Genomic DNA, 115343 nt, shown 5'->3' with positions numbered 1-115343 from the left:
ACCGATCCAGGATGCGATGGCATCGATGAGCCAGTAGGCCTCCCCTTTTTCGGCCACGTACTGCACGCCTGGCGTGTAGATAACTTGCCGGTTGAGTGGATGCCGAAAGCGTTCCAGGTCACCGTAGAAGTTTCGCAAGTCATTCTCGGTAAGTGTCTGTTTCTTTCGATTGCCCCGCTGGGTAGGTGTATTTGGGATGTCGTTGTTCATGGTGTCGTTCCTTTCTGTTGATTGACCATGCAAGCGATACCCCGCCTGGTTCGCCGGCGTCGGGGCAAGGGTCTTCGCGTAGCGATTTTCCGAAGACAAGCGAAGCGATGCTCTGGCAGGAAAACCCTTGCGGCGATGCGGGCAAGGCGGGAAGCTGCGTGGAAAGTCAGTCAACGGAATGGAACGGATCGCCAAACGTACAAAATCGTTGACAAGTAGTCGCGAAAAATCGCAATATCCACGTCATGGATCCAGAAGAAACGTTTAACGCGATGATGGAAGCTCAAGCATTCGGCATGCAAGATGAAGCCGCCGAGCATGCACGCAACCTGCAGGAGTGGCTTGGCAAAGAGGGGTTTACGCCGTCCTTTCGAATTGCTGTCGGAAGTCGATCTGGATTTACCATCAGTGGACCATTGGCGAGAGCGTTCTGCGAAGTGGCTTGCCAATTCGTCCTTGATGATCCGCAATGCGATGCGTCGTTTGAACTCGAATGACGGCGGCTCGCTCGGACGACCTATTATCAAGCCTCGCGGAGCAATTGAACGAGCAAGTTAAACGCCTGAAATACGAGGACGTTCACCCTCCTCCCGTCCCAGCACAGTTGTTTTGAGATGTCCAAACCGGATAACAAAGAGTTGATCCACGAGATACGCATTCTCCGCGAAAGCATTGATGAATTGAGTGGGCTTTTGCGTTCCATTTTTCATCAGGCGAGTGACAATCAGCACACACGAAAACATGCAGCCGCGAAAAAGAAAACCCCTTCGGGGGCGGTGGAAAAAGAGTCGACGTCCTCTGGAAAGAGATCGCCCAATCCGGGCCGACATTTCTGACATGACCACAGCGTCGCAAATGTGACCAATCGTATTGTCGTAAACTCGTATCAACTGACAACCATAAGCACGGCGCATTGCACTCACGTTGTAACGCAACGTCGTGAGTGCAATTAAATTAATCGTGTTTCATTGAGTGCGATTTGCTGTAGAGCCACCGATACGACGATGCGATTTTCAGCCAAATCGTAAAGGGGGAGAATCGTGTTTCAAGTGTTCCATCAAGACATCATTCCAATCGCTGCCTTGTTTTGGCGGAAAGCGATCGACGATGGGTAGTGTGACTTGTCGAAGTGCTTCTCGGATGTGTGTCGAGAGTTTGTGACCGCCTTCATCGTTGTCCAAGGCCAGCACAATCTTTGAATCTTCACTAGGCATTTTCTCTGCTGCGGAGCGCAAACATTCCATTTGCATGGGACTGATTTGGCCAGCGGTACTGAAGAATCGTTTCCGGTGAGTGCCGTTGATCGTTGCGAAGCTAAGCATGTCGATGGCCGTTTCGCAAACGATCATCTCGCGGTCGTCTGGCATGGGGCGAGAGCATCCTAGACCCTTTAGGCCTCCTGGACTGAATCCAGTGAAGGTCGTGCCCGAAGCGTTGCCGTTCTTCAGTTCGTAACCGCACAAACCCGATAGGTTGTAGTGGGGGAAGACTGCGTTGCCGCGGGCATCGATGTGAATTCGCCCCTTGAAGATTGGATCATTTTGGATTGCGACGGCGATCCCTCGATATTTGTTCAAATAGGGATGTCCTTTGGATCCGATGGGCTTGGTCTTCATCCATTCCGCTAGGACGCGGGAAGCGTCGTGTTGTGACGGCTGAAGCTTGAACGGCAATGTGGGCGAGGGGGCTCGCGATACTGCCGAGCCATCGTAGTTGCGAAGCGTCTTGCGTACATCGCCGAGTGATCCTCCATCGAGAGCCTGAACCAGATCAATGATCGTTCCGGACTCGCTACCTTTGTAGTTGTAGAAAACATAAGTTCCACTCGGTGTTTTGCCGATGCCGAGCTTATCGCCGTTTGTGTGCCGCATGACGATGCTATTGCGACTGCTCGCACGCGGATCGACAACATAGCCGCGGGTGCCAGCGTACTCGACCAAATTGATCCGCTTGAAACGCTCGAGTTCTCCAGTGCGTGACGATTCCATGAGGTGATCGTATCGCGGGTAGGGCGCGCTGAGCAAGCATTTTGATGAAGTTGTCCACGACATTTGTTCGTAAGTCCTTGCGTCTGATCGTGAATACGACAGATCGTACGGTCGCAACCACGGTGGAATAAGACCGGGGCAGTATCGCCCTGGTCGCGATGCGGTTTACCACCACGAGTCGTAGAAGACGGTATAGCCCTGCCCGATGATGTCGCGAGCCTTGGCCACGAGCTCCAGATCACCGGCCTGTTCGTCGCCTTGCGTTTGGCCGAAGAAAAATCCTTCGGTAGCAGGAAGTTGATAGGACTTGATGTCGCTTTCCAAGCGATCGAGATCACTCAAATTCAGGGCGACGGGAACGCAGTTGAAGTCCTGGGTACCGCCTTTGTTGTAGTACAGTTGTTCCATCCAGCCGTGAAGGTTTGGATGCTTTCGCCAGTAGTAGAATTCTTGGCTGTCTTCTGCTTTGAAATCGACAACGTCGTCGAGTTGCTCCTTGGTTGCCATTGCGTACATATCGAGTCCCATGATGTGCTCCTTTCGTTGGTTGCGTTGAAGGACGCACACGAAAAGGCAACGGGACAAGACACAGCCGTCATGAACAACACGGCTCCGCTTTTGCGGAGGAGGGGCGGGCAGTTCATTGACGGGTATGGCGACCGGTGCCAAAGTGGCGGCATTCTCTTCGACGGCAACCCGAAAGAAGAACGAGGTGACGGTTGTTTGCCAGTATCATAAGGGGCGGTCGGAAATACGACGTTCCGTTTAAGCGTGGTTACGACGGATCGTATTGTCGCAAAATCCGGTAAACGGTGGGTCGGCTGACACCACATGCACGGGCAATCGCGGCTTTGGGTTTTCCCTGGAGATGCAAATGCTGGATGGTTTCGACTTGATCACTTGAAAGGAACAGCAATCGCCCCGGTTGAGAGCCACCCCAAGTTTTTCCCTGACGTTTAGCTTTCAACTGACCGGCGCGGACTCGCTCTGCACGAACTTCAGTTTCGTACTGGGCAACACTGGCGAGTACGTTAGCCATCAATCGGCCCGCCGGCGTTTCCAAATCCAGACCGTCTTTGATTGATACCAAGCCGACCTTGAGTTTTGGCAATTCATCAAAGAGGGCGGTCAGGCCATTTGCGGTTCGTCCGAGGCGATCTAATCGCCAAACTACGATCCTGCTCAATTTGCCTCGTTTGGCATCGCTGATCAATCGGTTCCACGCGGGGCGATCCATTGTGCGACCGGAGAACTGATCTTCGTACCAGGTGATTTCGTGATCGTCACCAAACGCATCGGCCCATCGTTGCAAGTCCGGCTTTTGGCTGGCAGTATCCTGCGATTTTGAACTTACGCGGCAGTAAAGTGCGATCCGACGAGACATGGGAGTAGGGTGCCACGACTTGCCTCCAAACGTCAACGGTCAATTAAAGTTGAGAGTTTGCATTTAACTTCGGAATCGATCCCGCAAAAATCGCAGCGTCGTTCATCCCAAATTTGGGACAAGTGACCCTTTACACTTTTTTCCAACCGCCGTATTTGGGTCGGCGAACGCTCGAAATCTCAATCGAGTCAATTTTAGAAATTATCCGTGAGTGTTTTAATTGTGTTTGAAAGAGTGTTACGCGAAAAAAAACTTGCGCAAGTCATTGAATCTGTGATGCGATTCAAATCGTCCGGTGTGTGAAGTGTCGTTAAAAAGTGTGCAGAGTGTCGAACAAGGGTGTGCAAAGTGTCGAAAGCAGGAAAGGGTGTGTGAAGGACCGATATGCATGAAAAGTGTGCGAAGTGTCGAAACAATTTGACATTGCGTGTGAAATGTCGTTTGATGCGGGATGGTGTGTGAAGGACCGAACTCAATCAAGAACCGATCTCCGCTTTTACCGGAGCGTCACCCAGTCCAAGACTTCTTCGTCTGTGACGTTTTCGACGCGGCTCCTAAAGCCGACATGGCTTCGATGGCGCACCCCGTCTTCAGCTTGTCCACGAAGCCCGACCTTCGCGTACGACGATACGAACACAACGATGCCTGGATCGAGATCAAGCCGTCGTCGGATGGTTTGGCTACGATTCACGACCGCGATATCCTCATTTTTTGCATCAGTCAGCTGATTGCGGCAATCAATGAGGGGCGACAGGTCTCGCAAGCCGTCCGCTTCCGCGCGTACGATCTTTTGACCGCCACCAATCGCATGACCAGCGGTCGGGGCTACGAACTACTCAAGGGAGCAATGGATCGATTGGCGGGCACACGGATCACCACGAACATCGTCTCAGGTAACAAGGAGATTACAAGAGGATTCGGACTGATTGAGAGTTTTGAAATCGTTCGCCAGCACCGTGACGGACGGATGCAAGAGATCGAAGTGAAACTCTCGGACTGGGTATTCAATGCTATCAAATCAAAGGAAGTATTGACGCTCAACCGTGACTACTTTCGCCTTCGCAAAGCGATTGAACGCCGGCTCTACGAGATCGCAAGGAAGCATTGCGGCCGCAAACCCGAGTGGCGTATCTCACTCGATTTGTTGCGGAAGAAATGCGGATCAGGTTCGACGCTGAAAGAGTTCAAACGCTTGGTTTTCAAAGTCTGCAAGGACGACGAAGCCAATGACCATTTCCCCGACTATCGCATCCGGATCGACGATCGAGGCGGTCGCGGCAAGGATGTGGTGATTTTCGAGAGTAGGGGGAGCATTCCCGCGATTAACAATGGCGGCGCAACGGATCGCGGGGCGGTGCGTCCGCTAGACCCCGAGATCTACCACGCAGCCCGCATGGATGCCCCAGGCTGGGACGTTTATGAACTGGAGCGGCAATGGCGCATTTGGATGGAAATGTCCGATGCGAAGCTCCCACGAAACCCCGAGGCAGCGTTTCTAGGGTTTTGCCGAAAGTGGCATCAAAAGAGACGACCGACACAATTCGGAAGTGTATAGACGTCGGTCAATTAGTATTAGCTCGATCAACGCGAATATTGCTTTCGTATTTGTTTTCAGCAGCAGAAAAAAGTATTGACGCGAAAAATCTTGTTTGGCAATGTACTTTTTGATGCATTGCCCAAGTGTCTAAGAGAAACACATGAGGTTTGTTCTTTAGCGTGGCACGAGTTGGCTTGCTCAACATGACTATTTGGACATGTCCAAACGCCTGGAAGAGGGTATTTTGACTGTCTAAATGTGGCCGTCGAACAAACGATAAAGGAGTCCTTGATGGGAGTATCGCGAACAACCGCAGGGGAGCGAATGTGGGTGGAACCCTGGTTTTACGAAGAGATAATACGTCGGAGCAATGAAGTAGTGGACGACTGGCTTGCGCACAAGTGTGAGCATGAAGTGGTCGTCGAAATGCAGTGCAATTTTGGGGAATGGATTGATCGGACGAGATTGCCCGAGAAATTCTCATCCGCAGTTGCAGAGAGTCTTCATCAGCAATTAGTTGTAACATGGGAACGTCTCAGTCGGGCCAGCGATGTCAGCGAACGTCTCGAAGTCGAACAATTACCGCAAGTTGATCGAAAATGTGCGTTCGACAATCTGGATACGAGCGAATATCCCCCGATTTCGTCCCCAATCCAGAAAGTGCTGAGATTTACTCCGGAGAGAGTGATGCCTGCTTCTCCCGAAGTTTCTTGAGTGCTTCGAACTTGCGATTCTCGACCTGACGGATGATGCGTTCGCTACGGCCGACATGGTTCGTGATTAGCGTCTTTAAGAGTGGGAAATCTCGTGACTTACGGAAGACGTCCTGCATTTGTTTGAGCTCTTCGAGCATAATTGTGAATTCCGCTTTGAACTCTGCTTCGCGACAGGTAATTGTTCCACCTGGGCCTGAACGCAACATCCGGTCTCCCACTTGCATCGCCAAGTTTAGGTTGTTTCTCAACACGCGGCGGATGGAAGCGTAGTCACCCGACCATGCACAATGCCACGATGCCTCCGATACCACCAAGTCGCCGTAACGTTCTGTTGCAAGTAAATGAAGACACTTGTCGTAGGTGGCCTGTTGCTCAGCAGAAATTTTGACCCGTTGTTCGTTGGACAACTTGCATGCCATTCGAATGACGTCGATTTCTTGCTCAAGTCTCATCCTTAGAACTTGAAGAACTTCATGTGCCGAGGGCGAGATGATCCGAATGGTGCCATCGGAGAGTTCGATCAGGAAACACATCCGTTTAAGCCGATCAATTCCATCCGCGAAATCGGAATCCGATAGATGGCGACGATCGCGCGGGGGCATAGGGCCATCAAGTCGATAAATATCGTGCTTGAGAAACTCCCAGAAATCCTCTCCAGGTTGGTCGAGCCCGAAGTACTGAGGAGGCACAACGCCGCAATCAACCAAGTCAATGATAAACTCGGATGCTTTGAAGGCGTTGGAACGTGGGTCCAGGGGGGACGGATCATCGGGATAGAACGTATCCTCCGCCACTCCCAAGGTTAGTGATGCAACCATGAGAGAGTGCGAAGAGGCTTTGTTATTACTTGCCATTCGATATACGGTCTTGGAATTGATTCCGACTCCTGTCGGATCATGTTTTTTGGTTGCGGCTGCGAAATTCTCCTGCGAATAGCCCGCAGCCACGTAGGCTTTTCGAAATTTGTCTCCATCGATGTCCATTTGGTTGGCTCCGGGGATAGCGAGTGATGTAACACCATTTTATCCCTTGCGAAGCGACAGATGTTGTCACATTTTTGATTATTGACACGATTGGACACCTTCATTGTCTGATGACAGATCATGACAGGCTGGTTTGTCCAACTCTGCTGTCCTGCTCTGGGATAGCTCATCATGGATCACTCGAAAAGATTCACGTACAGGCGGAGACGAGATCCGCCAATGTTTCGTTGATCATTTTGGAGGTTATCATGTCTGAATTCCTGTCCCGTTTAACTTTTCCTCAAAGCTGTCGGCCTAAGACAAGCGTTAATCTGATTGCTGTCATCACTTTACTGTTCGCTGGTTGTCCCGATCCCAATGCCGCGAAAAAGCAGCAAGAAGCGGAAGCTCGGCATCAACGTGAATTACGTATGACGCAACAGACTGCGACGGCAACCGCAACGAGCCAGGTCTTGCAGTCGCAGCAACGCGCAGCCCAAACCGCACGTGCAGAGGGCTTCAGTGCGGGTGAGGCAAGTGGTCGTAACGCGGCTTTCCATGATTTAGAGAAACGTGAAGAGCGGGCTCGCGAACTGGGCCATCAATCAGGATTGATTGAGGGTGAGCTAAAAGGTCATCAAGCAGGAATGAAAGAAGGCGAAGCGATCGGTCACGCTAAAGCGGCGGCCGATGAATTTCGCAAAGGGCAAAAGCAAGGGGAGATCTATGGCGAGATCAAGGGCCGCAGTGAGGCTGAAGAGGAAGCCGCAAAAAAGATCGAACTGGCTGAGCGTAAGGGTGAGTTACGAGGTGAGAAACTAGGACGGATTGATGGCGTGGAGGAGGGAAGGGAGCAACAACGCCGTGAGAGTTTCGCACGCATCGCGTCCGTGGTTCTTTGTGTTGCGTCCTGCTTTGCTGCCATTCTATTTTTCGTTTTTGTCCATCGCGAACCGGGGTCGGCGTTAGCAATCCAGCAGCAACAGGCGATTGATTTCGGTCGAGACCAAGAACGCAGAAGGATTGAGCAAGAGCAGCAGGCAGAACGCGAGGAACGTTTGTTGACGCTTCTTGAGCGAGCGGCGATGTCACGGATCGAGCGACGCGATGACGAGGATGACACATTCGATGTCGTGGGGGCAGCATCATGAGTATGCCTCCTCCTATTCATAAAAACGATACTGATCGGTTGCTCAATGCTGACACGATGAGCGGTGCCTGGAAATGGTTGGTTTTTTCTTGCGTGTTTGCCTTGTTCGGCGTGGTTGGAGTTTTGACAGGGTATTCAAGTGCGACGATGAACACGTTCATCATTGGCTGCGCCATTGTCGGGATCATTCGTGTTCTGAATTGGCTTTCACGGCTGCGTCACCACATCGGTCGCTCGGAACAGATCCTTTGGCTCTGCACGCCTATGACCGCCGACGAAATCCTTGATCATCAAGAGATTGATAATCCGATCGCATTAACGGCGATTAAAGCGATGACAATCAAGGATGTGCGTGGACGCGCATCCAGTCACGAAAGCATTCTTAGCTGTTTGAAGCGATCTCTGATAAGCGAACTCAGTGCGGTCACGTTGATCGCAAAAACACTCCCAGCGATGGGTTTGGTTGGCACATGTGTTGGCATGATCGGCATGCTTGACGCAATCAGTGTCGGCGCCGAAGACGTCACCGATATTGAAGCTGTGTCTCGATCGATCGGGGATGCCTTGCCGTCAATGGCGATTGCTATCTCGACCACCTTGTCGGCTGCCTTTTTCGGATCCGTCCTTCTCTTCGGGCTTGTTGTCCATGCCAAACAGAAGGTGGATCAATTCGTCGACGACCTCGACGCTCAGCTAGATATGTTTCCTATCCACAATCAGTCAGGAAAAACCGATGCGTAACAGTCCAGACGACAACGCCGCCGATGATTCGACGGGCTTTGGTGATTTGATGATGAACTGTCTGATCATCTTCTTGTTCCTCATGTTTTTCTTCATGGTCAATCAAGGCATTAGAGCTGTTGCGACAAGAGTCGATCAGGATCTGTTGCAAAACCTGATGACGGCGCAGCAGGCGAGCATGCAGGAAGCTGCCAATCGCGTCGCAAAGATCGCGGATGATCGATCACGTGACCGCGAACGAACGGCAACCGAAAAGAAGGCCATGCTAGCCGCCCAAAAGGAGGCTCAGGACGCCGCCGATGCAGCGAACGCAAATATCAAGGCTGTGCAAGCAGACAGTGAGAAACAAGCTCGAGCGTTACAAGGAGAAATTTTGCAATTGAAGGAAGCGATCAGCAAAGCGAGATCGGCAAAATCGTTGAGACTTGATCTCTGCATTGACTGCACAGGCTCGATGCAAGATGCCATTGAACGTTTGAAGGTCACAATTGCTTCACTGATGCGGACCTTGCCTCAAACGCTCACGGAGGTATCCATCGGCGTAATTGCTTTTCGTGATGGCAAGCTAGTCGACTTGCCGATCGATGCTGTCCTACCTGCAAACAGCGATATGGGTGTATCGGTCAATCGTATCCAAAATTTTATCAACAGACTCACCGCTCGCGGCGGTAAAGCGAACATCGACTCCGCCATTCGCTTTTCGATGCGCCGGTTGACAACTTATCAGGACGCACCACGAGAATGCCTCGTCGTGATCGGGGATGTATCGACGCGTGAGGTTTCCGGTGGTGACCAGACGCTTGAGCATGAGTTGTTACGTGATCTTCGTACCTGGTCCCAAGTCGTGGGCAAACATCGCCGCGTTTTAGCCCTTTATACCGGAGCATCTGGATCAGTGGACGAAAAATTCTTTCAATCGCTAGGCAACGCCAACGATCACTCCACCTTTTCGACGCAGGACTCACAGCTTTTCGAGCTAGTGCTCACAGCAGCCTTCTCAGCGGGGGAAACCACACCATGACAGCCCGTCGCGATCAACCGTTTCCACTGAATTTCTCAACAAGCGAGCGTCCCACCGGACCTGTCCCGCGCTCTGATCCGTTGGGTAATCGAACAGACTTGGCCGTGCCAGCATTTCACCGAACTGGCTCTGGACTGAGTATTCCATTTGTCCGCGCCGAAACCGTTTTCTGGGTGATCATTTTTACTTCACTCGCAGGTGGGCTGTTCGGATGCTTTTATACCTTCTAGCCAACGCCATGACTAATAGTTTGTTTCGTCCGCATAGCGATAATTCATCCCCACTCACCAGGATCGTCCCATGGGTAATTTACTAACGCAGATTTGCCAGATGAACGCCATGGACGGCCTTTCAGACGACCTCGTGCTGGCGATTTGCCAAACCGACGAGGAAGCATTGATTCGGTGCTTTTCCGAGGTTCAGCCGGACCAGCAACAACTGATTGCAATTCGCATGAGCGATTGCATTCGACAACGTAAGTCTCAGTCGATCTTGATTGTTGGTTTAGCGATCCATCTATTCACGCTAGCGACGCCCGAAGCGTCGCGGCGCAAGCAAATTGAGGTCATGGAGGAAGAGACCGGCGTGAAACGGACGCAGCAGATCCGTTGCCGCAATGCCTTTTTGCGACTCGGACGACCATTGCTCACCGACCCCAAATTAGCGTCCTTATTTGTGCCTGAGGCTACCAAACGATTGTGTGAGCCGGGCACGCAGGAAACAGCGACCTACGAGGCGCTCAAGCGTGCTCGAGCCGGTGAAATCATCACCATCCGCGTTGCTGACGCCATTATCGCCGCACATGCTCCACCCCCGAATGTTGTCAACAATTCAAATCGACCTCGCAGACCCGCGGTGGTCAATGCCATCGAATCAGTTCCGGTCGATGTGAGCGCGACTGAAGGGGGTAAGGACGATGCCACATACCGCCGTACTCGTGAAGACGAGCTTGATGCGGAGACGATGAAGGGGGTCTCGCAGCGACGCAACGAGTTGCAAGAGAAAAAGTCATCGCAAGGTCAGGGGCTCGGTCAACTCGTTCATCAAGACAACGCGGTGCAAGTCTTCGTTCGCTCGGTCAATCCCAAGAACGATCCAACAACCGAAGAGATCATGTACGCGATTCAGCAAGCGTACAAAAAGCTTTGCTCTGGTCACCCTGTCCAAGCCATCGTTTTGGAGCCTCTTGAAACCTATCAGTCGGGAGAAAATTTTCATGTTTGATCGCAGCCGCATCAGTGTCGACCTCGACACATTTGACGACGCATTGCCCCGTGATGATGGAGAGAAGAGTGGCATCGCTATGCCGCGACAAATAAAGCGACGAAAATCTTTCGGCGAGTTTGCCAGGTTTTGGATGCTCAATATCATCATCGCCCCGCTTCTGTTCACGCTGTGTTTGGCTGTTGCGGCGCAAGGCATTCGGGAATTGGTGTCCGTGATGCGTACACGACTGTACCGGTTGCCATTTCCCTACGCGGAATTTTTACGCGATTATCAAGGATTCTCGGAACTGGATCTCAGTCACATCGCCAGTGGTCTATTGTTCTTGGCGGTCACGTTCATCTGGGTACGAGTGATCTCGGAGTCCAAAGGGTTCGGCGAAGTGATGGGCTACCGTAAAAGTAGCCCGCTCGCGTTTTATCTCTATACCACAATTGCCGTCACGATCCTCGCGGCCGATGCCTTCGTCTTCTATGTCGGATTGGCTGCCAAAAACAACGGTTGGACCGACACACCGTTCTACGTTCCGATCGCCTGCACGCTCCTGTACGTCGCCGGCGTGGCCGCCTTCGCGGCGCTGCATCAATCCTATCACCAACCCAACAACGTCTAAGTCAAAGGAATCAATCCAATGAAAGATCAACATTCCTACGCAGCATGGATGCTCGCCTGTCTTTTGCCGGTGACCGGCTGCGTCAAGAAAACGGAATCGGTGCAGCGTCCGATGTTTGAGGCAAGATCACTCGACGCCTGTCTGGTAATTGCAGTTGATTTGAGTGGCAGTTTTGCCAAAGACTTCGGCGCGCGTGCCTATCCGATGGTGCTTGGGTTAATGGAATCGTTTACCGATCAAAGCATGGGAGGGGACTGCAAAATCGTATTGTCGCAAATGAGCGGACACGATCAGGTGGTTCTCTTTGCAGGATCGCCAGAAGAACTCCGTCACCGGTTCGGCTCTCCCGATGTGATGGCGGATTTTCTGCAGGCTCATTCTAAGCCGAACCGTTCCCCGGTCTACGTCGCGACACGTGAAACAATCGATTACGTCAACGCGATGCCCGATGTGACCGAGCGGACGCGAACGGTCACCGTGCTGCTGAGTGATCTCGTGGATTCGGAATCTCATCAACGGACGAGATCACGTGAGGGGTTCCGGATGCTCGACTCTCTGACGCGTTATCGCGAGTCTGGCGGCAATCTCGCGCTTTATTACGTGGCACAGGCCGAAGTGGGCCGTTGGAACGAAATCATCGAACGCGCCGGGTTCCAACCGGGGCAATTTGTGATCAACAACGAACTGAACTCCAACCCAGATCTGCCGAGCTTCCACTGAGTTGATTCCGTTTCCTATCCCATCATTTCGAATGGTTCCCGATGACAAAGCCAAGACGAAACGACCCTCCAAATTTCGGAGATTTGCTTGACGATTTGCCTCGCGGCCAACATGCCGAGCATGTTGGAAGACCACCGAGCAATTACTTTGAGCATCCTGCCGACATCGCTGCCACCGAGTCGATGCGGATGGATGTTCGTCACAACCGAGAGTCGAAGCTGTTTTTGGGAGTTGTTGGCGGCAAGGTGGTCACAGGGCCACGTCAATCTGATGGCAGGGTACCGCGTTGGGTCGAAGGTGGCGTCCCGATCGGCGTGTCCGACGACAGACATCATTTTCTCCAGGCGGGCAGCAGGGGCGGGAAGGGGCGTGCATTTCTCCTGAACAATCTCATCTTGGCACCAAAGGAAACCTCGAACCTAGTTCTGGATCCAAAGGGTGACAACGCGGCGACCGTCGCCCGGTATAGGGCGGAGGTTTTGGGGCAAGACCAGGCGGTCATCGACCCCTTCAACTGCTCAGGATCTAACACCACCCGCTACCGGACCGGTTTCAATGTGATCGAAGAGTTGTTGCGATCTGATCGTCGGATGCTGACGGCTGACGCGATGCAAATCAGCGAGGCGTTGGTGGTCGAGAACGAATCTGCGAAAGCCCCGCACTGGGACGAGGGTGCAAAGGACTTTATCGCAAGTCTGTGCATCCACGCCTCTACGCACTCGAACTATGCCGGATGCCGAGATTTGGTCACGGTGTGGGAATTGATGGCATCGGCGACCAAGCCGGACCCCAACGATCCGCATGCCTATGCTCTCGAAACCGAAATGCTTCAGTCCGACGCAGGTGGAGGCTACGTACGCGCCGGAGCCCATGCCTTTTACTCAAGAACGGGTGATGAGTTTTCCAGCATGGCTTCAAGCGTGAGGCGACACCTCTCGTTCATCGGCATCGAGGCAGTACAAGACGTCCTGCGTGGTCCTTCGGTCAACCCGCGACAACTCAAAAACGGTTCGCTCACGCTTTACCTATCTATCCCTGCGATGCGAAACAAAGCGATGAAGGGATTCAAGCGATTGGTGGTCCAAACCTGCCTGTCCGCGTGTGAGGCCGAACCCGTCGCCACCGGCAACCAGACGGTTTTCTACCTCGATGAATTTCACAGTCTTGGTCGGCTCGAGTGCATGGAAACCGCGATCGCTCAATTTGCGGGGCTGGGTGTCAAATTGGTGATCGTGTTGCAGGACATCTCTCAATTGCAGTCACATTATCCCAAATCTTGGCAAACGTTCCTTGGCAACGCCGGCACATTCCAGACCTTTTCGGGTTTCGACGAGGCCTCGCTGACTTACATCAGTAAACGCTTGGGCGAGGCTCTCACGGCAACTCCGTCGAGCCATCAGCCTAGTCGCGAACAAATCGTCCAAGAAGCGGCGACGGGGGCATCGTGGGCGATCGGTAACAAGCCGTTGATGACGCCGAACGAGATTGAACGGATCTTCGCTCGCGACGATCCCAAGCTTCGGCAATTGGTGCTGCGTCCGGGATATCGTCCGATGATTTTGCAGCGTTGCTTTTATGACAAAGCAGAGTTTTTGAAGGGGCGAATTGATTACTCACAATCTTTCAGTCGCAGCGGAGGTCATCCATGATGCGCCGTATGGTCGATCCCGGACTGCCGATCACGCCCGTGTTGTACTTCGATGCGGAACGCTGCGAAGCCTACGTCTCCACCCGCGTCTCGGACTGGCGGGCGGTCGAACGCAGTTTCCAACTGACCCGCGTTGTATTGGTTCTGTGTCACGGGGTTTGCCTGTACTGGATGTGGAGTGCCATACCGACGGGCAATGGCGTGAGCGGTGGAGACTTCATCGCCTGGTGCGTTCTGAGTTTGTTCGCATACATGATTTTGATGGCCATCACCTCGCCATTGATTCGATATTTGGTGCCGCGGTGTCTCTCCGGGACATTTCTCTCGCGACGGTTGACGTTCCTTTTCACTCATGACGCAATTGGGTTTCGTTCGTGGTTTTACAGCAACGGTGTCCGTATCACACGTAGCTTTCGCGAGATGCCAGTACTCGTGAAAGTCGCCATGCGTGCCGATCCCGAAGCGGAGGACTATTCCGAGTACATCTCCATCGCGACTCCCGGTAAAACGCCTCGCATGTGGCCCAAGAGTCATTTGCGACAGGCGAGAAAACTTGAGCTTGTAATCAGTAGCGGATCGGGCAATACGCCGAACATGCGTACGACGGGTCCCCGTCGACTGCGGACCTTGCCTGTGGCCACGCTTCCAGTCTCACACGGTGAGGCCTTGACGGTGGTCCTTAACGCTGCCATCGCCCTTACCCAGTCCGGCACGGAGACCGGTCCCCTGTCCAGTGGAACGATCGCAAAGGATTTAGATCGTCCGCTTCCAAGCGGAGGATAAATCATGCTTCTTACCGTCAAAGAGGTATCGCAGCGTTTGAAGATCAGCGTCAGCTTAACATATGCCCTAGTCGCTCGGGGAGAGCTTCCTTCCTATCAAATCGGATCATGCCGCCGGGTATCCGAAGACGATCTCGCACGCTTTCTTGATGAACGACGCGACGAGTCTGTCCAAATTCCCACCGGTCAACGCCGACACTTTTAATTCTCCACTACCCGAGCTGACTCATGTCCGATCACACTCGTTACAAGTTCACACCGCTCTTTCGGATCTTCACGGCTAAGGCCAAGCGGCCGCCCGTCAATCTGCGAGAAGCATTCAAGAAGGCACATCATCTGCCCAAGGTTCGACCCCACTTTTCCAAGGTGGTGGCAGATCGACTGAAGCAAACGTTCTCGAAACCCAGTCTGACGCTTACCCCGTCTGGCGCGAGGTCAGTCCGGGGGGCAGCAAGAGTGAGCGTGGCTCTGAAGAACATCGATGTTCGCAAACTTCCCGACACCCGCCCCTTCAGGCAGCGTCCAGTTAGGCAACAGTTTAAACACACTGCTGGCCGACGAGACGACACATCGAACGGGCGTGGACGTTAATGCTCAGATTGATAACGGGGCTGGTTGGAAAAACAATTGAATCACGAACGCAATGTGGTGTTCTCATGGCCGTGACGCAAAATCAAAAACGAAATATTGATCACCTGATCGAACTCGCACGCCAAGCGGGACGTCCTGACGCGTCAAGCAGCGAGAAAGCTGCAAGACGGATCATCGAGTTGCTGATGAGCGAAGTGGTCTGCATGGATCCGTCGGCTATAGAGGGTATTGGGGACGTCGCCAAGATCATCGGTGGTGGGGGCGTCGGTGCAATCGATCGTTTGCGGGAATCAATTGATCCGGCACCACCGCAAGATTCTGGGCAGCACTTTCTCGAATTACGACTCGAACAGTCAGGCAAGCGTCACTACCTCCAGGCCCGTCCGCTCAAGTGCGGGGATCTAATTGAAGTCTGGATTCAAGCGGCCGGATGGGAATTGGCGAGATACGAGTACGCGTTCGGTGATGGAGAGGCCTGGGCAATTCTAAGCGAGGACAAAGCGATTGCCATTCAGGATGACACTCCCTGTCGCTGGCCATAGGAGCCTCCTCCGTTAACTGAAAGCCCCGTGTTAAACACAAAGCTTGCGCGGGACACCACGAGCGCGTTAGGGTAAGTCATGAACTGGACAAAGAAACAAATCGAGACTTGGCTCACACCGAGCGAGCGAACCCTTGTCGACCATCGCGGCAATGCGATTGTCCTCGAGCAAACCCAGTTGTTCTGGGAGCAATATGACTTCTTAATTGACCACGGTCATTTCACAGAAGCAGAACTGATTCAGTTCGGTCATGACACCGTCGAAGAATTCGGTTTGCCATTTTCACTCGGCATTCAAGACGGGGTCGGCCATCTTTTCGACTCGCTCAGCGACGAATCGAGTTAGTGTCACGAATTGCAAACGCGATTTATAGGCAAAGGAACCGCTCCGCGCACCTTCGCTCCGAAAGTAACACGGCAAAAATGCGTCTTCATTCCTACGGAGGAGAGTTGTTCGATGAACCCCTATTCACCACCGCAGACTGAGATTGTCTCATTCCAGAAGAAGTCAAAGTCTACTTGCGATCAAATCTTCGATAGGTGTTCAGTCATTGTCGCCGTTTGCCTTTTTCTCGGATGTTTGATTCTCCACGCCTCCGATGATCAAGGAGCAGCGTTTTGGCAGGAACATTGCTCGTCGATGGTCCCCGCATTAAGGTCAACGCATGGGGTTCTCGTGGGGCATCTGTTGGTGTTTTGCTCGGTATGGCTCGCCTGCCTGTTCCTCATCTTTTGGCTCGGTTGTGGTTTGATCCTACTTTCGATGCAAGTCATTGCGAATGTCGTCAAGTTGTACCATTGGTCGGTGCCAAAGGCACGAAAGTTGGTCCAATGGTTCAAACGGAACATGGCATGTCGCATCGCTGGATGGTGAAGGATGACCAAGAAATTCAAAACGCCAATCGAAAACCAGTTTGATGCAAACGGAGGTATTCACTCAGCAGGAAGCGGGTACGAAATCCGATAATTGCAGATATTGATTCAGGCTCGTTTGCTGGCGTTGATCATTTACTTGCGCCGGTGTCATCCTCGCAATCGATGTCTTGCGTTGAACATTCGTCTTGTTTCGATAAACCTGCGATGGCTTTGCTTGCTTGGGCACGTAGGAAATCGACGTTTTTGGCGAGGTGGCTGTAAACGCGAGAGACCATGGCGGTGTCTTTGTGTCCCATCAGGTGCGAGAGCGAAATCGGATCGACGCCACCGGTGGTCAGGGCATTCGTTGCGAACGAGTGTCGGGCACCGTAGGCGATCACTCGGAAGCCGATCACTTTGCTCATCCGGTTGAGCCGGCACTTGATCGCATCTTTCGTCCACGGGTTGCCCTGCGAGTTGCGAAAGAGGGGACCTTCAGGGCGTTCGGCAACGAGTCGATCGACGATCGCTTTCGGTTCAGGCGATAGGAATATGACGCGGGGTTCGCTTTCGCCTTTGGATTCGTCGGCGGGAAAGATGATCAGGTCGTCGTGGACATGTTTCTTCTCAACGATCCGGGCTTCTTTAGGGCGACAACCCGTCCAGTACAGGAAATCGAGAAACTCGACGAGAGGGCCAGTGGCAGCGTCTTTGATTTGCTTCCACTGCTGGGCGTTATAAACCACGTCGCGTCGCTGTCGGCGTGGTTTGCGGACCTTTGGCAAGGGGGAATATTTCAGGTAGCCTTCTTCCACTGCCCAATTGAGCATCCGCTGAACGATCGCAATGGCGTCATTGGTGGCGGTGTCAGACCAGTGTTGGTTCTCGCCCGTCCATTTAGTGATGTGATGCTTTTTCAGCTGGCTAACTTTAAGCCGTTTGCCGATCGACTCGATGAAGCTCTTCAGGTAGAGCAAGTTGTTATCGTAGGTTCCTTGCTTGCGATTTTCCTGGACCCAGTCGAGGTATCGCTGCGAGAGGTCGTAAAGCGTTGTGATTTCCGAACTGATCGACTCACGATCCGACATCAGCTCATGAAACTTCTGTTCAGCCGCATCTTTGTCCTTACCAAGCCGAATCTGGCGTCCGCCGATTGAGCAGTACCACGCCTGCGTCTGCTTCCTGAAGAAGGGTTTTGGTTTCCCGGCCATCTCTTTGCTCCAATCATCGTTTCGCCATACCGTGCACTAAACCGTGCATCTGTCGAATTTAGTGTCGCGATGGGAGCCGTCAGGGCAAGAAAAAAGCCCGCTTTCGCGGGCTTTTTTGTGATGGGCAATACAGAACTCGAATCTGTGACCTCCACGATGTCAACGTGGCGCTCTAACCAACTGAGCTAATTGCCCGATTTTTTTTAAATTCGACAGCGATCGGTCCGCTGCCATGGGATTCTGTTTCGGTTTCCCGAGGTTCGGTTCTTTAACAAACTCGGCCCTCAAAAAATGCCATCCAAAATCGTTGCGGTAGTCTGTGCCGATCATGCCGATTCGTCAAGTAGATCTTCACACTTCTTTTTTTTCACCCTGCCAATTTTTTTTTATCCTCCCAATACGGATCCGGCAAATCGTAAAAATGCCACTCCGTACCGCAAAACGACTCCTACTTGGCCCCTCTAGCTCGCTTTGCGGACGCTGCAGACCGCTTTCGGGGTACTCTTCCTTGGCAAAATAGGGATTTCACACGTTTCACTGTTGACGCTCACCACCGATGATATGGATACTTTTGAGGTGAGATTTGGGCTTGACGTCGTTCTACATTGCCACCAGAGCATGTTGGACCGGCGGCGGAGACTCACCACCCAAAGAGTCCCCCGCTACAGTCGGCCTAGTTAAACGATGACCTACAGTTAGTTGCGTGGGTGTCCATCGGAAGCAAAGTGGTTTTGTTTCCTGGAACACCTTCCCTACTGCGAATGCGGCCGGTTATTTCTGGCCTGATCGCGGTTTTCCTTCCAAGTTGAGCCGGAATGCCCTCCGGCCGGAGCAGAATTTATTAGTGGCGTTGGCACGAAAAAGCACTCAGCAGGATCCTCGCGATACCATTCGTATTAACAATCAGATTCGAATCAGCCCGATTCGAGTTGTCAGCGAAGAGGGGGAGCAGTTAGGGATTATCCCAACCGAGCAGGCCCTCGAACGTGCTCGCGATGCGGGCCTGGATCTTGTCGAAGTCGCTCCGAACGAGCGACCCCCGGTTTGCCGGATCATGGATTACGGCAAATACAAATACGATAAGAACAAAAAACTTCACAACAGTCACGCACGGACAAAGACCAAAGAAATTCGTCTTCGCCCGAAAACAGGTGACGAAGACATCCGCACGAAAATTCGCCAAGCGGAGAAGTTTCTCGAACACAAGGACAAAGTCCAAATCAGTGTTCTGTTTCGCGGTCGTGAGATGGCCCACATCGAAGAAGGCCGCAAGGTCATGGCGATGGTCGTCGAAATGTTGAGCGAAGTAGGCAAGGTTGAAACGCCACCGCAGCAACACGGTCGTCGTATGATCTGTATGATCGCGCCGAAGTAAACTTCGCTTGATCGTACCGCAATTGTGTTTCCAACGGTGCGGCGAAAGCCGCCCGACTAAAGAATGGGCGACGCAACGATCGCGACTATTTGATGCCCGCGTCACATTACCCGTGGTCCCTCGCTCACGCGTCGGGTTGCAGCGGTGATTGCTTGGCGGCCTTGGGAATCACGGCCGGGTGACAAAGAGGTTTTTTTAAGCCGGACGCTCTCTGACGCCTCGTCGCTTTCGAGAATATTGATGATGGCTTCCGCGAGATGCGATTGGAAGCCAGAAAGGTGAAAGAGTCAGCGTGCCAAAAATCTCTGTAGATCAAATCTGCCAGCGACTCGCCGAGATCGCGCCGCTGCGACTTGCCGAGTCTTGGGACAATGTTGGATTGCTGGTCGGCGATCGCAACCTCGGCGTCTCGCGAGTGATGACTTGTTTAACGATCACTCCCGCAGTCGTGCAAGAAGCGGTCGACGAAGACGTCGATCTGCTGGTCGCACATCATCCGCTTCCCTTTAAGCCGCTGTCTCGCTTGACCTCCGACACGATTGCCGGTTCGATGCTGCTGCGTTTGGTCGAAGCACGAGTCGCCGTCTACAGCGCCCACACTGCGTTTGATTCTGCCGCCAGCGGCATCAATCAGTTGTGGGCCGATCGATTGGGAGTCGCAGAGACGCAGGCGTTGATTCCTTTCGAAGCGGCCGCTGAAAACATCGCCGACTTGGGCAGCGGTCGGTTTGGGGATTTCGGACAAGCGGTTGCACTGGACGAGCTTGCGCTTGCGGCGGCCAAAGTGGTCGACGCGACGCATGTCCGACGCGTGGGCGCGGCGAACCAACCCGTTCGCCGAGTCGCGTTTGCTTGCGGAAGTGGTGGCAGTTTCCTGGCGGCCGCAAAACGCAAAGGCTGTGACGCTCTGGTCACCGGCGAGGCCACCTTTCACACCTGTTTGGAAGCGGAATCGCTGCAGGTCGGTTTAGTGTTGTTGGGGCACTACTGGAGTGAACGGTTCGCGATGGAGTGGTTGGCCCAGCAACTGTCAGCGAGTCTTGCGGAGCTGACAATTTGGCCGAGTCGCCTCGAGTCGGACCCGATCCAAATCGTGGCCGGCTGAGTCGAGGCTGCAAAAGCCATTTGTTTTTAAAGCGTTTTGCTCACTGCAACTGGGCGGGCCCCGCACCACACCGCTACCCAAAGTAGATGGCATTGGGCTCGCGCCGTGCCGCTACCAAGGTGCTGGCATTGATCTTCCGCCCGTCACGCAACTCCTTGACGATAATTTCTGGCCCGTTAGTGAGATGGGAAACATTGACCGCCATCTAAATACGCCTAGAATGCCCTGGATCGGGAACAGGAATTGCTCGACTGGGCGATGAGCGAGTTAGCACGCAGAACGCGGTTTTTCCCCCGTCTTCGGCTGGATTGCCAGCAGGATAGAGTTTGGCGGGGCAACGTCGTGATCGCTCATTTCAAAGAGAATTCAAAGAAAGAAGCATTAAATTATGACAAAACGCGAACGATGGTTAGTCGCCATTCCTGTCTATAACGAAGTCGATACGGTCAACGATATCCTGGATCAGGTCGCCCATTACGCCTCGGATGTGTTGGTGGTCGATGACGGATCGAGTGACGGAACGGCCGAGGTGCTGCAGGGCCGAGCGGACGTGAAAGTGGTCCGTCACGCCGAGAACCAAGGTTATGGCGCGGCGCTTCGCAGTGCGTTTGCTTACACGATCGATCACGGATTTGATGGCGTGGTCACGCTCGATTGCGACGGCCAGCATCAACCCAAGCGGATTCCACGGTTCATCGAAGCTGCGGCCGCTGCGGACATTGTTTCGGGCAGTCGCTATTTGAAGCAGTACGAAGGGGACGACGCCCCGCCGCCCGAGCGGATGTTTATCAACCGGCGGATCACCAGCGAACTGAATCAACGTCTCGGCTTCAATTTGACCGACGCGTTTTGTGGATTTAAGGCATATCGGACTTCGGCCATTCGCCAGCTGCGGATCACCGACAACGGGTACGCGATGCCGTTGCAATTGTGGGTCGAGGCGGCAGCGGCGGGGTTGCAAGTGATCGAAATTCCGGTTCCCTTGATCTACTTGGACTTGAGTCGCTCGTTTGGTGGATCACTAGATCACGCTGAAACGCGTCTAAACTATTACAACCAAGTGCTCGACGACGCGATTCGTGTCGTTCAGGCCGAAGGGGCGACGATTGGTAACGCGAAATCGATTTGCGGACATAGTGCTGGCTAGGTGACGGATTGAAAACGTTTCAGGAATTTCGGCACTATCGTGCTCCCAAATCGCATGGCGAATCGTTTACGGATCCGAACATCGGAGATGTGGGTGATCAGCTGCGCGGCAATCTCGAGTTGCTCTCACAGCATGACTCGTGGTGGCAGAAACTGCGCCGTGACGCTCGCCAGCAGATGATCAGCGATGCGATCCGTTACACGTCGACGTACCGCGATGTGGACGTGATGGCGAGTCGTCGTGAGCGTCCGATTTTGATGGCGGGCCACCAACCGTCGCTGTTTCATCCGGGTGTGTGGTTCAAGAATTTTACGCTCAGCCATCTGGCGGAACAGCAACAAGCACTCGCGATCAATCTGGTCATCGATAATGACGCCGCCTCGGGCAGTTCGATTCGAGTGCCAACGATCGATCGAGACACGGGGTGCTACGTCTACAGCACGGTTCGCTACGACCGATTTGGTGGCGGCGTGCCGTATGAGCAGACGGTGATTAGTGACCGCGAGCGTTTCGATCATTTTGACGAAGACGTGCGTAAAACGGTAATGCCAATTGTTGCCGATCCGTTGATCAATCGCTTGTGGGTACATGCTCGCAACGCGGTCGAGCGATGCGGGATCGCCGGCTGTGCGCTCGCTCAAGCACGTCATGCGCTGGAAGGCGAGATTGGGTTAAATACACTCGAGTTGCCCCTTGGGGTGCTCTGTCGAAGCCGGATGTTCGCCGAGTTTCTGTTGTTGATCCTGAGTGATCTTTCGCGTTTCCAGGACGCGTATAACACCGAGGCCGATTTTTATCGCAAGGCTCATGGCATCCGCAGCAACTCGCATCCGGTTCCCAATTTGGATAGCGATGACGGCTGGTTAGAGGCTCCGATTTGGATCTACAGTGACGCGCTGCCTCAGCGGCGAGCCGGTTGGGTCAAGGTTACCGAAAAGTCGATGATCATCAGCGACCGCAACGGACAAGAGTGCCGGATTGCGTTGGGGGCACCCGACATGGCGGAAACGCTGGCCAGTTCGATTGGTCCGCACTTCAAGATTCGGCCGCGTGCGTTATTGACGACCATGTACGCACGGCTGGTGCTCAGCGATTTGTTTCTGCACGGGATCGGCGGCGGAAAGTATGACCAGCTGGGGGACCGGATTGCCGAGCGTTTCTTTGGGATCACGCCACCGGAGTTCATGGTCGTATCGGCGACGGTTCAGTTGCCAGGGCCCTCGCCAAGCGAAACCGATTCCGAGATCACCAGGATAAAGCGAGCGATTCGCGACACACGCTTTCAGCCAGAGAAGGTGGCGGAGCCGGGTGAGTTGGATGCGTCGTTGGTGGCGCGAAAGCGGGAGTTGTTGGAGCATGTGCCTGGGCTGAACGAAAAGCCGGACTGGCATCAACAGCTCGACTCGATCAACGAACAATTGTCGGCGTCGCTTCACGAGAAGCGTTCGCAGTTAGAGGCCGAGTTGGCCACGGTGATGCGTGAGCGAGCTTCGCTGGCGGTGCTGAAAAGTCGCGAGCATCCGTTTTGCATCTTCCCGATGCAGGATTTGATCAAGACGTTTGGGCAGCTGATTCGTCGCAGCGAGGCGGGCGAGGGAGCGGTCGCGAAGGGGACTCCTTCTTCTTAGGGTGAGTCGTTTTGGCGTTTTTAGCCTTTTGTTTTAGTGAGCCGTGACGCGTGAGCGGCCGGGTACTTAAATCAACAGGCCGCGAGCCACGGTTGCTTCGTTCAATCAGGGCGATTGCGATGGCGGCTAATGGGGGTTCCCCACTGATTCCGACCTCGCGTCTCAGCGACTGCCGACCAGGATTTGTCCAACGACAAGCCAAACGGCGGTAAAGGTGATGCCTAAAGCGGCATGAAGGGTATCGACATTCATCGGTTGCGAGCCTTTTCTCTAGAAGGTGAACGGACATGACATGGCCCGTTCCCTGGCCCGCAATCGCTCGGCAACTGATCATCAGTCGCTAATCGAATGCTTGTGTAGCAGCGCTTTTCCCGGCGCTATGGTTGTTATCGGCTTTGCGTTACACCAAAATTGCAAAAAAAGGTTCCGGGCGGACAGAGTGCCCAGGCCTCATAAGTTCGCAGCCATCACAATAATTCACAGTCGACACGTTTCGGCGATTGCAAAGGGTTTGTTTCAAGCGATGACGATTAATTACTGGTTGATGAAGTCCGAACCGACGACCTTCTCGATCGACGACTTGGCGGCCCAGCCCGATCAGACGACGTGTTGGGAAGGGGTTCGCAACTATCAAGCAAGAAATATGTTGCGAGACGACATCCAGGTGGGTGACCGGGTGTTGTTCTATCACTCGGCGTGCAAGGTGCCTGCTGTGGTGGGGACGGCCGTGGTCAGTAAGAGTGGTTACCCGGATCCGTTTCAGTTCGATCGCAAGAGTCATTACTTCGATGAAAAATCAGATCCCGAAAATCCTCGCTGGTATTTGGTCGACATCAAGCTCGAGAAGAAATTCGATCGTCCAGTCACATTGGCAGAATTGCGAGAGCGAGCAGGACTGAAGGGGATGGTGCTGCTGCAGAAGGGCAGCCGGTTGAGTGTCCAACCCGTGAAAAAGAAAGAGTTCGAGACGATCGAGAAACTGGCGAGCAAACCGGCGTAACAAGCACGCCCTCGCATCAAATCGGGGCCGACCCGGCGAGTCTGATTTTGCTGGTTTTAGGGGACTTGCACTCTCGCGGTTTGGATCCGATACTTTTGCGAATCCCAAGTCCGATGGCGAGCGATGTTTTGCAATTAAAAGCAGGGTTTTCATTAAGGGGACTTGGCGAAAGGTGCGATATTTAGCACATTAGTAGTGAGCAGCCGAAGTGGCGGAATTGGCAGACGCGCTGGATTCAAAATCCAGTTGGAGCAATCCAGTGAGGGTTCGAGTCCCTCCTTCGGTACTAAAAAAAAGACAAAGGACATCGAGTTTTAAGCTCGATGTCCTTTTTTTATTGAGTTAGGCTCGCCCCCCTTTCTGATCCCACCTTCTCCTCTTTTGGTGCTCGCTTTGGCCTTGTTGCGACGATTCACTCGCAACTCCATTCGCTCGCGAAACGGTGGCTTTGAAGCGTCAGCTTGTTTCCGCACCGCTAGAAATCGCACCCGCTAGGGAAACGCTGTGAAGCATTTTCATGCCGTGTTTTGTGGTGTTTTGATGTAGCGGAAGTCGTCAAGACTTTCGTTGAACGAACCCAATTCCCGAAACTCTTGACGAGTTCCGCTACAAAATGCTTCACAGCGTTGCCGTGAGGGGCACGGCTCGATGGTGTCAGGTTTGCATTTGGGCGTCTGGTATCTGAGGGCGTGATATATTCGGGGGCGAGCCTTGGTCCTAGAATTAACTAGTGCCGACGTTCACCAATCCATTGAGGCCGGGTACGTTCTTCCGCCCACACAAAAACAAGCAAATTTGATTTACGCACTACGAAACGATCGATCATGTCACGTCGAAAAAATAAAGCGAAGAAAAGCAAATCGAAGATGCGGCGCAAGCAGCAACCTGCGGGTCGTGCGGACGGAATTGGCAATGCTCTGCCGCTGCTTAGCCGTGATGAATTGCTCGAGTCGGGTGCTCCGCCTGAATTGGTAGAGATGGTGATGATGGCGCAGCAGGCAGCGTTGGAAGGTGACACAACGCTCATGGAAGAAACCATGGGGCTGTTGGGCATGTTTGCCGACCAACCGTTTGACGAGGCGAGTTCTCTTGAAGACGCGTTTCCGCTTTCATCACCCGAGGCGGCTGAAGTGTTGTATGCGTCTGAATGCGAAGATGGCACAGCGTCAGGGTACCAGGCGGCGGCAAAGCAAGCTCTACAGGTCGATCCCAAGTCGGTCGAGGCGCAGGTCATGCTGGGGGACTTTGCCGGCGCGGAAGAGGATCGCGTCCAGTGGTATCGCCGGGCATGCGAGGCGGCGAAATCGAAGCCGCCCGAGCAGGTGCGAACCGCAATGCCGATCATGCGAGCTCGAATGGGTAGCCGGTTGCTCGATGATTCTCGATTGTCCGATGCTGCCGACGTGCTGTTTCCTGGTTTGGATGAAGATCCGTCGGATCCGATTGGCTTGCGATTTTTGCTGCTTGATTTGTGTTTCCGGCTGCGTTGGTATGATGAACTCGGTACGCTTTTGGATCGTTTTCCAAAAGACAATTTGGCACCCATGCTGTTTGCCCGGCCCATCTATCTTTTTCAATCCGAAGGGGACACGTCCAAAGCCCGCGAATTGCTCAAAGCGGCACATAAAGCGAAGCCAAAAGTGGCTCGCTATCTAGCGGGACTCGAACTGCCGCCTGCGTTAAGGCCAGAGTATCCTATGGTCGCCGATGAGGATGAAGAGGCGGTTATGACGGCGGGGTATTTGCTGCCGGGGGTTCGCACAGTCGAAGGCACCGCACGCTGGATTCGTGAGACTCTTGAGTTGAAATTTTCACATCCGGGTTCGTCGTCGAGTGAGGCTGACGGTGATCAAAGCGGAGCGGGGGATCTGGACCAAGCCTTGGAACTGCCACGAGGCAAAATGACATGGCAGTATCATCTGCATCGATGCCGAGATGGCGCCTATCTCGGGGTGCTGCTCGAAGATTTGTCGCCAATCTCGACGGTTCGGTTCGCCAATCGCCCCAAAGCAAAAGAGCTTCGTAATTTTCTGTTAGATTCGGTCTGCGATCCCATGGTCGGTCCTCCAAGGAAGCCGGCGGTACTGCAGGTTCCGACAAAAGCCGACGTGAAAGCACTCGCCAAAACGGTGGGAACTTACGGAGTGGCGTGCGAACATCGAGCACTTGAAGCGGATGTGAAGGCGATGCTCGCGGAGAGCCTAGACGCTCTGGCGAGACGTCTTGAACGTCTCGCTAGCGACAGGAGTGATGAAACGGATGAGGTCGATATTGCGGACTTGCCGCAGAGTGACCAGCAGTGGTGGGTCGGTGTATTTCAGCCGCCGATGTGGATCGTCGATCGCGCGACTCCCTATCGTGCGTACTTGCAATTGGTGCTCGATGCAAGCAGCGGGTGTGTTGTCGGCAGCGACAGTACCGCCGAACTGCCATCGCCCGAGCAGCAATGGCAGGTGCTCGTCGACACGATGGCGGATCCGATGGTGGGTCAGCCTCGTCGCCCCGAAAGCATCGTTCTTGATCCGCGAATGTCGGCCGAGCCCCTTACCCGCTACAGCGGTTCACTCAACGTTTTTACCGGCGATCAACTAGTCGCGGACAGCTTTAACGAACTCATTACGGGATTACTGCTGAACTCGGGGCAAGGTGAGACACCGTTGGCAGAGACGGAAGGGGTGACAGAGAAGCTGATGGAGCGTTTTTACGATGCTGCCACTCGCTTCTACAAAGCAGCGCCGTGGAAAATGGTCGGCGGAGATAATTTGATCCGGTTGGAATACCGGGAAAGCGGCGAATCGAGCTGGGGCATTACGGTGATGGGACAACTAGGCCAGGTGCTCGGGCTGTCATTGATAGAGAACGTCAAGCACGCCAGGAAGTTCATCCAGCAAGAATGCCCGATCGAAGAGCTAGTTGCGATTTCGATTCAATTCGGTGAAGCGTTTGATATGGTGCCTATTGATTTTTGGCACTTGGAACAAAATCACTGGTCTGTCGCAGACGCCGAGGCTTATCCTTTGGTCATTAAAATGGATCATGGCGAACACGCGAGCGGTTTGAGTAACGAAGAATTGCGAATGGTCGAATCGGTGATGAGTGTCCTTCCTCGTTTCTTGGATCAACCGCGTGATCAAACGATGGAAGCAAAGGATTCTCTCGGGCGTGAGTTTCGCTTGAGTTGGGAACTCTAAACCGTACACAACCTACTGTTGGGAGATTGATGATGCGACTGCGACACGTTGCTGTGCTGGCTCTGTTGTTCGTGCTTGGGGTGCAGAGTGGAGAAGCTCAGTCACCACGTTCTTCTGATCAGGCTGCGGCGATGTTTCGGCGGATGGATCGGGATCGCAATGGGGTGATCGACAAGGGCGAGGCGCCGGCGAAACTGAAGGCGATGTTCAGCGATTGGGATCAAGATTCCGACGGCAAGATTAGCAAGGCAGAGTTTGAGTCGAATTTTGCGAAGTCACGAGGTCGAGGGAAGGCGTCGCAAACGGGGGAATATGTTGCACCGGCGGCCAAAGGAGAGCGGCAACCCGAAGCATTGAAGGCAGGCGACCGTGCTCCTGATTTCACACTGCCGCGTGTCGGAGGCAAAGGCACGGTAACGTTATCGGAATTGTACCGTGACAAACCGGTGGTGTTGGTGTTTGGCAGCATCAGTTGTTCGCCGTTTCGCCAGCGGATTCAGCAGGTCGAACAGTTGTACGAGGAGCACAAAGATCTCGCGAATTTTCTGATGGTTTACATTCGCGAGGCGCACCCCGATTCCAAGATCCAGGTCAAGACGGCCGAGGGCGACGAAGTGTTACAAACGTTTATTCAGACAGATAACTTGGCGCTGCGGCAAAAGCATGCCGCGACCTGCGAGCGAACGTTGTCGTTATCGTTCCCGATGGTGATGGACGGCGTGGACAACCGCGTCAATGCCGCCTATGCCGGTTGGCCAATCCGCCTGGTCGTAATCGGCCGCGACGGCCGCATCCTCGACCCCGGCGCCCCCGGCCCCCAAGGCTTCACCCCCAACAAAGTCGCCACCTGGCTAAAAACGCTGGATTAGTGATTGGCAACATCGTTTTCGCTCGCTTGCTTTTTTTTGGGGGGGGGCAGCATTCGTTATAGATTCTAAAATGCGTTTGGATATTCTCGTTTAAGTTTCTTCATCGCCGCCGCCCGGCGAATCATCGCGACTCGACCAGCGATAACTCCTCATTAGCCCACCCATTGCTTGTTGGGCCCATGTGACTGAATTGCATTCGTCGCGTCGCTCGATAATCTTGCCATTTTGAAGCCGACATCAGATTAAATTTCGAACGTCGATTCGATTATTAGCGGTTCATTGTTGGGGGGCTTGGACCATGCCGTTGCCGATGTCTTCGAACGAGGCGCCGGGGACAAATGTCGCCGAGGCTAAAGTTCGGGCGGCAAGGTTCTCGCTGGTTAAGAAACCGAGGTTCTGTTTTTGCTGTTGCACCCATAAGGCGGCGCATCCGGCAACGTGGGGAGTGGCCATGCTGGTTCCGCTGATCGTCCGCAGTGCGTCGTTGCTGCCGATCCAAGATGACGTAACACTGACGCCTGGGCCACACAAGTTGCACTAGGTGTTGGAGAACGATGCGATGCTTAAGTTGCCTGCAGCGGAGCGTTGCAATGCGCCAACGGAAACCATGCCGTCGCCTGCGGCAGGCGGTGCTACGGCGATCTCATAGCTCGGGCGGTGGCTTTCATATCCCAAGGTCGCGACGATAATCGCGGCTTGAGCGAACGAGCTTGAACGAGCGAGCAGGAATGTCAAACTGGAGAAAAGATTAACGTTCGCACGATACTGTTCTAACGCAATCGATGTCGCGGCCTCTGCCGGGAGCCCCAAACGGTTCGATTAGTTTTAAGGGCATCGGGTCTGCTACCGCGACCACTTCGGGATCACGTTGCAGATCTGCGACTTCCGATGGCGTCATCGAGGCTTGTTCAAGAACGGGCTCTGCAAGCTTACTTTGCAGTCTAGATGTCTGCTGGCGGCTGGGATACGGAACGGGTTGGCGTGGGGGCTGGGGAGTAAAACGTTCCGGTGGACTTCCCTCGACAACGGTTCTGGGAGTGCTACGGCGTTGGGCCTGCTACGCCGCTGGGCCTGCTATGGCGCGTCGGTTGTTACCGAGGGGGATGATTGGATAGACTTCGGGCAGTCACGGACACGACTGCTGCGGTGGAACAGGCTCGCCTATCACGATTGCCGCCTTGCGGCGGCTTCGCTTCGTTATCATGAGATGGGTGGGATGGGCCGCTGTGTGTGCCCAGCATGCCCCGTCTCTTTTTTGCCGCCTTACACTTATTCCGACGATGGACCAAGAACAAACTCCGCCCGTCACGATGACTACGCCGGTTCGGTTTTTGCCGGGGGTGGGGGCGTTTCGTGCTGAAAAATACGCACGGCTGGGGCTGCGGACGGCGCAGAATGTGTTGTTCTTCTTCCCTCGTGATTATGAGCGGCCTGCACCTCCCAAGGCGGTCGACAAACTTCGTGAGGGCGAACAGGCTTCGCTAATCGGAACGATCACGGACGCGGAATTGGCATCTCGGTCGCCGGGCAAGTCGGTATTTGGCGCGATCGTCGAAAATGAAACGGGCGCCGTCCGTATCCTGTTTTTTAACCAGCCTTATCGAGCGGACCAAATTAAGTTTGGCCAACGTGTCGTGATCTCGGGTGCTCCAAAACTGAGTGGCCTGCGGATGGAGTTTGTGCATCCGCAGCTAACGATGCTGGATGAACAGGACAATTATCCCGAGCCAAAAATCTTGGCGATCTATGCGCTGACCGAAGGTGTCAAGCAGAACGATCTTCGCCACTTGGTAGGCAACGTGTTGGAGCTTCTTGGCAGCGAAATTCATGAAGTGATGCCAGAGCGTTTGCGACGCGATTCCGCCGATGCGCTGCGAGCGGCTGGCATCGAAATCGAGGGGCCTCTTTACGACATCCAAACCGCGGTTCGGCAATTACACCAACCGGACAATGAAGCTTCACTGCAGGCAGCTCGGATTCGTTTGGTGTTTCAAGAATTGTTCGTGATGCAATTAGCACTGGCGATGCGGCGACGTAAATTGACCAGTGATCTGCAATCACCACCGCTGTCGCCGACGTCGGTGATCGATTCGCGAATTTTGAATCGGTTCCCCTTTGAGTTGACCAACGATCAACGCCAAGCGATCAAAGAAGTCAGCCAGGATATGGCGTGTCAGTTCCCGATGAACCGCATGCTGCAAGGCGACGTGGGCAGTGGCAAAACCGTGGTCGCGGTCTACGCGATGATGCTGGCGGTCGCCAATGGGCATCAATCCGTGATGATGGCTCCGACGGAAGTGCTTGCACGACAACATTACGAGACGCTGCGCAAAATCCTTGCCGACAGTCGCGTGCGTATTGGGCTGCTGTGTGGATCGATCAGCCGTGCGGAGCGGGCAGCGACGATCCAAGCGGCCGCGTCAGGCGAAATTGATCTTTTGGTCGGCACCCAAGCACTGCTGTACGGTGACATCCAATTTCACAAACTTGGACTGTGCGTGATTGATGAACAGCACAAGTTTGGCGTCGGGCAGCGTGTTACACTGCGGAGCGGCGGAGTGGATCCTCATTACTTGGTGATGTCGGCGACTCCGATTCCTCGTTCGATGGCAATGACGCTGTTTGGCGACGTCGAGCTGAGTACACTGCGGGAAAAACCGCCTGGTCGAGCCACCGTCAATACGTATCTCGCCCATGATGGATGGAAAGATCGATGGTGGTCGTTTGTTCGAGAGCGTCTGAACGAAGGGCGGCAAGCATTTGTTGTTGCGCCACGTGTGGTCCCGACAACGAAGTCCGAGGAAGAGGATTCGGACGACGAGGAGGGTGAAGACATTTCATCGGTGCAAACGGTCTTTGCAGATCTAAGTAAGGGGGTGTTGTCCGAGTTTCGGATCGGACTGTTGCACGGTCGCATGTCGGCGGATGAAAAGATGGCGACGATGCAGGAGTTTGCTTCGGGCGAGATCGATGTGTTGGTCAGCACGACGGTGATCGAAGTGGGGATCGATGTGCCCAACGCGACCGTGATGACGATCCTTGGAGCGGAGCGGTTTGGGCTGGCTCAATTACACCAACTGCGTGGCCGTGTTTCGCGGGGTTCGCATGTGGGGCACGTTTGTGTTTTCTCGGACGGAGATCAACCGCCCAGTGAGAACGAGCGGCTGAGTTTGTTTGAGAAGACCAATGATGGTTTTGAGCTTGCCGAAGCTGACTTTGAGTTGCGTGGCCCCGGCGATCTACTGGGGCGGAAACAGAGTGGAATGGCACCACTGCGAATCGCCGATCCGCGGCGTGATATCGAAATTCTGCGAGTCGCAAGGGAGCTGGCCCAGACGATCATCGAAGAGGACCCGGAACTCGACGCGGAGGATTTCCAGGATCTGAAATCGCAGGTGATGCGGCGGTACGGGAGACGGCTCAATCTTGGCGATGTGGCGTAGCGAGGTTGTCGCTGTTCCATTTTAGCGCGGTGGAAGAGGTATCGCGGGCGAGTTTGCTTGGTGCGGTGTTCTCAAAGGACTCGTAGCCTCGTCCACTACGGGGAAGCGGGCATTTTGAAGACGGCTTGGAGAGTCGGACGCTGGCAATTATCTTGCCTCGATGCATATGACATGGAAAAAAGCCGCGACTCTCGCTCTGAAATTTGCCATTCCGGTGGCAATTATCGCTTGGCTGGCGAATCACATTGATTGGGCTCAGTTATCGACCCAGCCCAAAGATTACCGATTATTGGCCTGCGCGTTGGCGGTGGCGATGATCGGATTGAGCCTTTCGTTCGCGCGTTGGTGCTTGCTGGTGCGTTGCCAAGGGATTTCGCTGTCGATGGTCGAGGCGTTTCGGCTCGGCTCGATCGGTTTTCTGCTGAACTTCGTTTCGGCGGGCAGCGTGGGCGGCGATCTGTTTAAGGCAATTTTCCTGGCAAAACAGCGTCCGGGGAAACGAATCGAAGCGGTCGCATCCGTGTTTGTCGATCGCGGGGTGGGGCTGTTCGGCCTGCTGTTGCTCGTTGCGTTGGGGTTGATGTTGGTCCAGCCGAGTCACTCGACGGAGATTGATCGCGAACAGATGCAGCAGATCAAAGCGGCCACCGCGATCCTGACGACCATCGGCACGGTCGTGCTGTGCGGGCTGGTCTTTGGCGGCAAGGGAGTCGACCGCTTGGTCCGCTGGGGCAGTCAGCTAGCGATCGTCGGTCCGGTGGTGGCCAAGATTGGACCGCCGCTGCGGATGTTTCATGCTCACCCGATCGCGTTTTTGGTTTCGATCGTGATGAGCCTCGGCGTGCATTCGTCGATGATCCTCAGCATGTATCTGATCGCTCGCGGACTCTATTCGGATCCGCCAACCTTGATCGAGCACTTTGTGATTGTCCCGATCGGGATGCTGGCCGCGGCCATGCCGATCACGCCAGCGGGATTGGGCGTGTACGAAGCGACCATCGAATGGCTGTACCGAATTGTGCCAGCGACCACCACGTCGGCTTCGGGAACGCTTGTGGCATTGGTGTTCGAAATCGTCAAAGTGGCGATGGCCGCGATCGGTACCGTCTTCTATTGGACCTCCAGCGAGGAGCTTCGCGAGAGTGTCGAAGAAGCGGAGGAAGCAGAAGAAGATGAAGACGATGGGGAAGTCAGTGAACCGAGCGTCGAGAAAGAGGCGTGAGCTGACTGAGCGAGTTCATCGCCACCACGGGGTCCCAGGCCGGAGCCTGGGAACGAGCGTCGTCTGATTTTTCGCAGCTTTTGCGGCGCGAATGGCGGCTATTTGCCGATCGAATCGGCGAGCGACTTGGCGTCGTAGATCGAACGCAGGGCTTCGATGATCCCGACTCCGGAAACACTCACCGCCCGTGCTTGTTCGTCGCTGTAAAGATAATCGCTGGTCAGACTTTGGATATTGCCGTCAAAGATCAAGCCTACCAATTCGCCTTCGCGATTGACCACTGGAGAACCGCTATTGCCGCCAATGATGTCGGCGGTGCAAACGAAGTTCAGTTGCGTGTCCAAGTCGACCTTGTTCTTGGCTTTCATCCATGATTCGGGAAGATCGAAATCGGCCTGTCCTTTGTGGGCTTCCGCATGCTGGTAAGCTCCGGCGAAATTGGTCGTTGGATCGATCTGCTTGCCATCTTCGACGTAGCCTTTGACCGTTCCGAATGCCAATCGCAGGGTGAAGGTTGCGTCGGGGTAGCCACCGGTCCCTTCGATTTGGGTGACGGCCTGAGTCACTTTGGCGTAGGCTTGGCGTTCCCGCTCTTCGATTTCTTCGTTGCGTTCTCGAATGTGACGATATTCGCTTTCGAGTTTACGAGCCAGTTGGATCATGGGATCGTTCGACTCTTGGACGGCGTCATTGCCCGCTTCGACCAATTGTTTGCGAAACGCAACATCGGCCAGTTGGGTACCTTCGATTAACGCAGCAGCGCGTTCGCGGGGCCCTTTGCCATCGAGAATTTCTTGAATCAATGCGTCCTCTGCACCACGCAGGATGGTCAGCCGCGAAAGTTCGTCGCTCAGTTTAACCTGCTCGAGATCTTCGTAGATGGGAGCTTCGCTGAGCAGCGATTGCAACTTGGATTCTCGCGACGCATCGGTGAACTCATGCAGTCGCTGGTCATTAGGTTTGAGATCTTCGGCGGTGAGCAGCACGATTTGCATTGCGGTGTCGAACAGCGTGCTTCGCAGGCTGACGGTCTGCGTCAACATTTCGCGTTTATCGTCTTGGATTTCCGCAATTTCCGCCCAAGCCGCCGCCAGTTCTTTGTTGGCCTCGTTGTCTTGCAGTTCGCTCAGCAGCTTTTCTTCGCGTGCCTGTTTGGCGACAAAGGTTTGCGGATCTTGTAATCCCGCCAGCATCCCGGTGTAGGCTTTGCGAGCGTTTTGGATACCGAACAATTCATCGCGTGCACGGCGTGCCTGTTCGGTGCCTTCGAGACCAAATTGCTGCATCAGAATCTCTTTGCGACGAAGGAAATCGAGCACATAGGGCAGTCGGTCGTCACGCAGGAATTTGAGAGCTGCGACCGTAAAAATACGCTGTGTACGTCCTGGGTTGCCACTGACGAAAACCAATTCGCCCTCTTGCAGTGGATCCGAGCTCCAACGCAAGAAGTTGTCGAGTTTCGCAGGTTTGCCGTCCTCATAAACCCGCATGATTGTGGCATCGAGGTTGTAACGCGGGTATTCAAAGTTGTCCGCATCGCCGCCAAAGAAGGCCGCTTTTGTTTCCGGCGCCCAAACAAGACGAACGTCGGTGTATTTTTTGTAACGATACAGGTGGTACTTTGCTCCACCGAACAAGGTCACCACATCACTTCGCAACCCCGTCTTTTCGAACGATTCTTCCTCGATCGTCGAAATCACGCCGCGTCGTTGTTTCAGGGCATCGTCGCTGGATGCGCCAGGTTTAACGGCTTCGTTGACCCGTTGGGTCACGTCCTCGATCGACACCAGTTGATTCAGTTCTAAATCGGGAGCCTTCAATTCTTGATCGAGTGACTTGGCTAGATAGCCGTCTTCGATCAGGTTCAATTCGGGGGTGCTGAGTTTATGCAGCGTATCGCTGGCGACGTGATGGTTGGTCAGCACCAAGCCGTCGCTAGAAATGAACGATCCTGACCCACCGCTGTTGAATCGAACCGACGATAGGCGAAGGTGGTCTGCCCATTGTGAGTCGGGTTCAAAATCGTGTTTCTGTTTAAGTGTTTCGACGGGCAGGTCATTGAACAGATACATGCCTTCGTCGCCATGCGATGGAACGGGCAGCGAGAGTGAAGTGGTCAGCAAAAACATGAGTAAGGCTATTCGGCTTTGGATTTTCATGTCTGGGATTTTTAGATGGGGTTGGGGTGCGTTCGTAGGATGGCTCACGCGTCTGTGTATCTTAGCAACATCCACCGCGGTGATTGAGAACCCAGCGTATCGCCCGAGCGGGATTTCTTCGCCTGATCGTGCAGATTCGTCTTCCCCCAAAGCGGAAATTTTCGTAGCTAACAGAGGTTGAAATCGAATCACAACGGCCCAGAGGGAAATGGTTATGCAAGCGAATATTGTCTGCATCAAGTGGGGGACGAAGTATGGCAGCGAGTATGTCAATCGTTTGCTTCGCGGAATCGAGAAGCACCTGCAAATGCCTTTCCGTTTCCTCTGTTTGACCGAGAATTCCGAGGGGATCGACAAGCAGGTCGAGATCCACCCGCTGCCGGTGACGCCATTTGATGAGGGAGCGTTTGATGCTCGCAAAGGGGGCGAAACTTGGCGCAAGGTCGGTCTGTTTCAGCCCGGCTTGGCGGGACTCGAGGGCGACACGCTGTTCCTTGACCTGGATGTCGTGTTGACTGGGCCGCTGGACGATTTCTTTACGTTTGAGCCAGGCCGTTTCTGTGTGATCCATGACTGGCTCGAAAAACGTCGTGCGTGGATGCCTGGTCGCGATGGCAAAGTAGGGAATACTTCGGTATTTCGCTTTCACCCCGAACGCCATTCGCGGGTCTATCAGCACTTTTGTGATCACCAGGCCGAAGTGCTTGAAACGTTCCGTATCGAACAACAGTACGTTAGCCGCACGCTGATGGATGATCTGGCGTTCTGGCCCGAGAAATGGGTGTGCAGTTTCAAACGCAGCTGTCGTCCGTTGTTCCCGCTGAACCTGATTCGCGAGCCGTATCAGCCATCGGAGATGCGTGTGTTGGCATTCCACGGCTATCCGCTGCCGGACCAAGCGATTGCGGGATACCAGGGAGGCGTGTTCAAGTCGACCTTGCCAGCAACTTGGTTGAGCGCCCACTGGAAAGACGCTGCGTAGGCTTTGGGAAAACGCGGCGTAGGTCTGAATTTAGCCGCATCGAAACTCGTAAAGAGTTGCGGTGATACAGGTTGATGGACGAAAGTCTTCGCGACTTTCGCCGCGATCAAAGGGCCCATGTCGGCTCACAAAATGACCGACGTTTTACCGGCACGTCGCCAAACGAATTTAGCTCCGTCCATTTTATTGGCGGAGCTAAATCGGGTTCGTGCTTTTGTTATCGCGTTTGATCGCAACTCTTGACGAGTTTCGCGGCGCAGGGGGGGCGAGGGGGTTTAGCCTTCGACGTTGATGCCCATGCTGCGAGCGGTGCCCTGGATCATCAGCGCGGCTTGCTCGATGCTGCGGGCGTTCAAGTCAGCCATCTTCTTTTGAGCGATCTCTTCGCACTGAGCGGCGGTCACGGTGCCCACCTTATCGCGGTTAGGAACACCACTGCCTTTGGCGATACCGGCAGCTGCTTTGAGAAGCGATGCTGCTGGAGGGCTCTTGGTGATGAATTCGAAACTGCGGTCGTTGTAAACGGTGACGACAACAGGGATCGGAGTGCCAGCGTACTCTTTGGTTCGGTCGTTGAAAGCTTGGACGAATTGACCAAGGTTCACACCAAATTTACCGAGCGAGGTACCGACAGGAGGAGCGGGGGTAGCTTGTCCGCCAGGAACTTGGAATTTTGCGACCCCGGTTACTTGTTTAGCCATTTTTCAGTGATCAGTTAAGATTGTTCAGTGGAGGAATATTTTTTCAAAAATGTTTGGGAAGGCGATCGTTGTCGGTGCATCGGCACGTGACAGCGATACATCATGCCGTCTACAAAGCTTCGACTTGCCAGTGATCGAGTTCCATCGGGACACTGCGACCAAAAATATTGATGATGACGGTGATGCGTCCATTTGCTTCATCGACGCTATCGACGTCACCTTCCTGGTTCTCGAAGTTACCTTCCTTGACCCTCACACGATCGCCAACCTTAAACGGAATCGCCGTTTTGATTGGGGTCTCGTCTTCGTCATCGACTTCGGGTTTGTTGATGAATCGTTCGATATCCGAGGGTTCCATCGGCATCGGTTTTCCGGCGGCACCGGTGAAATCGCTAATGCCACCGGTTTCGCGAACCAAGAACCAGGTGTCATCATTGATGATCATATTGACCATGATGTAGCCAGGCAGCAGTTTTCGCTTGGTGACACGGCGTTTTCCGTCACGCGTGAATGTGGCGACGTCTTCGGTAGGAACGACGATCTCGCCGAATTCCTCGGTCATGCCTTCCATTTTGACGCGTTTACGAAGTGCTTCGGCAATCGAATCTTCGCGATTGAAAGCGACCTTCAAGATGTACCAATCCATCTTGGCTTCGCCATCGTCCGCTTTGTCGACCTTGGGGGCCACTTGTTTTTTGGCGGGTGGCGGCGCGGGAGCCGCGGCTTCTTCGCTGCTCTGTTGATCTGTGGCGGAAGCGTCTACGGAAGTTTCGTTGGTATCCGAATCGAGCTGATCTGCAGCGAGTTGTTCCGAATCGGCCGGCGCACCGGCTTGCGTGTCTTCTGGCAAATCGCCTTGGTCGTCTGTCGTATCAGCTGAGTTCACGGGTATCACCGAACGCGGTATTTAAAGTAATTCTTCGAAGGGCGTCTCATTTTCATGTAGCGGGAATGAAACAAGTGACGCCGAAGTGTTTAGCTAGTCACGCCAAGGAAGTTAAAGATAAACTGCCAAACCACGTCGAACAAAAAGAGGGCAATCGCGAGGAAGAAGATCGTGAAGATCACCACGACCGATGCTCGGATCAATTCGTCCTTCGCAGGCCAAGTCACCTTGTTCATCTCGGCTTCGACTGCGATCAAAAAGTCGGCAAACTGAGGCCAGTTGACCAAGCGGTAGCCGATCCACACGCCGATGGCCAGCGCGACCATGGGGATCGCAGGGATCAACATCGAACCGGCGGGCAAAAAGCCTCGCAAGGTGGCGTAAAGGCTCCAGCAACCCAGAGCAACCACAACCCAGATCGCCAATGCTGTCAATTGACGAACAATTCGCCCCTGGTTCGGCTTGTAAACCTTGGTGTGGAACAGTTCGCTGGTCAGTGGGGCGTTGTTCGTCCCTGCAATGTCTCGAGACACTGTCGGCTCCTAAAAATGATCTTTCGACCTATGAAAGCTGCGAATCCTTTGCAGCCGACTCAGAGGGCAAGTTATCTGTGTGAATAAAAGCAGGGGCGGAGGGACTCGAACTCTCAACCGCTGGTTTTGGAAACCAGTGCTCTGCCATTGAGCTACACCCCTGTAAAACCAATTACGTTTCACACGTCTGTTATCGCCGAAAACCCTTTGTCAGGGCAATCCCAACACGGATCAACCGTAGCGACACAGCAGATTAACGAATTCGTCTTAAAAAGCCAATGGCCAACGAAGGTAGAAAACCTCGCTGGCCATTGGTTGATTTTTCAAATTGGTGTCGGGTTCGGCAAGACTCGCCGAAACATCGGCAGGTTTTCGAACCCGATTACCAATTGGAACACAAGGCCGTGATTACGAAACGATCTTGGTTACAACACCCGAACCAACGGTACGGCCGCCTTCGCGAATCGCGAAACGAACACCGTCATCCATTGCGATTGGCTTGTGCAATTCGACTTCAACTTTAACGTTGTCGCCAGGCATGCACATTTCGGCGTCGACAAGGTTTGCCGTTCCGGTTACGTCCGTTGTACGGAAGTAGAACTGGGGACGGTAACCGCTGAAGAACGGGGTGTGGCGTCCGCCTTCTTCCTTGCTCAAGCAGTAAACTTCTGCTTCGAACTTGGTGTGAGGGGTGATGCTGCCTGGCTTAGCCAAACATTGACCACGTTGGATGTCTTCGCGTTTTACACCACGAAGCAGGCAACCGACGTTGTCTCCCGCTCGTCCTTCGCCCATTTCCTTGCGGAACATTTCGACGCCGGTGCAGGTGGTTTTCACAGGGGTGTCCGAAAGACCGACGATCGATACTTCTTCGCCAACCTTAACCACACCACGCTCGATACGACCGGTAGCAACCGTTCCACGACCTTCGATCGAGAAGACGTCTTCGATTGCCATCAAGAATGGCTTGTCGTCTTCACGAACAGGTTCTGGAATGAAGTCATCCAAGGCAGTCATCAATTCGGTGATGCACTTGCTGGCTTCAGGGTCCGCAGGGTTGTTGTATGCAGGAAGCGACGAACCGCGAACGACTGGAACGTCGTCGCCGGGGAAGCCGTACTTGCTGAGCAAGTCGCGAGCTTCGAGTTCAACGAGTTCGAGCAATTCTTCGTCGTCGACCAAGTCGCACTTGTTCAAGTAAACAACGATGTAAGGAACACCTACTTGGCGAGCCAAGAGAACGTGTTCTTTGGTTTGTGGCATCGGGCCGTCAGCGGCCGATACAACCAAGATCGCACCGTCCATTTGAGCGGCACCGGTGATCATGTTCTTTACAAAGTCAGCGTGGCCCGGGCAATCGATGTGGGCGTAGTGACGTTTGTCCGACTCGTACTCAACGTGAGCGACCGCAATCGTCACGGTTTTGGTAGCGTCACGAACGGTACCGCCCTTGGCGATATCCGAGTAACCCTTTGCCTTTGCCAGACCCTTAGCAGCTTGGACGGCCAAGATTGCGCCAGTCGTGGTCGTTTTGCCATGGTCAATGTGGCCAATCGTGCCGACGTTGACGTGGGGCTTTGTACGTTGAAAAGTTTCCTTAGCCATTTTTCTAAATCACCTACACTCGACCATTGCGAAAACTGGTAAGGGGATACGCCCCCAATCAGCCCGGAAATCCAACGACCGCGTTCACACCCACGGTAGCTCGCCAAAATTCCGGCCGCTTGGTCACTCGATCAACAATAGAATTGAAACGAAATCAAAAAATCGTTTGTGTCCCACCGCGGGACATGTATTGTGCTGCTGCTATTGACGTTAAACGCAATTTGGTCGGCCCAGAGGATCTCGTTTGATGCGGTCGTCAAACGTGAGTGGTTTGCTTGGGCAAATTCACCCAAAAACCCACGTGACGGACATCGTTGAGACGCTGGACGCGACCTCATGTACGCTTCCAGCAAGACCGCCGGTAGCCAACTTGCCTAAGTTGTTGCGAAAAGTGCGATAATTTGCAATTGCCTCGCTGCGAAAATCGAGCATTCATTCGCTCTTTTTTCGCGAGGGAACCGCCAGTGACAAAATTGTCACCCCTAAAGCACTCTCGCCATCTCTACTATTTGATGCCAAGCCCGAAGGCTCGGTTTGCTCACAAAGTACTCCGGCGGTTGCGTTGGTCTCGCCCTGGGGGACATTTTTCCGAGTCAAGCCGCGAATCGAGGCCGAAGCCGCTTGTCGGGCAATGTCATGTCGCAGGGGAAGTCGCACTCACCAAAGCTGCTGATGGGATTTGAACCCATGACCTCATCCTTACCAAGGAGGCGCTCTACCACTGAGCTACAGCAGCGACTCAAAAGGAATTTCAGACCAAAAGCCCAAAGTCCATCCGAACACGTTCTTAAGTCGACCCTTAAGCAAACGAAGCGAACGCAAGAGCGGGTGAAGGGAATCGAACCCTCGTATTCAGCTTGGAAGGCTGCTGCTCTACCATTGAGCTACACCCGCGATGAAACGTTTGAAATGGGGGCTACAGGATTCGAACCTGTGTAGACATAGTCAGCGGATTTACAATCCGCCCCCTTTAACCACTCGGGCAAACCCCCCTGTTTCTTTGTCAGCACATTTGGGTTGTGCCAGCAATCGTTTCTCGTTTCGTTTAAATCGTGTTCTTTGCTTGAGTCGTATCCTCTATTTCACTGTCGTTTTTTTACAGTCGTTTTATTCGTACTTGGTGTCGCTGCTTTCGAGCGACCTAAGCCAGCGGAGGGATTCGAACCCACGACCGGCTGATTACAAATCAGCTGCTCTGCCAACTGAGCTACGCTGGCAAACTTGTCGGACCTCATTATTCAAACATTCGTGCGTTTGTTAACGGCAGCGAACGCTTTTAACACGCCAGAAAAATGGAATTTCCAATTTCTGTCGCTCGGTCTTCGAGTCAACCTTTTCACTTTCAGAAAGGGCAGAGTGTAGCGATCCAGCGATATGGGGCAAGACGGAAACCGCCCCACCAGCGTTGAAACACAAGGATTCTGACGATTTTTTTGGATTTGAGCAACCCAAGGTCGCTCGCACCGCCATTCTGCACCCTATGGACACGCCTTTTCAAGCTCGGTTCACCCTTCCATCAATCGGTTTACCCTTTCATAAAACTGCGTAATGGGTCGACGCAGCTGCGTGAAAAACGGGCTTGAATGTCCTTGTTCGGCATTTTAAATCGCGATCGGCACCCCTTTTCAGCAATTTTGCCAGATTTGAATTCGGCCGCGCGCCGCGAACGCCAGCAAAGGAGGTACAGTGCCAATGTCGGTGGCAATGGTTTAGCGGCGAGGGAACATCGCGGGCTGGCCATACCACGGCGGGTGCGCTCCGATGCGGGTCGCCAGCAAGATGGCCTTGCCGTGTAGATGCTCGGGGCCATGCGTGTAATCCCACTCCAAGCACTCTTCGTAACGAAGGATCCGCAGTCGGCTTTTGGCCGCCACGGCCCAGAGAGCTAATTGGTTGGGCGAAAAATAATTGATCACGGCGCCCGCTGTTTCGCTCACCGGCGCGTCGCTTTCGCGGCCCGGCGACTGGTCGCTGCCCGGGTCCTCGGTCGTGTGCACCTGGACATACAAAATGCCGGTATCGGTCAGCGACTTGGCCATCCGGTCCCACAACACCACCGCATCGGTCAATGGGATATGGTCAAGCACGGTGGTGGCAACGATCGCGTCATACGTTTTTTCGGGCATGAATACTTCGCGGACATCGACTGCCAATGTTTGCACTTTTCCCGATGTCTGTTCCTTCTGAGCCCGTTGGCGGATTCGCTGCAGCCCGCGGTCGCTCAAATCGACCGCCAACACGTCGTAGCCCGCCTTGGCCAAGGCGATGGTGTCACGGCCGGCTCCGGCTCCTAGATCGAGGGCTTTGCCGCTGCGAGGGACCTGTTGGAGGTAGGCTGAGAGTGCCGCCGAAGGTTGATCGCCATAGGCGATTTGTTCGCGATCGTAAGGCTCGAAAAATGGATCACTTGCCTTGTTGAGTGTCGAATCGTTGAGTGTCGAAGGACGCGACGATGACGGGGGAATGTCCATGGAAGCAAGCTTTTTTCGTAAGAGGGCGTCCGCGATGGCCGCAGTGAGGACGCGGATGCCCTGAATTCAAATACATCAATATGCAGAACTTAAAATCGGCCCTTTCGCCGTTCGAAACAACCCCATGTCGAAATTGCCGTCTTATTATGGATGATTGGCAAGATCGGCATTCGCTCCACGAATTACGTCTAGGCAGTGCCTTTTCTTTTTCTGAAACCATCGGTCGCCAAAACTCCGATGCGAAAATCAATTCGCTGCGATAATTAACCCGCTGCGCTAACCAATGAGATGCGAAAACCGATGAAATGGGCTTTGATGACGATCGTCCGCTACGGTTGGTTTGGATTGCTGGTCCTGATCGCGTTCGGCTACCTCGCTGCAGGGTTTTCGGATCGATCGAAAAATACACTGCGAGATCCCGTTGCAAAAACTAATTTTAGCGCCGCTGAGGGCGAAGGCAAAAAGAACGCCTCCGGCGAATCGGGGCTGCCGCTTGGCAAGGTAGCCGAGGAGAAATCCCCATTAGCCGAAGCGAAATCCCCAAGTTTGGATCCTGCCTCCCGTTTCGATGCCGTGGCCAACGGGGACGATGGCTTGCGTGAGTCGATGGCGGCGATCGAAGCCAGTCTTGCCCTCGGCTGGGACGAGGCGGGGGTTGAGCGGACCGAGACCGCCGACTGGCTGACGATCTGTCGCCGGATGTCGTTGGCGCTGGTCGGAAGCGGATTGTCGCTCGAAGAGATTCGGCGATTGGAATCGATGCCGGAATCGCAGCGTGAGCAAGCTCACCTGGAATCGCTGCTGGTCGATCCGCGTTTCCATCAATATTGGGCCGAACGTTGGTCGCGATTTTACGTCGGCGCCGATGATGGCCCATTTTTGGTCTATCGCCGCCGCCGATTCCGAACTTGGTTGACCGACCAATTCACACAAAACACTCGCTATGACGAGATCGTCAGACGACTCGTCACCGCCGAGGGACTGTGGACCGATCGACCTGAAGTTAATTTCCTAACCGTTACCTTTGACAGTAACGATGGGCAGCCCGATCCGGTCCGTTTGGCCGCCAGAGCGTCACGTGCTTTTTTGGGTTTACGAATCGATTGTTTGCAGTGCCACAACGACTTCCTTGGCAACGTCAGCTTGGGAAGTGCTGATTCGCCACGCGAAGGTATGCAGACCGACTTTCATCAACTGGCCGCGTTCTTTACCAGTGCCAAAACCAACGGGTTGCAAGGGGTGCAAGAAAACGAGGCCAACTATCACTACCAATACTTGGACGCTAATGCCGAAGTCGAAGTGACGCCCAGCGTTCCCTATCAACCCGAACTGCTACCCACCGAGGGCTCGCCACGTCATCGCTTGGCGGCATGGATGACCCACCCGGAGAATCGACAAGCCGGGCGATCGACGGTCAGCCACGTTTGGGCGTTGTTGTTTGGTCGCAGTGCCACCGATGCCGTGGATAATCTGCCGCTGGATGAAGAAGCACCCGCAGTGATCGAAGCTCTGACCGATGAGTTTATTACTCATCAGTTTGATCTTCGCGATCTGATCCGCATGATCGTTCACAGTTCGGCGTTTCGTGTCTCCAGTCGGGCAGAGTTCGAAGTCACCGATGCGCACGAAGATACTGGAGCCGTGTTTCCTTTGACGCGGTTGCGTCCCGAGCAAATGGCCGCATCCATCATCCAGAGCGCCAGGATCAAGAAGATCGACCGTGATTCGTCACTGTTGGTTCAACTCGACAAATTCGGTAGCACAAACGATTTTGTCCGCCGTTATGGCGATCAAGGCGAGGATGAATTTAGCAACGATAGTGTCACGATCTCACAGCGTTTGGTGATGCTCAACGGCGAGATGTTACGTAAAGCAATTGGCAATAATCCTGTGCTCAATGCCACCAACCATATCGCTCGGTTTGCAAAGACCGATGCCCAGGCGATCGAGACCACGTATTTGGCCGTGTTAAATCGCCGCCCTACCCCGACTGAATCAGAACATTTTGTGGCGAGACTCAAGGAGAGCGACGATCGCCACGCTGGGATCGAAGACTTGTATTGGGTGTTGCTCAATAGTACCGAATTGGCGTGGAACCACTGATGTGCGAGGTCAACGTTTAAAACAAGGACGGATCAACACCGTAGCGGAAGTCGTCAAGACTTTCGTTGCACAGGGGGATAGTCGTAGCGGAAGTCGTCAACGGCTTGTTGATTTAATTCAAATGCAAATCGCAACGGTGAGCCGTGGGCCGTAAGGCACCGGGTGCTGCGTGGGACCCGGCCGCTGACGCGTCACGGCTCACTAAATCAATAAGCCGTCAAAACTTTCGTTCTATTTGCCTTACAAACCGAAACTCACGCCTGTATTCCGTTGTTCCAAATCAGAGCGTCCACGTAGCACTCGTGAAAGCTATTGTAAATTGAAAGATCAATCATGAATCTCACTGCATCGGATCGGCTCTGTAGTCGCCAGGCTCACTTCTCTCGTCGTACGCTGCTGGGTGCGGGGGCGAGCGGAATGTTTCTCTCTCAACTCGCCCATGCGTTGGCAAAGGCGGATGAACTAGGAGTGACCGACCCGTCGCGTCCCCTGAGCGTGATTTTATTGTGGCTAGAGGGAGGTCCAAGCCAGTTAGAAACATTCGACCCGCATCCGGGGACATCGATTGGTGGCGATACCAAGGCGATCAAGACGTCGGCGTCGGGGATTCAAATCGCGGATACCTTGCCACAGCTCGCCGAGCAAATGCATTTGGCGTCGCTGGTGCGAAGCGTGACCGGAAAAGAGGGCGATCACCAACGTGCGGTCTACAACGTGAAGACGGGATTTCGTCCTGATCCCACCTTGATTCATCCATCGATCGGCGCGGTGCTGTGTGAGTCCGATCCAGGCGATTCGGACATCCCACGGCACATCTCGATCTTGCCAGGCGGGGCGCCGGCGCGAGGCGGCTATCTGGGCGGCGCCTATGACGCGTTCAAAATTGGTGATCCCGCCGGTCCGGTGCCTGATGTTCGCCGCTCGGTCCAGCAGGACCGCTATGACAAACGGATCGATGATCTCTACAACGTGGTCGAAAAAGAGTTTCGGCGTGGCCGGATCGCGGAACTCGAAAAGAAACGTACGTTGCATGTCACAGCGACGGATGCGGCGCTGCGGATGATGTCCAGCGAGCAGTTGTCGGCATTTGATGTGTCCGAAGAATCGCAGACGACGCTAGCCGCATTCGGCGACACTCCGTTTGGGCGTGGATGTTTGGCGGCAAGTCGCTTGATCGAAGCGGGCGCACGCTGCGTCGAAGTCACGCTTAGCGGGTGGGATTCGCATATCAATAATCACTCGTTGCAGTCGTCGGCGTGCGAGACGCTCGATCCGGCAATCGCCTCGCTATTAATTCGGCTTCGCGATCGTGATTTACTTGAAAACACCTTGGTAGTTTGCGGAGGCGAATTCGGACGCACTCCGACGATCAATCCCACTGGCGGCCGTGATCACTGGCCGCATGGTTTTTCGACGTTGTTAGCTGGCTGTGGGATCCGCCGAGGGCATGTGTTTGGCGAGACTTCGCCCACGCCAAAACTGGATTCCAAAAATCCAACACAGGATGTCGCCGACGTGACCACGGTTGCCGACTTGCATGCAACCATCCTCGCCGCGTTGGGCGTCCCGTTCGCCGAAGAGGTTTACACGCCGATCGGTCGCCCGCTGAAACGAAGCGAGGGAACGCCGATCCGTTCCCTGCTGTCCTAGTCAGACGCGTGAATAATGAAATTGCGCGTTTGTATTTAGGGGCAAAGCCCCGGACGTTTACCTAGCCCAGCCCAGCGGGCTGGGACCAAGAAAACCAATGAATTGTAGGGCCAGCGGCTGGCCCGGCCGTTTGCTCGGATCTTCTGAGGGCGGCTGGCAAATGGCCAGGCCGTTGGCCCTTAGGTTTCTTTGCATCGAAAACCTGGCCCGTTGGACCAGGCTAGGCAAATTGCTGGGCCTTCGGCACGGAGAACACCTAAACTCGCAACTTTAACTCGCAACTTTAAAAATCACGCTTCGGGTTGTGAAGTGACGCGTCTTTTAGCCAATGTGGTACTGTCCCAGTTGAACAGCGATTGATTCGATTCGCTGCAGCCTTTGGGATTAATTTGCTGGGGGGCGAGGTTCTTTCGAATGACGTGTTGTCTTTTTTTAAATTTGCGTGAACTCAATGAACGCAGACAGCTCGGAGAGCTGAGCGACATTGGTCAGGGCTTATTTAATGGGCCGATGTATTGTTTGGCAATGACGACATTGTCAAAGTAAACGATGTTCACGCGTTGTTTCGTCCAGCGATCGGTCACGTAACTTTCCAGCGTGAATGCGTTGGCCATCAACGTGGGACTAGTTCGCCACTGGATGCCGCGCCAATGGCCGCGAAGTTCGCCGTCGATCCAATAGGCTTGTTCGCCATCATCCTGTCCTGGTGTATTGTGCTGGAGCATGAATTCGACACAGATCCATTTGCCACGTTCGATGTTGGGTTGCGTTTCGGGGCGGAAACCGTTGCCCCAGTACTTGCCGTCGGGGCTGGGCTGCATCGTGTGCCAATAGCTGTAGAAATTCCATTGTCCCGGCGGAGACCACTTGCCCCAGTTCCCCCACGGTTCAATGGCGGTCGAAAATCGCTCGTCGCCATCGGGCAATTCGCCCGCTCCGCCAAACCCACTCCAGCGATCGCCACCCTGAAGTGACTTGTTTGCCCGCAGCGTGCAGAAGTGATGTACGTAATCGCAGTTTTTGTCGAACTTTGTGTAGAAGCGGATAAACAAACGATCGGAGGATTCAAACCATTTCGTGAATCCACCACCACTATTCTGGCCGAGCGTCGCGGTTACCTTCAGCGATCGTCGGCCTAGCATCGGGCTCTTGGATGCTGGATCGTCGAAGCTTAGTGCGTCGCCGGTGCGATCGTTCGTCTCGTCCCACTTTGCCCCCAATTCTCCGTCTTCGAAATCATCGGTAAAGATCACCGCGGCATGTTGGTTTAATTGCGAGTCATTGGTGAACTTGGCTGCCAATCCATCGCCGGACGGAAGCTCGCTGTCGTCAACCAGCTTGACCACTGAAGCGGTTTGAGCCATTCCCTGAATCGGTAGAAAGAGCTCACAGAGTGTGAAGGCCCACAGGATGGTTGGCACCGAAAGCCATGTGCGAGAAAGGATCACGATGAACTCCGCGGAAGAGGAAAACAAAGACAGGGCGTTTCTCTATTTTTCAAATTTAGTCGTTCGATTGGTCTGCAGGCAGGTTGATTTTCTCAGGCACGTCGTCCATTGCCCAGTATTGATGTTGGATCTTCGCTTCCTCCACGATCACAATGCGAAAACCAGATGGGTCTTTGCCTAGCGGGCGACCCACCGGACCGGTTGTGATCATTTCCATTGCACCGGCGCGACCATAGGCGTTGCGGTGGTAATGGCCTGCGAAAACGGCTCGCACATCTGCCTGTTTGAGTTGTTGCAACAGTGGTGTTCGACGCTCCAGCGGAATGTTGAAGTATTGATCCGGCTCCTCTTCTTGCTCAAGAAAAAACGGATGATGCTGAAACAACAGGATGTGTTTCGGCTTTGCGATCTTGGCATCTTGGAGTTGCTGATCGAGCCAAGCTTGCTGCGCCGTCAGCACTTCTGTGGCGCCGCTGGGATCTTTCAGGACACTCGAATTCAGGACGATGTTGTAGACGCCTCCAACCCAGAATGAAAAATAGTCGTCCCCAAAGTTTTCTTGATAGCTGGCGATCGATTCCTGCGTTGGTCGATTGCCGACGTCGTGGTTACCACACACACAAACGAGCGGGATTTCGGCGTCTACTTTGGAAAAGTCGTGATGAAACTGAGTGACCTGAGTTTCGTAGCGAGGCTGGTTCGGAGTGGCATTCGTCAGATCACCACAGACGATCACGAATCGAGGGCGAAGCCGGTTAATATGTTCGACCGCTTGTTGAACCAGAGCTACTTCCTGCTCGAACCCCTTGTTTCCAGTGAACATGCCGTACTGAGTGTCGGCAAGTTGCATGAAGAAGAAGGGGCGTTGCCACGTCTGTTCTTGCTGTGGATCGAAAGCCTTGAATGTTCGATTGGCTGCCTGCTTGAAACGCGTTTTTACCTCACTTGCAGACTCGTCCGCAACAGTGACGTTGGCCATCAACGTCATCGTTGCGACAGAAATCAGCATCGATGTTAAGTAGGTTTTTAGTCGCATTGTGTTCATCAATTCCAATGAGTTGGAGGTTCGATCGTGGTTGGACGCAGCATACGCAATGGCGATGGCACTTGATGGCAGTGGATCGTTTCGTCGCTGGCAACCCAATATAACCGCTGCGTCCCATGGAAGTGAGATAATGATTGTCCCCATTTCTTTTCGTTTGCAGCGAGCAGTCAGCGTTCGCCGATTTACGAAAGGCATCCGAATTACAGTAAACTGAAGCACGTCCGAAAAGTGCTAAGTCCCTTCGTCACTTGTCACTTCGCCTCTCTTGTATCAATCCATGCGTGAACGAAAAGAATGTTGCACACCGATCTTTTTCACACTCGCCGTTGGGGCGGTGGTGTGTTTGGCACCATCCACGGCGATTGCCGACGATAAGACGCCTCCGCTGGCGACGATGGTCGATCAAACGTTCATAGCCGATTTCGACGGCAGCGAGCAAAAGTATGTTGAGCTGACGCCGTACGGATTTGCCGCGGATTTGCCGGTTTCGGTGTTGATTGCGTTGCATGGCCACGGTTCGGATCGCTGGCAATTTGCTACCCAAATGCGAGATGAGTGTCGGGCGACCCGCGACGTTGCGGCTGCCCACGGGATGCTAATGGTTTCACCGGACTACCGTGCCAAGACCTCGTGGATGGGGCCGGCCGCCGAAGCCGATCTGTTGCAGATCATCCGCATACTGAAAAACCGCTTCCAAGTGAAACGGGTGATTGTCAGTGGCGGATCGATGGGGGGCACCTCCGCGTTGACCTTTGCTGCGTTGCACCCCGAACAGGTTGATGGGGTCGTCGCACTCAACGGTACCGCTAACCATGTCGAGTACGAGCGGTTCCAGGACGCGATCAGCAAATCGTTTGGCGGATCGAAGCAAGAAGTCCCTGAGGAATATCGTCGGCGCAGTGCGGAGTTCTTCCCCGACAGGTTCACGATGCCGGTCGCCGCTACCACCGGGGGTCGAGACGAGTCGGTGCCGCCGGAAAGTGTCCAGAGGCTCGTCGAACTTCTCGGCAAAAGAGATGCGAAAGTGCTCGGCATTCATCGCCCCGAGATGGGTCACAGCACCCATTACGACGACACAAAGCAGGCGTTCGAATTTGTGATTGCCGCCTGCCAAGCGGCAGGAGAGTGATCGCGTTTGCGGGGTGGTGCTGTCGACGAATGAAAACCTTTGAAAAAGTTAAATTGTAAATTGACAAGTTTAAATTGAAGACACCATTGCATGGCGAGGCTCACGCGGATTCGCAGTCTTTCCATTTCCCAATTTCCAATTGTCAATTTAACTTTTTCAATCAGTCATGCTTAGCGCTCAGCACCACCCATTCGGCCGGTGACCCACAAGGGAACGTTCGGCATCGGGCTCTACTAATCAGTGCCTCGCGGACGCTTCGGGTTGTGAACAGCACGCTCTTTCGAAGCGTGTCCACGAGTACCCTTGATGGTCTACTTTGATATCGCGGTGCCGACGCCACTGTTTCCGTAACCGTTTCCGCAATAGAACATTCGCAAATGTGCTCCCTCGCGAATGACGGTTGGGTATTCCACCATCTGTTTCTCCCAACCGTCACCGGCGGGGCTCAGCTGCAGATTGTCGTCGGATTTTGTACCGCGGCGCCAGTGAATTCCATCATCGGATTCGGCGTAACAAATTGAATAGAATCCCCATCGCGTGCCGATTGCGGAATACCACATGCGAAACATTCCATCGGGTTCCTGATGCACCACGGCACCGGCAACCGCGATGTCTTCGTAGTCACGCTCGGGATCACGCAGCATCACCGCTCCGCGTTTTTCCCAGTGGATGGCATCATCGGAGACCGCCAAACAGATCGTCTTCTGCTGGTTGAGTGCATGCGGTTTTCCGGTCGTCGGACAACCGGTGTAGTAGAACCGCCACTGAGTCGATCCATCCTTTTGCCGCACCTGCAACACCGATCCTCCGGCGATTCCGATCGCATCAGGATCACCGTGTTCGCCGCTGGGGGTAAGGACAGGTTGATCGCCGGAACGAGACCACGTCATGCCATCGGAACTGGTCGCCATCCCGATCCCGGGAAACGCACTCAATCCCGTGCCTTTCCCCGCGTTACCGGTGTAGTAGAGATGCCAACGGTCGTCACGGATTTGCACGGCATGCGGCAGCACACACCAATTCGCATCAAACGATCCCTCGGCGCCGGTCTTGAACAGTGGACCAGTCCGATCCCACTGAGTGAGATCATTGATGGCGGCGGTGGCGACTCCGATGCGGTGTTTTTTGTGGTCGTCACCACCGGCATAAAACAATCGATACGTTTCGCCCGCCCGCACCACCCACGGATTCATCACTCGAGTGGAATCGAATTCGCCTTTTCGCGGAGCAAGCACGGGATTGTTTTCATCTCGAATCCACTGGACTGGTTGTTTCAGTGTCGCGTATTCTTCGCGGTGCGATAACCGCATCGTGACCACTTCACGGCGGCTGCGCACGATTCCAAACAAGGTGCCGATATCGCTGCGGTCCCAGGCGATTCCTTGGCCTGCGATCGGGGCGGGGACCGTGGCGATGTGATTGAGTTCGCCGTCGGTCTCGGGCACGGTCAAAACATACAACTCGGCGTGGTCATGACCGGTCACAAACAGGCGTCCGTTGGGACCGAATGCGCCCCCTGAATTACTGTTGGGCAAAAAACGCTCGATGACGGATTCCGGAAATGTCCACGTTCCGGTCTTTCGCCACTCGTTGTCGTAGCGCACCAGATAGGTGCGGCGGACGTTTGCCTCGCCATAAAATGCGAATGCAATCCACCACGATCCGCGATGCCGCTGGATCCAGTTGATGGCTCCTTCGGTTTCGTCAAACTCTTTTCGCTCGAGATGCTCGAGTGTTTCGGCGGAAAAAATCTCGATCGAGTTTTTTAGAGGCGACTTCGGCCAATTTGAATTGGCACAATACAGCCGCCCTTCGACCACGATACCGCTATTGAGATGGATAACGGGCGAGCCGTCGGGAGCGGTCCATTTGGATAGCGGACGCGAGGTTCCCTTCTCGTAACGGCCAATCGTGCGATTGGAGATTGCGTAAAACGACGACGCATCAACGGCAACCGCTTGATGTGCCTCGGGGACCGAGACTCGATGAAGTTGTCGAAACGTCATCTCCGACGCGGTGCTGACCGGCGACACAATGAATGAGGCGGTGGTTAGGATCAACGCCGCGAAGGACGACAAACGAATGGGATTCATAGGAGTGCGTTTCGTGAGGTCCAGGGGGAGGGAGAGTGGGGAGGGAGAGGAAGTGGCAAGAGAAACAAGCTTTGATTTCCTGCACCGCTGGGATGTCTTACTCGCCGCCAGCGGATGCGGTGCCTACAGACTCGGCAGCAACGGAGGCGGGCTGGGCGTTTGCAAGTTTCCATTTCAGCCAGGCATAGACACTCGCGCCGATCTGTTTGTACCCCGTCGCATTGGGATGCACCGCATTATTGTCGGGGTAGCCATCGATCGGGTCGAGATTCAATTGGGTAGGCAGGATCGTGATCATCGGATCCTGCTTTTCCGCCACGTACTGCATTTGTCGTTGAACCAGATGATGTTGAATTTGCTTCCATCCCCACCGAGTGTACCGATCCTTGTAGTTGGCCTTGAACGCTTCGGGGCGATGATTTCCAGGCGTGGTCAAACAGATGCCAATGTGTGCCTCGGGCGCAGCCTCTCGGATCGCGGCCAACAACGTATCGGCAAACCCAAACACCGTGTCGATACGGGCATCCATGCCACCGCGATCATCCACCGGAGCGGAGAAGCAATCGTTGATACCGAGTTTGATTACGACGTAGTCGGGGCGTTGGCCTTCGCATTGCTCTTGAAAATAGCGAGTCAAATTCAACTGCGGCTTGGAGTTCTCGTCGAGGAACAAAAACGGACTGCTGCGTTTGGCATGACTGCCATCGGGATTGGGTTCATACTTCGTCACGAAATTAGCCCAAGTCCAACCGCCGTACCCTTCGTGCACAACACCTTCGGCGGCTGAGGATGGTTTGTGTGTTCCCAGCATCGTCCATTTCGGATTGTTTTGCCTTGAAAGCAAGCGAGCAACTTCGTTGGGATAGGCCGATGCGTGCGTCAGACTGTCACCGATAATCAAAAGCCGAATTGGATCATGCTGCTGCGGGGCGTCATCCGCAATCACCTTCAATACGCTCGACTTTGATTCCAGCAACCTGTTGTCGGCGGAGTAAACGGCCACACGCAGCGGATGATCCCCAACGTCTTGGTTGGTTGGCGTCAATTCCCAACGCCGATCAGCGTGTTTGCCAACGTGACAAGTCACTTCGAATCGATAGTCCGTCGGCGATTGTGTCAACACGATGTTATCGAAGTAGATATGGGTGGGCACCCCAGTCACGGCGTAGATTTCGAGCGGCAGAGTCAACTGTAAATCGGACTGTTTCTGCTCGCCCCAAACCGGAGTCACGCAGTAGAACAGCAAAACGGCGAAAGCAAGACGCATCATTCTGAGGACTCAAAATCAAAGGGAGGGATCAAGGCGGGTCGCACAGCGACCGTTGATCGCGACGCGATCTTGACGTTAGATCACGGAGCGTTCGGCAGCCGTCGGGACCGGTGCCGTTCGTGGGACGGATTCAACGTGGCTTTCTTGTCTTCAAGTTCCATCAAAACCTTGGCGGGAAAGACGACGCTGTTGAGCCAGAAGTTCATCTTCGGATAGGGAGTAAAGAAGGTGGGGTAGTCGCTGTCCCACCTTGTTGCCCGCAGTCAAGCGAGCTTGGGTAACCACTCCGATAGCCAAGTCGCCGTTTATCTTCGACGGATACTGGAACAATATGGATTCGGGATCCGGTTCGTCACGTAAGAGACAATGGTTGACATCATCCTTGTGGCGCCGTATTCGCAACGCTTAGTTACATCGAAAACTGTCTGAACCAGTCTTTTAACTGTTGCTACGAAGCTCATTCGCCCAGAGCTTGCCATCTTTTTGAAGAGGCGGGACGAACATGGGGCTTCAAATTTTTACACGTTATTGATGAGCTTAGCAAAAATGTCGCGGTTGATGTCCCGGTTTGCTCTATTGAAGTAGGAGCTGTGGGCGCAGGCCGGAGAGAACCCGGCGCTTCCTGCACCGCACCCGATTGCTGGAAGGTTGAGGAATTCTTCGTCAATTTCGAAGGGAAAGCCACGGAGCGTGCCGCCAACGATATCACCGCGAGCGTCCAGGTTGCTCCAATGATCGACGATTCCGGGCTTGTCACCACTCTCGGCACCAAATTTCAATTGTCGTTGGGTCGGTCGAATGCTCAATGCACTGCCAACGGTAAAAAAGTTGCTAACGCTTCCCGGATAGCTTTGGTTGTCTAGTTGGTGTAACCCCTCCAACGCCACGACCGTACCCCAGCTGTGCGAGACCACGTCGATTGTGTCGCCTCGCTCTAGTAGCGGCTGAACGACATCGGTAAACGCTGCCAGCACTTTGCGACGAGTCCGACTAGAAAACAGATATTTAACGAAGTCGTCGATACAGTCGACACCGGGAACTCCCAGCAGGGCACGATCAATGTCTTGCGTTTGCAGAGCGGACGGATCGTCAAGCGACTTGTGGTGTGACATCTGCAGTTCCATTGACTGTGCGGCTCGATCTTGCAGTACGTCCTCCAACATCTCGGCAATTTCTTGCTCCTCTTCCGATCGATGCGCGATCACGTCACGCCCCGACGATACGTATTTACTCCACAGCACCTCGTGGCGATTGCCGGTTAGTGTTCTCGCGATGTCGGGATCAAGGTGCGGTCGCATGGCGTCGAACCAGGGCAAGGAAAAATCCTCGTCGTGCCAACAGATGCCGTGGACATACACGATGCTGCGTCGATTGGATTGCGAACGTGTGGGGGCCGCTTCGCGATGACGGTGCCTTCGAGTTTCCCGGTCGCGAGATGAGGATTGTATCGTCTCGATCAGCTCATCGATTTTGGATACCAATCGTGCAATCTCGGATGATCCGTGGCGAGATGACGAATCATCCTCAGAATAACTGTCGTTTGTTGATTCACTGCTCTCGATCCCTTCGAAAACGGTCGTGGTTAGATCATCGGGATCGATTTGCGGTGTTTGGCTAAAACCCTCTTCTTGCAGTGAGTCGCGGATGCTGTCGATCAGGTCGACGTGCGAAACACGCTTTCCGTGTTGGGCAATCGCTTGACAGAAATAGGCTGAAAACGCACCTTGGAATTTGCCGTTAATATGTGCGTCGGCACTGGTCTGGGCATCTTTGCAACCACTGAATCGAACATGATTGGACTTGTCGCGGCTGGCGTGCACACTACGGCGTGTACCTTTGGCATCAGCACGTTTGGTGACATCGACTGGCGGTTCCAAATAGCGTGCAATGACCAAACGTGGGTCGCGTAGATCCTCTCCGCCAACATCTCGTGCGGATGACTTATTTGCCGCCCGCTTTACATCGCGATTGTTACGCCGATTCTCGGTTGCTTTCTTGATTACTAGCGGCAGTGGGACGATGTTGCGTTTGGCGGCTCGCAAACCAGGCTCGAGCTTACGCGTCCCTGTCCCGGAATGACAGCAGTCGAGCAAAAACGTCAACTTGACTCCCGTGGGCAACTTCTTCGTCCAATTGTGAATCTGATCATCGATCAAGTACGTACTCGAATTATCGAAATCCATGTCGTACAAGCAAAGGATTTCGTCCACTCCGTCCTCTTCATCTGCGTCCTCATCGGTAACTTGGGAACCGTGCCCTGAAAAGTGGAACACAAGCTTGTCTCCCGGCTGGGCATCCTCGACAAGCCATTCCCAATCACGTTCGATGGTGCGGAGTACGACGTCGTCGTCGGTCCGCAGTCGAATGTCGTCACGGTCAAAGCCAAATTCCTCTACCAGTAGGTTGTCGACATTTTCGACATCGTTGATACAGCCACGAAGATTTGGCACGTTGGAATGTTTGTATTTATTGACGCCGTAAAGAATCGCTCGATTCACCATGGGATTAATCCTGAGAGGTGCGAAAGGGGAAACTTCTTGTCAGTCTTTGGTCGCTAGCGGTAGGTTGGCAGCTTGCGCTACGGGGCGTCGTTGTCAAACAGACGCTGCGCAATAAATCTCCGGCAATCCGGATGGGAAAGCAGATTGGTGTGGTGGATGCTGTCGCATGCGATGACTTGCGTGGAGCTCGTCGAGCGGGGTTGCTCGGGCGACGCAACAGCGGAGGCACAAAACCGAGTGTTGGTCGGGTGGATCAGTAGCGATTCCACGCGATGATCGTGCACCGGTGTGTCGTCAATTCCAACGATCAGATCGTGCAGCCGCTGAAAGAACGGATTGTCCTCGCAACATTCTTGTAACGTCCGAGCCACGCTGACGGCGGCTCCTGGTGCATAAGCCGTCGCGATCGAAGAATATTGGACTCCCTCGAGTGGAGCGAACGAATCGTCCAGCTCGTTGCTTCCGATCAGTACGCCGCGAGCTCGCCTGATCAAGTCATCGGCAGCCTCGGGGGACGCGAGGACGGACAATTGGGCCAACGCACAACTTAGCTTGGCGTACATTCCCGTGGCGTCCAAGTGTACTGAATTGGCCAGTATGTCAGCGGTGGGTGCCCAATTGGCCCAGTTCAATAGTCGGCAGCTTGAAGTCGGCGTGGCGACCATCACAACATTTCGCACCGAGGGACGCTGGCTGGCTCCATTTTTTGCCTCTGCAGCTGTCTCGGCGATCGCCCGTGCCACCAATCCCCCGCGGCCGAGTCCGATGATGTCGATGCAGGTGTCCGCCCAAGTCCCGTCCGCTCCTTTTCCATTAGCTTGACGGTCGACGAAGTCAGAAAACTCATGGCAGAATTGGCCTGCACATTCGATTACGCCACGCTGCAATGACCAATGGTCGAACCCCAATACGGCCACATACTCACGATGTGCACGACGAATAAAGCTATTGCCAAGCGATTCGACGACGCTGCGAGTGTTACCAAAACTTTCGTGCATTAACAACAAAATGCGTCCGCCCACACGGCGTTGGAATTGACGAGCCAAACGCTGCTTTGCGGTCGACGGTAGTGAGGACACGCGATTGTCGCGATCGACCGTGACTAGGCCTTCCGTATCAACGCACTGAGAATCCAATTCGGTTAACGCACGTCCAAAGTTTTGGTTTGCCGACAGCGGAATTCGCCAATGTCCGACCAATTGTGAATCGTCTCCCACCCAGCGTCCACTGCGGATTCCCAATTGATGGCGCAACCGTTCGTTTTGGTCCAGTTCCTGGCGCAGTGGCGACCCTGGAAGCCCGGTGAATTCGACGTCGTTGTGCCTCGTTACTTGCCAAAAACGTACCCCGTTGATCTGACGCAATTCCAACGCAACTTGGTTTTCGGTGACCTGCTTCAGCCGCTGGTCGCGAGAATGTGATGCGCGGCAAAAAGCGTGGTCACTGATCGCGTCACGTGTCGAGCGAACTGATGCTTGCATCGGCTGAATAGGTTGTCCGGACGAAGAGTAGCGGCGTAGTCGTTTGAGCCGCTGGGTGTTCTCACCTTGGTCTTCCTTTGGAGCTTCTTGCCTGCCATTGGCTGCACCAGAAAGTTTGCCTGCGTCCGATTCATCAACTCCAATCGAATCCAGTAGTTTCATGCGTGAATCACCATACGCGACCATGCTGGCCCACGACAAATCGCCGGCCAACGCACCTTCGATTCGTTGTTTTGCATTGCGTTTGGCAGTAAACAATGACTCGCCAACGGTCGATCGTTCCAACAATAATCCCTTGTAGAAATCCGTCGCCATTTGGCCAGCGACAAAGTCGCCGATTGGCCACAGCGGGCCAAGATAGGCGGTTGTCCCATTGTTGGTGAATGCGGTGCCAAGTCCGTAAACATTCGTGCGGAACCGAGACTGTGAGGATGTATTCATCCCCGCCTGACAGGCATTGGCATAAACCAACCAAGGCGGTGATTGGCAGTTGCTCAGCGTGTTAGCGATCTCCTGTGCCCACAACCCACCGTCGCTAAGCAACCAGCAGCTGCGTGTCGCGGTGTGGTCATCGTGCATCGCGTGTCCGGCGAAATGAACGATATCGTAGAGACCGCTGCGGAGCAGTCGACGGACGTCGTGCCCGGTAATGGTGGTTCCGATGTGCACATCATCGTCGCTGAATTCAATCGTGCCGCGAAGGTCTATGGCCAAGCGACGAAAAAGTTGCTCGACTTCGCGGGCTTCGTCCAATGCGCCTTGAAGCTGACTGGCGCCGTATCGACGCACTACATCGGGTTGCAACAGTGGGTCGCCAATGATCAGCGGTCGAATTTTTCCCGATGTGCGACTCAATGGCGGCCGGGCCACTCCTGAATCTACCAACGTTTGCCGCGAGATCGCAAATCGCTCGCACAGCATGCGGCTATGGTGACCGTGGCGAGACAATCGGCCTTCGTTCATCACTTCCCATGGCAAACCCATCAATTCGATTGGTAACTGAAGTTGCAAATGAGGAATCATGCTGCATTCATCCGCCGACACGCTCAGGTCGATGCCGCAGAAAATATCCTCGCCCAAATCTCTCGCGAAGCTCTCCATCGCGTGCAAGTTATTTTGTTCCCCGTAGGGTGTCGGGGTGATAATTTCTTCCAGACGTTGCAGCGCCCGATTGACCCGCCGTCGATTCAACGTCGAAACGCCGCTGTCAACAAACGCGTCCTGCCGATTGGTCTCCAGTGTCAATTTGTAAGTGATCCCTTCACCAAGTTTTTCTTGGACAGCTTTGTCACTGAAGACCACGTCGCTGGATGAAGGAGAAGAACCTTTGTATCGACCGTCGTCGCGATGCCCGGCTGCATCGTGGATAGGTTCCTTAGAGACTTGATCCTCTCGGTTTTCCGAAACCGATAATGTCAATGTCAATGGGTTTTGCATCGCGCGAAACTGGTTGCCAAAACGATTGAGTACGGAATGTGGGCCGGCCAGACGCTGCAATAGTTCGTCGCGACCGCTGCCAGTGCACGTCGATAACAACGAGCTGACGATGTCCCAAAGTTGGCCCGGATGTTTTCGAATCAAATTGATGGCTGCCAGCAACGACACCCAATGCACGTTGCGATGAAAAGAGAAGTCAAGGTACTGCGATTGAGCGAGACGGTCGAGATGCTCGGGACGATAGATGGATATCCCGCAGTGCAGCGGAAGATTCAATTCCTCGTTCGATGAGCCTAGAGAGGAATTGATCGCTTGCATAAACGCATGCTGCGCGAGGATGCAGCGGGCGGAACGGTCACGCAAGTCTTTGCGTTCGCAGCGAAAGCCAGCCAACTCGGAGTCTTGCTCCAGCGGGGGCGGCGTGACCAATGTCATCACGGCGTGGGCAATACTAAATATGTGCCGCGCTTTGGCGGCCGATCGCTTGAGTTGCTCGACGCTTAATCGGTCGAATCGCTCACACAGTTGCCGCAATGATGCCATTGTTGCAAGGTCGTAGCCTTTGATCTCGTCACTAGACAGATTGCCGTAATCTTCCCGGTCGGCGGCGGTATTGCCTGCCTTCTCATACTTATCGAGTACCGGACAGAAAACTTTTAATTCGTTGTCAAACCCAATTAGTTGCAGAACACGCCAAGTTCGCCCAAGTCCCCCACGCTGCTGTTCACCCTCATCCGTCGTTTTATTGGAAAGCCGATCGTGGATGATCCGCTTGACGTTGTCGACGACCTCCGACATCGTTTCTTGGACTCTGCATGCAGATAACTCTCCAGCTTCCTGACGCTTGTCCTGGCTGGTTGACGGTTTGCGATCGAACAAATGTGTCGAATCTCGCGATTCGCTCAATTCACGCAATTGCTTAGCGTACCATGCGTCGAAGGCACCCTCCGCATTTTGCAGCTTCTCGGCCTCTTCGCATACAACCTGCAATAGGTGGAGCAGGTCGTGGGAAATCATCGTACGTGGCTTGTGCCTACTCGAGGAATCCGTGTTCTGCTGATGCGATTTCTTCAGTCGCAAGAACACTGATTCACGCATCGTCCAAATTGCTTCATCTCCGAGTGTCTGCAGCAGGTTTAGAAAGAAAGTGTCCAGCGATCTGGCCACCACATCCAACTGTCCGAGATCGATTGCCGAGACAATTGGATGAAAGTCTGGTAATCGACCGGATGTCTCGTGCTGTGCTTGTAGGTACGAGGCGGTGCTGCTTCCAATCGTTTTCACAAACAACGGTCCGAGCTCTTTCGGTCCAACGAAGCCACGGTCTTGCCTCGTTTTCCGAACAAGTTTTCCCGTTTCCTGGATAAGCTGTTCGTACGGCCAACATGGTTCAAAGCCATTGTTTTGGCTGGCCACCATCGTTCTCGCAAGTCCAGCAAACTGGTAAGCGACTTCAATGAATTGCATCGAAGCCATGTCAAAACCAAGCAGATCGATCGGTTCGCCGTCGCGATAGTCGTTGACCAATGTTTCGATTGCATTTTGGAGCTCAATCGGGTTGAGTGCGTCTTTGGCACTATTGTCGTCACAGATCGAAAAGATGCGGCCGAAATCACGATCCCGATTGATATTCCCGACAACAGAGCGTTTGTCGCCGACGCCCAGACCGGCCAAGACAAAAATAACATTTTGGGCACGTTCAATCGGAGACTTGGCCCACTCGAAGAAATCCTTCAGTGTTTGGGTGCGCCCGGTGTTAATCGTTTTGTATTCGGATGATCGTTTGACGACAAAACTGGATCGCTGGTCGGAGAAATTTTCGCATGACAAATATCGGCGAATGCAGTGCTGGTCCCAGTCTTTTTGAGTGCCGGAAAGTTCGCTTAGATCCAGAGCATGATACGCATCGAACTGGTACACCACATCGATCGGAGCCTTCAAACGCTGAGTCTGCTCGATGTTCTTGATGGTCTGCCAAAGCGATGGAAACAGACTTGTCAGTTCAGCAATGTTCTCAACATTGTCCTCCGTTTGCGTGTAGTCGTCACACAAGTACAGCAAGAACAGACAGCGATCGTTGCTGCTTTTAAGCTTATTTCGAGTTGTGTGTTTCGACTTTCTCACCGAGTATACCGATCCGCTAGTTGGCTTCGGAACCTTGCTTCACGTCGGTGTATCAACGGTTTCGTAACCGAAATTCCGCCTGTTCAAACCGCAGAGGGATAAAACATGGTGTAGCGAGCAAGGTGATCACTAAGCTTGTCTCACCAATATTGGATGCGGCTACGGAAGCCAATGGGAACGCAATGAGAATGCAAGCCAGTCCCATGCAAGCAGGGCAATCGCGTTCGCTATCCCTGCCGCTGAATGTTTGCCGACCGAAGACTGCGAGAGAAAATCAGGTTAGTAATGGTACCGCGGCACCAAATTTAGCCCGGCACCAAATTTAGCGATGGATCTTCCTGACGATTGCCACGAACCATCTTGTTAACGCCCTGGTTGTTCGTGGGACGGATTCAAGGTGGCTTTCTTGTCTTCAAGTTCCATCAAAACCTTGGCGGGAAAGACGACGCTGTTGAGCCAGAAGTTCATCTTCGGATAGGGAGTGAAGAAGGTGGGGTAGTCGCCGTCGTGAACTTGTTGCACTGCGGGGAAGGTGTTCGCCAACGATTCTGCCTTTAGTCGATACATCGTATCGCCGGTCGATTCGTAGGCCTGCCAGTAGGTTTCGATCATCACTGCCGCCGACCGCCCCACCGGATTCCAGAACACGTACTGTTCCTGGACCGAGGGCGTGATCCAATTCGCAGAGGAAAACCCAGGATTTTTGCGTTCTCGCGGTAGAGGCTTTTCCCAGATCACGAACTGATCTTCGGCGAAGCGGATCAACTCTTCAGCCAGTTCCTGGTTTTCTTTGTTACGCAGCAGATACATTGCCAACTCACAGGCTTGCTCGCGACTTTGATTGACGTACGGAGCACGCGGAACAATGTCTTCGAACTGGCCCTGCCAATTAAAACTTTTTACGGGATTCTCCATGACATAATCTAATGCTCGTTGCTTGACTTCCTCGAGTCCTTCGACTTGATAATCGCGTTGGAGACGATCGATGTAGTTGACCACGGCGGTGGGAATTGAAATCAGTTCGCTGACCGATTCTCCGTCCTTAAAGCGAACCAACAGCGGCCACGCCCCTTGTTCGTTTTGAGTCGTCCGGTAAGTCTCGGCGATCTGGGTGGCGGCGAGCAAGTATTTGTCATCACCAGTCAGTTCGTAAACCTCTAGAAAAGCATTGCCTGCATCCACCCCCATGGTTGTCAGGTGATTGGCCAATCGCATGTGCTTTTTCTTGACCTTCTTGATATGAGGCCCGTGATAAGTGGGGACATGATGCTGCCACTTGCTGCCCGCTGGGAAACGAATCTGCAGCATGTAATCTGCAATCACGCGTGCGAGTTCCGTCGAACGCCGTGCCTCTTCGCTGCCTGTGGTCAAGCGAGCTTGGGTAACAGCACCGATCACCAGGGCGCCGTGTATCTTTGACGGATACTGGTACAAGACGTATTCGGGATCCGGTTCACGATGGTGGAGCCAGTAGTTGACGTAATCTTTATGCAGCAGTTTTCGTAACGCCAGCGATGCGCTCTCATCAAGCGGTAGCACGGGGGGCTCGTGATAGGGACCATTAAACGGAGCCGCACGATAGGCTGACCGCTTTCCTGCGACCCCCAGCGCCGTGCCGTCCTTTGCAATTCCCGTCACGGTTAACGTGAACTCGCCAACAGGAACCTGAGTCCAAATAGAGCCGAGATCGGCAAACGGCTCTGCGGCATCAAAATGGAACGGCGTCTTCGCCGCATCGGACACGAGCTCAAAACGGTAGTGGTCAGCGTTGGGAACGCTTTTGAAATCAAAAGCAGGCGCGTAGACAAATCGCTTCGCATGTTCGTTCCAGAACGGAACTTGACCTGGAATCCCTTGGCGTACTGGGTTAGCGGATGCTTCCCACGCGACGCGGCCTGCGGCCGTTAGCGTGGGCGGATGCGTTTGCCCATTAGTTCCTGATGAGAAGGTTATCAGCAGGACAAACGCAACCAGGAAGCGAAGAGGGACTAGCGAATGCATGGCAAACATCTACGGCAGAGGGGACTTCGGTCGATCCATCACTTTGCCGCATAGCAAGCACCTAATCGATTGCGGTGGGGTGGGATGGCGAGCCGGTTAGGTCGAAGGGGAGCCGTCAGCTTATCAAGCTCGGCGGGGGGCGTCCAATTTTAAGCGACGCGAGACCGTCGCAGAGTATTCGCAGAGCGCCCTGCTAGGGTGGTGTGAAATACGCCGGTGGATTGCGACCGTAAAGTGCGATGTCGCTATTGCCTGTAGCCGTGGGGCCATTGCAGCCAACCTATTTTCTAACCACCCATTTTTTAACCTTCTCACCCGCCTAGCCTGTAGGTGCACAGTGCGTGAGCTCAATCAGCGCGAACCGCTCGGAGAGCTAAGCAACAATCTGCAGACAGAATGATGATCGCACCGGTGGGACGTCGGGGGTTTTGTGATACAACGATTGCTGCACAACGACTGCTACGCGGCTGGAGGGCCGCCAGCGTTGACAGTACGCTACGTTGGTCTAGAGGATTGAAATGGAAACGATCGAATTAGCCGACGGCGGTACGCTGATGTACGAACACGCCTTTATTCCGCCAAGCGTGGCGGATCGGTATTTCGTCGCCTTGCGGGATGAATGTGTTTGGGAGCAAAAGCCCGCACTATTCGGACACATGCAGCCTCGTTTGACCGCCTCTTACGGCGAAGCCGGAATCGTGTATCGTTACTCAGGTCTGAATAACGTTGCGTTGCCGTGGACCGACACGATGCTCGAGATCAAACAGCAGCTCGAAGCGGTTCAAGGCACGTACAATTATTGTCTGCTGAATCGGTATCGCGACGGCGCCGACAGTATGGGGTGGCATGCCGATGACGAACCGGAGATGGGCGACGTGATCGGTTCGATCTCGTTCGGGGCGACGCGAACGTTTCGGATCCGACATAATCAGAGCAAAGAAACGATGTCCTTTCCCGCCGGTCATGGCACGTTGATCATCATGGCCGGCGCGATGCAGCAGTTTTGGAAACATCACATTCCCAAAACCGCAGTGAAAGTCGGCGAGCGAATCAACATGACTTTCCGGCACATCAAAACGAATCACTGACCGAAACGATAAAGGAACCTCGAGTGGCAAACCCTCTCTCGGACGAACGATACCTGGCGCTCAAAGCGGTCATGATGCCACGTGATACCAACCCCCACGGCACCATCTTTGGTGGTGTGATCCTTAGCTATATCGATCAAGCGGGTGCAGTCGGTGCCTACCACGAAATTCGTCAGTGGGGGACCGATCGAAAACCGATGGTGACGGTCGGGATGAAAAGCGTCGAGTTTCATCGCCCCGTGTTTGTCGGCGATGTGCTCAGCTTTTGGACTCACTTGGTTCGCGAAGGCAAAACGTCGATCACGATCCATGTCGAAGTGCAAGCCGAACGCGAAGGACAACTCGAGAAATTGACCGAGGCCGAAGTCACTTACGTGGCGATCGAATCGGCGGGCGAGCAGCGACGACCGGTGCGGATCCGCGATAAGTAGTCCGTTAATTCCCAACGGAAACAAAAAAAGCGAAGGCGGATTCGATCGAACCCGCCTTCGCCAAACGTTTTTATCAAACGTGATGCTTAGCCGCCAAGCACGCCATTGAGTACACCTTGAACCGCGTTTCCGCCGCCGGTCGCTCCTTGCGTGGCGTTGTTAATGCCTTGCTGGATCGCCGGTGCAGCCGATTCGGTGGCGTTGCGAAGGGCACGCCCTGGGTTCGCGTTGCCGCCACGGTTAGGCAGGAGATTGCCAGGCACGTTCCCCGGCACATTGCCCCGTAGATTGCCCGGTACATTGTTGGGTGCATTACCCGGTGCATTACCCGGTGCGTTGCCCGGTACGTTGCCCGGTACGTTGCCCGGTACGTTGTTGGGGCGATTGCCACGCGAGTTGTTCAGGCGTGGTCGTTCCGGAATCGCACGGTCAGTACTGCGACGAATTTGCGAAGGCCAATTCTCAGGCCGCTCGGGACGTAGAGCCTCGAGTCGCTCGGATTGACGAGTTGCCTGGTCCGCTTGACGACGGAGTTCGTTGCCGACGCGATTGCTGGCCCCTTCCGAACCACGTGTTGGATCGGAGTTCCGCAGCGAATCGGCAGGCCGTGCCGAATCGAGGGCATCACGAACCCGATCACCGGCTCCGGTCCGATCATTGGCACGATCCATCCGCTCGCGAATCGATTCGGCGGTGTCGCGAGCTTCGCGGTTGGCGGCATCGCGACCCTGTTCCATACGGTCACGAACACGTTCACTCGTGTCGCCAGCTCCTTCGACTCTGTCGCGGGCCCCTTCGACCCTGTCACGGGCCCCTTCGGCTCTGTCGCGGGCTCCTTCGACTCTATCGCGGGCTCCTTCGACTCTGTCACGGGCTCCTTCGACTCTGTCACGTGCCTGCTCAGCAGTGTCACGGGCTTGTTGTCCTGCTTGGTTTGCTGCATCACGGCCGCGATCCATTGCGGTATCGCCTCGTTGATCCCGGTTGGAGTCATTCGGCTGCGATTGCGTGTCAGAGTTTCCGCCGTTGAGCAAGTCGTTGGCAGCGTTACTGAGGTCCGAGACGGGTGAGGACGCAGGGCGATCTCCTCCTGGCAGACGTAACCGCCCACGGCCCTCTGCGTTCGCTTCGCCGCCATTGTTGCCATCGACATTGGCGTCAGCATTAGCCGAGGCATCCACATTGGCGGACGAGCCTTCCGTGTTGAGCCGTTCGCGGCTGAGTTCTCGCAGCGGATTGAGAGACTGGCGGATACGGTCAACCTCGTCGTTATCGATGGGAGTCAGGTTTAGATCGGAATCCTGATTATTGACCAATGCATCCAACGACTCACCGACCGAGGTTAATCGCAAGATAGTAGGATCAATTTCCGCATTCTGGCTCGTTCTCAAAAAGTTGCGTTGATCCGCGATCGTTCTGGCGGGACGGTAGCGATCATTGTCGGCAAACACTTGGTACTGGTTGGTGATCCAGCCCAACAGATTGTTGCTGCCACCACGTCCGTTGCGGTTGTGGAAGCTGGCGTAAAACGGATCATAGTGTTGGTAGCCTTGGTAGCGTGTTGCCCAAGGATAATAGTTGTTCGAATAACGCGATCCGTAGTAGTCACCAAAGTAGTAATGGCGGTGACTGGGGCGGACGAACAAATGGACAAATAAGCCAACGCTTGTATCGATCGTGTAGCGTGGTCGATACGAGTAGCCGGCATTTCGATAGACCGGTTGCGAGTAATAGACGGGCGTAAACAGGACGCCGCGATGGGCTACGTCATGGTCCCAATAGCCAGCTTGGTAGACGCATCCACGTGGCGTCCAGACGTATTGTGCGGGGACCCAAACCCAATCGGCGTGCGACGAGGACCAGAATCCCGGCTGCCATTGGTAGTCGTTGTTTTCGTAGACCCAGTTACCAGGGACGTAGAAGTGGTCTTCGCCCGGTGCGGGAGACGACGGACCTTGTTCGAGCGATTTAGGCGGCTCGGGTAAGTACTGAACTTCCGCCATATTGCTGCTGGCCCAGAAACCACCGATGTAACGGTAGCCGCCATCCGCGCGGTCCCAGTATCCGGGAACCCATTGTTGACCGGGTGGCAAATCTCGCCACACGCCACTGACCCAGATGAAATCTTCGCGTTCGTCGTCCCACGACCAATAGCCGGGAATCCAGGTCACGTTTTTGCCATCAGGCCGATACTCTGGAGGCAGTTCGTCGATGGGTTCGGGGGGTTGCTTTTGCACCACCGGACTCGGTTCGGGGTTCGCGTCGTAAGGCTCGGCAAAGGCTTCGTGTAAGGGGCCACGCGTCAAATATTCAACGCCTTCGGATTGCTCGGATTCCGAACGATCTGGTGTTTGTTGATTCGTTTCTGAACGATTGTCAGTCACTTCGGACCGAGGATTGGGGGGCTGCGAAAACGCCGTGGTGGCCATCGCAAGCGGAACAACCAATCCTGTTGCCGAAGCTGTGATTCGCCAATAGCGGCTCAATTTTTGGTATCTCAAGATGCATCCGTCACTATTTTGGGGAACGAAAATTTGGGCTGCCATTACACATTGCAAAGCCCGGTCATCATGGACGGATCATCGATGCAAAGCTCGTGCCCACGCGGGGGCAGCCACGATGTTTCGTAGGCTTCGGATGCCGTTAGAAAACGGTCGTCCTCACATCCAAAGTCGCGAGCGATGCGAAACAAATCATTGGCCGTAGTGGATCTTGCTAAAGATCCTTCCTACGCGGAAAAGCGTTCGATATCAATTTCACGTTGTGACTTACTTTGCTTCGTGGTGCCGAACCCGGACTGGCGTCCGGAGCTACTTGTTGTCACTTCGTGACTTCAGGATTCGCCAAGCTCTGCAATAGACTGGACTGCTAATTTAGATAGCCGTTTTGGCGCTAGCCACGGTTTTGTCACCACTGAACCGGGGCTAACGCTGGTCCGCTAAAACGTTGATATTGACATCAGATAATGGGGGGGAGTTTTTCTTCCGGCCGATACTGCAGTTACCTCTCCACCGACGAAGGTGATTGCTGAAGTAGTAGCAAACGCACGGGCCTGAGTCCGACATACTGGCAGCAGATGTGTCGCCCTCCGGGCTATGTTTTTCCGCCTCTCCTGACCGGTAGCTTACGCTACCGGCAGAGGGTGTGTCGGCCTCCGGCCTGCAATCAATGCTACTAAATCAGCAGTCTGCGAAGTTGGTGGAGAGGTGGCAGAAAGCCAGCGCTACCAAAAATCACAAGGAGTCCAACGTTTTAGCTGCGACTGCTCTCCCGCCACTGAAGTTTTTACCACCGTGACTTACTCGGCGTCGATTTTGTCCAGCATCCACGGCGTCTGCGAACATGAGTCGTAGACCATGTTTTTTGCCAGTGGAAATTGATGCGAACGACTTTCGAGAAAGTGCATCAGATAGCCCGCCGTGTTGGGGAACGCGACCAAGTCGCCTCGACGAATCCCCGCAGGGAATCGCAGTTTTCGCAAGCAAATCAGCTCCGACTCGGTGCAGTAGGCCCCGACCAGAAAACCTTCCATCGGTTCGGCGTAGTGCTCGTTTTGTCGTTCGTTTTTTGAGCCGTCAGTCTGGGGAATCACGATCGGGTCGACTAAGAAATCATCGCTGCTGGTTCGGCACTGAGTCCGGTTCATCGACAATCCGATCAGCCAATCGCCGTCGCTGTTCTGCTTGCGAAACTCGACTCGGGCCACCGTCATGCCACAACCGTCCAGGATGCTACGTCCCGGTTCACAGCGGAGTTGCAGGCGGTGGTCGCGGATCTGGTCTGCAACCGTGCTGTTGGCAACTGGCGAATCCAGAATCTGGGCCAACCAAGCCGATCGAGTGGGAGATTGGTAGTAGGGATAGCTGTTGGGGTTACCGACGATCTTTCCGTCGATCGCGATCAGCCCCAGTCCATGATTGCGATAGGTCAGCGGCGACCGCTGGTTCAGTAACCCGCGGCGATGTTCATTCCAGAACGTTTCCCACTGCTCGCCGCTGGGCAGGTAGCTGATCGGAAACCCACCACCGATGTCCAAAAACTCGATTGAGTGCCCCAAGTCACGCAGTCGAGGCACTACCGCCAGTGTTTGCGCGATCGCCGAAACCCGTTGGCGAGCACAATATCCATCGAGATGGAAATGCAAACCGGTGACGTGAACGTCATTCCCATCAATCGATTTTGCAAATCGCTCGCATTGATCGATGTCGACTCCGAAGCGTGAGGTCAGTTTCTTGCCATCATGAACAAACCCGCTCAACCGAATCGCCACGACCGCTGTCTTGGCGTGTTTTTTTGCAGATTGAGTGATCAGCGAAAGTTCGTCTTCGTTGTCGATTGTCAACGTGATCTCGCTGCGAACGCAGACGTCAATCAATTCCTCGTTTTTGATCGCTGCGGTACAGATGATGTCGCTGGCGGCAATCCCGGCGTCGAGTGTTTGCTGCAGTTCATTCAAGCTGGCGACATCGACTCCTGAGCCCGCTAGCGGTGCTGCGTTGACAAACGTCAGACATTTGTTTGCTTTGCGGGCAAAGAAAACCCGGAAGTCCAACGACCGAGCCTTCGCGACCGAATTCAATTCTCGAACATTAGCCAGCATCGGCTCAGCGGTGACGAAGTTCAGCGGCGAGCCATGCTGCTGCAACAGCGAGGCCAATGCGGGATCATGCAGCAGCGAATTCATCCACGGTTCGCGACGGGCAGTCAGCGGGGGCGTACCGGTACAGCGGCTGTCGAGAGACGTTTTCGCTTGATCGGGGCTTCCCTGCTCGCATTTTTTAATGACGGCGGACGACGAGACACTTCTTTCGCTCGGGATGGCCGACATCAGGACAGAGTCCTTTTTCGCGAGTGAATGAGGCTGGTGGTCCAACGATCCAGATGAGCGTGAAGCGTGCGGCTGAGGGTGTCGTTGCCCAGCACACTGCCTTCGGTGACACGGCCAAAGATGGCAATGCCAGGTAGTTCATCTCCGTTTCGCTGCACCAAGCGGCCCGATTCGTTGACATGCAGCCCTGCCCGGTCGTGATGCACGAAAGTATCGCTGGCCAGACGGTCGAGGATACCGCCTTGTTCGTTTTGGTGAGGCCCAGGGATGGTCGCATCGATGATCAGGTCGACTTCCATGACGCGATTGCCACAGGCCAACGTTTTTTTACCAGTCGCGTCACGCATTGGCGTTGCATTGGCAAGAAAGCTGAGGTCGATCAAGCCGGCTTCGTAGAGTGCTAAGATACGGCCGACGTTTTCGGCAGGAGGGCCGAAGGCAATACGTTCCATCTCGGTCGCGATCCTTTGGAACCCATCGACGCTAGACGACGCGAGTCCTTCTTGGCTGACGAGTTCGACCAGAGCGGGGTAGAGTTGCCGCCACGCCAATCCCAAGGCCCAGGCCTCGTCGACCGGTTTGCGACCGGTCGCCACATCGTAGGAGTGTCGCAGTTGTGCGACGACCTCTCGGTCAACGATTCGCCAGCGTGACCAATCACGAAACCATTGCTGGACGTTAAACCGGTCAACGTCGGGCCGCAGGGTGTGTAGCGCCTCCGTAGCCGCATTGATGATAATCGGCCAAGCATCGGCGCGAAAATGAGGTTTGTCGTTTTCATCGTCGCTGGTGCGAGTCAGTTTTGCGGTCGAGGCCAGGATGCGAAGTTGTTTCGAGAATTTGGCCCAGACCGGTTTTAGTTTCTGCTCTTCTGTGACAAGCGACTTCGCCAGCATGGGACGTCCTGAACGCGAAAACGGCAGCATTCGCTTGGGCTCGTTTCCCGAGCACTGGTAGCTCCATCGTCCGTCGACCTCCGTGAACTTGCCTCCGCGTCCTTCGGTCAACGAAAGTGCGGCGTCAATCCAGGTCAAGCCGAAGCCTCGGATCGCGACGACCGATTCGGATGGAACCGCTGTCGACGAGAGTTGCGATTGCGTCGGGAAGATGCAAGGAATGTCCGCGATCACATCGCCGATACGATACGACTCGGCCGATCGCCAGCCTTCGTGGCCGACGGTCAAAACGACCTCGTCATAGCAGGCGTCGTTATTTGCCGTGCTCAAAATCCAGCGATCTTGAGCGTTTTCGATGTCGATCACCTTGGTCGGATGCAGATTCACCATGGCGACCTTTTGCAACCTTTCCATGATCCGCAGAAAGCAGTCGTGCAAGTATTCACCAACCACGCCCCGCGGTGCATAGCCTGTGGGATCCGACCACTCGGGCCGGTTTGCCGCAGCCCACTGCAGAAACGACATCGAGATTAGGTTGCGATTGCGTGGATCTTCGCGCCGCGAATCAGGATGCCGCGTATCAATTTGGTGGTTGGCAAAATTCATCCGCAAATGTTCGGGTTGGCGAGGATCGTAGACGACCCCAGCGCCGGGGAATGCCGATGGTTCATAAATATCAATCTGAACGGGGGCGCTGATTTTTTGCTGCTCGATCGCGTGCGTGATCCGTTCGAGACAGTACATTCCTCGCGGTCCACAGCCCACGATAGCGACTCGGAAAACCGTTTCGGGCTTGGTTGGTGCCGACGTGGTTCGGGGGGCTTGCGTTCTTAGTCCAATGCTCATGACATCACCGCCTTTTTCTCCGTTGCGTTTGTGATTCCCGCCCGCTGGCGGATCGTTTCGGGGTCGCATCCCAATTGATTTGCAACCCACTGGTCATTGAAAATGGTTTGTAGATAGCGTGTGCCGGAGTCGTGTAGGATTGCCGCACAGACCTTTCCGCTCAATTGTTCTTGCATCCGCCGGACGGTTTCCAGCACGCCGCCCGCGGAACCGCCCACCAACATCGCTTCGCGGTGTGCCATGCGGCGGCAACCGACAACACAATCGAGGTCGCTGACGCGAGCGATATGATCAAAGGTTTGGTTGCGTGCCAGCGGCGGCACACGGCCGGCACCGAGCCCGGGAATCATGCGATTGCCGGCGGTGCCGCCAAACAACACGCTGCCCGCCGAGTCGACCGCAACGACCTGGGTCGAGCGATTCATGGATCGCAGAAAATCGCGGCAACCTTGTGCAGCGCCAGTGCTGCTGGTGGCGACAAAAAGATAGTCCAGCTGGCCTTTTAACGCCTCGTCGATCTCACGCACCGTACCGATGCGATGTGACAGCGGGTTTGCGGGATTGGAATACTGGTTAGGCCAATAAGAATCGGGAGTGGTTTCCAGTAGATAGCAAACTCGCGCGAGACGGGCAGCTAAAAAGTCGCCTTCGAGTGGTCGCTCGACCAAATCGATCTCGGCGCCGAGTGCTTGCATGATCTCGATGTTTTGACGTTGAGCTCGGGGATCGACCACACAGATAAATCGCATTCCATAGTAGCGACAGACCTGGGCCAGTCCAATTCCCATGTTTCCCGACGAGGATTCGATCACGGTGGTGCGGCGGTTGATTTCGCCTCGCTCGATCGCTTGACGGATCATTTCGTGAGCGGGGCGATCCTTTGCGCTGCCGCCTGGATTGCTCGCTTCTAGCTTGGCAAACAGTGTGACGTCGGCAACATCAAGGTAACGACTCAGTTGAATCAAGGGCGTATTGCCGATCGCATCGAGTACATTTTTAGCAGGGGGAACGACCGTACACACGAATGGACTCTCCAGGGGGCGGTTGACATTTTGCCAACCTGCTTGTTCGCAGACGGCCGTTTGGGGATGGCACGTACTGCTGCTGCTAGTGTTGGAAGGGATTTGGTATTGGAAGAATTCAGTAAGCATTCGTCGTGCCAAAACAGCACAGTGCAGCCTCTTTGGCGTAGCCGTACTAGCTGATGCGGAGCACATTTTTGCAGTCGATTCCGCGAGCAATTACCCCGTCTGTCGCACGCTAGGACGCGAGAATCAGGACGTGATTATTGAGGAAGCGTCGGAGCGCGTCCGTCGGAAAGAGCTGCAAATTGCTAGTGAAAAGATTTCCCCAAACGCCCGGTTTGCTGGCAAGCACGCTGATCAATTCAAGGTCACTTGAGGCTGAAATCCTCGAAGGCCGGACCTCCACTCCGCTGCGATCCGGCATACATTGTCGCACGGCTTTGCACGCCGTTGGCGTGCTTCGAGTATTGACGTCGCCTTGCGTTTCAACGTCGATGTGAGAACGACAGCGTTCAGTGGGATCAACGAATTCACTTCAGCGCATCACCGTAACGGTTCCAGCTTGGAAAGCTGGCCGACAATGCTTTTCAAGCCGTTGGCGTGATTGACCATTTATTAACCGTTGATGACTTCGCCGCCGTTGGGGTGCAGCACTTGGCCGGTGATATAGGAGGCGTCCTCGGAGGCAAGGAAGACGTAACAGCTGCCGCATTCGTCGGGCTGTCCTGCCCGGCCCATTGGTGTGTCGCTACCAAACTTGCTGACCTTTTCCTTGTCAAAGGTCGCGGGGATCAGTGGCGTCCAGATTGGCCCCGGTGCGACCGCGTTGACGCGAATGCCATCATCCACCAATTTCTGTGATAGCGATCGAGTGTAGGCCACAATGGCGCCTTTGGTGGCAGCGTAGTCGAGTAGTCCCGGGCTGCCGCGATACGCGGTCACCGAGGTCGTGTTGATAATCGAGCTTCCCGCGTGCTCTTTCAAGTGCGGCAATGCCGCTTGGGTTAGATAGAACATCGGAAACACGTTCGTGCTGAACGTCGCAACCAATTGTTTCTCGGTGATCGCATCGATGTCGTCTTGCGGATGTTGTTCCGCGGCATTGTTGACGAGCACATCGAGACGGCCAAATTTCTTGACCGTCTTTGCGACCGCAGATTTACATGAAGCGGCCTTGCCGATGTCAGCCTTGATGGGCAAACAGGTTCGCCCTTCGGCCTCGACTAGCGACCGCGTTTGTTCGGCATCTTCTTTTTCGTTCAGGTAAACAAAGGCGATGTCCGCCCCTTCGCGAGCGAACATCACGGCGACGGATCGACCAATCCCGCTATCGCCCCCGGTGATCAATGCAACCTTGTCTTTCAATTTGCCGCTGCCAACGTAGTCCTCGCGGATCGTACGTGGTTGCGGTTCCATTTCAGCCTGAATACCCGGTTGTCGGTTTTGTGATTGTGCTGGTCGACTTTTTTTCGAGTTGGCGTTTCCCCGTGTCTTTGACTTGTTCATGCAATCGATCCTCAGGCGATTTTCTCAGTGCGTTTGAAAAAGAGTTTATTGCTTTCCTGTTTTGGGTGATTGCAAGTCTTGTTCCGGGGGACCGTAAAGCCGTTTCCCACAGTTTGTAAATCGGCCGCCATGCACGGGGCAGTCCCATGTTTGTTCGGCTTCGTTCCAGGAAACCGTACCGCCCATATGAGTGCAGACGGGATCGCATCGATGCAGCACGCCGCTTTTATCTCGGCAAATTGCGGTATGAACGCCTTCGATATCTCCTACCGCACCTTCGCCAGGACGAAGGGTGACGGGATCGATTTTTTTTGCGGGCAGAATTCGCTGAGCCATGCCTTTGACCGGGGCAGCCATCTCGGTGACGGCTCCGGTGATCGCCGAGACGCTTAGTCGCGCCGGCGACAGGGCATCCTGCAGCGTCGAAGATCCGCGAAAGATTTGGTCAGCAATCAACCATCCTGCCGCCGTGCCCCAAGTCAATCCGACGCCGCTCAATCCGGTCGCGATCCAGACGTTTTCCTTGCCAGGGACTTTGCCAATCATCGGCAATCCATCAGTAGGTTCAAAGAGCTCGGCGCTCCATCGCGACTCGATCGAGCGGACGTCAAATCGCTGACGGACATATTCCTCGAGATCCGCTTGCGCTTGTTTGGTGTCACCATCGCCAGTCCGGTGGTCGCAGCCGCCCACGATGATCTTGTTCGGCGACGCACTTCCCCAGCGGCGTGTGTAGAAGTAAGGATCCGAGTTGTCCCAGAACAGTCCATCCGCTGGCGGATTGGCCACTTCGGCCAGTAGTGCATAGGATTGATACGCCGGTGTTTCGATGTCCAGCAGCATCGAATCGGATTTGTTGCAGTGGGCCGCCAACACCAGATGGTCAAAGTGGGCGGTCCCGTCGCCGACGGACAGCTCGCGTGTTTGTTCTTCGAGCGAGACGCGAGCGATTGATTTTTCAAAAATCTTACCTCCGGCTTCGACTACCAAATCAGTCAATCGTCGCAGGTAGGCCATCGAATCCATACGTGCCATCGAGTCGATTCGAAAGCCGACGGTTGCGAATTGTAGCGGCGGCTTGTCACACCATTCGACCGGCAACCCTAGCCGAGCGGCGGCCTCGCATTCGTCGCGAAGCGAAGAGGCATCGTCGGCATGTTCGGAATAGTAGTAGCCTGGTACGCGAGTGAAATCGCAATAGTTAGCGGCGCGGTGTTCAATCGCAGCGATCGCGGCTTGGCGAAGCTGTACGTACTCGCGGCCTGCCGTTTCACCCAGTTTTGACAGCAACTCGCCGCAACCAATTTCCGGATGTGCGTCTAGGTGGCCGGTACTGCCGCCGGTGGTTCCTCCGCCAATAATCCCTGCCTCGTAGACCGCCACGCTGAATCCGCGATGCAGTAATTCCAAGGCCGTCGAAAGTCCGGTGATTCCGCCGCCCACCACGGCAACGTTGCTGGTGTGGGTGGCTGACAATCGATCAAATCGCTGTGTCAGCGGATTGGAATGAACCCAACACGAATGATGAATGGCGTTTCCGTTCATGATGAATCTCGGAGGGATGGGGGTTTGGTCAGCTTTGAGGGATCAACAAGCAAACCAAGCACACCGTGTGCCGTTGGTTCGGTTTGCGACCTCGCCAAAAACAACTTTGGAACCGAGCAGAAACCCGGCAGCCGCGTCGCCAAGATTTCAGCAGAAGCTGTATCGCCGGGTTAACTCATCGCTCATTTCGCTCTCGAGAGCCGATTTTCCTGCTCAATTCCGGTTTTCTCGCCTGCCAAGACGAATTCAGGTGACCATGATCAAGGGATAGTCTGTAGACTGTTGTGGCATCCTCGATGCATCGTTCCTTCCCCACCTGGCTGCCTTTTTTAGCCCCCCTGCCCTGCCCCGCATTGGTCCAACGCACCTATGAAAACGTTGCGTTTTGTTGTTGCTTGCTTGCTCGTGATGAACACGGTCACCGTGATCGCTGAACAGCCATTGACGGTCACGTTTCGCGACACCGTCCAGCCGCTGCTGCAGACCCACTGTGCCGATTGTCATAACGACGTGACTCGCGAAGGCGACTTGGATCTGAGTGTCGACCAGGACCTGGCATCGGTTGTCAAGAATTTTCGCCGCTGGATGGTGGTTCTCGAGCGGCTCGAAGCGGGTGATATGCCTCCCGAGGATGCTGACGAGCAGCTGACACAGCAGCAGCGTGAATCAGTCGTCCGCTGGATCGAAGCGGTCCGCGACGCCGAAGCCAAACGCACCGCCGGGGATCCCGGCGTCGTGTTGGCCCGCCGCCTAAGCAACGCCGAGTACAACCACACGATTCGTGATTTGACGGGAGTGGATATCCAACCGGCAAACGCGTTTCCGATTGACCCGGCCAACGAAGCGGGCTTCGACAACTCGGGGGAATCGTTGACGATGTCCCCTGCCCTGTTGAGAAAGTATCTCGCGGCCGCGCAATCCGTGGCGGAGCATTTGGCGTTAACGCCGACGGGATTCGAGTTTGCACCCCATCCGGTCATCACCCCCACCGATCGCGACAAGTTTTGTGTCAATCGAATTGTCGATTTCTACAACCGGCAACGGACTGATTATGACGACTACTTTATGCTGCTTTGGCAGTTCCAAAATCGAGACCCGCTGGGACGCTCGGGCGTAACGCTGACTGAACTCGCACGCCAGCACGGTTTGAGCGAGCGATATGCCGAGACGTTATGGGAGATGTTGACGGGCGAAGCGGAATCGGTAGGCGTGATCGCGGCGATACAGGCGATGTGGCTCGAATTGCCGGCGGGAGCGACGGAGCAACATCAGGCCGAGGCGCGAGCGGGCTGTGAACAAATAGCCGAGTTTGTCACGACGCTACGCGAAAGCTTGGTTCCGGAAGTACCGAATTTGACCTCCCCCGAAATGAACAACGGGTCTCAGCCATTGGTGCTGTGGAAGAACCGGCAATTTGTGGAGAATCGTCGACGTTACTCGGGCACGCCCTTGCCCGAGGGTGATCTCGGTTTGCCTGCGGACTCAGCGGCGGCCCAAGCGATGACCGCTGCCGACGACGCGGCGAAGGATCAGATGCACGAATCGCTTGAGCGGTTCTGCAGCATTTTTCCCGATGCGTTTTTCATCTCCGAACGCGCCCGGGTGTACCTGGATGCGAAGTCGGAAAAGAAACTGAAGGGGCGATTTTTGAGCGCGGGATTCCATAGCCAAATGGGATACTTTCGCGATGATGCCCCGCTGTATGATTTGATGCTCGATGAATCGCAGCAGCGCCAGATCGATCGATTGTGGACCGAGCTTGATTTCGTCACGTCCGCACCGATGCGGCAGTATAGCGGATTCATTTGGTTTGATCGCACGGACTCGACCTTCATGCGGGACCGTGAATTCGACCGTTATCGCGCCGAGGACAAAGATGCGACGTCCACTGAAAAAGTCCAAGGGCTGGCGGAAGTTTACCTCGCCAAGGCCCGCCGATTGGGATCGAGTGATCAGGCTTTGGCGGCGATCCGCCGCTACTTTGACGATATGTCCGCGACATTCCGGCGACTGGAGCAGTTGCAAATTCAGTCGGAACCGGTCCATGTTCAAGCGTTAGTCGAATTCACCGAGCGTGCTTTTCGCCGTCCGTTGTCGCGTCAAGAACGCGAGGCAATCAAAGCGTTTTATCAAACGCTGCGTGACGTTGATGGACTGAGTCACGAAGACGCGATCCGCGACAGCGTGGTTCGCGTGTTGATGTCACCTCACTTTTGTTATCGCGTCGATCTGCCGGGTGACGGCGGTGGCGAAACGATTGCATCGCCGCGAACGCCGGGCGTGCAGCCGCTTGATGATGTGGCGCTGGCAAGTCGGCTGAGCTACTTTTTGTGGTCCAGCATGCCTGATCCGGCACTGATGCAAATTGCCGAGTCGGGGCGTTTGCACGAGCCCGGCGTGCTGGTCGACCAAGTTCGCCGTATGCTGCGTGACGAGCGTGTGCATGGTTTGGCGACAGAGTTCGCAGGCAACTGGCTCGATTTCCGGCGATTCGAACAGCACAACGGAGTCGATCGAGGCCGTTTTCCGCAATTCACCGATGAATTGCGGCAGGCGATGTACGAGGAACCGGTTCGCTTCTTTTTGGACATGATCGATCGCGACGCCTCGGTTCTTGAGTGTTTGTATGCGGATCACACGTTTGTGAATCCCGAGTTGGCGAAACATTATGGCGTGCCCTCCGAACAGATTGCGGATTCCATCCATGGCTGGAGCAAACTCGACGAGGCAAGTCGTTGGGGACGGGGCGGAATGTTGCCGATGGCTGTCTTTTTGACGTACAACTCGCCGGGGCTGCGTACCAGTCCGGTCAAACGCGGCAATTGGGTGGTCAAACGGATGCTCGGCGAGAATGTGCCCGCGCCGCCAGCGACGGTTCCCGAGCTTCCCGAAGACGAATCGAAACTCGGTGATCTGACGCTTCGCGAGGCGCTTGCCCGTCATCGTGCGGATGCGAGTTGTGCGAGCTGTCACGAGCGGATCGATTCCTTTGGACTCGCTTTCGAAGGCTATGGACCCGTGGGCGAATCACGCGATACCGATCTTGGCGGCCGCGCCGTGGATGACACCGCGGTGTTTCCGGACAAGAGCGAAGGCAGCGGACTCGCCGGGCTGCTGCAATACATTCGCGACCAACGACAAGACGACTTTGTTGAAAATTTGTGTCGTAAAATGTTGGCCTATGGACTTGGGCGAACATTGCAACTTTCGGACGAAGCAACGATTGCTCAGATGCAGTCAACGCTGGCGGAACAGGATCACCGTTTCAGCAGCATGATCGAAGTGATTGTGACGAGCCCGGCGTTTCTGAATAAACGAACCCAATTGGAACTCGAGTGATGAAGACTAGCATGGATCGATCTCAACAAAAAACATCTGCCGCGGCCTCTTCATCCGCGTCGACTGCGGCTTCCCACCGACTGTCTCGCCGCACGCTGCTGCGGGGAACCGGCGTCGCGATGGCGCTGCCGTGGTTGGAATCGATTCCCGTTTGGGGAAGCGAAACCGTGGCCGGCAACGATCCCACCGATTCCCCAAAACGCTTTGCAGCGGTCTTTATGGGGTGCGGGATCAACAGCGACCATTGGTGGGCCAAGGGAAGTGGCGACCAGATGGAATTGGGTAAAAGTTTGCAGCCGATGGAACCGCTGAAACACAAGATGAATTTCATCACCGGGCTGTTCAACGAAAATGCGACAGGTGTTGGTATTCACCCGGGGCAAACGGGGAATATCTTGTCGGGAGCATCGCTGCAAAAGGGATCCGAGCTGCGTGGCGGCATCAGCATGGATCAAATGTTGGCGAACCATTTCCAAGAGCAGACGGCCGTCCCCAGTATGGTCTTGGGCTGCGAGCAACCGGTGACCGGTTATCATGAAACCAACTTTTCGATGGCTTACAGTTCGCACATCTCGTGGCAGAATTCGACGTCCCCGGTGCCAATGGAAGTCTATCCATCACTCGCCTTTGACGCGTTGTTTGACAATCACGGCAGCCGTCGCAACGAGAGTATTTTGGACCGCGTTCGCGAAGACGCCGTGTCGCTGAGTCACCGAGTCAGCTCGGCGGACAAGGCCAAGCTCGAGGAGTATTTGAGTAGCGTCCGTGAAGTCGAAAAGCGAGCCGCGTCGATGCGAGCGGCTCGCGACAAGGCCGCCTCGCGAGCCAAAGATCATGGCAAAACGATCGCGATGATGAAACGGCCCGACGATGGATTGCCCGAAGACATTCGCGAACACATGCGGTTGATGTGCGACATCGTCGCGCTCGGTTTCCAGAGCGACAAATCTCGCGTTGCCACGCTGCTGCTAAACCGCGACTTGTCGGGGTTGTTTTATCCGTTTCTGGATGTGCAAAGCACGCATCACTCGGCGTCGCACCGCGACAAGTCGGACGAGTATGAGCGGATCTCGCGGTACTACTGCAGCCAGTACGCTTACTTGGCCAACAAGTTGGATGCGATGCCCGAGGGGGACGGCACCGTGCTGGACCATTCGTGTTTGCTGTTCATTTCGAGCATGTGGTCGGGAAATGCACACGATTCAAACAAGGTTCCCGTATTGTTGACCGGCGGTTTGTCGGGCGAACTCGAAACCGGCCGCGTGCTCGATTACATCGACAAGGGAAACGAGAATCGCAAACTGTGCAGCATGTACCTTTCGATTATGGATCGGATGGACATCAAACTCGATCACTTTGGTGACGCCGAAAAACGGCTCGCCGATCTATAATCGGAATCGTAGTGGACGAGGCTACGAGTCCCTCACCCAAGGCTCAATCCCACGGACTCGTTGCCTCGTCCACTACGATGGTTCCCGGCGTATGAACGTGGGATTGAGCATCCATTTGCCAAAATCTATTGACTCTGAGGCGAATTGCAGCGTGACTCGTCGGGGGGGACGCCTATAATCGTTGGGATTGAGACCGTTAAGGCGGATCGATGATGGATGATCTGATCTTGATTCAACTCGTTTGAATTCGTCCCGCCTACGCTGTGCTCCCCCCAAATCTCTCTCGGTGAACCTAACAGCGAGTGCCGAGAGCCCACCCCGATCGATGCCCAGGAGTTTTGCGAGTGCACTTCTCTGTTCGAGTCGCCATGAGCCTCGTGTTTTCGGTGGCGCTCAAGTCCGCTTCGGACGCCAACGAGGGTGCGGTGTTTTTTCGTGGGCTGAATTTGAATGGCCCCGAGGTCGTCATCGATGGGCATGTTTGGGAAGGCCGTGAATCGAAAAACTACGTTTGCACCGACAAAGCATTCGAACAACAAAACGTTCCGCTCGTGCCGTCGACCGATGCGGATCGAGCGAAGATGATTCGCAGCAGTCGCTGGAACGGCAATCGCATCGAGCTTAAAAATCTTCCTGGCGGCACCTTCACCGTGTTCCTGTATGTGTGGGAGGATAACCGCGCCGAGACGTACGAGATTCGTGTCGATGGTAAGACGGTGGTTTCTCGGTTCAACAGCGGCGGCGCCGGCAAGTGGCAAAAGCTAGGGCCGTGGTACGTCGATGTCAGCAAGGGATCGATCGAGCTGACCAGCAAGGGAGGTGCGGCGAACTTTTCCGGCATCGAGCTGTGGCGTGGCAAGCATGACGGATCAAACGATCCGCCGATCACGGACGAGCAATTGGCGTTCTTCGAAAGTCGCATCCGCCCTCTGCTGGCCACGCATTGTTACGAGTGTCACAGCAGCGAAAGCGATGAACTGCAAGGCGGATTGCTGGTCGATTCGCGGCCGACGATGCGTCGTGGCGGTAACACCGGACCTGCCGTTATCCCAGGCGATGTGGAACACAGTTTGTTAATTCAAGCGGTGCGGTACGACGATGCGATGGAGATGCCGCCAGATGAAAAATTGTCGGACGCCGAGATAGCGGATTTGGAAAGCTGGGTCAAAATGGGGGCCCCCGATCCTCGCAGCGACGCTACTCGTTTTGTTCGCAAGAAGATCGATGTGAACAAGGCTCGTCAATTTTGGTCGTTGCGACCGATCGCGGATCCCATCCCGCCGGAACCCAACGATGCGAGCTGGGGATACAACGAGATCGATCGTTTTGTCGCAGCCGGACTGGACCAGCACGGGCTGCGTCCGATCGGCGACGCCGATAAACGCACGCTTCTTCGGCGAGCGACCTACGATTTGATCGGTTTGCCTCCGTCGCCCGACGAGGTCGCTTCCTTTTTGGCGGACGAATCCTCGGACGCGTTTGCAAAGGTCGTCGATCGGTTGTTGGAATCGCCTCATTACGGCGAGCGTTGGGGGCGACACTGGATGGACTTGGTTCGTTATGCCGACACCGCTGGCGATAACTCGGATTATCCGATTCCAGAAGCTTATCGGTATCGCAATTACATCATCGATTCGCTGAACGCTGACAAACCGTACGACCAATTTTTGCGAGAACAGATCGCTGGCGATTTGTTGCCTGCGATGACGGATGATCAGCGGAACGAGCAAACGATCGCGACGGGGTACCTGGCGATTTCACGGCGATTCGGCTCGGTCGTCAAAGACTACCCGCAACACTTGACGATTGAAGACTCGCTCGACAATATCGGCCGCACGGTGCTAGGGATGACGATCACCTGTGCTCGATGTCACGACCATAAATTTGATCCGATTTCACAAGACGACTACTACGGACTGTATGGAATCTTAGCAAGCAGCCGTTATCCCTTTCCGGGAATCGAGCTTGATTCCAAACCTCGCGACTTTGTGCCGCTGGTAGAAAAAGGCAAACCGAGCAAGACGCTTGTCTATGCGATGGCCGACGGGGATGCGGACGACGCCGCCGTTCATCTACGTGGCGAACCGCAAAAGCCCGGCGACGTGATTCCTCGCCGCTTCCTCGAAGTGTTGGGCGGTCAGACGTTGTCCGCCGAAGAGACTCGGCACAGCGGCCGATTGTCATTGGCGATGTGGTTGACCGCCGCGGATAATCCGCTCACCGCTCGCGTAATGGTCAATCGCATTTGGCATTATCACTTCGGTACGGGGCTTGTGAAAACCCCCAGCGACTTCGGTGTGCGTGGATTGCCGCCGACGCACCCTGAGCTGCTCGATTGGTTGGCGTCTCGCTTTATCGCCGACGGTTGGTCGATCAAGCAGATGCATCGACGCATCATGCTCTCGCGGACGTATCAACTGAGCTCGCAAGGCGACCACAACACGGCCGCAATCCAAGCTGATCCCAATAATGATTGGCATTGGCGGTTCAATCGCCAACGACTCGATGCGGAATCACTGCGTGACACCCTACTGCTGCTCAGCGGCGAATTAGATACGCAGATGCCACGCGAACCGCATCCGTTTCCGCCAAAGGACAAGTGGAAATACACTCAGCATCATCCGTTTCGTGACGTTTATGATTCGAACAAACGAAGCGTATACTTGATGATGGCTCGGCTCAATGCCCGACCCTATTTTACGACGTTTGACGGTGCCGACCAAAACGCCAGCACGTCGGTGCGTGACAGCAGTGTGACGACGGTGCAGTCGTTGTATTTGATGAATGATCCTTTCGTGCATGAGAAAGCAGCGAAGTTGGCAGCACGATTACTGCAGCCGGACCTGGATCACGACGCCCGTTTAGTGTTGGCGTACGAATTAATCCTTGGACGTCCACCCACCACGGCCGAACGCAGCGACATCACCGAGTGGATGCGGTTGATGAATGAAGCGTTGAAGCAATCTAAAAATGATAAAGCGGTTCGCGAGCGAGAGACATGGACGGCGTTCACGCGATCGATGCTGCGAACGAACGAGTTTCTGTATGTTGATTGATCCAACCCACCGATTGTTGACACGATGAATCTACCTCGCGTTACGCGTCGCAACTCGATCCGCTCGCTGATTGGCGGTTCAATCTTGTTCCCAGCCATCGTTTCCGAATTGATGGCGGCCGAGGAACCCACGTCGCTACCGAGCGGACCGTTGACGCCGAAACCACCGCATTTTCCGGCCAAGGCCAAACGGATCATTATGGTGTTTGCCACTGGCGGTGTCTCGCATATCGACACGTTTGATCCAAAATCGTCTGGCAAAGGCCGTGACGGCAGCGGCAAAGACAAGTTGATGGGCAGCGTGTTTCCGTCGAGCGCGAACAAGCAATGTGGAACCATCGTCAGCGATCTGTTTCCGCACCTTCGCGATTCGATGCAAGACATCTGTTTGATCCGATCGATGAAGTCGGCGCACTTTGATCACACCGAAGCGGCGGTCGGGATGCACACGGGGTCGGCAACCTTCACGCGGCCGAGCATGGGATCGTGGCTCAGTTATGGCTTGGGCACCGTCAATCAAAACCTGCCCTCGTTCATCGTGATCGCGCCGCACCTGCCGTACGGTGGGACTCAAGTTTACGCCAGCGATTTTTTGCCGGCGTATCACCAGGGAACACGAGTGATTCCAGGCAAGGAACCGATCGCGAACTTGGGCGCCAAAACCACCCAGCAAAAGATCCAGCAAATGGAGTTACAGCTAGCCGACGTGTTGAACCGTCAACATCTTGCCGGCCGCAGTGACGATTCCCAACTCGCGGCTCGGATCAAGAGTTACGAGACCGCCTTTCACATGCAGACCGCTGGTCCCGAAGCGTTTGATGTTCAGCAAGAAGACGACAAAACGCACGCCATGTACGGACTGAAGCGAGGCGACACGCAAAGTTTTGCCTGGCAATGCATCGTTGCTCGACGTTTGGCCGAACGCGGCGTGCGGTTCATCGAGCTTGTCGATAGCGGTTCACGCCCCAATTGGGATTCGCACGGCGACATGAAAGAACATCAGCCGCTGGCCAAGGCGTCGGACCAACCGCTCGCGGCACTGATCCGCGACTTGAAGCAACGTGGTATGTTGGACGAAACCTTGATCGTATGGGCCACCGAATTTGGACGCACGCCTACGAAAGAAGGCAAGTTCGGACGCGGCCACCACGGCGATTGCTTTTCGATTTGGCTGGCGGGCGGAGGCGTCAATGCGGGCATCGTTCACGGTGAAACGGATGACATCGGAAAATCGATCGTCCGCGGACAAGTCGATGTGCACGACTTGCATGCGACGATTTTGAATCAAATGGGAATCGATCACACCCGGCTGACCTACCGTCATGCGGGACGTGATTTTCGGCTGACGGATGTGCACGGCCGCGTTGTCAAAGAAATCCTGGCGTAGCGAAAGTCGCCAAGACTTTTGGTGCATTTAGGAACCGTTCGGAAATAACTTCGTCATTTCAAGATGTTACTCGAACGACATGAAGCCTCCGGTGACGCTTGGGCCGTTCTGCTAGAGCTTTGCTGGAATGTGCGTAGGTCGGCCAGCATTGGAGGTAGTGGACGAGGCAACGAGTCCCAGCGACTTCGTGGCACGACAGGACTCGTTGCCTCGTCCACTACAAAGAAAACACTTCCCGCGTGATTTGTAACATAACTGGAATCACGAAGTTATTTCCGAATAGTATCTTACCGGCGCCAACCGAGCGATCATCGCAATCTCGCTAGTGATGTCCGTGGTCATGTTCGAACAGCGATTTGACGCGTGCGATTACTTTCGGTTCACCATCGGTTCGATATTCTCCCTCGCCACCCTGTTTTCGCCCACAGGTGTATTTCAGCCACACATTGGCGTGACCAAACAAGCCGCTGTAATCCATTCCCCAGGTGCCTTCGCCGTAGCCATGGTCGGCATTGGTTTTGCGGTCGCGGCCTCGGTGCAATAGACCCGGATGCAGATCGGGGACCTTTGAAAATGCGGCTCCACCGCCGACGAACCATGCACTGTATTTTTTGTTGGGGCTGCATTTGGCCCACGGGGCGACGCAGTGAGGATTGCCCGCTCGAGCACAATCGTCCATCCGATATCGCTTGGGGGGACAATCGCCGCGATTGATGTCGCCCGGTTGTTCGTGTTTGGGTTTGCGTGGATGGCCGGGATCAAGGCAAATGCCGTGGTGCGAAGTGTGGAATTCTTCGTGCCCGTGCTCGGTCGTATGCTCTGACGCATGCTCGTGCACGTAGGCATGGTCCTCCGCGATCTCGTACTCGTTGATGTCGTAATGAGGCATCTCGTAGTGAGGCATCTCGTTGTCGACGATCTCACTTCCCTGGTAATACAACGCGTCGTCGTGGTAGCGGGGAGATTGGGCAACGCTGCCGGAAGCGGTCGCCAGACTCATCGCGACGCCGAGTGACACCGTGGCGATCGATCGAAGTCGATTCGAGATATTCATCATCCATCCGTTTGGCAAGAAAACAAAACGCCTTGCCAAAAGATCGGCACAATCGCACCACCTTGACGCGGGGAATCGAATTATCCATTACAGCTAGAACAACCGGCAAGGTTTATCGCGGCGCTAGCTAGCAAATGGGTTGCGATTGAATTTCTGGAATGGCAGCCGTACGCCGCCGACAACGTATTGATCAACGCGGATCGAGGCGTTGGGATCAAATCCTTGTTGCCCGGCAAAGGTGACCACGTCGTCTTGATCGACCCCGTCACCGCTGACGCCAAAACCGCCAACGAGCGTCGTTTGCGAGTTGCCGATGTAAAGCGGGGTGCTGCCGGGGAAGAAAACGATGCCGTTTTGGTTTGCTAGCGGTTGCACCTCATTGGTGCCAGCCACGACGACGGCGTCACCTGGGTCGCGGAAGTTGCGGCTTGGGTTGAAGGCATCAAACGCCAAGAAGCTGTTGGTGGTTGTACTTCCGTAGACGTCAAAATCCAGCGGTTGATCGTTGACGATATTCTCGGCGGTGACCGGATTGATTCCCGCAGTCCGCAGAATACTGTGCGGTGCAATTTGCTGGCATGCTCCAGGTTTCTGGTCACACAGGTCCGCAGCCGAGTCGTTTTGCAAGCCACCAGCAAGTGACGGATCGACGTTGGAACCGGTCGGATAGCGAGGTTCGACAATAAAACGGAAGGTGCGGTTGGTCAGTGCGGTGCCCAGTGGCACGGTGTCACCCGAAGCGTTTTCCAGCGACTGGGTAATCGGTCCGAACACGTCGTCGCCATTGAAGTCGATGCGGTCGATTGCTTGCAGTGCATCGGCGTCGGCGTAGTAGGCAGTGTTGCGAGCCTTGGCGATCGAGACATCGATCGAAAAGACGGTCGCGTCGGGCATTCGGTAAAGTCCCAGCAGTTCGCCGTTTGTATCCGCGACTGCCAGTACCATGCGTGTTTTCGCACCGGGACGGAAGTTGTTGTCGATATCCAATCGAATCGCCGCCCGCGTGCGGTCGGCTTCGTTCACGCCGGTGAGGATAATCTGCTCGACTCGTTCGGCGGTCAATTCGGTATCGACGGCCGAATCATGCGGTGCCACCAACCAGCCTTCGGGGACCGATTGTCCGGCGAGCAATGTGTCGCCGTCTCCGTTGACGACTTTGTTTTCACCCGAATCACTGCCTCGACCGAGCGAACGTCCAACTTGGATCAGACGATCGATACCCGGTTGGCGGAATGATGGATCGGGGTGCGGTCCATAGATTTCCAGCGTGATGCCGACGAGGTCAATGCGACCGGTGGGCAAGAAGAAATCGGGAAGCGATGGCAGGGCGTTATTGAATTCGCTCAAGTCGCGAACGAATGCCGAGGGTCCCACCAGTCCCGTGCCGGCGGCGGCAATCAGTGCCGTGAATTCGGCTTCGAGCACCTTCGATGCATTGGTGCGTTCTTTTTCGGTTTGAGCAGTGCCACCTCGCTCGCTGGCGTGCTGGAACCCTTGTTCGTGAGTGGCAAAGCCATCTTCGCCAGGGAAGAAAACGCCGATTCCGCCGACCAAGTTAAATGATTCGCTGAGCGGCACGTTGGGCGTTGAGCCATTTGGATTGGTGACCGCTTTATAAAGCGGAATGCCACCAGGCAACGTTGCGATGCCGCGGGATTGGCTGTCCAGAAACGTTTCGGTTGCGACGCCGTAGGACTCGGGCCATGTTTGAAAGAATTGATCGGCGTTTCGCGGCACATATGCAGGATCGGCGTTGAATCGCGAACCGAGCACAAAGTCATCGCCCGTGATGGTGATTTCGGTTTGGTCGTCCTTCGTCACGGCTGTCGACTCGGTGATCCCGTCGGCGCCGGCATGCAGTTGGCTGTCGCGGCTTTGGTGTTCGATCGCGAACAAGTCGACTTGCGGGGCAAAGTTCACCTCGGGTGGGAAGTGGCCACCGACGCCGATCGGTGCGACGAATCCAGGTCCGCGATAGGCGGGGTCATCGCTGACGGGCGACGATTCGACCTCTCGCTGAGTGACCGTCGACTGGCTGATGAAGCGAACCGTACGGCTGGTCAGCGGCGCGGCGTTGCTGCTAAAGAATGCTGCGGTGCGAGCTTTGGCCACGGCGCCATCGATCGCAAAGGCGAGCTGTTCGGGATCATTGACGAGGTCCGCATTGACACTGTCTTCGACTCGGACGCCGAGAATTCGGCCGTTGCGATCGACCACCGCGATGATCGCATCGTTGCTGCTGGTGGCCATCGAAGCACGCTTCAATAGCGTTTGGACATCACTCGCTTCGAGCAGGTTTTGGTCACCGAGACTTTCGGCGGCATTGAGCGATGCGAAAAACTCGTCACTGGCGGCTTGGAACACACCATCGCTATCGACTTGGCTGGCTTTGGCGATATTCGCAAAATCAGCCGTTGGCAACTCGGCGAGCGCAGTCGATTCACCGATGCCCATGCGATTGAGATGATTGATCACGACGAGCGCGTCGAGCGCGCTAACGTGGCCGTTGTTGTCGACATCGACCATCGAGGGGGACGTGGCGGCTGCTTCGGTTTCGGCCTGCGTGGATTGCGCCGACGACTCGTCCACGCCTGCGACTCGCTGCAAATAGTTAACGACCACCAATGCATCGAGAGTGGACACATACCCGTCCAGGTTCACATCGGCCGGCAGCTGGTCGTTGTGCAACCCGAGCGCGTCCCCCCCCGCCATCAAATGGCGTTGCTCGAGCCGTTCGGCCACGAGACGTCGTTTTGCTTTTGAACGACCGAGGGACGATGCAGTCATAGAATTCACAATTTCGCCGCAAAAAAACGGGGTGGAGCAAACAGGATGCGAGGGGCACTTTAAATCGGCTAGCAATTTCTACCTCCCCCCATCTTAGTTCGGTTGACGGCCAAGTCGAAGCAGATTGCGAATTTGCAGCACCGGCCTACCGGAATAATCCGCACGTTTTCACCAAACGATACAAAGCGAACCCCCACTTTCGGCCGATAACGTTAGCGAGCGAGTTGGGTGAAGGGGGGCAGTCACAGCCCGTCCCGTGTCGCTGCAGAGGCGAGGAAGAATGAGGAAGAATACAGAACAAACATGATTGATCTTCGGGGAATCACAGTCGCAATCGCCTTGAACCTGGTTTGGGTTGGGCTGAGTGTGCGCGCCGAGGAAGGTGTGGATTCCCCAACTGAAAGCCGCGTCACGCTGAGAGAACTGCTTGGGGCCGGTGGAAAAGGGGCCGGTGGAAACGAAGCGTCGAAGCCAACTGCCGACGCCGGAAAACAAGCTGTTCTGGCGAACCAGCAAGCTTTGGCTGAAGTGCCCAGTGAGCCCAGTGAGTCGCGTTCGCAGCATTCGTTTCGAGATCTGCTGAGCAATACTGTCCGTCAAGCATCCGATTCGATCATCAAAGAGATCCGACCCGATGCGGACGCTAGTGACGTCGATCCATTCCAGGATGATGAGGAACGGGATGTCGAGGAACGGGATGCCGAGATCCGTCCCAAGGTGCTGCGTGATCCGCTCGAACCTGCACACGAATTGCCGCGGATCAATCTAGACCTCCTCGATGATACCAATCCGCTGTATGTCGCCGCCCGCGATGCACCGTACGGATTCACAGGCCCCAGCGGCGTGCTGCCGACCGAGCATCAAACCAGCAGCCACTTTATTCCGGTCGAGGATCGTTGGCGACTTGGGCAACCCGATGCGGACCGCTACGGCAAAGGCCATCCGCTTAACGATGATTACTTAGGTGTCGAAGGCGCTTTTTGGGATCCGTACAACCAAAACGTGCTCAAAGGTGACTATCCGATCATCGGTCAGCACACGTTTTTGAAGTTGCAAGGCAAGAGTTTGACGCTGCTCGAAGGCCGTCAATTGCCGACGCCGACGACCCCGTTCGAGGCGACTCGCAACCCAGGAGCAGTCGGATTTTTTGGGGATCCTGATTCGTTTCTCGCCGCTCAATACACTTCCTTTGCGGTCGACCTGTTCCACGGCAACACGTCGTTCAAACCCAACGATTGGCGACTTCGGCTGAATTTGGTTCACAATGTCAATCATTTGGTTGCGGATGAATTAGGCGTGGTCAGCCCCGATGTTCGTGCGGGAACGAGTCGCCATCGAGACGATTTTGCACTCGAAGAATGGTTCTTTGAATCGAAAATCTCTGACCTCAGCCCGTATTACGACTTTGCCTCGGTCCGTGTCGGCAGCCAGCCGTTTGTCAGCGATTTCCGCGGGTTTATCTTTGCGGATATCAATCGCGGCGTTCGTTTATTCGGAACGCGACACAGCAATCGCGATCAATTCAATTTGATGTGGTTCGATCAAACCGAGAAAGAAACCAATAGTCTGTTGAACGTCATCGATGACGATCGCAACCAAAATACCTGGATCGCGAACTACTATCGCCAGGATTTTTTGTATCCCGGTAACACCGCGAGTGTTTCATTTCACGCCAACCACGACCGGGCCTCGTTTGAGTTCGACGAGAACAATTTCCTCGTTCGTCCCGATCCGGTCGGTGTTTTCCAGCCGCATGATGTACGCTCGTACTATTTCGGTGTCGCAAACAATGGGCACATGGAGCGGATCAACGTCAGCAGCGCGTTTTATTACGTGTTCGGCCGCGATGAGCTCAATCCAATCGCCGGTCGCGAAGTGGACATCAGTGCCTACATGGCCGCGATTGAACTGTCCTATGACCGCGACTGGGTTCGGTTCCGCACGTCGTATCTGTTCAATTCAGGCGACAGCGACACCAACGACGACAAAGCGACTGGATTTGACGCGATTTTTGCCAATCCCAACTTTGCCGGAAATGAATTCAGCTACTGGGGACGCCAAGGCATCCGGCTGTTTGGCGTCGAGCTGACCAATCGGCTGAGTCTGAATCCAAGCATGCGGCAAAGCAAATTCCAAGGGCAAACCAACTTCGTTAATCCCGGTTTGCACCTGTTTAACCTAGGTTTGGACGCCGACATTACCCCGCGGCTGAAAACCATCAACAATTGCAACTTTCTGTGGTTCGAAGACACCTCGTCACTGGAAACCTATCTCTTCACAGGAGAAGTCCACAAATTCATCGGCACCGATATTAGCACTGGCCTTGAATACCGTCCGCTGCTAAATAATAACATTCTGTTATTGGGTGGTCTCGCGACACTCATTGGCGGCAATGGATTGGAAGACCTATACCAGAACCTCGACGGTGAGCTCCGCAACCACGTGGCGGGCTTCCTCGAACTGGTCCTAGAGTTCTAGCTAGCAAATACGCTGGCAGTGATTGGGTGAATGGATTGATGAACTGCCGACGTATCTTTCAGCTGACCTTTCTTGTTTGTCTGGCGACGTCATCGGCTGGATGGGCCCAATCGCCTCAGCAGCGAATCGCAACGCTGCGTGATTTTCTGAAGTCGAGTCGTCAGTCCGAGTCAAAAACGCCAATCCAATCTCCGGTCGTGGCGCAGGTCGCCGCCACCGATTCGATTGCCGCTCCGATCGTCACTGCGGGGGGCGTCACTGCGGGGCCACCCAACATTCCGCCCGAAAATATCCCGGCACAGAAAATTCCTTTTCCCGCGGGAAGCTACCATGGCAAAGCACGCGTTGCCGGAGCGAGTGAACCGGACATCGGACGTCGCGGTGAAGATCCCTGGGATTTAGCACGCCGCTTGGGGATCGCGGACAATGCGTCTTATCCGATTCCCGAAGACCTCCGCTTTGACGATCTTGCTCGCCAAACCGCCGCCGATGCCCATGCGAAAAGCGTCGGATGCATTCATTGCCACACCGATGTGGGCCACATGCATCCCGTGAACTCGATTCAAATCGGGTGTACCGATTGTCACGGTGGCGATGCCACCGCGACCGACATTCGCACCGCCCATGTTTGGCCTCAGTACGGACCGGCCTGGAAAGACTCGGGCAATCCCGTTCGCAGTTACACGATCTTGAATCACGAGTCGCCCGAGTTCATTCGGTTTATGAACCCGGGTGATTTACGCGTTGCCCATATCGCGTGCGGACAATGTCACGCGAACGAAGTGCTACAGCTTCGCAAGAGCATGATGACCAACGGGTGCATGTTGTGGGGGGCCGCTCTTTACAACAACGGTGCCACGGGGGACAAGCGACCTCAGCATGGCGAATCGTATAGCATGAACGGCAAGCCTCAGATCATGCAAACCGTACCGCCGCCGACGGAATACGAAATGCGGCACAAGGGCGTGCTGGCGTCGCTGAACCCGTTGATTCCGTATCAGGTCAGCCAGCCCGGTAACGTACTGCGGATCTTTGAGCGCGGCGGTCGCTTTCGGCCCGAGATCGGGATTCCCGAACGACTCGAAGAACCCGGTCGTCCACGCGAACGTTTGAGTTTGCGGGGGCTGGGAACCGAAAACCGGACCGACCCTGTCTACATCGGTTTGGCAAAAACACGACTGCTCGATCCGACACTGAACTTTCTCGGCACCAATGACCACCCCGGCGACTATCGCAGTAGCGGCTGCAGCGCGTGTCACGTTTTATACGCGAACGATCGCAGTCCCACCGCCAGCGGATTCTTGGCAAAGTACGGTAACAATGGCACCGCGGCGGCCGAGCGAGATGAATGGGTCAAATACATCGACCCGACCATTCGCAAGGATCAACCGGGACATCCGATCCAACACAAATTCGAATTGCGAATGCCGACAAGCCAGTGCATGGTGTGTCACATTCACCCCGGCACCAACGTGTTGAACAGTTATCTCGGTTACATGTGGTGGGATAACGAAACCGATGGCGAGTTGATGTACCCGGAAGAACAAAAGGAATTGACCGCCGAAGAATACATGCGTGCGACTGAGTCCAACCCGAACGAAGCGGCCGCGCGAGGGCACTGGAGCGACCCTGAATTCCTAGCCAATGTCAGCGATTTGAATCCTCATTTGCGACACACCCAGTTCGCAGATTTCCATGGTCACGGTTGGGTATACCGAGCGGTGTTCAAGAAAGACCGTCACGGCACGTTGTTGGATTGGAAGAACGATCGGCTACCCGAGGTGTCGACCGAACAACTTCAAGAGGCGGTCAAGCCGTCCACGCCCACCGAACAAGAGGTTGGACGTTGCCGCCCCGATGCGCCGGTTCATATGCAGGACATCCATATGGAAAAAGGGATGCACTGTGTCGATTGTCACTTCTATCAAGACAGTCACGGCAATACGAAACTGTATGGCGAAGTCCGCGCGGCGATCGAGATTCAATGTATTGATTGCCACGGCACGGCCGAAGAATCGCTGGTCGAAAAAGTCGACAAACAACTCGAGGCTGGCGAAGTGGCGAGATTGCCAACCAGCGGTCCGGCGGCGCCCGAAGGTGGCACGAATCTGTTGACGCTCGGCACCACCTTTGACAAACCACGCTTCGAGATCTTGCGTGAACCTGGAAAACCGCCACGATTGATCCAACGCAGTACCGTTGAACCGGATCTGTTTTGGGAAGTCAAACAAACGGCCGATACCGTTCGTCCGGACCATCCTGACTACAACGCGCGTTCGCACGCCGCCAAGACGGTACGGATGGGCGCCGATGGACGTCCGACTTGGGGCGGCACGAGCACTGAGGATCTATTGGCGTGTGCCCATCGCAACGAAAATATGTCGTGCATCGCTTGCCATAGCTCGTGGAACCCGAGTTGTTTCGGATGCCATTTGCCACAACGCGCCAACATCAAGTCGCCGGAACTTCATAACGAAGGCGACGTCACGCGAAACCGAACCAGCTATAACTTTCAAACGTTACGCGACGATGTCTTTATGCTCGCTCGCGATGGAACGGTGACGGGAAATCGAATCGGTCCGGCACGCAGTAGCTGTGCAATTCACGTGACCAGCTACAACGCCAACCGCGAAGCGATCTACACGCAGCAACAAACGATCAGTGGCGATGGAATGAGCGGCATTGCGTTCAGCACCAATGTTCCCCATACGGTTCGCGGTGGCGCCGGATTGATCAACGAAACCGATCCCGGCCATGGCGGCGTTTACGAAACCAAAAGCTGTACTGATTGCCATCTTTCGGTCAATAACGACAACAACGCGATCATGACTCAGTTGTTGATGCAAGGAACGGGATACACCAATTTTATTGGCAAGTACTGTTACGTTGCTGCGGGTGAGCATGGCTTTGAAGCCGTTGTCGTGACCGAGACCACCGAACCGCAGGCGGTGATCGGAAGCTCGCTGCATCAGCTTGCGTATCCAGACAACTACGAAGAACATCTCGAGCACGACCGCGAACTCGAACACAGCCACGAGCATCCGGGGCGTGACATCTTAGAAACCTTATCGCTGCGTTATCGCAAGCCAGAAATTTTAGATCTGCAGCATCGTGGCGAGTACATTTATGCCGCCTGTGGTGAAGGTGGCTTCCGCGTCTTTGACATCGCGTTTATCGATCACAAGGCGTTTAGCGAGCGGATCACAACCGCGCCAGTCTCGCCGCTGGGACAACGCTTCTATGTGCGAACCAAGCATGCTACCGGCGTCGCTGCACCGAGCACGATTGCACCCGATCCGACTCGCAAACAAGATCCTGCGAATGAAGAGTCCGCAGTGCATCCGCTCTATGCCTACATTTATGTGACCGACAAAGAAGAAGGTCTGATCTTGGTCGGTGCCGGGACGCTGCTGGACGGCAATCCGCTGAACAACTTTTTGGAACGAGCGTTAACGTTCAATCCGGATGGGATTTTGGACGGAGCCGAATCGATCTCGATCGTCGGGACGTATGCCTACATCTGTTGCGAAGAAGGACTGGTGGTGGTCGATTTGGATGACCCCACAAAACCGAAAATCACCAGTGTGATTGGGCACGAAGAACTTGAGCACCCGCACCGCGTCGCAGTTCAGTTCCGATACGGATTTGTCACCGACAAAGAAGGGGTGAAGGTGCTTGATTGCACCGATCTTGCCCACCCGCACGTGGTTCATCACGTTCCACTGGAAGATGCGCATGGCATCTACGTGGCACGGACTTATGCGTATGTTGCCGCTGGAAAACATGGGCTCGCGATTTTGGATGTCGAGAATCCGCTACGTGCCCATGTGGATCAAATCTATGACGCGAACGGTTGCATCAACGATGCACACGATGTCCAGCTTGGGATTACCAACGTCAGCCAATTTGCCTACGTCGCCGATGGTAAAAACGGTTTGCGAGTGATCCAGTTAACGAGTCCCGAGGTGCACGGAAACGATGGCTTTAGTCCTCGTCCGCAGCCGTATCTGGTCGCCAGTTACAAGTTGCCAAAGAACGGACACGCGTTAGCGATCAGCCGTGGGATGGACCGTGATCGTGCGGTCGATGAGAGCGGCAATCAGATCGCAGTCTTTGGCCGCATCGGAGCACGTCCGCTGAACAAGACCGAGACCGAGAAGATGTATCGTCAGCCCAACGGCAAACCTTGGTTCACCAGTGACGATATCTTTGATTCCAAGGTCTTCGATTTTCCCGAGGAACTCGGTGGCGTTCGCTTCCGAATTTCGGACTAGGCTTGGCCGTCGCGAAAGTCGCCAAGAGTTTCGACTTTTGTGAGCCGTGGGCCGTAAGGCACCGGGTAACGCGGTTGTCAGTCGCGGGACGTAAGACATCGGGTAACGCTAAAAACCCGGCCGCTCACGCGTCGCGGCTCACCCACTACTTGTGATCGAAAACGAACACGGGATCGACGACTGTTTTCTTGTGCGTTAATGCGTCAACGACTCGGCCCAGCAACAACACACTCGGGGTATCGTTGGCGTTCTTGTAGACCAGCGATGCGAGTTCCTTGGCAGCACCGGCAAGGTCACTTTTGTGATAACAGTCCAGCGCCTTTTCATAACTCAGCCGCAACTGTTGCCAATTAGGGTCGGCATCGGGATTTAATTCGTACAACGTCACGACCTCGTTGATCCCGAGCGGTTTAGCGTCCGCCAAGTGACGTGTCTGCAGTACGATCTCGCTTGCTGCCCCTTGGCACTTCGTAACTTCATCGAGTGTCGATGAGGTCAGTAGTACCCGAACCCCAAACGCCTTCGTCATCCCTTGCACTCGGCTAGCGACGTTGACGGTGTTACCCAACGGGCCGTATTTAAATTTGACCTTTGATCCCGTATTGCCTACCTGGGCGACGCCGGTGTTGATTCCGATTCCAAAGCCGAACTGGTCGCTGGTGATATCACTCCACTTCTGACGAAGTGGTTCGATTTGTTTCAGCATCAGACTTGCTGTACGACACGCACGCAGGGCGTGATCGGGTTGTTGTGCGGGGGCTCCCCACATTGCCATCAATTCGTCGCCGATGTAGTCGACCAGAACGCCATCGGTTTCAATCACACATTGACTCAGTTCCGTCATCACATCGTTGATCCACTCGATCGTGCGTGCGGGGCCGACCCGTTTTGATACGGCACTGAAGCCACGAATGTCACAAAACAACACAGTCACCTCAGCGTCTCGGCCGAGCAGCAAATTTTCGTTTTTCTCGAGTCGATCGGTCACCGCGGGCGAGAAGAACTGAGTCAACGAGGCTCGCAGTGATTCCTCGTGCTGGCGTGCCAAACCCGAGGCGACTGCACTGGCCATGACTTCTAATAACGTTGCTTCAAGTTCGCCGATCGGTTCGTTGCTGCGGTCATCCACGACGCGGCGGTCGCCATAAACCACCCCGATCACTTCGCCCGCCTTGTTGAACATGGGCGCGGCAACGGCGCGATCCAGACTGATCATCGACGAGCCTGCGGTCTGCAGATAGCTATCGGGTTCGTAGATCACTGTCTTCTTCGTCTGCAGCACATTGTCCAGCAGCCGGGTGCTGCCCGAGGGTAACGGTTCGATCGTTTTGCTGTCGGTGAAGTTAATCGACGAATCTGATTCGAACGAAAACATTGAGCGAACGGTCCAGTGATCGCTCTCAAACAAAATCACGAAGGCGCGGTCGAGTTCGATCATGTTGGCGACCGCGCGCACCGCCGCTTCGAAAAATTCGTTTGATCCGGCGGCCTTTTGCACCACGGTCAGTGCCTGACGCACCAGACTGACGGCGACAGCGGCGGGGTTTTTGTCGCTCGTTTCGTTTTTCAGTTGGCCAAGACGTGCGTCCTGCGTGCCGTTGGTCATGCTCGATTCGACGGCTTCGAGCGTCCGCATGGATCGGTCATATTCGACCGGCGCGTTCATCGATTTGAGAGTAAAGGTCAGCATCAATTGCTGAGGCAATTTGACGGTGACGTTGCCCGATACCGAAAGCGATTGCCCAGGGCCAACGACCAGATTTTCGTCGCTGACCTGGAAACTGTTGGTTGAATGAATATTGACTAGCCGCAGACCACCGTCGCCATTGTCCTCGACCCGCATCGAGCGCCGCGAAACGCCGATCATGTCGATTGGAGCGACAGCGAGGCGGAAATTGCCATTGCCGACATTCTGGGTTCGCAGCAATTCTTCGCCATGATCCATCCGGCCGATCTCAAGCGGCAGACTCGCCTTGTAGACGTGGTTCGTCTCATCTCCCAATTTGACAATCACGTCAACAAATTTCACTACAACGACCTCGCGGGAATTTCGGTTAAAAGAATGCTTTGAAAAAGGGGACATCTCGGCAGGATGACATGCAATTTACTTGCAGCATCCTACCCCACCGATTAGCTTCACAATAGCGTTATACCCTATCCTAGCGGGAACTCTTTAGCCCCGAGACGATCTATGTCCCGTTTTTCCGTGCGTCGTGCCCTGCGAGCTGCTCGTAGTTCACGCCGCCGTCTGTTGGTCGAGTCCCTTGAATCGCGTCGCGTGCTGGCGACGTTCGTCGTCGATACACTCGTCGATACCGATCCACAGTCCAGTTTCTGTGCCGCATCTCCGACGCCTGGAAACGGAACCTGTTCGATTCGCGGCGCGATTGCGGCCGCGGACAGCAATCCAGGGCCGGATCGCATCGAGATTGCGGCAGGCACATACAATATCGATCCGAATTTTGGCAGTTTCGATCTTTTCGAAGCTCAAAATCTCGATTTTGTCGGTGTCGGTAACGGGCCGGATGCGGTCGTCATCGATGGCGGAGGCGTCTCACGAGGCTTCGATATTTTCGGTAGCGGTGCTCCCCACACGTTGACCATGGAAAATTTGACGATTCAAAATGGGGTTGCAAATGATGGTTCCGGCGGTGGCGGGATCAATATCTTTGGTTCGGGTTCGTTAGTATTGCGTGATGTGATTCTGCAAGACAATCGCGCTGATGAAGATTCGCAATTTCCCGGCTTCACCTCCTCCGGCGGCGCAATCCAAGCCGGTGTCAACGTGACGATCGAAAATTCAATCCTCCGTCGCAACATTGCCTCAGGTAATGGAGGAGGAATCGATTTTTCGACCACGGATCAGCCACAGACGCTGACGATCCGTAATTCGACGATCGAAAACAATGACACCGGAGATTCCGATACCGATTTCGGGCTCGGCGGAGGCGTTAACGTCCGCGGATTTAATTCGTCCTTGATCTTGGACACCGTCGACGTTGCCAACAATGCAGCAGGCGACTCGGGAGGCGGCGTCTATTTCGAAGGATCATCGGTCACCGTGACCGATTCTAGTTTCATTTCGAACCAAGCGTTAGGATCCGATTCGGGCGGCGGAGGCTTGTATCTTTTCGGCGACGCGCTGAGCAATTTTTCGTTTGGCATCAGCGGCGGTCGGTTCGAATCGAACTCGGCGGTCGCGGGTGCCGGTGGTTTGGAAGCAGTGGATTACAGCGGTACCATCGACGGCACCACCTTTTTGCAAAACCAAGTGCTCGGCCAAGGCGACCAATTTGATCAGGGAGGCGGTGCCGTTGCGGTATTGGCTGATCCTGATACCAACCGCACGGTGACGATTCGTAATGCCGATATTCGCCAAAACGAAGCACCGACCGCTGGCGGGATCGCCCTAGTGAATGTCGATCTGGTGCTCGAAGATTCGGTCCTCGATGGCAATCAAACCACCACGCCACAAACCCCGGGGGCCGGCGCCATCGGCGCGGTCAGCAACTCAGTGACTCAGCAGGTGACGATCACCGCGTCGACCATCACCAACAATGTTTCGATGAGCGAAGCTGGCGGTATCGGCGCAGCCGATGTCGATCTGGTGATCACCGACTCGACGATTTCGTCCAATACCGCTCAGGCGGGCCGCGGCGGTGGTATCGGATTGCTCGGCAACCAACGCAATCCGATCTTGACCGCATCAAGCGTGACCGTTGCCGGCAATCAATCGGGAAGCGATGGTGGTGGGCTCGCGTTTGACAACGCCGGTTTTGATCTGACCAACGTCACCATCACAGGAAACCAATCAGGGCTGCAAGGTGGCGGCATCGCGGTGGGCGCGAGTGCACCGGGCGTTCAGCACGCGATCACCTTTTCGACCATTGCCGATAATCAATCGCTGAGCTCGGGATCCAATATCGCTGCCCAAGGCGAACCGATTTCGATCCAGGCGAGTCTGTTTTCCGGCGGCGACGGGATTGCTTTACCGGGCACCTTCGTCTCGTTGGGCGGCAATCTCGATAGCGGACAAAGCATGGGGTTCAATGATCCCAGCGATCGGAACAATACTGACCCGCAATTGGGGCCACTGCAAGACAATGGCGGGCCGGTCTTTACCCGAGCAATTGGCCCGCAAAGTCCAGCGATCGATGCCGCCCGCAACACGCAAGTGCTGGTCGATGCACGGGGCACCGTGCGGCCTCAAGACGGTGATGGCGATAACCAAGCCTTTCCCGATATCGGGGCTTTCGAACGGCTCGCACCACCGCCAATTATCGTTACCGCAGTCGATGACAATTCGTTGGGGATCCAGGAAGACGACCCGTTGACCTTTATCGATGTGCTTGCCAACGACTTGCCCACCGGCACGTTGACGGTCACCACCGTCTCTGCGGCAACTCGAGGCACTGTGACGATCGCCGCGGGCGGCAGCGGGCTTAACTACCTGCCTCGCGCCGATGAGTTTGGACTCGACGTTTTTACCTACACCGTCAGCAATTCGTTAGGCCAAACCGCTTCGGCGACCGTGCGTGTGAATATCACCGCTGTCAACGATCCGCCAATTGCCGGTAATGATGTCGTGGATGTCGCGACGCGGCAAGTGTTCGCCATCCAAGAATCAGATTTGTTAGCGAACGATTTCATCGGTGCTGCCAATGAAACCAATCAAACCCTCAGTATCGTTGATTTGCCACTGACTACCGTTGCCGGTGCGACCATTGTATCAAGCGGAGGCATCATCACGATCACTCCCGATCCTAATTTTGTTGGGCTGAGTGACTCGTTTACCTACACGCTTAGTGATGGGATCGACACGGCGACGGGAACCGTGGTTTTGAATTTCTCGACGCGAGTCGGCGGCCATGTCTATTGTGATGCCAACGGCAACGGCAGCGAAGACAGTGGCGAAGCCGTGGTCGGCGGACGCGTGTTCATCGATGCCGATGGGGATCGCACCTTTGATCCGGGCGAGCGAGAGACGCAAACCGATTTGTTGGGGGATTACTTCTTTTCGGGCTTGGTCAGTGGTCAAGCGGTGATCGTGGCGGAAATTCCTGCGACCTGCCAAACCATTCCTGATAACCCCGGAGTCATTCGCAGCCAATTGGACGCAGGATTGTTGGCTCGTTCGATCACAGCAGCCGATGTCGACGGCAACGGCGATCTCGAGATGATCGTCGCCAGCGATTTGTCGGGAACGCTTAGCGTGATCGATGTGGTCGGTGGAAACCTATCGCTGATGCGTGAAGTGACGCTGGGCAATCGGCCTCAATCGGTCTTCGCCTACCCGCCTGCCTCGGCAAACAGTTCGGACACGCCGCTGATCGCGGTTGCCGCGATTGGGCTGCCGAGCGAGGGAGGACAAGTCTACTTTGGCAACGATTCGTATGATTCGTTTCCGATCGCTGCCGGCGCGATCGATGTTGCGGTCGACGATTTTGGTGATGGCTTGCCCACCGTGGTTGCCGCGTCGTTTCGCCAATCCGGATTGACGTTGTTCGCGCCCGATGGACGCTTCGCACCTCAAGAATTGTCGGTCAACGCATCGCAGATCACATCGATCGCGACGGGGGATGTCGATGGAGACGGCGACAACGATATCGTCGTCGTCGGAATCGGCTACGACACGACGTTTGAAAGTGGTGCGTCCAGTGGCGATAGCGGCAGTGAGATCAGCATTCTACTGAACAACGGCAATGGCAGTTTCTCGCCGCTTGCCGATGGACAATCCGATGCGAATTTGACCAGCAAGTATGTCGATGTGACGTTGGCCGATATTGATGGCGATGGTCAGCAAGAAATATTGGCACTGGATCAACGCCAAACGCTTCGTGTCCTGCGGTTGGTTGGCGGGCAAGTTCGCCTCGTTTCGAGTACCTCGGTGACAGCCAAGGCTTCCAAGCTTGCTGTGGGGGATTTCAATCGTGATTCGCAACTTGATGTTGTTGTCGCCAGCAACAGCAATGACGTGATTGAGATCTTTGTAGGCGATGGGGCTGGTAATTTTAGCTTGGTTAAATCGATTCAGGATGTCTTTAATCCCATCGATTTGACTGTTGCTGATTTCGACCAAGATGGCGTCGATGAGATCGCCGTGGCCAACCTGTATCGCCGCTCGGTGGGCGGAAATAATCCCGATCCGTTGTTGCCAAGCACGGTCACCGTGCTGAAATTGCAAGTGGCCGAAGAGTCGGTTGTCGTCGATCAAAACTCGGTTAGCGTCGACTACACCTTCCCTCGTGTGACGCCAGGCTTCAGCCCTCAAACACGAATGGATGTCAACGCCAGTGGCGAAATCACGGCGAATGACGCGTTGATGATTATCAATCAACTCAATCGGCAAAGCAGCGCCGAAGGCGAATCATTGGCGGGCGAATCATTGGCCCGCGTGCGGGCGGCTACCGATGTCAATTTGGATGGTGCCACGTCGCCGCTGGATGCACTGTTGGTGATCAATCATCTGAATGAAAACCGTGGGCAAATGATGGAATCTCGCCAAGGCGAGCAGAGCCTTTGGTTTGCCACCGACGATGACGAGAAATCGCTGACGACGGCGGTCGACGATGTCTTCGCAGCGGGGCTGTTTTGATTTTCCCGCTTCTACGGCATGTAGTTGATTTGCACCATCGCTTCGTAATCGAACTGTTCGTCCAGTCCATCACGAAGTGGTATCGAGATTGCCGGGGTTACCACGCATTTGTCATTGACGAGCAAGTGGATGCCGGCGGTGGCGTTAACGATGTTAAAGTGGTTGGCCAAATTGCTGTAGCGAAGTCCGCCCGCGGTGACGACGTCCGATTCTTGCAGCGTCGCGGTGTAGTGCAACTCGGTGTTTAGCAACGCTTGTTGAATCCAACCCGCGTTGGGGTTCCCGTTGCGATAGATCGACCGTGTCGCGGCCACATCGAGATGCATTAACGTCGAATCCGTGAATTTGCCAATCACCGGAAGGGTGTTGTTGATCCGGTTCCCGCGAATGGGATCTCCGTTGGCAGCGATGTCAAGTTGTATGTAGGTTTGCAACGTAACGTCTTCGCTCACTCGGTAAAGCAATCCTGAGAACGGCAACAAGTGGACGCTTTCGTTTTCGACGACCAACAAGTCTTGCCCGCTGCTGCTACGCAGCCGAGTGTCATCGGCGGTAGGGACGCTGATGCCAAGCCCTGCACTCCAAATGTAGTGATCACTAAAACTCAGCAACGCTTTGGGAATGATCGTCAGATTTCCGATCTCAAAGTTGCGGTCTTGCCGTGCTCCTAAGGTTTGCGTGCTGCCGTAGGTGGCAGCGGTTGGCAAGCGAAATTCAACCGAGAACAGATCCTCAAACAAAACCTTCTCGACTCCCAGCGTGTAGCGGCTGATGTCACCGAGGCCACCGAAGGCATCATTGAAAAAGCTGTAGTTTAGATAGATGCGATGACGAATCGCGGGAGAAAAGTTCTCGGCGACTTTGACGCGTCGTGTGGAAACGCCAGGACCGGGAACGGGAATCGATGTCGTGCCGGTTCCACTGACTTCGCCAGTGTAACTGTAAGTGACAAACCACTTGTCGCCGTCGAAGTAAATGGCTGGTGAATCGTTCTGCGAAGGCGGGTTCGCCGCGCCGGCACTATGAACGGCCGTCGCCGTGCTCGGGTCGAACACGAATCCGGGCCCCGGCGAGGTTGGAGTGTCCGAGGTGGGTAGCGGTTCGGTCAGAAAGAAGGTGTCGATGGAGCCGTTGCCTGAGCTGTCGAAGCCGGTGCCGGTAGTGAAGATGTCGTTGTGAGGTACGTCGTTGCCAGCTTCGAACGCGATGATCGAGTTGGGGGAACCGGGACTGCCACCGGGCTGAATATTTCCGGGCAACAGATGAGAGAACGTGATTGTTTGAGTGCCTTGGAAGCTCGAGAAACCGCCTCCAAAGAAGTCGCCAATGATCGTGGGATCGAACGAATACGAACCTCGCGTGGCTCCAAAGTCCGAGAATCCTGGATTGGCATCAAATTGCGACGAATCAAAGTCGCCCGCAGTCGGGGCACTAAAGTCGGGAAGCGGGGCCAGCGGTTGCACTTGTTCAGGTTGTGCATTGCCTGAATCGTTGCCTGCGTTACTGCCTGCTTCTGCGGTGGGAAGGTCGAGAGTCGGAGGTGCTTGGGCGACGATCCCCTGAGCACCGCATTCGCCGGCAAAGATCAATGCGACTGTCATCGGCAAGGCGATCCAGTGCGACGCTTTGCGTTGACGTGGGGCAGGATTAGAGAACAGCGGCATCGATTCGTGGGGTTGCAGTCAATGATGGATGGTACAGTTCGTCTTCGTCATCCGAGCGCTCCCACACGTAGCGAAAATTGCCAAGACTTTCGATCAAGCGGTGCGAACGTGTTTGCGACGTCCCGACGCAGCAATCTTTGTCGGGCCTTCCCCATCTCGGGCCTTCCCCATCTCGGGGCTTCCCCATTGCTACGGCAAATAGTTGATCTGCACCATCGCTTCGTAATCAAACTGTTCGTCCAGCCCGTCACGCAGTGGAATCGACATTGCGGGGGTCACCACTAATTTGTCGCTAAGGACGAGGTGTAAACCTGCGGTTGCGTTGACGATGTTAAAGTGGTTGGCCAGGTTGGCGTAGCGGAGCCCGCCAGCAGAAACCACGTCGGAATCTTGCAGTGTCGCTGTGTAGTGCAACTCGGTGTTAAAGAGAGCTTGCTGGATGAAACCTGAGTTGCGGTTGCGATTTCGATAAATCGACTTTGTTGCGGCAATGTCAAGATGCATCAAGGTCGAATCGTTGAACTTACCGATCTGTGGAAGCGTGTCGCCGACGCGATTGCCGCGAATCGGGTCGCCGTTGGCCGCGATATCCAGTTGCATATAACTTTGGAAGCTAAGGTCGTCGCTGTAGCGGTACATCAAACCGGTGAACGGCAGCAAGTGAACGCTTTCGTTTTCAACCACCAACAGGTCTTGTCCGTTGCTACGCAGCCGAGTGTCGTCGGCCGTCGGCACGCTGACGCCAACCCCCGCACTCCAGACATAGTTGCGGTCGTACAGTAGAACGCCTTTGGGGATGATCGTCAGATTTCCGATTTCAAAGTTGCGATCTTGCCGCGTTCCGAGTGTTTGGGTGCTGCCGTAGGTGGCAGCAGTCGGCAATCGGACTTCGACCGAGATCAGATCCTGTAGCAGAACATGTTCGATCCCGAGCGTGTAACGGCTGATGTCGCCGAGGCCACCAAAAGCGTCGTTGAAAAAGTTGTAGTTCAGGTAGGCACGATGACGAACGACGGGTGAAAAGTTTTCTGCGACCTTGACGCGTCGTGTGGAAACGCCCGGCCCAGGGACAGGGATCGACTCGGCGTGATTTCCGCCCACCGCGCCGTTGTATTGGTAGGTGACAAACCAGTTGTCGCCATCGGTGTAAATGATGGGAGTTCCCGGCGGAGGATTTGCAGCACCGCCCGCGTGGACCGCGGTTGCCGTGCTAGGGTCAAAGACGAATCCGGGACCGGGAGACGTTGGAGCATCGGATGTCGGTAGCGGCTCGGCCAGAAAGAAGGTGTCGATGCTGCCGTTTCCGGAACTGTCAAAGCCCGTGCCCGTGGTGAAGATATCGTCGTGGGGAAAGTCGCCGCCGACTTCAAACGCGATGACCGAGTTGGGCAAACCGGCTCCGCCGGACTGAATATTACCCGGCAACAATTGATTAAACGTGACCGTTTGCGTGCCTTGGAAGCTCGAGAAACCGCCGCCAAAGAAGTCGCCAATGATCGTCGGATCGAACGAATACGAACCTCGCGTGGCTCCAAAGTCCGAGAATCCTGGATTGTTGTCAAACTGGGATGCATCAAAATCGCCTCCAGCCGGTCCGCCAAAATCCTGCAGCGGATCGAGAGGTTGAGCGACTCCGGGCGGTTGAGTGGTACCGGGCTGTTGAGTGGCACCGGGCGGTTGAGCAATTCCGGGCGGTGTGTCGCCAGCGAAATTCCCTGCCCCCGGTCCTTGAGGAAACGATCCTTGAGGAAATGGGGCACCAGGCGACTGTGGCACCTGAGCCATGCTGGTGCTGATTCCGCATGCGATCCAGATCACGCATACGCCCACCCATCGCAAACCATTCGAAGATGCCGCTGCACGGTGGCGTTTTAGGGGATTTAGGATCGCAGTCATAAGTTTGTATCGTTACATCTAAGATTGGTCGGTGTGGCCAGAGCGACCGCTTTTTCCTCGCGCGACATCGAATTTAGGATTGGCAGCTCGACAGCGTCGACACGGAGTCGCCGCACCCCCCTTTCGATACGTTTAGAATAAATCGTCCAATTGATGCAATTGGAATCATCTAACCATGAAATGCAGGAACAAGGGACCCATTTTGCCCAAGTTCGCACTTTTGTAGCGGAGCGAGCGCAAGAAAGTGCCCCTATTGTTTCACCACACTCAGTGGCAGCCGCAGGTGATCTAGCAAGTACGGCGGGCTGGCGGTTGGGTGTTGCGACATGCCTTCGGCTTGGCTTTCTTCGGCCACCGTTCGTGAAACATAGGCAATCGTTTCATCAAGCGTGACCACGCCGTCGCCGTCGGCATCGGCTTGTCCGTTTAAAGCTTCGATCAAACGGGTGGTGAAACGACCCAATCGCGACTCGACCACTTCGGCCGCTTCTTCGTCCCCTTCACTGGCCGTGATCGTGATCACGACATCGTTTTGTAACCAACGCAGCGCACTCTTTAGATCGTCCACTCGCATCGCCGATTGCACTGCACCGCTGTGACAGGAATCGAGAATCGCGAGCTTGCGGCATGGCAGCGCCGCCAATAGCGACAGATCCTCGAACGACAAACAATTGGCGTATTGGTCGTTCATCAATTCACGATAATCGGCATCATGAGTGACGAAGTACCACTGGTCGTTCCGCCGATCATGCAGCCCATGACCACACAAATACATGACGACCAAATCGTCGGGCGAAATCGTCTCGGATAACTGCTTGACTGCCTCGGATGCATAAATTTTCCAAAGCGGCCGAGTCGCCTGGTCATCGACCAATTGTTCCGTGGTGACGTTGTACAAGGATCCCGCCGCATCGCGCAGCGTATCGGCAACGGCGGTCGTGGCTCCGGCGGCAAAGTCGAGTGATTGAATTTGCGGGTCGCTGTAACTGCCCACGCCAATCGCCAGCAGATGCATTTGCGGCTTTCGCTTCGGCGGTTCCGTGCGTTCATGAGGCAGTCGAATCAATACGCGATCGATCGCATCGGTGTCGGTCGCGGCGATCACCTCGAGCTGCAACTGAGGATCACTCGGCACACGAAAGGTCCACTCGTATCCCACGGTGCGAATCCCACTCGCTTCGTCGACTTGGTCCGAAACTTGTCGTTTCGCCGTCGAGGGGACACCACTGATGAACGCCTTGGGATCGACAAGGCGAGTCCCCAGCGGAATGCGGAAGTCGGCGCGAACGACAAGTTCATCACCTCGGACAAGCTCACCAGCTTGCGGCGAAATCAATTCGATGTGAGGTTTCGTCAGGTATTGGTTTACGATCGAAGCGTCCCCTACGGGCGGATCGATGCGGCTGAGCGAGCGACGCATCGCCGCAGGCAGACTGCCGGTTTCCAACAATCGCCGGATTACATCAGGCCGCTCGAGTGTTTTGCGAAACTGGGCGGCACGAAAGAAATCAGGCAATTGCTGCACGCCGCGATTGACCTGCCAACCAAATCGTTGGTGTCCATTGAACGAGGCATCGTAGTAACCCGCCGGTGTCCACATCGCCCATTCGCGGTCTCGGTCGACAAGTAGCGTCGCGAGCGGACGCCACGCGGGAAAGCTTGAGACGGTTTCCAAGGCACGTCCCAAACGCACAAAGCGAAATTGGACCAAAGTGTCAAACGGCAGTGATAACAATGCCGCTTGAACTTCGACAGCATCCGATGTTTCTTGCACATCACCCACCGCATCGGCCCATCCGATCGACGATAACGTGTCTCCTTCGCGAACACCACGAAAGTACAGCGGTCCTGCCTCACGCACCGACGTGGCGATCAGTCTTCCATCTTCGATTTCGAATTCGGCACCCCAGCGGTTAATGCTTTCCGAATCGGTGAACAAATTCTCGAGATTCCATATTCCAATCGTTGCGTCGTCCGAGCCGGTTGCCAGAAAACGCGTGTCACCCGAAGCGGAGATCCATCGCACGCCGCCGGAGTGTCCACGAAACTGACGAATCAATCGCGGTGGATCCGATTCATCACACGCGTAAACGTACAAAATGTTTCGCCCTTTTGTGCCGACCACGACTGCCGTGCCCGCCTGTTTTGCATCAATCGTGCTGATGGCAGAAACCGCCCCGTGGGTATCGGGTATCAGCGGCAACAAGCCTAACGGTTGCTCATCGCGATACAGCCGATAACGACGCTCTCCGTTCTGCTGGTCTTCGGTGCGAACGGTCCAGCGGTTGGGGAGACGTTGGTTGGGAAGGTAATCGTCCGGATTGATCTCCGCGTCGCCCTTCAGCGAAATTCCCGACAAATCAAACACATCAGTGAAATCTTTCGAGTCGCCCCGCGTCAAGGCAATCGTGTAGGGCGATGTTTCTTTGGCGAATGCAACGTGCGAAATTGGCATCGCAGGCGAATTCAACACTTCGCTAGGCTCCGCAGCAATGCGTCCTTCGTCGTCGATGTCATAGAGATGGATTTCGCTGTTCACCGCGACGATGGCTTGGTTTTTCGGAACGTCGATGCGACCGGTGGGGATTGCGGTGGGGGGATAGGTTTCCGAGCGAAGGATCAGGGTGTCGCCGCTGAGATCCCAAAGCTGCAGTCGCGACACGGTTTGTCCTTTTCGCATTCCTGCCAAGTCCGTGCCCACCAAGAGGCGTTGATGTGAAACATCAAGGTCGACAAACAGAGGTCGACCGCCAATTTTGATATGACGATGCCGTGTTACCGTTTGTTTGTCATCGAAATCCCAAACCGCGAGCGTACCATCGGCGCCTGCAGCGACCAGTGACCGACCATCGCTCGAGGCCGCGATACAGCGGACGTGATACGTGAAGGATGTTTGCTCTAACAAACGGGTTTTGCCAGAGAATCGGTCAACGCGTTGCAGCTGCCAAGTAGGAGCAACGATTTCTTTTTCGGTTTCGGTGAGGCCTGTGAAGTGGGCCACCACCAATTCGTTGTCACCACGAAACGTCACGGGAACAAAGCCGCGTGAGCTACGGATTTGGCCAGCGATTTCCGCACCATAGACAATCGAATCTGGCTGGATCACCGTTTTCCCCGACCACAATCCAGTGTCCTGATCGGATTGCCATGTCATCACTCGGCCTTCGACATCGTGCGACGCCAAGACTGCCGATTTCGTTTCGGCTGAGTCAGCATCGACATTGCCCGGTGACCAAGCGAGCGAGGCCACGACTTGGCGATGACCTGCGCTGAAATCCACCAGCGGTCGCACCAATTTTCCGCTGATTGCATCAACGATCCAAATTTCGCCAAGCGATCCCATCGCACCGTGTCCGGCCATCGCAATTTGGTTGCCGTTGGCGGCCAAGGCGTAGATGCGGCCGCGAGGGCCTCGTTGAACCTGCCAACGAATCGTGCGATGATGTTTCCAGGGATGATCTCCTAACGGCGAGCGACGCCAAACGTGCAAGTCTTTGTCTTCACCCGCAGTGAGCAGCGTTTGGTCATTTGACGCGTTGGTTTTGCCCGCTTCGTTTTTTTCGGTCTCACTGTTTGCGGTATCACTGGCCGTGTTCGGCGAATTTGCCAATTCGATCGCTAGAATGCCTCCGCTGTGACCGTTGTAATCGAGTCGCAGAATGGGCTGGATTCCACCGGGAAGTGCATTGCCGCCATCGATTGCTTGGGGGGCCGAGTCTTGCGGATCGGTTGCGATTCCAGGCAATTGGCTCTCCCCAGGCAGTTGGTCGAGCGTCGCGGGACCGTTGGGCGAAGCACCGGGCAGCGTGGATTCCGTCGGCAATTCGCTCGACTGCGTCCCTTTACCTGGCAGCGTCTGCTCGTTGGGCAGTTGCGCAGACGCATTCGCACCGCTGGCGATCCCTAGCAATAGCAACGCACCCCAACGGATGCAAATTTCACGCGGTGCACTTGTCATATATTTTTACTTTCCCCTTCGACCCGCCAAACATGGCTGTGGACTATCATGATAGCGGGTTACGAACTTTATTGCCTTGGATTGACTGTGAAAAAACGCAGCGTCCCCATTGAGTCGTTTTGAAAACGACGACTCAGCAAATCTACGACTCGGGAAAACGAGCCATGTTGGAATCGAAAAGGATATTGATGAAACTCTCTCGTTGGTTGTTCGTTGGCGTTTGCGCACTGATGCTGCTTGTGGTGATTGATCCTGCACGCCCGGCGTTGGCTCAGCCGCCCTCCCCTGCCCCGCCGACTTCCACGACCCCCGCATCGCTGGCGATCTCGACGATGTTTTCGCCGCTCGATGTGCCTCAGCGGAAAACGATGGGATTGCTGCAACGAAATTTCTTAGAGATGGCTGGTGGTGACGAAGGCGAGCTGGAGGTGGCATTGGTCATTGACGGCACCAATTCGATGTCGGCGGAACTCGCCGGAGTGCGTGGTTCGATCGACCGCATGCTCGATGACCTACGGCGTTTTCGCAAAGGCCAAGTGCGGGCTTCGATCGTTGTCTATCGTGATTATGGTTCTCCATCGGGCGAAGTCAGTATCGTTTTGCCAACGTTCACAGCGGATAAGGCGGCCATTGACAAGGCGGTCGAGTCGCTGCATCCCGAATCGGGCGAGCCCTTCTTTCATGAGCTCCCCGACGTGGGACTGCACACTGCGATCACGCAATTGCCATGGTCGGACAGCCCCGACGTGGTCAAATGGATAATGTTGTTCGCTGATGCGCCTCCTTATTCAGTGACATTCCGCGACGCAAAGTACCCGGGGGCCCATCGCCGTTTCACCAACGAGCTGTTGGTTTCGCTCGCCCGCAAACGCGGAATCCAGATTAATTGTATTCTTTGCACCAGCAGCGACGACAACGTCCAACCCTATCAGCAGGTGGTGGATCAAACGCGTGAATTCATGAGTGAACTTGCGTCACAATCCAGTGGCGTGATGTTGGATTTGTCGTACCCGGCGATCCAAACCGCGTTGATCGAAGCGGGCAAGCGGCCTGAGATTCAATATGCCAAATTAGATCCGATCAATGCGTTTGATCTCGCCGCGGCGCGTCGCCAGGAGGACCCGGTCGCCGCGACCGATGCTTCGCCTGCTGCGGCGACGAACGTCAGCATCGCGGTGGTGCCTCATGAACCGTTGGAAGGGATTCGTTTCGATCCCGATCGATCGTCGGTTCAAGTGGCCACCGCGATTCGCCACCGGTTTGCCTCCTTGCCCGGCGTCCGTGTGGTCAGCACGATTGATATCCAGCGTCAATTGCGTCGTTTGCGTGCTGAGGGGATGACGCACACGCAAGCGATCCGTGGACTTGCGGGACGGCTACGCGCGGACTACGTCGTGTGGGGGTCGGTCGCGCCGCAGACTCAACAGGTTCAAACCGCGGCCTATCGACGTCGTGATGGCGAAGCGGTGATCCAAGTCGCTTTTGATGGCGACTATGGACAAGTCGCCAATGTGATCCTGACGGCCGCCAGCAAAGATCCCTCACGCGATCCCATCCTGGCTCGATTGGCGAACCATGCGATGGGCAGTGCGACCAAAGCGATGTTGCAGTCTCCGATCGCCGAAACGGCCGCCACGTCGTCCGAGTTGTTGGCGGCGCTCGAGGCACTTGAGCAGTCGTTGGCCTTCGCAGGCGACAGTGACGAGTCGATCGAGTTATTGAAAACGGCCGAAGCATCGGCGCGTGCGGCGGTGGAAGCCGAGCCGCGAAATCCACTTGGGCATTGGTTGTTATCGAACGTTGCGTTCAATCAAGCGATGCGAGATTATCAGCGAGGTGCGTTGGATGAAGCAAAGGCCCGTATGTCTCAGATGAAATCGTCGTTACGGCGGGCGTACCGCAACCGGTCGACGATCGAGGCAACAAGTTTGTCCGAAGAAATTGCGGGCGACTATGCGTTGTTGGTTGACCGCAACGTCGAGGACGCGATCACGCAGTACAAGCTGCTGGTGGATCCGGCGATGCCACCCGCCTCGCAGTTGCGAGGACACTGGATGTTGGCGGGTGTCTACGCGGGCGATTGGGGAGTGCCGGATTCGTTTGCGAACTTGAAAGAGTCGCGTCGTCATGTGATCGAGATCCTCGCGAACTGGCCCGACTCTCCCGAAGGGAAACAGTTAAAGCAGTGGTTGCGATGGGACGAAGCGAGCGGCCAGACCGAGCATGATTACCTGCCGACGATCCACGTGCAAATGAGCAAGTGGGACGAGGTTTAGAAGCAAGAGGCAGGGAAGCCAGCACGAGTGTCACTGGTCACCGCCTCCATCTGCCACCACTCCCTGTGCGCAGCACGGGAGAGGTCGGACGGGCCCCTTTAGGCCTCGTCCGGGTGAGGGCCTGCCTCGGGCTCACTCGCCCCGCGCATCAATTCCGCGTCCGGTCCCACTAGCCCCACCCTCCCGCAGTGGATCTTGCTAAAGATCCCGCCCCAAAACGACCGTCAATCACTCTCCGCCGAACACATTCAATCACAACTCCACATCACGGCAGCTGCTCCCCGCCGCAAACGCAAGCAACAATTGCGCGGACTTATTTGAACAGGAGCAAACAGAGGCAACAGAGTCAAAAGTCACGTATTCTCCTTCTGCCACCTCTCCCGAGCGCAGCACGGGAGAGGTCGGACGGGCCCTCAAGGCCTCGTCCGGGTGAGGGCCTGCCTCCATCTCACTCGCCCCGCCCATCAATTCCTCGGCCGCTCCGTCTAGCCCCACCCTCCCGTAGTGGATCTTGCTAAAGATCCCGCCCCAAAACGACCGTCAATCACTCTCCGCCGAACCATTCGACTTTGACTCCGCATCACGGCAGCTGCCCCCGTCGCAGACGCAAGGATTGATTGCGCGGACAATTTGAACAGGAGCAAACAGAGGAAACAGAGTCACAAATCATCGCTTTCTCCGTTCCCTCCCTTGTCTCCTGTTCAATCGTCTTCAGAGACGCCTTTCCCGCCGATCCACGCCCTTCCATTTTTAAATTTGCAATTGTCAATTAACCCTTTTCAATTCTTCCACCCGCCTCAGCATCGCTGCAAGTGATTAGCAATCGCAGCCAGCAATAATCGCGTCAATCATCATCACCAAGCCCCGAAAGGGACGACAGCGTATAGCCCACGGCGTGAGCCGTGGGTAACGGAACAAACCAAGAATGGAAAGCCCCGAAGGGGCGACAGGAAACGCTACGTCCATCGCCCGTTCACCGCCTCCTTGTGCCTCCTTCTGCCACCTCTCCCGAGCGCAGCACGGGAGAGGTCGGACGGGCCCTTCAGGCCTCGTCCGGGTGAGGGCCTGTCTCGGGCTCACTCGCACCGCCCATCAATTCCGCGTCCGGTCCGTCTAGCCCCACCCTCCCGTAGTGGATCTTGCTAAAGATCCCGCCCCCCCCTGAATTCTTAATCTTACTCTTACTCATAATCTTAATCTCGTCCGAGCAACCAAATCTCCGTCGCCAAACAAGAACGCCGGTTGCTCGGACCAATTTGAACAGGAGCAAACAGAGGAAACAGAGTCACAAACCACCGCTTTCTCCGTTCCCTCCCTTCTCTTCTGTTCAGTTGTTTTCAGAGACGCCTTTCCCGTCGATCCACGCTCTTCCATTTTTAAATTTGCAATTGTCAATTTGACTTTTTCAATTCTTCCACCCGCCTCCACTTCGCTGCAAGCGATTAGCAATCGCAGCCAGCAATAATCGCGACAACCAGCATCACCAAGTCCCGGCAGTGACGGCATGATGTAGCCCACGGCGTGAGCCGTGGGTAACGGAACAAACCAAGAATGAAAGCCCCGGAAGGGGCGACAGGAAACGCTACGTCCATCGCCCGTTCACCGCCTCCTTCTGCCACCTTCAGCCACCTCTCCCGAGCGCAGCACGGGAGAGGTCGGACGGGCCCTTCAGGCCTCGTCCGGGTGAGGGCCTGCCTCGGGCTCACTCGCCCCTCGCATCAATTCCGCGTCCGGTCCCACTAGCCCCCACCCTCCCGTAGTGGATCTTGTCAAAGATCCCACCGCACTGAATTCTTAATCTTACTCTTACTCATAATCTTAATCTCACCCTAGCAACCAAATCTCCGCCGCCAGCAAAAACGCTGGTTGCGCGAGATCAATTTGAACAGGAGCAAGCAGAGGAAACAGAGTCACAAGCCACCGCTTTCACCGTTGCCTCCCTTATCTCCTGTTCAACGATTTCCCCCACTGGCGTCCAGCCGTAATCTACATCCATTTTAAAATTTACACTTTTTAATCTCTCCCCCTCCCTCGCAATCTCCACCTCCGCCGAAACTCATTGCTTTGTTTGAATCTCCACCGGCCCTCACGCTCCGCCAATCAACCATCTTCATCGGCAGCTGGCCTGCAAACGACCACCATCGTCTTCAAGACCTAGCGGCGAGAAAAAATTTCTCAGAGAATTCGCTTGCAACAGCCGCGTGGATCGCCAATAATCCGATTCTTCAATCGCTGGGGCGGACTTTTAACGTGTTCCCCAGGCAACCGAAGGTGCAACCTCATGCAACATTCATAACGTTTCCCGTCCTCAGGCGGTCCTGGACGCTGACCGTTACCAATGGCTCAGGAATCGCCCAACGTATCCACGGGGCTTTTAACGGTTTTTCCAAGCGTCGGACGGATGTGTACATATCGCATCGTCGTTTCAACATCCTTATGTCCCATCAGCTTCTGAACCGTCTGTATATCCGTTCCCGATTCGACGAGATGCGTCGCGAAACTGTGCCGTAGCGAGTGCGGCACACCATTCTTGTCAATCTTCGCATGGCGAAGTGCCACTTTCAGCGCCACCGCAAATTGCTCTTCGGCAATGTGATGTCGCCATACTGTCCCAGACCGCTTGTCTCGATTTCGCTGCCGTGAAGGAAACACCCACTTCCAAGCCGCATCCTGGCACGCATTGGGGTATTTTTTGGCCAAAGCGTGCGGCAGGTAAACCTGCGCAAACCCTTCCTCGACATCCAGCCGATGAAACCGCTTGGCCACTTCGATTTGTTGACGTAACTCCGGTATCGCTTGTTCGGGCAAGAACGTAATGCGGTCCTTGTTACCCTTGCCATCGCGAACAATAATATGCCCCTCGTCAAAGCAAACGTCCTTGATCCGCAAGCGACGACACTCCTTATGTCGCAACCCAGCCCCATAGATCAACAGAAACATCAACCGGTGAACTCCGACTAACTGCTCAAGTAATCGCTCAATTTCGCCTCGGCTAAACCAAACGGGAATCGACTCGCTTGGCCTGACGCGCGTCGAAATGATGACTCCCAGCCTTTTTCCTAAGACGCACTGATAGAAAAACATGAGCCCTGATTGAGCTTGGCTCTGCGTGCTCGCAGCCACCTTGTTTTCCACGGCCAATGACGTCAAGAAGGAACCGATGTCCAGTTCGCCAAACGACTGCAAATCTTGCGAACCGACATGGTAGCTGAACCGCTTCACCCAACGAACGTAAGCTCGCTCGGTTGCCATCGCGTAATGCAGCACTCGCATGTCGCCACGCATTCGCTGAATCAAGATGGGCTCGTTGCGATTCACTTTGCCACGCAATTTGGCCAATTCCTCTTCGGTCGGCGGTGCATCCAGTTCAATGTTGCGTTCGCGTTTGCCCAGCTGAGCCAACGTCAGAACCACGTCCGACAAATCTGGCTCGCTGCGAGCCAATATTAAATCGCGGTAACATTCCACCGCTCGCACGGCCTGCCAGCGTTGCCATGCCGGAGCACCACTTGCTAGCAATGTCCTCGAGAATGACAACACCGAATGCCGATTCACGGACAGGTCATCGTCAACACCGCCGCGCTGGGCAAGTGCGTAGCGGCGTATCCACCGCGGGAACCAGGTTCGATCGTTTTCCGAAAGTCCGCTATGGGACAGCACTTTTTCCTCAAATTTCAACACCGACATGCTCGTCGACTCCTCGATGCTCTCGAGTGATAAAACCCTATATCACTCGACTCATGATGCTATCGAGTGATATAACCCAAATCACTTGACTCACCGAGTGATATAAGGTCGAATTCGATTATATCACCCGACTGACCCGGGGTTAAAAAGATAGTTACCCGACTGAAGACTTCATTTCCCTGAACCAAGACAAAGCAATGCGTTACACGACAATTGTTGCCTTGCTCTACACAGTGTTGCTGAGCAGTGTCGCCAAAGGAGCAACGCTTTTTCAGCGCGTAACGCCGAACGACAACACGTTCACCGTGAATGACAATGGGAATGAAACGCTTACATTCACCATCACTCGTGATTCGTCGATCATCTCAACTCCGAAAGACGAGAGCTACGAGATACGCAGAAACGGGAATCTCACGATACGAGACGGCACGAAAACGCTCCTCAGCGTATCTGTAGCGCCAACGACCAGAGTAAGGGGAAAGCTGATCTATCGATACACGATTGCAAAACACCTTGCCAGTAAGGCAGTTTTTCAGCTTTCCGAATCCACGCAACCAAGGGTCGGTCTTCCGGAGCTTGGCGGAGGTCGTTTAACTCAATATGGACTCCCCGATGCACCTGGATTTCCAGAGAACCCGACCCCACCTTCACCGGACGATGGTTCGTTTCGTCCACCGCCTTTCCCATCTGCGCAAGAAGACGGGTAACCAGAGAATTGCACGGGAGTGGCGGTGGCCGTGCGTTTTGAAGTGGATGATCAATTGCCGCCACCCCGTGAATTCCAGCGTTACCGGACGCAAAAGTTGCGCGGTCGATCCAGGGTGCCTGACGGTGCGCGTGCGAT

General features: G+C 54.9%; 72 protein-coding genes and 7 tRNA genes (1 of these 79 running past the window's edge). 39 read left to right on the top strand and 40 right to left on the bottom strand.

Going from position 1 to position 115343, the window contains the following annotated elements:
- Positions 1–405: the 5' portion of a DUF6876 family protein gene (locus tag ABD971_RS24940; RefSeq protein WP_345326590.1), read on the bottom strand. Its footprint begins 234 nt before the window's first position; 405 of the gene's 639 nt are visible here — the first part of the coding sequence; its start codon is at positions 403–405; its stop codon lies beyond the left edge, outside the window.
- A 50-nt stretch (positions 406–455) separates the two neighbouring features.
- Between ABD971_RS24940 and ABD971_RS24935 the strand changes: the two genes are divergently transcribed.
- On the top strand, positions 456–707 hold the full coding sequence (locus ABD971_RS24935; protein WP_345326588.1) for a hypothetical protein: 252 nt from the start codon (positions 456–458) through the stop codon (positions 705–707).
- Between the two features lie 516 nt (positions 708–1223).
- On the opposite strand, the gene ABD971_RS24930 is transcribed toward ABD971_RS24935, so the two are convergent.
- From ABD971_RS24930 to ABD971_RS24920, 3 genes are all read right to left on the bottom strand, one after another.
- On the bottom strand, positions 1224–2198 hold the full coding sequence (locus tag ABD971_RS24930; RefSeq protein ID WP_345326586.1) for a toprim domain-containing protein: 975 nt from the start codon (positions 2196–2198) through the stop codon (positions 1224–1226).
- 165 nt (positions 2199–2363) lie between these two features.
- Positions 2364–2726 (bottom strand): phosphoglycerate kinase, encoded by a 363-nt coding sequence (locus tag ABD971_RS24925; protein ID WP_345326584.1) that lies wholly within the window; start codon positions 2724–2726, stop codon positions 2364–2366.
- Positions 2727–2973: 247 nt separating this feature from the next.
- Positions 2974–3582, bottom strand: coding sequence for a recombinase family protein (locus ABD971_RS24920; RefSeq protein ID WP_345326582.1), 609 nt, complete (start codon positions 3580–3582; stop codon positions 2974–2976).
- A gap of 451 nt (positions 3583–4033) precedes the next feature.
- On the opposite strand from ABD971_RS24920, the gene ABD971_RS24915 reads away from it, so the two are divergent.
- Positions 4034–5137 (top strand): replication initiator protein A, encoded by a 1104-nt coding sequence (locus ABD971_RS24915; protein ID WP_345326580.1) that lies wholly within the window; start codon positions 4034–4036, stop codon positions 5135–5137.
- A gap of 652 nt (positions 5138–5789) precedes the next feature.
- On the opposite strand, the gene ABD971_RS24910 is transcribed toward ABD971_RS24915, so the two are convergent.
- On the bottom strand, positions 5790–6782 hold the full coding sequence (locus tag ABD971_RS24910) for a hypothetical protein (protein ID WP_345326578.1): 993 nt from the start codon (positions 6780–6782) through the stop codon (positions 5790–5792).
- Between the two features lie 110 nt (positions 6783–6892).
- On the opposite strand from ABD971_RS24910, the gene ABD971_RS24905 reads away from it, so the two are divergent.
- From ABD971_RS24905 to ABD971_RS24850, 12 genes are all read left to right on the top strand, one after another.
- Positions 6893–7948 (top strand): hypothetical protein, encoded by a 1056-nt coding sequence (locus tag ABD971_RS24905; RefSeq protein ID WP_345326576.1) that lies wholly within the window; start codon positions 6893–6895, stop codon positions 7946–7948.
- A complete protein-coding gene (locus ABD971_RS24900) occupies positions 7945–8688 on the top strand; it encodes a MotA/TolQ/ExbB proton channel family protein (RefSeq protein ID WP_345326574.1) in 744 nt (247 codons plus the stop codon). Before ABD971_RS24905 ends, ABD971_RS24900 begins: the two co-directional genes overlap by 4 nt.
- A complete protein-coding gene (locus ABD971_RS24895) occupies positions 8681–9709 on the top strand; it encodes a vWA domain-containing protein (RefSeq protein ID WP_345326572.1) in 1029 nt (342 codons plus the stop codon). Before ABD971_RS24900 ends, ABD971_RS24895 begins: the two co-directional genes overlap by 8 nt.
- 300 nt (positions 9710–10009) lie before the next feature.
- Positions 10010–10933 (top strand): hypothetical protein, encoded by a 924-nt coding sequence (locus ABD971_RS24890; protein ID WP_345326570.1) that lies wholly within the window; start codon positions 10010–10012, stop codon positions 10931–10933.
- Positions 10926–11546, top strand: coding sequence for a hypothetical protein (locus tag ABD971_RS24885; RefSeq protein ID WP_345326568.1), 621 nt, complete (start codon positions 10926–10928; stop codon positions 11544–11546). Before ABD971_RS24890 ends, ABD971_RS24885 begins: the two co-directional genes overlap by 8 nt.
- A gap of 18 nt (positions 11547–11564) precedes the next feature.
- On the top strand, positions 11565–12266 hold the full coding sequence (locus ABD971_RS24880; RefSeq protein WP_345326566.1) for a hypothetical protein: 702 nt from the start codon (positions 11565–11567) through the stop codon (positions 12264–12266).
- A gap of 41 nt (positions 12267–12307) precedes the next feature.
- Entirely contained in the window at positions 12308–13915 is a 1608-nt protein-coding gene (locus tag ABD971_RS24875) for a type IV secretory system conjugative DNA transfer family protein (protein ID WP_345326564.1), read from the top strand.
- Positions 13912–14697: a hypothetical protein gene (locus ABD971_RS24870; protein ID WP_345326562.1), complete on the top strand. Its 786-nt coding sequence runs from the start codon at positions 13912–13914 to the stop codon at positions 14695–14697. The genes ABD971_RS24875 and ABD971_RS24870 overlap by 4 nt, the downstream gene beginning before the upstream one ends.
- A gap of 3 nt (positions 14698–14700) precedes the next feature.
- Positions 14701–14901 (top strand): helix-turn-helix domain-containing protein, encoded by a 201-nt coding sequence (locus tag ABD971_RS24865; protein WP_345326560.1) that lies wholly within the window; start codon positions 14701–14703, stop codon positions 14899–14901.
- Positions 14902–15352: 451 nt separating this feature from the next.
- Positions 15353–15829 carry a hypothetical protein gene (locus tag ABD971_RS24860; RefSeq protein WP_345326558.1) on the top strand — a complete coding sequence of 159 codons (477 nt, stop codon included), beginning with the start codon at positions 15353–15355 and terminating at the stop codon, positions 15827–15829.
- A gap of 78 nt (positions 15830–15907) precedes the next feature.
- Positions 15908–16174, top strand: coding sequence for a hypothetical protein (locus tag ABD971_RS24855; protein ID WP_345326556.1), 267 nt, complete (start codon positions 15908–15910; stop codon positions 16172–16174).
- Positions 16175–16446: 272 nt separating this feature from the next.
- The gene (locus ABD971_RS24850) at positions 16447–16746 is read left to right on the top strand and encodes a hypothetical protein (protein ID WP_345326554.1); all 300 of its coding nucleotides are present in this window, start codon (positions 16447–16449) and stop codon (positions 16744–16746) included.
- A gap of 86 nt (positions 16747–16832) precedes the next feature.
- Here the strand turns inward: ABD971_RS24850 and ABD971_RS24845 are convergent, their stop codons facing one another.
- Together ABD971_RS24845 and ABD971_RS24840 are read right to left on the bottom strand one after the other, a co-directional pair.
- Entirely contained in the window at positions 16833–17894 is a 1062-nt protein-coding gene (locus ABD971_RS24845) for a tyrosine-type recombinase/integrase (protein WP_345326552.1), read from the bottom strand.
- A 121-nt stretch (positions 17895–18015) separates the two neighbouring features.
- Positions 18016–18089, bottom strand: a tRNA-Val gene (locus ABD971_RS24840).
- A 649-nt stretch (positions 18090–18738) separates the two neighbouring features.
- On the opposite strand from ABD971_RS24840, the gene infC reads away from it, so the two are divergent.
- The 8 genes from infC to ABD971_RS24800 all read left to right on the top strand — a co-directional run bounded on the left by infC (position 18739) and on the right by ABD971_RS24800 (position 28209).
- Positions 18739–19269 (top strand): translation initiation factor IF-3, encoded by a 531-nt coding sequence (gene infC, locus ABD971_RS24835; RefSeq protein WP_339944790.1) that lies wholly within the window; start codon positions 18739–18741, stop codon positions 19267–19269.
- Between the two features lie 292 nt (positions 19270–19561).
- Positions 19562–20374 (top strand): Nif3-like dinuclear metal center hexameric protein, encoded by an 813-nt coding sequence (locus ABD971_RS24830; RefSeq protein ID WP_345326548.1) that lies wholly within the window; start codon positions 19562–19564, stop codon positions 20372–20374.
- 388 nt (positions 20375–20762) lie between these two features.
- Positions 20763–21521, top strand: a complete 759-nt coding sequence (locus ABD971_RS24825; RefSeq protein WP_339944788.1) for a glycosyltransferase family 2 protein — start codon at positions 20763–20765, stop codon at positions 21519–21521.
- An 8-nt stretch (positions 21522–21529) separates the two neighbouring features.
- On the top strand, positions 21530–23149 hold the full coding sequence (locus ABD971_RS24820; protein WP_345326545.1) for a hypothetical protein: 1620 nt from the start codon (positions 21530–21532) through the stop codon (positions 23147–23149).
- Between the two features lie 523 nt (positions 23150–23672).
- Complete coding sequence (locus ABD971_RS24815) at positions 23673–24149, top strand: EVE domain-containing protein (protein ID WP_345326543.1); 477 nt, start codon at positions 23673–23675, stop codon at positions 24147–24149.
- 202 nt (positions 24150–24351) lie between these two features.
- Positions 24352–24435 (top strand) — tRNA-Leu (locus ABD971_RS24810).
- A gap of 538 nt (positions 24436–24973) precedes the next feature.
- Positions 24974–27340 carry a tetratricopeptide repeat protein gene (locus tag ABD971_RS24805; protein WP_345326541.1) on the top strand — a complete coding sequence of 789 codons (2367 nt, stop codon included), beginning with the start codon at positions 24974–24976 and terminating at the stop codon, positions 27338–27340.
- A gap of 32 nt (positions 27341–27372) precedes the next feature.
- Positions 27373–28209, top strand: coding sequence for a deiodinase-like protein (locus ABD971_RS24800; protein ID WP_345326540.1), 837 nt, complete (start codon positions 27373–27375; stop codon positions 28207–28209).
- Positions 28210–28485: 276 nt separating this feature from the next.
- Here ABD971_RS24800 and ABD971_RS24795 read toward each other — a convergent pair whose 3' ends face one another.
- Both ABD971_RS24795 and ABD971_RS24790 read right to left on the bottom strand, forming a co-directional pair.
- A complete protein-coding gene (locus tag ABD971_RS24795) occupies positions 28486–28662 on the bottom strand; it encodes a hypothetical protein (RefSeq protein WP_345326538.1) in 177 nt (58 codons plus the stop codon).
- Between the two features lie 84 nt (positions 28663–28746).
- Positions 28747–29019, bottom strand: a complete 273-nt coding sequence (locus tag ABD971_RS24790) for a S8/S53 family peptidase (protein ID WP_345326536.1) — start codon at positions 29017–29019, stop codon at positions 28747–28749.
- 470 nt (positions 29020–29489) lie between these two features.
- On the opposite strand from ABD971_RS24790, the gene recG reads away from it, so the two are divergent.
- Positions 29490–31652 (top strand): ATP-dependent DNA helicase RecG, encoded by a 2163-nt coding sequence (recG, locus tag ABD971_RS24785; protein ID WP_345326534.1) that lies wholly within the window; start codon positions 29490–29492, stop codon positions 31650–31652.
- Positions 31653–31818: 166 nt separating this feature from the next.
- Positions 31819–32874 carry a lysylphosphatidylglycerol synthase transmembrane domain-containing protein gene (locus ABD971_RS24780; RefSeq protein WP_345326532.1) on the top strand — a complete coding sequence of 352 codons (1056 nt, stop codon included), beginning with the start codon at positions 31819–31821 and terminating at the stop codon, positions 32872–32874.
- Between the two features lie 98 nt (positions 32875–32972).
- Here ABD971_RS24780 and ABD971_RS24775 read toward each other — a convergent pair whose 3' ends face one another.
- Positions 32973–35003: a S46 family peptidase gene (locus tag ABD971_RS24775; protein WP_345326530.1), complete on the bottom strand. Its 2031-nt coding sequence runs from the start codon at positions 35001–35003 to the stop codon at positions 32973–32975.
- Positions 35004–35247: 244 nt separating this feature from the next.
- Here ABD971_RS24775 and ABD971_RS24770 point away from each other — a divergent pair, with 244 nt between their 5' ends.
- Complete coding sequence (locus ABD971_RS24770) at positions 35248–36015, top strand: hypothetical protein (protein WP_345326528.1); 768 nt, start codon at positions 35248–35250, stop codon at positions 36013–36015.
- 275 nt (positions 36016–36290) lie between these two features.
- Here the strand turns inward: ABD971_RS24770 and rplK are convergent, their stop codons facing one another.
- From rplK to ABD971_RS24720, 10 genes are all read right to left on the bottom strand, one after another.
- Positions 36291–36716, bottom strand: coding sequence for a 50S ribosomal protein L11 (gene rplK / locus ABD971_RS24765; RefSeq protein ID WP_040769366.1), 426 nt, complete (start codon positions 36714–36716; stop codon positions 36291–36293).
- Between the two features lie 109 nt (positions 36717–36825).
- A complete protein-coding gene (gene nusG, locus ABD971_RS24760) occupies positions 36826–37602 on the bottom strand; it encodes a transcription termination/antitermination protein NusG (RefSeq protein WP_339944375.1) in 777 nt (258 codons plus the stop codon).
- An 89-nt stretch (positions 37603–37691) separates the two neighbouring features.
- The gene (secE, locus tag ABD971_RS24755; protein ID WP_339944373.1) at positions 37692–38135 is read right to left on the bottom strand and encodes a preprotein translocase subunit SecE; all 444 of its coding nucleotides are present in this window, start codon (positions 38133–38135) and stop codon (positions 37692–37694) included.
- 90 nt (positions 38136–38225) lie between these two features.
- Positions 38226–38297 (bottom strand) — tRNA-Trp (locus ABD971_RS24750).
- Positions 38298–38543: 246 nt separating this feature from the next.
- Entirely contained in the window at positions 38544–39740 is a 1197-nt protein-coding gene (gene tuf, locus ABD971_RS24745; RefSeq protein ID WP_339944371.1) for an elongation factor Tu, read from the bottom strand.
- A 664-nt stretch (positions 39741–40404) separates the two neighbouring features.
- A tRNA-Thr gene (locus tag ABD971_RS24740) sits at positions 40405–40476 on the bottom strand.
- 87 nt (positions 40477–40563) lie between these two features.
- Positions 40564–40634: transfer RNA gene (locus ABD971_RS24735), tRNA-Gly, on the bottom strand.
- A 16-nt stretch (positions 40635–40650) separates the two neighbouring features.
- Positions 40651–40732 (bottom strand) — tRNA-Tyr (locus ABD971_RS24730).
- Positions 40733–40884: 152 nt separating this feature from the next.
- Positions 40885–40957 (bottom strand) — tRNA-Thr (locus tag ABD971_RS24725).
- 492 nt (positions 40958–41449) lie between these two features.
- On the bottom strand, positions 41450–42211 hold the full coding sequence (locus ABD971_RS24720) for a class I SAM-dependent methyltransferase (RefSeq protein WP_339944369.1): 762 nt from the start codon (positions 42209–42211) through the stop codon (positions 41450–41452).
- Between the two features lie 300 nt (positions 42212–42511).
- On the opposite strand from ABD971_RS24720, the gene ABD971_RS24715 reads away from it, so the two are divergent.
- Positions 42512–44314, top strand: coding sequence for a DUF1549 domain-containing protein (locus ABD971_RS24715; RefSeq protein ID WP_345326520.1), 1803 nt, complete (start codon positions 42512–42514; stop codon positions 44312–44314).
- Positions 44315–44647: 333 nt separating this feature from the next.
- The gene (locus ABD971_RS24710; protein WP_345326519.1) at positions 44648–45964 is read left to right on the top strand and encodes a DUF1501 domain-containing protein; all 1317 of its coding nucleotides are present in this window, start codon (positions 44648–44650) and stop codon (positions 45962–45964) included.
- A 488-nt stretch (positions 45965–46452) separates the two neighbouring features.
- On the opposite strand, the gene ABD971_RS24705 is transcribed toward ABD971_RS24710, so the two are convergent.
- A complete protein-coding gene (locus ABD971_RS24705) occupies positions 46453–47328 on the bottom strand; it encodes a hypothetical protein (RefSeq protein ID WP_345326518.1) in 876 nt (291 codons plus the stop codon).
- A gap of 139 nt (positions 47329–47467) precedes the next feature.
- Positions 47468–48421 carry a serine/threonine-protein phosphatase CPPED1 gene (locus ABD971_RS24700; RefSeq protein ID WP_345326516.1) on the bottom strand — a complete coding sequence of 318 codons (954 nt, stop codon included), beginning with the start codon at positions 48419–48421 and terminating at the stop codon, positions 47468–47470.
- 313 nt (positions 48422–48734) lie between these two features.
- On the opposite strand from ABD971_RS24700, the gene ABD971_RS24695 reads away from it, so the two are divergent.
- Positions 48735–49586, top strand: a complete 852-nt coding sequence (locus tag ABD971_RS24695) for an alpha/beta hydrolase family protein (protein WP_345326514.1) — start codon at positions 48735–48737, stop codon at positions 49584–49586.
- Positions 49587–49897: 311 nt separating this feature from the next.
- Here the strand turns inward: ABD971_RS24695 and ABD971_RS24690 are convergent, their stop codons facing one another.
- From ABD971_RS24690 to ABD971_RS24670, 5 genes are all read right to left on the bottom strand, one after another.
- Positions 49898–51679, bottom strand: a complete 1782-nt coding sequence (locus ABD971_RS24690) for a glycoside hydrolase family protein (RefSeq protein WP_345326512.1) — start codon at positions 51677–51679, stop codon at positions 49898–49900.
- Between the two features lie 97 nt (positions 51680–51776).
- Positions 51777–52949 carry an SGNH/GDSL hydrolase family protein gene (locus ABD971_RS24685; protein WP_345326510.1) on the bottom strand — a complete coding sequence of 391 codons (1173 nt, stop codon included), beginning with the start codon at positions 52947–52949 and terminating at the stop codon, positions 51777–51779.
- Between the two features lie 518 nt (positions 52950–53467).
- On the bottom strand, positions 53468–55450 hold the full coding sequence (locus ABD971_RS24680) for a caspase family protein (protein ID WP_345326508.1): 1983 nt from the start codon (positions 55448–55450) through the stop codon (positions 53468–53470).
- Between the two features lie 77 nt (positions 55451–55527).
- Positions 55528–60492, bottom strand: coding sequence for a CHAT domain-containing protein (locus ABD971_RS24675; protein ID WP_345326506.1), 4965 nt, complete (start codon positions 60490–60492; stop codon positions 55528–55530).
- A 363-nt stretch (positions 60493–60855) separates the two neighbouring features.
- Complete coding sequence (locus ABD971_RS24670) at positions 60856–62493, bottom strand: hypothetical protein (protein WP_345326504.1); 1638 nt, start codon at positions 62491–62493, stop codon at positions 60856–60858.
- Between the two features lie 518 nt (positions 62494–63011).
- Between ABD971_RS24670 and ABD971_RS24665 the strand changes: the two genes are divergently transcribed.
- Positions 63012–63581: an alpha-ketoglutarate-dependent dioxygenase AlkB family protein gene (locus ABD971_RS24665; protein ID WP_345326502.1), complete on the top strand. Its 570-nt coding sequence runs from the start codon at positions 63012–63014 to the stop codon at positions 63579–63581.
- Between the two features lie 23 nt (positions 63582–63604).
- Positions 63605–64012, top strand: a complete 408-nt coding sequence (locus ABD971_RS24660) for an acyl-CoA thioesterase (protein WP_345326500.1) — start codon at positions 63605–63607, stop codon at positions 64010–64012.
- A gap of 86 nt (positions 64013–64098) precedes the next feature.
- Here the strand turns inward: ABD971_RS24660 and ABD971_RS24655 are convergent, their stop codons facing one another.
- The 6 genes from ABD971_RS24655 to ABD971_RS24630 form a co-directional block, all read right to left on the bottom strand.
- Positions 64099–66513, bottom strand: a complete 2415-nt coding sequence (locus ABD971_RS24655) for a hypothetical protein (protein WP_345326498.1) — start codon at positions 66511–66513, stop codon at positions 64099–64101.
- Positions 66514–67310: 797 nt separating this feature from the next.
- On the bottom strand, positions 67311–68840 hold the full coding sequence (locus ABD971_RS24650; protein ID WP_345326497.1) for a Y4yA family PLP-dependent enzyme: 1530 nt from the start codon (positions 68838–68840) through the stop codon (positions 67311–67313).
- Positions 68840–70582 (bottom strand): FAD/NAD(P)-binding protein, encoded by a 1743-nt coding sequence (locus ABD971_RS24645; protein ID WP_345326495.1) that lies wholly within the window; start codon positions 70580–70582, stop codon positions 68840–68842. The genes ABD971_RS24650 and ABD971_RS24645 overlap by 1 nt, the downstream gene beginning before the upstream one ends.
- Positions 70579–71604, bottom strand: a complete 1026-nt coding sequence (gene sbnA / locus ABD971_RS24640) for a 2,3-diaminopropionate biosynthesis protein SbnA (protein WP_345326493.1) — start codon at positions 71602–71604, stop codon at positions 70579–70581. Before sbnA ends, ABD971_RS24645 begins: the two co-directional genes overlap by 4 nt.
- A 618-nt stretch (positions 71605–72222) precedes the next feature.
- Positions 72223–73113 carry an SDR family oxidoreductase gene (locus ABD971_RS24635; RefSeq protein WP_339944339.1) on the bottom strand — a complete coding sequence of 297 codons (891 nt, stop codon included), beginning with the start codon at positions 73111–73113 and terminating at the stop codon, positions 72223–72225.
- A gap of 45 nt (positions 73114–73158) precedes the next feature.
- Entirely contained in the window at positions 73159–74658 is a 1500-nt protein-coding gene (locus ABD971_RS24630) for an FAD-dependent oxidoreductase (protein WP_345326490.1), read from the bottom strand.
- A 369-nt stretch (positions 74659–75027) separates the two neighbouring features.
- Between ABD971_RS24630 and ABD971_RS24625 the strand changes: the two genes are divergently transcribed.
- The 4 genes from ABD971_RS24625 (at position 75028) to ABD971_RS24610 (ending at position 83830) form a co-directional block, all read left to right on the top strand.
- The gene (locus ABD971_RS24625; RefSeq protein WP_345326488.1) at positions 75028–77997 is read left to right on the top strand and encodes a DUF1592 domain-containing protein; all 2970 of its coding nucleotides are present in this window, start codon (positions 75028–75030) and stop codon (positions 77995–77997) included.
- An 11-nt stretch (positions 77998–78008) separates the two neighbouring features.
- Positions 78009–79388, top strand: a complete 1380-nt coding sequence (locus tag ABD971_RS24620; RefSeq protein ID WP_425571364.1) for a DUF1552 domain-containing protein — start codon at positions 78009–78011, stop codon at positions 79386–79388.
- Positions 79389–79756: 368 nt separating this feature from the next.
- Complete coding sequence (locus tag ABD971_RS24615) at positions 79757–82444, top strand: PSD1 and planctomycete cytochrome C domain-containing protein (protein ID WP_345326486.1); 2688 nt, start codon at positions 79757–79759, stop codon at positions 82442–82444.
- Between the two features lie 24 nt (positions 82445–82468).
- Positions 82469–83830 carry a DUF1501 domain-containing protein gene (locus ABD971_RS24610; protein WP_345326484.1) on the top strand — a complete coding sequence of 454 codons (1362 nt, stop codon included), beginning with the start codon at positions 82469–82471 and terminating at the stop codon, positions 83828–83830.
- Between the two features lie 322 nt (positions 83831–84152).
- On the opposite strand, the gene ABD971_RS24605 is transcribed toward ABD971_RS24610, so the two are convergent.
- Together ABD971_RS24605 and ABD971_RS24600 are read right to left on the bottom strand one after the other, a co-directional pair.
- Positions 84153–84884: a hypothetical protein gene (locus tag ABD971_RS24605; protein ID WP_345326482.1), complete on the bottom strand. Its 732-nt coding sequence runs from the start codon at positions 84882–84884 to the stop codon at positions 84153–84155.
- Between the two features lie 123 nt (positions 84885–85007).
- The gene (locus ABD971_RS24600; protein ID WP_345326480.1) at positions 85008–87671 is read right to left on the bottom strand and encodes a dockerin type I domain-containing protein; all 2664 of its coding nucleotides are present in this window, start codon (positions 87669–87671) and stop codon (positions 85008–85010) included.
- Between the two features lie 303 nt (positions 87672–87974).
- Here ABD971_RS24600 and ABD971_RS24595 point away from each other — a divergent pair, with 303 nt between their 5' ends.
- The gene (locus ABD971_RS24595) at positions 87975–90149 is read left to right on the top strand and encodes a hypothetical protein (RefSeq protein WP_345326478.1); all 2175 of its coding nucleotides are present in this window, start codon (positions 87975–87977) and stop codon (positions 90147–90149) included.
- A 38-nt stretch (positions 90150–90187) separates the two neighbouring features.
- Positions 90188–94423 carry a hypothetical protein gene (locus ABD971_RS24590; RefSeq protein ID WP_345326476.1) on the top strand — a complete coding sequence of 1412 codons (4236 nt, stop codon included), beginning with the start codon at positions 90188–90190 and terminating at the stop codon, positions 94421–94423.
- A gap of 145 nt (positions 94424–94568) precedes the next feature.
- On the opposite strand, the gene ABD971_RS24585 is transcribed toward ABD971_RS24590, so the two are convergent.
- Positions 94569–96452 carry an adenylate/guanylate cyclase domain-containing protein gene (locus tag ABD971_RS24585; protein ID WP_345326474.1) on the bottom strand — a complete coding sequence of 628 codons (1884 nt, stop codon included), beginning with the start codon at positions 96450–96452 and terminating at the stop codon, positions 94569–94571.
- Positions 96453–96614: 162 nt separating this feature from the next.
- On the opposite strand from ABD971_RS24585, the gene ABD971_RS24580 reads away from it, so the two are divergent.
- Positions 96615–101018: an FG-GAP-like repeat-containing protein gene (locus ABD971_RS24580; RefSeq protein WP_345326472.1), complete on the top strand. Its 4404-nt coding sequence runs from the start codon at positions 96615–96617 to the stop codon at positions 101016–101018.
- Between the two features lie 11 nt (positions 101019–101029).
- Here ABD971_RS24580 and ABD971_RS24575 read toward each other — a convergent pair whose 3' ends face one another.
- From ABD971_RS24575 to ABD971_RS24565, 3 genes are all read right to left on the bottom strand, one after another.
- Positions 101030–102682, bottom strand: a complete 1653-nt coding sequence (locus ABD971_RS24575) for a hypothetical protein (RefSeq protein WP_345326470.1) — start codon at positions 102680–102682, stop codon at positions 101030–101032.
- A gap of 189 nt (positions 102683–102871) precedes the next feature.
- Entirely contained in the window at positions 102872–104578 is a 1707-nt protein-coding gene (locus ABD971_RS24570) for a hypothetical protein (protein WP_345326468.1), read from the bottom strand.
- 250 nt (positions 104579–104828) lie between these two features.
- On the bottom strand, positions 104829–108536 hold the full coding sequence (locus ABD971_RS24565) for a caspase family protein (RefSeq protein ID WP_345326466.1): 3708 nt from the start codon (positions 108534–108536) through the stop codon (positions 104829–104831).
- Between the two features lie 188 nt (positions 108537–108724).
- Here ABD971_RS24565 and ABD971_RS24560 point away from each other — a divergent pair, with 188 nt between their 5' ends.
- Positions 108725–110812 (top strand): vWA domain-containing protein, encoded by a 2088-nt coding sequence (locus ABD971_RS24560; protein ID WP_345326464.1) that lies wholly within the window; start codon positions 108725–108727, stop codon positions 110810–110812.
- A 2343-nt stretch (positions 110813–113155) separates the two neighbouring features.
- On the opposite strand, the gene ABD971_RS24555 is transcribed toward ABD971_RS24560, so the two are convergent.
- The gene (locus ABD971_RS24555; RefSeq protein WP_345326462.1) at positions 113156–114499 is read right to left on the bottom strand and encodes an integron integrase; all 1344 of its coding nucleotides are present in this window, start codon (positions 114497–114499) and stop codon (positions 113156–113158) included.
- A gap of 197 nt (positions 114500–114696) precedes the next feature.
- Here ABD971_RS24555 and ABD971_RS24550 point away from each other — a divergent pair, with 197 nt between their 5' ends.
- Positions 114697–115206, top strand: a complete 510-nt coding sequence (locus ABD971_RS24550) for a hypothetical protein (protein ID WP_345326459.1) — start codon at positions 114697–114699, stop codon at positions 115204–115206.
- Positions 115207–115343: the final 137 nt, after the last annotated feature.

The organism is Novipirellula rosea, assembly GCF_039541335.1.
Taxonomy (GTDB): Bacteria; Planctomycetota; Planctomycetia; order Pirellulales; family Pirellulaceae; genus Novipirellula; species Novipirellula rosea.
Note: the sequence above shows the minus strand (reverse complement) of the source record. Positions and strands in the feature narration are given on the sequence as shown.

Excerpts from the sequence above, each read along its gene's own strand:
- ABD971_RS24870 (WP_345326562.1), top strand. The coding sequence starts at position 13,912 with ATGATGCGCCGTATGGTCGATCCCGGACTGCCGATCACGCCCGTGTTG.
- ABD971_RS24915 (WP_345326580.1), top strand. The coding sequence starts at position 4,034 with ATGGTGTGTGAAGGACCGAACTCAATCAAGAACCGATCTCCGCTTTTA.
- ABD971_RS24560 (WP_345326464.1), top strand. The coding sequence starts at position 108,725 with ATGAAACTCTCTCGTTGGTTGTTCGTTGGCGTTTGCGCACTGATGCTG.
- ABD971_RS24670 (WP_345326504.1), bottom strand. The coding sequence starts at position 62,493 with ATGCATTCGCTAGTCCCTCTTCGCTTCCTGGTTGCGTTTGTCCTGCTG.
- ABD971_RS24635 (WP_339944339.1), bottom strand. The coding sequence starts at position 73,113 with ATGAACAAGTCAAAGACACGGGGAAACGCCAACTCGAAAAAAAGTCGA.
- ABD971_RS24630 (WP_345326490.1), bottom strand. The coding sequence starts at position 74,658 with ATGAACGGAAACGCCATTCATCATTCGTGTTGGGTTCATTCCAATCCG.
- ABD971_RS24865 (WP_345326560.1), top strand. The coding sequence starts at position 14,701 with ATGCTTCTTACCGTCAAAGAGGTATCGCAGCGTTTGAAGATCAGCGTC.
- ABD971_RS24720 (WP_339944369.1), bottom strand. The coding sequence starts at position 42,211 with ATGGACATTCCCCCGTCATCGTCGCGTCCTTCGACACTCAACGATTCG.
- ABD971_RS24935 (WP_345326588.1), top strand. The coding sequence starts at position 456 with ATGGATCCAGAAGAAACGTTTAACGCGATGATGGAAGCTCAAGCATTC.
- ABD971_RS24925 (WP_345326584.1), bottom strand. The coding sequence starts at position 2,726 with ATGGGACTCGATATGTACGCAATGGCAACCAAGGAGCAACTCGACGAC.
- ABD971_RS24695 (WP_345326514.1), top strand. The coding sequence starts at position 48,735 with ATGCGTGAACGAAAAGAATGTTGCACACCGATCTTTTTCACACTCGCC.
- ABD971_RS24860 (WP_345326558.1), top strand. The coding sequence starts at position 15,353 with ATGGCCGTGACGCAAAATCAAAAACGAAATATTGATCACCTGATCGAA.
- tuf (WP_339944371.1), bottom strand. The coding sequence starts at position 39,740 with ATGGCTAAGGAAACTTTTCAACGTACAAAGCCCCACGTCAACGTCGGC.
- ABD971_RS24900 (WP_345326574.1), top strand. The coding sequence starts at position 7,945 with ATGAGTATGCCTCCTCCTATTCATAAAAACGATACTGATCGGTTGCTC.
- ABD971_RS24885 (WP_345326568.1), top strand. The coding sequence starts at position 10,926 with ATGTTTGATCGCAGCCGCATCAGTGTCGACCTCGACACATTTGACGAC.
- ABD971_RS24715 (WP_345326520.1), top strand. The coding sequence starts at position 42,512 with ATGAAATGGGCTTTGATGACGATCGTCCGCTACGGTTGGTTTGGATTG.
- ABD971_RS24795 (WP_345326538.1), bottom strand. The coding sequence starts at position 28,662 with ATGGCCACTCCCCACGTTGCCGGATGCGCCGCCTTATGGGTGCAACAG.
- ABD971_RS24550 (WP_345326459.1), top strand. The coding sequence starts at position 114,697 with ATGCGTTACACGACAATTGTTGCCTTGCTCTACACAGTGTTGCTGAGC.
- ABD971_RS24805 (WP_345326541.1), top strand. The coding sequence starts at position 24,974 with ATGTCACGTCGAAAAAATAAAGCGAAGAAAAGCAAATCGAAGATGCGG.
- ABD971_RS24680 (WP_345326508.1), bottom strand. The coding sequence starts at position 55,450 with ATGGTGAATCGAGCGATTCTTTACGGCGTCAATAAATACAAACATTCC.
- ABD971_RS24565 (WP_345326466.1), bottom strand. The coding sequence starts at position 108,536 with ATGACAAGTGCACCGCGTGAAATTTGCATCCGTTGGGGTGCGTTGCTA.
- ABD971_RS24615 (WP_345326486.1), top strand. The coding sequence starts at position 79,757 with ATGAGCCTCGTGTTTTCGGTGGCGCTCAAGTCCGCTTCGGACGCCAAC.
- ABD971_RS24590 (WP_345326476.1), top strand. The coding sequence starts at position 90,188 with ATGAACTGCCGACGTATCTTTCAGCTGACCTTTCTTGTTTGTCTGGCG.
- ABD971_RS24690 (WP_345326512.1), bottom strand. The coding sequence starts at position 51,679 with ATGAATCCCATTCGTTTGTCGTCCTTCGCGGCGTTGATCCTAACCACC.
- ABD971_RS24625 (WP_345326488.1), top strand. The coding sequence starts at position 75,028 with ATGAAAACGTTGCGTTTTGTTGTTGCTTGCTTGCTCGTGATGAACACG.
- ABD971_RS24570 (WP_345326468.1), bottom strand. The coding sequence starts at position 104,578 with ATGACTGCGATCCTAAATCCCCTAAAACGCCACCGTGCAGCGGCATCT.
- ABD971_RS24770 (WP_345326528.1), top strand. The coding sequence starts at position 35,248 with ATGCAAGCGAATATTGTCTGCATCAAGTGGGGGACGAAGTATGGCAGC.
- ABD971_RS24710 (WP_345326519.1), top strand. The coding sequence starts at position 44,648 with ATGAATCTCACTGCATCGGATCGGCTCTGTAGTCGCCAGGCTCACTTC.
- ABD971_RS24875 (WP_345326564.1), top strand. The coding sequence starts at position 12,308 with ATGACAAAGCCAAGACGAAACGACCCTCCAAATTTCGGAGATTTGCTT.
- ABD971_RS24700 (WP_345326516.1), bottom strand. The coding sequence starts at position 48,421 with ATGCTGATTTCTGTCGCAACGATGACGTTGATGGCCAACGTCACTGTT.
- ABD971_RS24800 (WP_345326540.1), top strand. The coding sequence starts at position 27,373 with ATGCGACTGCGACACGTTGCTGTGCTGGCTCTGTTGTTCGTGCTTGGG.
- ABD971_RS24555 (WP_345326462.1), bottom strand. The coding sequence starts at position 114,499 with ATGTCGGTGTTGAAATTTGAGGAAAAAGTGCTGTCCCATAGCGGACTT.
- ABD971_RS24815 (WP_345326543.1), top strand. The coding sequence starts at position 23,673 with ATGACGATTAATTACTGGTTGATGAAGTCCGAACCGACGACCTTCTCG.
- ABD971_RS24665 (WP_345326502.1), top strand. The coding sequence starts at position 63,012 with ATGGAAACGATCGAATTAGCCGACGGCGGTACGCTGATGTACGAACAC.
- recG (WP_345326534.1), top strand. The coding sequence starts at position 29,490 with ATGGACCAAGAACAAACTCCGCCCGTCACGATGACTACGCCGGTTCGG.
- ABD971_RS24620 (WP_425571364.1), top strand. The coding sequence starts at position 78,009 with ATGGATCGATCTCAACAAAAAACATCTGCCGCGGCCTCTTCATCCGCG.
- ABD971_RS24880 (WP_345326566.1), top strand. The coding sequence starts at position 11,565 with ATGAAAGATCAACATTCCTACGCAGCATGGATGCTCGCCTGTCTTTTG.
- ABD971_RS24780 (WP_345326532.1), top strand. The coding sequence starts at position 31,819 with ATGACATGGAAAAAAGCCGCGACTCTCGCTCTGAAATTTGCCATTCCG.
- ABD971_RS24600 (WP_345326480.1), bottom strand. The coding sequence starts at position 87,671 with ATGACTGCATCGTCCCTCGGTCGTTCAAAAGCAAAACGACGTCTCGTG.
- ABD971_RS24825 (WP_339944788.1), top strand. The coding sequence starts at position 20,763 with ATGACAAAACGCGAACGATGGTTAGTCGCCATTCCTGTCTATAACGAA.
- ABD971_RS24575 (WP_345326470.1), bottom strand. The coding sequence starts at position 102,682 with ATGCCGCTGTTCTCTAATCCTGCCCCACGTCAACGCAAAGCGTCGCAC.
- ABD971_RS24845 (WP_345326552.1), bottom strand. The coding sequence starts at position 17,894 with ATGGCCGGGAAACCAAAACCCTTCTTCAGGAAGCAGACGCAGGCGTGG.
- ABD971_RS24775 (WP_345326530.1), bottom strand. The coding sequence starts at position 35,003 with ATGTTTTTGCTGACCACTTCACTCTCGCTGCCCGTTCCATCGCATGGC.
- ABD971_RS24930 (WP_345326586.1), bottom strand. The coding sequence starts at position 2,198 with ATGGAATCGTCACGCACTGGAGAACTCGAGCGTTTCAAGCGGATCAAT.
- ABD971_RS24650 (WP_345326497.1), bottom strand. The coding sequence starts at position 68,840 with ATGTCGGCCATCCCGAGCGAAAGAAGTGTCTCGTCGTCCGCCGTCATT.
- ABD971_RS24895 (WP_345326572.1), top strand. The coding sequence starts at position 8,681 with ATGCGTAACAGTCCAGACGACAACGCCGCCGATGATTCGACGGGCTTT.
- ABD971_RS24645 (WP_345326495.1), bottom strand. The coding sequence starts at position 70,582 with ATGAGCATTGGACTAAGAACGCAAGCCCCCCGAACCACGTCGGCACCA.
- rplK (WP_040769366.1), bottom strand. The coding sequence starts at position 36,716 with ATGGCTAAACAAGTAACCGGGGTCGCAAAATTCCAAGTTCCTGGCGGA.
- ABD971_RS24580 (WP_345326472.1), top strand. The coding sequence starts at position 96,615 with ATGTCCCGTTTTTCCGTGCGTCGTGCCCTGCGAGCTGCTCGTAGTTCA.
- ABD971_RS24920 (WP_345326582.1), bottom strand. The coding sequence starts at position 3,582 with ATGTCTCGTCGGATCGCACTTTACTGCCGCGTAAGTTCAAAATCGCAG.
- ABD971_RS24855 (WP_345326556.1), top strand. The coding sequence starts at position 15,908 with ATGAACTGGACAAAGAAACAAATCGAGACTTGGCTCACACCGAGCGAG.
- ABD971_RS24595 (WP_345326478.1), top strand. The coding sequence starts at position 87,975 with ATGATTGATCTTCGGGGAATCACAGTCGCAATCGCCTTGAACCTGGTT.
- ABD971_RS24685 (WP_345326510.1), bottom strand. The coding sequence starts at position 52,949 with ATGATGCGTCTTGCTTTCGCCGTTTTGCTGTTCTACTGCGTGACTCCG.
- ABD971_RS24610 (WP_345326484.1), top strand. The coding sequence starts at position 82,469 with ATGAATCTACCTCGCGTTACGCGTCGCAACTCGATCCGCTCGCTGATT.
- ABD971_RS24605 (WP_345326482.1), bottom strand. The coding sequence starts at position 84,884 with ATGAATATCTCGAATCGACTTCGATCGATCGCCACGGTGTCACTCGGC.
- ABD971_RS24890 (WP_345326570.1), top strand. The coding sequence starts at position 10,010 with ATGGGTAATTTACTAACGCAGATTTGCCAGATGAACGCCATGGACGGC.
- ABD971_RS24705 (WP_345326518.1), bottom strand. The coding sequence starts at position 47,328 with ATGGCTCAAACCGCTTCAGTGGTCAAGCTGGTTGACGACAGCGAGCTT.